This window comes from Flavobacterium sufflavum (assembly GCF_004016525.1).
Lineage (GTDB): Bacteria > Bacteroidota > Bacteroidia > Flavobacteriales > Flavobacteriaceae > Flavobacterium > Flavobacterium sufflavum.
Genome location: NZ_SACJ01000008.1, coordinates 1 through 115343, shown reverse-complemented (window position 1 = coordinate 115343; position 115343 = coordinate 1). Strand labels below are relative to the sequence as shown.

Below are 115343 nucleotides of genomic sequence, written 5' to 3'. Positions count from 1 at the left end.
TTTGGAAGTATCAATACTTCCATTACTTACTATTTCCTTTAGGATATTAATCAAATTTGGGCTGGAGTCCATTGTATTTATCTTGTATGTTAAAGTTATGTTAGGAAAAAAGTTTTTTAGGGTGACAACTTTAATTAATTATTTTTTATTTTTTTTACACATTATAAAAAAAAACTAAGTTTTTATTTTATATTTGACGTAATGTAATCCATTACAAAACGAATAATCTCTATTTACAAATGTCATCTCATAAAGATTTAAAAATATTTGAAGACTTGTACAAAGAACATTTCACCTTTTTATCTTTAGTTTCTTTTAACATAACTAAGGATAAAGATGTGGCAAAAGATGTTGTACAGGATTTTTTTATTTATCTATGGGAAAAAGAAGAAGCTCTAAACTTTACTATTTCGTTTAAGGCTTATGCTTCAAGATCAGTGAAAAATATGAGTCTTCAATATTTAGAAAAACACAAAACAATCAGTTTAGAAAACAACAAAATAATTCATCCAAAATTTGAAGAACAAGTTGTTTTTGAAAAAGCGGAAGAAAATAAAAAACCTAAAATCCTTACTTTAGTTGACAAGATTCCTCAAGCCAGAAGAGAGATTTTCATGTCGCATATTGTAGAAGGACACAGTTATGCAGAAATTGCAGAAATGTATAATATCTCCATCAATACTGTAAAGACACAAATGAAGAGAGCTTATGCCTTTTTAAGAGAATTCGAAAACACCAGTACCTTAACTACTATACTGTATTTTCTATTTAGGAATTAATCTCCTCTGGAAACTTTAAACAAAGATTTTATTACATAGAATTGTCATCCCGAGCGAAGTCGAGGGACAATACAAATTGATAATGTTCTCGACTTCGCTCGAACTGACATTAAATAATGCAGTTCTAAATGGTAATTTGCTGAGAAAAAAAAATTATTTCACAGAACTTGGCACCCCTATTTTATCCCCAATTATAATTTCGTTTACACTAATATTTTGAGTGTTAACTAATGTCATTCCGTTTTTAGCCGACTTCACCGTGATTTTGTCCAAAACTACATTTTCGACTTTCTTCTCCGGAAAACCTTCGATGATAATAGCCGTATTTGAAGCAGCTTCACAGCTGACATTTGAAATAGAAATATCTGAAATTTTAGAAGGATACAAACCACTGCCTTCCCCATGATAATTAGCAGTCACATAGATACAATCTTCTACTTTGCCTAAAGCAATATTAGAAAAATAGAGATCTTTAACATAACCACCTCTATCTGAATTAGTCTTAATATAAATTCCTCTTTTCAAATAGCCTCTGGCTTTACAATTATCTACAAATACATTACGGACACCAGCTGACATTTCGCTGCCAATAACCACAGCATGCAGGCCTTTAAATTCGCAATTTCTAATTACAATGTTTTCAGAAGGACTATTTGAATTATCACGTCCTTCATTATCGCGTCCCGCTTTAATAGCCACATTATCGTCGCCATTATCAAACTGAATTTTCTCAATCAAAATATCACTCGAATATTCAGGATCAACACCGTCATTATTATTGTTTTGGGCATCATATTTTAATCCGCGAAGGGTAATGCTTCTAGATTTTAATAAATGTACACACCAAAACGGAGAATCTTCAATTTTTACATCTTCTAACAAAATATTTTTAGAATTGACAAACTGAATTAATTGAGGTCTTAAAAAATGTCCTTCACCAAAAATGCGCTCTTTTACAGGAACATTTTTGTGATTCATTTCCCTGCTCAACAACTTGTCTTTTTCTTCCAATGGCTTCCATTTTATCCAGGTATCCTTAGCTTCACCATCAATAATTCCGTTTCCGGTAATAGCAACATTTTCTACATTATTACCATAAATTAACGGACTATAATTATATAACATTGTTCCTTCCCAACTCGTTAATACCAAAGGATAATCTTTAGGATTAGAGCCAAATCGTATTTTAGCACCTGTCTCTAAATGCAATTTGACGTTACTCACAAAATGGATAGGTCCATTAATCGTGTAAACACCTTTTGGAACAATGATAGTCCCACCATGCTTTTTTAAACAGGCTTTCATTGCTTTATCAAAAGCTGACTTACAATTAGTCACCGAATCACCTTTGGCTCCAAATTTTGTAATCAGGAATTTGTTATTAGGAATTGAAGGCAATTGAATACCACTAACAATTCTTTCTATTTCAGCAGTCGCATTTTTAGGACTTGTTTGCGCCAAAAGCATATTGAAAGATGACAAAATCGTGACGAAATAAAAAGTAATGTTTTTCATGCTATTCAGTATTCAGTTTTACTTAATGTGTTTTTTCAAATCTAAATCGGTCTTTTTTAATTCGATTATAGCCAATTTAGCAATCTCTGTAGCTCCTAATAATGACAAATGGGTATCGTCGTGTTTTTCGGTTTTATAAAAAGCACTTTCGCCTGCATTAAAATGCAAATGCAATTTTTTCGAACCTTCAACACCATAAGATTCCTCTAACAACTCGGTCAAATATTGCAAATCAATAAACGGAACCTTATAATCTGTAGCAACCAATCGGGTTTCCAATGGATATAGACCGTGCGTATCTACCAAAGTACCTTCTGCATTAAAATTTCTTCTAACGATTGACGAAAACAAAACCGGAGTCGCACCTTTAGCACGCGCCTCTGTCACAAATCGAATCAAATTTTGGCGATAAGCTGTACGCGGATTAGTGTACACACTTGGTTTATTTTCTTTTTGGTCATTATGCCCAAATTGGATAAAAACATAATCTCCTTTTTTCAAGGTTTTCAAAATCGAATCCCAACGTTTTTCGTTAATAAAACTACGTGTACTGCGACCATTCATTGCTCTGTTATCGACCACTACGTTATTGTCAAAAAACTGCTGTAACACCTGAGCCCATCCGTGTTCCGGATTTTCTGTTGGATTGGATTTATTAGCCATCGTCGAATCGCCAATGGTGTAAACAGTTGTTTTTTGTGCAAAACAACTAGTAGCTATTAATAATAAAAGTAACAATTTAATTCTCATAATTATTTAAAATTTGAATACCAATTAATATTTAATTTCGATTTTGAATCTTCAAGAATCTGTTGCAAAGTATAATCCTTAGCCTCCGTTTTAGTTAATTGATGTGACCAGGCTACTCTGTTTGCTGGTTGAAATCCCGGACCAGAACAATTGTATTCGGCATAAAAAGAAGCTTTTTCAGCATCAGCTTTAGACCAGTTGTTCCAGCCTTCTTTTCGAATATGATTATCCATTTCGCAATTCAAATACACCGTTTTAGCGTTAATACGCCAAGGTCGTCCAAGATAAACTTCAGTCGCTTTTTCATCAGCAGTCAGTTTGCAATTCATAAACACAAAACCGTATTTAGAACTTTCAGGCGTTGAAGCCGCCGTTACATAAGCATTACTTTTGCTATGCAGCGTACAATTATCAAATACCACCGTTGCGCTACCAAAAATAAAATCTACTGTTCCTTCAATAAAGCAATCCTTGAAATACTGCTTAAATCCTTCTCCCGAAGTGTACAAAGTATCCTGATTTCCTAAAATAATGCAATTAGAAACCACCACTCTATCAGCAACTACCGACAAAGCTATTGCCTGACCAACAGGACCCGAAGTGTTTTTAATGGTTAAATTAATTGCCTTAAAATCATTTCCTTCCACCAATACAGTTGGTGTTAAAAAGGTACTGTTTCGCCCCAGATTGATTTTACCATAATAATCATCAAAGGTAATTATCGTGTTTTCTTTGCTTTCACCAATTAAAGAAACCTTGGTATTCCACTCCGGAATTAGTACTTTTTCATGATAAACACCATTTTTAATCGTAATCAACACTCTTTTATAAGGAAATGAAGGAGAATTGTATATCGCTTCCTGAATACTCGTATAATCACCGCTACCATCCTGGGCTACAACAATATTATATTCATCTTTTGGAGCTTTCATTCCTGTTTTCGGAGTCGATTTTAGCTCAGTCGAAAGTTTTTTTTTCCACTTTTCGTAAGCTTTCAATACCTCTTTAGGCTCATTGGTATACCAGGAATATCCATTTCTGCGCTCATCGCCAATTTCTGATAATGAATATTTTTTAACTCCATCCCTGTCTGAGAAAAAAGGTTTATTATCTTCCAATTCCATAAAACGAGCCCATAGTGCTGGAGCATTAACATCAGCAACCATTTTTTTGTCGCTTATCTTGCCTTTTTCATTCAAAGAACGGTCTTCTCTTAAACCTTCTATTTTTACTTTTTCAAACCAAACAACCGCAGCATCAACAGCCGTAATTATTTCTTTTGAAGGATTTTCAATAGACATTAACAACAATACAATTTTAGCCGATTCTTTACCGCTTAATGACGGTAATTCATAAGCGCGGGCTTTAGCTGGCAAAAAAGTAGTTTCGTCATGTTGTGCACACCAGGCGGTCAAAACACCGTTTTGCTTATATTGGGTTTTGATAATACAATCAATTCCTTTATCAAAAGCAATTTTAGTTTTTGCTACAATTTCTTCAGATGGTTTTATCGAATAATAATCGGTTTTATCTTTAATTTCCTTTAAAATATTAAGGATATTCACCATAGAATCATCATTGTATGTGATATGCGTATAATATCCTTTTTTCAAAGGATAAAATTGCGGCCATCCCCCATTGTCATATTGCGCTTTCAACAAATAATCCAATCCTGAAAGAAAGGCTTTCTTATACCTTTCGTCCGGTTGTTGTTTGTATATTTTCGAAAGAAAAAGCATTTCCTGACAAGTCGCACTGTTATCGGTAGTACAACCTTCAGTTGAAGTTTTAAGAGCTAGCAATTCCTGTTTTTGTGCATCAGAAAGAGGCTTTTGCATTTGGATGTTTTTTGGCCATCCGCCTATATTGCGTTGATACAACAACACATTTTCAGCTACGGCTTTAGCTTCTTTCGAAGCAAACCAATTCTCGTCTTTCAATTCTGTAATACTCTTCCATGATTTATCAAGAACCTGAGCCTGTGTATTTATTCCCGCTACAAAGCAACAGAAAAGAGTAATTATACCTTTAAAAAAATTATTCATAGTTTATTTATTTAGTAAATCTAAACCAATCAATATCTACACTTCCTGCGTCGTTTATTTTTCCTTCTCGAAGAGCCGTTAAACCAATCTTAGCCCCAATCCATTTTCCCTCACGGGATTTAAAATCTTCGCCTAAAGATTTAAAGTTTTTACCATCGGTACTATAAAAGAAACTGCAAATTCCTCCCTCTTTAACCTTAGTTTGCAGGTAAAAAGTTTTATTATCTAATTTAACAGCCTGTGTTTCGATCTCAACACCTTTTTTATCGGCATTTTTACAAGTAACCTGAGAAATGAACAATTCACCATTTTTCTGTTTTACTTTTAGCATACTGTAATCCAATCCCAGAATTACTAAACCAATACTTTCACCATCAAAACGGGCATTAAATGTCATTTTGGTAGTCGTGGTAAATTCGTTAGCCGGGAATTTTTGCGCTAAAATATTTGGTACATCAAATAAATTCACTGCTTTTTCTGGCATTGGACGGCAAAACAGAGAGTAATACCCCATGCTTGTTGGCAATCCCCAATATACCTGAGGATTAGCATGCCATTCCCATTGCAATCCTAATTTTGGTGAATTAAACTCATCTGAATCCGGAGGGGTCATTATTGGATAGGTTTTTCCAACATTCGGTTTTTTATAAGTCAAAACAGGTTCTCCTTTACCGTCTTTGTCTTTATCTATTCCAATAACTGGCCAATCGTTAACCCATTTCATAGGTTGTAAATGCACAATTCTTCCGTAAGCTCCCTTATCCTGGAAATGGAAGAACCAGTCTTCACCTGTCTGAGTATCCACCCAAGCACCCTGATGAGGACCATTAATAGGCGATTTTCCCTGATCCATTACTTTTCTTTTCTCGTAAGGACCAAAAATATTTTTAGAACGCATAACGGTTTGCCAGCCTGTAGGAACTCCTCCTGCTGGTGCAAAAATGTAATAATAACCGTTTCGCTTATACAACTTTGGTCCTTCAACCGTAGCTTCATCAAAATGTCCATCAAGCACCATAACGGCATCGTCATTCGCTAAAGTTCCCTCAGGATTCATCGTACAAATAGCCAACATACTTTTTATTCCGGCACGACTTCCTGCAAAAGCAAATCCTAAATATGCCTTTCCATCCTCATCCCACAAAGGCGTAGGATCAATCAATCCTTTTCCTTCTTTAATTAATATAGGATCAGACCACAATCCTTTTGGATCCTTGGTTTTAATCATATAAATCCCGTAATCAGGATCCGGATAATAAATATAAAATTCATCATTATGAAAACGAATACAGGGAGCCCAAACTCCATTTCCATGTTGTGGAATATCAAAAACATCAAAAGGAGGTTGTTTTTGTAACGCATAATTCACCAATTCCCAGTTCACCATATCCTTAGAATGCAAAATTGGCAAGCCGGGAATACAGTTAAAAGAAGAAGCAGTCATGTAATAATCATCTCCAACACGAATCGCATCCGGATCAGAATAATCGGCATGTAAAATTGGATTCTTATACGTTCCATCGCCATTATCGGCTACCCAAACTTTCGAATATTCATTTGATTTTTGAGCAACAACAAACTGATTAGACAATAGAACTAATCCTATTGCAACTGCATTATTTATAAATTTCATAGTGGTTGGTTAATATTTGTAAATGGAAAAACTTATTATCGGTTTAATTCGATAGCAGCTAATATAAATGGCCCTGTAGCTTTAGGATCATTGTCTTTCTTTTTCTCATTTACATAATATTCATAAGAACCATCACGGTATGGAGTTCCACCTAAACCTGCTACCTGACAAGCCTGAGTCAAACTAATTCCACCATCGGCATCTACTCTGATTAATTTAGTAGTCAATCCGTCAAAAGCAAAATTAGCCACTTTTTTAAATTTAGCAGGCAAATAACCTTTGTTTACTCCTTTAGCTAAAGCATAAGCAAACATAGAAGAACCTGAAGACTCAAGATAATTCCCTTCTCTTCCTGCCATATCAGTCACCTGATACCACAAACCTGTTTTTTTATCCTGCACTTTTTCCAAAGCCACAGCCAGATTATTCAAATAACCCACCAATTCTTTTTGTTTTGGATGGTCTTTTGGAAAATAATCCAACACATCAACTAAAGCCATAGCATACCAACCTAAAGCACGAGACCAGAAATTAGGAGATTTTCCTGTAACTTTATCAGCCCAAGGCATCATTTTACTTTCATCCCAAGCGTGGTACAACAATCCAGTTTTTGGATCTTTATCATTAGCTTCAATCAATTCAAATTGTTTTGCAACATCATTTAAATTTTTACCATTTTCAAACTTAGCAGTATATTCAGCATAGAAAGGTTGTCCCATGTACAATCCGTCTAACCACATTTGGTTTGGATAGATTTTTTTATGCCAGAATCCTCCTGATGGAGTTCTAGGTTGGCTATCTAACTGTTTTCTGATGGTTTGTATAGCAACCAAATATTTTTTCTCCTTAGTTTTTTCGTAAATATCAAATAAGATATTAGTTGCCACAACCATATCAATATTGTATTTATCTTCTTCATAGGTTGCGATCTTACCATTTTCATCGATTAAGGCATCAGCATAACCTTTTACATAATCGTAATATTTTTGATCTTTGGTTTTTTTGTACAATTCTTCAATAGAACTTAATACTAAACCATGTACATAATCCCATTTTGCAGTAGTTCTATCATCAATTTGAAATGCTTTAGGATGACGCATCATTAACGTTCCAGCCATTCTTTCAGACCATTTCATCTTTGAAGATGATAATCCCTTTTTAGTCGTAGTAGCACTTGTCTGTGATTTACAACTTGTAAACCCTAATGCCCCTATTAAAATAAACGTAAATAAAAATTGTTTTGTTCTCATTAATCTCATCTTGTTATATTTTTAATTAATTGTTTTTATTATTTATCTAATTCTATCGCTGCTAAAAGAAAAGCTCCTAATCCATGTGAATTATCTACTTTAATTTTTTCACTCATATAATATTCAAAAGAACCATCTCTATACGGATTTCCCCCTAGTCCTGCACTGGCACAAACCTGAGTAATGTGAATTTCCCCATCTGCATCCACTTTTATCAATTTCTTTATTAAACCGTCTAAACCTTTAGTGGCAACTTTTTTAAAATTAGCAGGCAAATAACCTTTATGCACTCCTTTTGCAATAGCATACACTAACATGGCTGAGCCAGATGCCTCCAGATAATTCCCTTTTCTGCTTTGTAAATTTGGCACCTGATACCATAAGCCGGAAACATCCTGATATTTGCTGACTCCAACGGCTAATTCATTCAAATAAACTACTAATTCTTTTCGCTTAGGATGATCTTTTGGGAAATAATCCAATACATCTACTAAAGCCATTCCGTACCAACCCAACGCCCTTAACCAAATATGAGGGGCAGTTCCCGTTTCCTTATTTGCCCAAGGCATTTTTTTGCTTTCATCCCAGGCGTGAAAATACAAACCAGTTTTTTTATCCATTGCATGATCATGAAGCAATTCAAACTGATGGGCTACATCATTTAATTTTTCTCCCTTTTCAAATTCAGCCGTGTATCGGGCATAAAATGGTTCTCCCATATACAAACCGTCCAACCACATTTGATTAGGATATATTTTTTTATGCCAAAATCCACCAGATGGAGTTCTTGGATAATCGTCAAACTGTCTTCTTAATGTTTTTAAGGCTGTAAAATACTTCTGCTCCTTCGTTTTATTATACAGACCAAAAAGTATTTTCCCAGCATTAATAAAATCAATATTATGATCCTGAGGATTAAAATTTTGAAAAGCCCCTGTACTATCAATTAATGTATCAGCATATCCTTTTATATAATCGAAATATTTTTGGTTAGCTGTTTTAGCATATAACTTTTCATACGCCGTTAAAATCATGCCAATTTTATAATCCCATTTAGGAGCTTCATGATCATCAATCTGCCAAGCCTTAGGATGGCGCTTCATAATGGACAATGCCATTCTCTCTGACCATTTTAGCTTATTCGAAATCAACTGCTCTTTTTGACTCGCAATAGTTTTTTTTGTTTTTTCTATTGGTTTACAACATAAAAACAAAAAACAAATGGTAAAAATTCCTAAACCAGAATACACAAACAAAGAAAGTTTTTTCATAATACTATATTTTATCGTGAACATTCAATTTTTCTAATTCTGCCAAATAAACCAACTAAAGTTTCTTTACTTTTATAATTCTTTAGGGCTTTCAACTTTTTTCCCGTTGATAAACGTATTTATAAACTGTAGATTTTTTACATTTTCTACTAAATAAGGCGAAGCTGCTTTGTCAATTTTTACATTTTTAAGAATCACATTCTCTATAGGTAACTCTTTATACCCCTTGGCTAAAACACCATATTTTCCAGCGTTTTTAACATTTATATTTTCAAGAACTATATTTTTAACTTGTGGTATAAAAGATCCTGTTTGATTACCATACACATTGTAAAACATATCCAGAATCAAAACACATTCTTTAACCTGACCCACTTCGATGTTTCTAACAAAAACATTTTCAACAAGTCCTCCTCTTCTGGAATTCGATTTAATACGAATGGCTCTATCTAAATTAGGACTATCCATGACACAATTTTCGACAAAAACATTTTTCACCCCACCAGTCATTTCGCTTCCTATTACAACACCTCCATGACCATCGAGCATTTTACAGTTTTGAACAATAATATTTTCGCTTTTCATTGCAACTCTTCTTCCGTCAGCATCCTTTCCTGCTTTTATGGCAATACAATCGTCTCCTGTATCGAAAGAACAATTTTTAATAATAACGTTTTTAGAATATTCAGGATCACAGCCATCATTATTAGGCCCATGACTTTGAACAGTTACACCATCAACAGTTACATTGGTAGATTTCATTGGATGAATAACCCAAAAAGGTGCATTTACAATTTTCACATCCTTAATTAACGCATCAGTACAGCCAAAAAACTCTATAAAATTGGGTCTTAAATAAGAACCTTCTCCATAAACTCTTTGTTCCACCGGAACACCTTGTTCAGCCGATTCAACTAGACGAATACGATTTTTAGGATCATTTTGATTTGCTTTTCCTTCAGTCCATCCGTATTGTTTAGCACCACACCAATACCACCAATTATCATTATTAGCCTGACCATTTAAAATTCCTTTTCCTGTAATAGCTACATTCTTTTTATTATAAGCATATATCAGCGGAGAATGATTCATTAATTCTGTTCCTTCAAATGAAGTCCTTACCAATGGATAATCAGAAGATTTAGTGCTAAATAAAATCTCAGCTCCATCTTCTAAGTGCAGATTTACATTATTATCTAAATGAATAGGACCGGTTAAAAACTTACCCGTCGGGACAATTACTTTACCTCCTCCATTTTTAGAACAGGCTTCAATTGCTTTTTTAAAAGCCTCCGAATTGTTTACCACTCCTCCGCTCTTAGCTCCATAATCAACAATACTATAGTTTTTATTTGCAAAAACAGGAGCCACTACCGCTTTTTCTATTTGCTGTTTTACCTTCCAGGGATTGGCTAAAATAGCAGTCGACCCATTTTGGGCAAAACAATTGGCAAAAAAAGCCGAAACTAAAACCATAGAGAAACCAAAAAGCGAACTGTAAAGTTTATTTTTCATGTACTAAAAATTAAAGAAGTTTAAATTTAGAATTTTAAAAACCCGATTCACAAAAAAAATATTTCGAATAAAAAACAGCAGATTTCATGTAATCGATTACACAAATCTATAGTTATTTTTTTATTTAAACTATAAAATTCATTAAAAAAAATAGATTTACATAAAAAAAAGAATGTTTATTTTACTAAATAAAAAAATAAGACTTTAATTCGCAAAATACTATAAAACCGTATTTTAGATAAAAAACTAAGGCTAAAATCTTAATTTGATTTTAAAATGATAGCATTATCGACACCAAACAAATAATTATATAAAAAAATATAGTATTTTTACCGAGATAGACTAATTATAATGAGTGGAAAAACAACAATTTATGACATTGCCAAAGCGCTAAATATAACTGCTGCAACTGTTTCGAGAGCCTTAAACAACAACCCAAAAATAAGTCAAAGCACTCGAAAATTAGTCCTTGAAACGGCTAATAAAATGAATTATAAGCAAAATAAATTAGCACTGGCTTTAAGAAGTGGAAAAAGTAACAATGTGGGCGTTATTGTCCCGCGTATCAATACTAATTTTTTTGCTTCGGTAATCAGAGGTATTGAAGAAGGCTTACATCCTGAAGGCTACCAGGTCATTATTTGCCAAACTCATGAGGACGAAGACAGAGAAGTCGAAAATGTCAATACGCTATTAAATGCTCAGGTTGATGGTATTTTTATGTCTATATCCAATCTCCCGAAAGAAAACAATCACTACATAGAACGTGTCATCCAGAAAAACATTCCTTTAATATTTTTTGACAGAAAGAAAGAAATGAAGAATGTGAGTTCGGTTACTATTGATGATTATCTGGCGTCTTACCAGACCACACAACATCTTATTGAACAAGGTTGTAAAAAAATAGCTTATTTCTCAGGAGATCGTTCTTTGGAAATTTATGAAGACCGTTACAGAGGTTACGAACAAGCATTATTAGACAATAACATTCCAATAAACGAAGATTACATTATAAGCATCAAAAGTAATGTTGTAGAAGGAAGAGATGCTGTCGAAAAATTATTAGCCTTAGAAAACCCTCCAAATGCCATATTTTCCACCAGTGATTTTGCCGCTTTAGGAGCCATTCAAAAATTAAAAGAACACGGCATAAAAATCCCTGAGGATTTCTGCGTATTTGGTTTTGGAAATGAACCTTTTACCAAGTTCATGGAATTGTCTATTTCCACTATTGATCAATCGCCATTAGAAATGGGAAAAATGGCAGCTCAGGTTTTTTTAGATAAAATAAACAATAAAAAATCTGAAAGCAAAGTGATTTTATCCCCTAAATTACTTATCCGACAATCTTCGACTAGAATTAGCTAAAAACAAACCATCTAGGCATACACACACATTTTATTTTGACACTAATTACACTTTAGCACAAATAAAAGTGTCTAAAATAAATTATACCGATTTGTAACAACCTCTGACAGATTCGTAGAATAGTAAAATTTTACCGCAGATTCACAGATTATAAATTTTAAAAATCTGCGAATCTGCGGTCTTTTTTTAATCTTGAGTAAATTCCTATTTGAAACCAATAAAAAAAGGGAGGCATTATAAAAACACCTCCCTTTTTAACTAAAAACAAAATCTAAAAACAATCTTTATAGCGATACTCCTCTTTTCCAAGGAATAAAGTCATTTTGGTTTAAAATCGCAGCTTTAGTTTTCACATCACCACTAGCTACTTTTATAATAAATTCTAACATTTCGTCAGCCGTTTCTTCAATCGATTTATCACCTGTTATAATTCCACCAGTATTAAAATCGATAATATCAGACATTTTTTGAGCCAATTGAGTGTTAGAAGATACTTTTACAACCGGTGCAATTGGATTTCCTGTTGGAGTTCCTAAACCTGTTGTAAACAATACCATATTAGCTCCTGAACCTACCATTGCAGTTGTACATTCAACGTCGTTTCCTGGCGTACATAACAATGTAAATCCTGGCTCGTTGATATACTCTCCATAATCGTAAACTCCTACAATTGGTGAAGTCCCTCCTTTTTTAGAAGCACCTGCTGATTTCATTGCGTCAGTAATCAAACCGTCTTTGATGTTACCCGGAGAAGGATTCATATCAAATCCTGAACCAGCATCTATAACTGTTTTCTCATACCATTTCATTAAGTCTAAGAAACGTTGTCCGTCTTTATCATCTATACAACGGTTTACTAATTCCTGCTCAACACCACATAATTCAGGGAATTCAGAAAGAATTGTAGTTCCTCCTAAAGCAACTAATTTATCAGACAACACCCCTAATGTTGGGTTTGCAGAAATTCCTGAGAATCCATCAGAACCACCACACTCTAAACCAATTCTTAATTTAGATAACGGAGCAGGTTTTCTTTCTATTTTATTAGCCTCTTTAATAGCAGCAAAAGAATCTTTTACTACAGTGCTTAACATTTCTTCAATTGTACCAATTTGTTGTTGGTCGTAAATCAAAACCGGCTTGCTGTAGTTTGGATTGATTTCCTTCATAGCATCCTGGAAAATTGAGATTTGTAAGTTTTGACAACCTAAACTCAAAACAGTAGCCCCGGCAACGTTAGGGTTATTTACATAACCAGCCAACAATTTAGCCAAAGAGTGTGAATCCTGACGGATTCCTCCACAACCACCTTGGTGCTGAATAAACTTTACTTCAATATTTTGGAATAAATCTACTTCTGTTGATTTTTGTACTACTTCATCACCACCTTTTTCAGAATTCACCAAAGAACGAAGCAACAATTGGTAATCGTTCTCTTTTGGTTTCATTAATTCTTTTTCGAAAATACCTTTTAAGATTTCGATGTTTCTGTTTTCACAGAATACCAATGGGAAGAACAACCAAACATTTTCAGTACCTACTTGTCCGTCTTCACGGTGGTACCCCATGAAAGTTTTATCTTTCCATTTATCTACATTAGGAACAGTCCAACCAATAGATTCAGTTTTTCCTGAAACCTTTGCACTTTCGTGTTTTACATTCGTAGTAGCAATAACATCACCTTTAGCAATCTTTTGGCTAGCTTTACCTACGATTACACCGTACATATAGATTTTGTCTCCAGGCTCAAAATCTACCATTGCAATCTTGTGCTTCATTTTAGTATCCGATATTACTAAAACATCTTCTCCTTCAAAAGCGATAGTTTCTCCAGCAGTTAGGTTTACTAACGCTACAGCCACATTATCAGAAGGATCTACCTTTATTAATTTCTTTTGCATCTTAATTAACTTGATTTTTTTATCTTTTTTATTTTTTTTGAGAAAAATTGATAAACCCTTGCTCTACACCATTGGTCTCAATTTCATTTAAAGCAAGCACTAAAGCTTGTACTAATCCGTCAACTTTTGTTAAATCCTCACCCCAAAATTCTGTATTAGCTAAAACTGTAGCTACAACTGAATTTAAATCTTCTAATTCCCAAGCCTTTTTAAATGCTTCAACTAATTCCGGAGTATCTTTTACCGGTAAAGCTTCATTATTCCAGGTTCCTTTGTAGAATTGGATTAAACAAGCTAATGAAAAAGTTAAACTAGTAGGAAGTTCTTTTTTCGCATTATAATATCCTAATAAACTAGGCAATACTCTTACTTTGAATTTTGAAATAGAATTTAAAGCAATGTCAGCAAGTGCATGTTTGATAAATGGATTTTTAAAACGATCCATTACCTCTTCAGCATAAGCAGTGATTTCGTTTTTATCCATCGGAAGCGTTTCACTAATTTCACTGATAACATTATCTACAAACGGTCCGGTAAAATCTCCATTAACCGTTTCCATTACTAATTTGTTTCCAAATAAAAGAGAAACAGGAACCATTGCTGTATGTGCACCGTTCAAAATTCGAACTTTAATCATTTTGAAAGGACGGATATCGTCAACAATTTTTACATTCAAATCTGTTTTATGGAATGGTAATTTTGCTTTTAAATCATCCCCTCCTTCAATTGCCCAAAGGAAGAATGGCTCAGCAGCAACAATTAAATTATCCTGATAATCTAATTTGCTATTATAGTCTTCAATTTCAGCTCTTGGGTATCCAGGAACAATTCTGTCAACCAAAGTACTGTGATACGTACAAGCTTCTGAAACCCAAGTTACAAATGCTTCTTCCAACTTCCATAATTCACAAAATTGCAATATACATTTTTTCAAAGCTTCTGAATTGTAATCAATTAATTCACAAGGAATGATAGTTACTCCTTTTGAAGCATCTCCATTGAAATGTTTGAATCTTTCGTATAATAAAACAGTCAACTTTCCAGGGAATGAAGCTGGTGGCTGCATATCCGGAGTATCAGTTGCAACGAATTCAATTCCGGCTTCAGTAGTGTTTGAAACAATAAACTGAAGTTCTTCTTCTTTAGCTAAAGCTAAATAATCAGCAAATTCAGTATAAGGATTGATTCCTTTTACAACATTATTAATTAACTGAATATCCTGAATTTTTTCTCCTTTTTTAATTCCGTTCATAAACAATGTATAAAGACCGTCCTGGTCATTAATCATGTTTACCATACCACCTGCCAATGGCTGAACCATCGCAATACCAGCATTGAAATCAACTTCATTATTTAATCTTTGAAAAGCGTAATCAACAAAAGCTCTTAAAAAGTTACCTTCACCAAATTGTACTACTTTTATTGGATTCAACTGCTCTAATCCTCTATTCTTTCTGTTTAATTTTTCCATTACTTCTGACATAATCGGTTGTATTATTTTTTATTTTTTACGTAAATCAGCAATAGTTGCTATCGTTTCTTTTACTTTTTGAGCTAATCCTGCATAATCTTTATTTTTCAAAACTTCAGCTGAAATTAACTGAGATCCGATTCCAACACAAGTTGCACCAGCATCAAACCAAGATTTTAAATTATCTCTTTCGGTTGAAACCCCACCTGTAGGCATGATATTAGTCCAAGGGCAAGGTCCTTTAACACCTTTGATAAATTGTGGTCCGTAGATTTCTCCAGGAAACAATTTTACAATCTCACATCCTAATTCCTCTGCTCTTGCAATCTCTGATAAAGTACCACAACCAGGAGACCATAATACTTTTCTACGATTACATGCTATAGCAATATCTTCTCTAAATACCGGAGTTACAATAAAATTAGCTCCTAATTGCATATACAATGAAGCAGCTGCAGCATCAGTTACTGAACCCACTCCCATTATCATTCCCGGTAATTCTTTGATAGCATATTTTGTTAATTCAGCAAAAACTTCGTGAGCGAAATCTCCTCTGGCAGTAAACTCCATCAAACGGGCACCTCCATCATAACAAGCTTTCAATACATTCTTACTTAATTCCAGATCATTACTAAAAAACAACGGAATCATCCCTGTTTCTTTCATTGCAGTAGCAACTTCTATACGTGTAAATTGAGCCATTTTATCTTTTTTTATCTTGAAACCTTACCTGTGAAATCTCCGTCAAGTAATTTTTCAATTTCATTTTTAGTAATTAAATTATAGTCTCCGTAAATAGTATGTTTTAAACAACAAGCTGCAACGGCAAAGTTTAAGGCTCTTTGTTTATCCAAAGGCTCTTCGTTCAATCCGTAGATTAAACCTCCCATGAATGCATCACCACTACCTACTCTATCCACAACCGGAGTCACTTCCTGAACAGCAGCTTTATAAACTTCTTTTCCATCATAAAGGATTCCTCCAATACGTTGGTGAGAAGCACTTACAGAATAACGCAAAGTAGTTGACATGTATTTTAATTCAGGACAAAGTTTAAATACCTCATTATACAAAGCAGGCAATGTATGAACCTCTTGATAATCAGGATCTACTTTATCTAAACCTAACATAAAGTTAGCAGTATCTATGTCTCCTAAGATAATATTACTGTACTTTAACATTTCCGGCATTACGTCTTTAGGTTGTTTGCCATAGTTCCAAAGTTTAGAACGGTAATTCAAATCGGTAGAAATAGTCAAACCTAATTCGTGAGCTACTTTTATTGCTTCGAAACAAGCTTCGGCAGCAGTTTCAGAAAGTGCAGGAGTAATCCCACTCCAGTGAAACCAAGTAGCATCTTTTAATATTTCTTTCCAGTCAAATTCTCCTTTTTTCAAAGTAGACATTGAACTGTTAGCTCTGTCATAAATTACATTAGATGCACGAGTACTGGTTCCTGTTTCAAGGAAATAAATTCCTAAACGGTCACCACCTTTCATTACATTTTGACAATCTACATCCAGTTTGCGCATTTCATGAATAGCACAATTTCCTAATTCATTATTAGGTACTTTAGTAACAAATTCTGCCTTCATCCCGTAATTTACAAGCGAAACAGCTACATTAAATTCTCCCCCACCATAGGTTGCTTTATACGATTCTGCCTGAGCAAATCTCAAATGCCTGTCCGTAGATAAACGGAGTAGAATTTCTCCAAAAGTGACTACTTTTTTCAAATGAAAATTTTTTATAAATTATACTTTAATTATTTTACCGGGAATTTAAAATATTCCTTAGCATTACCATAGCTAATGTCTGAAACCATTTTTCCGATCCATTCCATTTCAGAAGCTGGTAACTCTCCTCTTTTGATTTCATCACCTAAAAGGTTACAAAGAATACGACGGAAATATTCGTGTCTTGGGAAAGACAAGAAACTTCTTGAATCTGTCAACATACCTACAAAACAGCTAATCAAACTCATATTAGAAAGAGCGTTTAATTGTTTTGTCATACCATCTTTTTGATCTAAGAACCACCATCCTGAGCCAAATTGTACTTTACCTCTAACACTTCCATCGTTGAAGTTACCAATCATCGTAGCCATCACTTCGTTATCCGCTGGATTCAGGTTATAAATAATAGTTTTAGTCAATTTATCTTTACTATCTAAAGCATTTAAGAATGCAGATAATTTTTGAGCCTGTGGATAATCTCCAATAGAATCCCATCCAGTATCAGGTCCTAAAATACGGTGCATACGCGCATTGTTATTTCTCAGAGCTCCTAAGTGAAATTGTTGAACCCATCCAAATTCATGGTAAGTTTCACATAAGAATACTAAGATAGCACTTTGGAATTTCAAAGCTTCTTCATTGCTGATAGCTTGGTTTTCTCTTTTCTTTTTGAAAATAGCATTTACTTCGCTTTCAGTATAGTTCTCAAAATAAATTTGATCTAATCCGTGGTCACAAAGTTGACAACCATTAGCATTAAAATACTCAATTCTGTTCCTTAAAGCGGCACATAAATCAGCATAAGTATTGATAGAAATTGAAGCTTTTTGTCCTAAAATATCAAGATATTCGTTATATCCGTCATTAGCAATCAAAATTGCTTTGTCTGGTCTAAAAGCAGTACTTACTGTAGTTTTGAAATCACTTTTAGCTAATTGCTCGTGGAAATCCAAGCTGTCAATTGGATCTTCAGTAGTACATACTAATTCAGCATTTACTTTACGCAACAAGTTTCTTGTGCTGTATTCAGCAGAATTTACTTTAGCCGAAGTCTCATCATAAATTCTTTCAGCTGATTTTTCGTTTAATAAATCAGTAATATCAAAATAACGAGCTAACTCTAAGTGGGTCCAGTGGTACAATGGATTACGCATTGTATAAGGAACTGTTTTTGCCCAGTTTAAAAATTTATCTTTATCAGAACCATTACCAGTAACAAATTGTTCGTTGATTCCCAAAGTACGCATTGCACGCCACTTGTAGTGATCACCTTTAATCCAAACATCAGTAATATTGTTGAAAATCTTATCTTCAGCAATAAACTGTGGATTCAAGTGATTATGGTAATCAATAATAGGTTGGTTTTTAGAATAATTATGGTATAATTCTTCTGCGAATTTATTTTCTAATAAAAAGTTATCGTTTATAAAAGTGCTCATTATAATTTACTTAAAATATTAATTTTCATTTGATGGTTTACCAATGGTAGCCAAAATTCCACCATCAACATAAATAATTTGTCCATTAACAAACTTACTAGCTTCAGAAGCAAGGAATACTGTTGCTCCAGCCAAATCTTCAGGATCTCCCCAACGACCAGCAGGAGTTCTACTGATGATAAATTCGTTAAATGGATTTCCATTCACACGAATAGGTTCTGTTTGTGTAGTTGCAAAATAACCAGGACCAATTCCGTTTACCTGAATATTATATTTAGCCCATTCAGTAGCCAAGTTACGGGTCAACATTTTCAATCCTCCTTTAGCAGAAGCATAAGCCGAAACGTTTGTTCTGCCTAATTCACTCATCATAGAACAAATATTGATAATTTTTCCTGATTGACGTTCGATCATTTGTTTAGCCACTAATTGCGACATAATGAAAGGACCTACCAAATCTACTTCAATAACTTGTCTAAAATCACTAACCGGCATTGTAATAGCCAATTCTCTTTTAATAATTCCTGCATTATTAATCAATATGTCAATTGCACCTAATTCTTTAGTAATCAATTCCACATTCTCAGCAGCTTCCTTTTCATTGGTTACATCAAATAAATAGCCTGAAGCTGTGTAACCTTTGCTTTTATAATAAGTCAACGCTTCTTCCATTTTAGAAGGCGTTGTTCCTGTAACAACAAGTTCAGCACCTGCCTGAGCTAAACCTTCGGCCATGGCTAATCCTAAACCATGAGTTCCTCCAGTGATAAGGGCTCTTTTTCCTTTTAAATTAAATAAATTCATATTGATTATCTTAAATCAGTGATTTTACAAACATCCATATCTCCATAATCCAGGTTTTCACCAGCCATACCCCAGATAAAAGTATAATTAGAAGTTCCTGATCCTGAGTGAATAGACCATGGTGGAGAAATAACCGCCTGATGATTGTTCATCCAGATATGTCTTGTCTCTTGTGGCTCACCCATAAAGTGACAAACCGCTTGATTTTCAGGAATGTCTAAGTAAAAATAAACCTCCATACGACGATCATGTACGTGAGCAGGCATTGTATTCCAAACGCTTCCCGGATTTAACTCAGTCATTCCCATTTGTAATTGACAAGTAGTAACCACACTTCCAATAATCATTTGGTTCACTGTACGGTGATTAGCCGTTTCCATTGCACCTAAGTTTAATTTATTAGCTTCAGCTAAACTCACTTTTACTGTAGGGTAAGTGGTGTGAGCCGGAGCAGAATTAATATAAAATTTAGCTGGATTTTTAGGATCAGCACTTTTAAAAATTACTTCTTTATTTCCGCTACCTATATATAAAGCATCTTTAAAACCTAGTTCGTATGATTCCCCTTCAACAACAACAGAACCATTTCCTCCAACATTGATAATCCCCATTTCTCTACGCTCTAAAAAGTAGCTTGATTTTAAAGGATCGATCGTTTCAAGAGTCAAATCCTTTACAGGGACAGCCGAACCGGTAATATACCTGTCATAATGCGAGTAAGTGAAAGTAATTTCATTTTCTTGCATCAAATTATCAATTAAGAATTCTTCTCTCAATTGTTTGGTGTCGTATTGTTTTACTGCTTGAGGGCTAGAAGCGTATCTAGAACTATAATTTGTCATAACTTTGTCTTTAATGTAATCGATTGCAAAAATAAACTTTTTCGCCAAATAAATATTACTCTATTTGCTAAAAAATTGTTACAATTATAAAAAAACATAAATGTAATTAAGGATTTTAGCTAAAAAGACGTACTTTTTTTTTGATTTTATTAGTCTGGAAAAGTAACAAAAATATTTTAAATAACCTCCATTATTTTATCCATTATCTAACTGGCATATAATCCCGATTCTTTTATAAAATAATGCAAGATATTTCATGAGAAACAAAAAATAAAACATAAAAAAAGGACAAAGCATCTTGCTTTATCCTTTTTAAAATGTATTTACTTTTCCATATTCCCATTAACCATTCGCCAAATATTCAAAGGATTACCACTCCTAAGCGCATTAGGCAATAATGCATCCGGATAATCCTGATAACATATTGGCCTGGCAAAACGCTTAATTGCATTTGTACCTACTGATGTGGTTTGAGAAGCTGTAGTAGCAGGATACGGCCCTCCATGCACCATTGAATGACAAACCTCAACACCTGTTGGGTAACCATTAATTAGAATCCTCCCTACTTTCAATTCCAAGATATCAAACAACTCTCCAAATTCAGCAAAATCAGCATCAGTACCATGGATTGTTGCCGTTAGATGACCTTCAAGATTTCTGGCAGCATCAAGAATTTGTTCTTTGGTTTGCGCTTCTACAATTACGCTTGACGGACCAAAATTCTCTTCTGCTAATGCGTGATTTTGAGAGAACGTTTCTATTGATGCTTTAAAAATCCTAGCTTTAGCACTGTTTAAAGAATCCACTGATTTTCCAGTAGCAATTTCTTCGACATTATCAATTTCTAAAGTGCTTTTTATTTTTTTATCGTAAGCTACATTAATTCCTGCCGTTAACATTGTTGAAGCAGGAACTTCATTTATTTTAGAAACCAAGTCCGTAACAAATTTATTTGCCGCATCCGATTGTTGAACAAATGTCAAACCTGGATTAGTACAAAACTGACCAACACCCTGAGTTATTGAACCTGCCATTCCTGCAGCAATTGCCTCTGCTTTTTCTTTAAGAATATCTGGCAAAATAAAAACTGGATTTGTACTTCCCATTTCAGCAAAAACAGGAATAGGTTCTGATCTTGTGTTCGCAATATCAAACAATGCTTTTCCTCCTTTGAACGACCCCGTGAATCCAACCGCTTTAATCCCAGAATGTTTTACTAAAGCCTCACCCACCTCATTGGTATTTCCTTGTACTAAAGAAAAAACACCTTCCGGCATTCCGCAATCGTTTATTGCTTTTTCTATTGCACTGGCTACCATTGCTGATGTTCCGGGATGTGCAGGATGCGCTTTTACAACAACAGGACAACCAGCCGCCAAAGCAGATACCGTATCACCTCCTGCTACAGAAAACGCCAAAGGAAAATTACTTGCTCCAAATACCGCTACAGGTCCTAACGGCAACAACATGTGTCGAATATCCGATTTAGGCAATGGAGCTCTGTTTGGAATAGCCGTCTCTACACGAGCATCTACCCAAGAACCTTCTCTTACTACCGAAGCAAATAAATTCAATTGACCAATAGTCCTTCCTCTTTCTCCCTGCAACCTTGCCAATGGCAATGCGGTTTCCAAATGACATCTTTCTAAAAGAGCATCACCTAAGCTTAAAATTTCTTCACCAATTCGCTCTAAAAAATTAGCGATACTGTCTTTATCTTTCTTTCTGTAAACATCAAAAGCTTTAATTGCTTTTTCTACTGTAGCATCAACCTGATCCGCCGTTGCATTTACAAACTCTCCATCCAAGAACTCATTATTAACAGGATTTACTGCGTAGAATTTTCCGAGATTACTCATTTTTATTTTTTTTTATATTAATTGATAAGTTCTTCAGCTTTATCAATAATTCTTTGAAGTTCTGCCACTTCATCTTCAGATGGCATTTCTAAAGGAAAACGTACATTTCCTGCACTTTCTCCTATTAGTGTTGTACCTGCCTTAATCAAACTAACAGCATATCCTTGTCTTTTACTTCTTAACTGAATGAAAGGAATAAAAAACTCTTTTATAATTAAATTTACTTTTTCTTTATCCCCCGCTCTTAAAGACTTGTAGAAATGAACCGCTAATTTAGGAACAAAATTAAAAACCGCTGAAGAATAGGTATTCACACCTATTGACAAATAAGCTTCCGAAATAATTTCGGCTGTAGGCACTCCTCCAATATAAACCAAACGATCCCCAATAGTTTTTATCGTTGTATTTATTTCTTCCATATTTCCGGTACCATCTTTCAAGGCAATAAAATTAGGACAAGCATCAGCAAGTTTTTGTATTTGTTCTGCCGACAAAATTCCATTGGCACGGTTATAATAAATTACCGGTAATTTTGTGTTTTGCATTATTGCTTTTGCATATTCCATAACACCACTTTTAGCACATTCCGTAAGATATGGAGGCATTAAAAGCAAAGCATCAATTCCGGCAACCTCAGCCATCTTTGCAAATTCAATTGCTTCAGGAATACTTCTACCAACACTTGATACTGTTGGAATTCTTCCATTAATGGTTTTGGCGGTAATTTCCACGATTTGTTTGTATTCTTCCCTGGACAATGAAAAAAATTCGCCTGTTCCTCCAGCAACAAATACAGAAGAAACTCCATAACTTACAAACGACTCTAGCCTGTCTGTAAAAGTTTTGGCATTAAACTGTCCATTTTCATCCATATCCGTAACCGGAAATGACAATAATCCATCCCGCAATGCATTTTCAATTCTTGTATAAGATCCCATTTTATATAATTTTAAAAATTCATACTACTATTTTATGTTAATGGCCCAGGATTAAACAAAACCAAATCATTATGCAATCCAAGAACATCGCAGGCAACTTGTTTCTTACCACTTGCAACATCCAGGATTAATAAAAAAAGTTCCCATCCCATTTCCTCAATTGTTTTTTCACCACTGGCAATTTTGCCCGCATCAAAATCAATTAAATCAAACCATCTTTGACTTAATTTAGAATTTGATCCCACTTTTATGACAGGTACCATTGATAAACCGTAAGGCGTTCCTCTTCCTGTCATAAATACATGCATATTCATTCCGGATGCCAATTGCAATGTTCCGCAGACAAAATCACTGGCAGGTGTGGCAGCAAATGTCAATCCCTTGCGACGAATTCTTTCGCCAGGGCTAAGAACGTCTACAATAGGACTAGTCCCAGATTTAGCAATAGAACCCAATGCTTTTTCTACAATATTGCTCAAACCACCCAACTTATTTCCCGGAGTTGTATTGGCACTTCGATCAGCTTGTCCCAATGAAAGATAATCATCGTACCATTTCATCTCGTTCAAAAGCGCTCTTCCCACAGCAGGATTAATTGTTCTTGGAACCAATAAATGAATAGCGTCTCGAACTTCGGTCACTTCGGAAAACATTACACTTCCTCCGGCACGAACTATTAAATCTGCAGCAAAACCAGCCGCCGGATTAGCTGTTAAACCTGAAAAAGCATCACTCCCACCACATTGCATACCCACAACTAAATCCGAGGCAGGACATGTTTCTCTTTGGCGTTTGTTAAGACTTTTTAAATGTATTTCAGCCGTTTTCATAATACCTTCAACCATTTCATTAAAACCATGAAATGATTCGTCTTGCATATAAGTAATACTGGAATAACTCTCATCGGCTCCAAATTCTGAAGAATCATCCTTTTTCGGAACAAGACTTTCTGGCCTTAACTTTTCACAACCTAAACCAATAACCATTATTCCGCCACCAAAATTTGGATTTTTTGCAATATTCTGAATGGTTCTAATTGGAACAATTGCAGCCGGAGCTGTTATTGCAACACCACAACCATACGTATGATTAAGCGCCACAACATCATCCACATTAGGATACAATGGAAGTAATTCTTGTTTTATCTTTTTCGCCAAATGTTCCGTAAGACCTGCCACACATTGAACACTGGTCGTAATTCCTAAAATATTTTTAGTGCCAACACTGCCATCGGCATTTCTATACCCTTGAAATGTATATCCCTCCAAAGGTTCCATTTCCGGAATAATCTCATTAGCTTCCGGCAAAGAAATAAATTGCAATTCCGGAGGGGTTGGCAAGGACATTTTGGATTCCTCAATCCATTCACCACGTTTAATTAATTTATTGGCATATCCAATGATTTCAGCATATCGAATAATTTCTTTTCCGACAGCAATATCACACAAAGCCACTTTATGGCCAGAAGGCACAAATTGCAGGAGAACTGTTCCTTCTTGAAGAACTGTTCCTTCGGCTAAACCGAGAGGGTTTACTACTATACCAACATTATCCTTGGGAGTAGTTATTATTACTATATCACTATTCGCTACTTGCATTTTAAATTAAAGGTAAAAATTGAGAAAGAATCATTAATATTATTAGACCTGAAAATCCCATTACCATTGATAGAAAAGAAAAATGACGAATCGTTTCTTTCTCTTCCATGGCACACATTTCAGTTACAATCCAGAAAGCACTATCATTCATCCATGTAAATATTTTAGAACCACACCCTATGGCCAGAGCTACATAGATAGGATTAAAACCTAATCCCATACTACCCACTCCACCCATAACCCCGGCGGCAGTAACCATGGCAACCATTGCAGATCCTTGTACCGTACGAACAGCGGCAGTAATAAAAAAGGCCAAAGGTATGACAGCCATTTGATAAGTTGTTGCAAAACCACTTAGTTTTATTCCTATTCCCGTTTGCTCCAGCATTTGCCCAAAAACACCTCCAGCAGTAGTTATCAAAATGATGACTCCAGCACTGCTGATAGATTCAGCTATAACTTTTTGAAAATCTTTTGTATTGTTTAGTCTTGACCACAATAAGGAAACAGCTATTGCTGCAGAAATAGCTAATGCAATATTTGCATCCCCCAAAACAGAAAATATAGAAACCCAATGCTTATGAAACCCGCTTACGTTTGCCTCATTTACATTCGTATCCAATTCAGATACAGTATTGGCGGTTATTAAAAACAAGGGAAGAATAATCGGCAAAACTGAAATCCATAATTTCGGCAACTCTGAATCGTGTTTTTCAGCCAACTTTTTTAAATCATCAATACTAACATCGGGAGTATCCCTCATAGGTAAATCCCATTTTTTATTTGCCCAAAGTGCATAAACATACCCACACAAACTTGTGAATATCCCTACCACGAATCCACCAATTATCATGGTTCCAATATTGACTCCTAAAGCCTGGGCAACAAATAATGGCCCTGCAGCTGGCGGCACTAAGGAATGTGCCATTACCCCTCCTGCAATAACCATCATTAAATAAAGACTGTATTTTTTAGGACTGTGTATTCCCAAACTTTTTATCAACGGTAACATCAAATAAAATACCGTTTGAAAAAATACAGGAATAGACAATAAAAAACTTCCACTCATTAAAGCTAAAGAAGCATTTTTTCTACCAAACAACCCTAAAAAACTCCTCACAATACGTTCTGCACCCCCACTCTTCATCAATGCTGATCCAATTATAGAACCCAAAGCAATTAAAATCCCGATTTTTCCACTAGTATTTCCAAAAGCTAATCCTAATCGATTTCCAATTATTTGAGTCGAAAATTTTTGAGCCTCTTGAACTGACATTCCTTTATGAATCGCATATTCATATATAAGTTCTGGAGAAGTTAACACTCCAGTAACCAAAGCAGCTAACAACAACGAAATAACTGCATGTAATTTTAAAACGATAATGCAAAAAAGAACTACCAAAGTTCCTATCAAAATAATTATTAGTGGATCCATAAATGTAATTGATAATTAATTGTTTCTATTCTTAATATTTTTTTTTTAATAACCAGATACTTCAATTTAGTGTTTCCCGCATTATTATTTCCAAACTCTCATTTGTAGAGTAATAAAAACTGGTTACGCTTCACCAATTTCATTTTTTCCCTTTCAAACCCACATCTTCTTTCACCCCTGTAAAATGATGTTTTTATCACATCTCTAGAACACGAATTACAATCTCAGCAACTTGTACTAATTTAACAACATTAAGCGCCTATTTTTCTTATAACAATAAAAAAAGTTTACTTTTTTTATACAAACCATTAAAAGATCGTTTATATTTATTTTTATGTAATATTACAAAAAAAATGCAATCGATTACATTTTACAAAAAAAATAATTGTTTAATTTTATATTTTCGTCTAATTAACACGTGTTACATTAATAAAAAGGGTTTAATTAGTCGCTATTACGCTATTAATAACCGAAGAATTTCCAGGAAAGAATCCATAGCCGATTAATCCCTCAATAAAATTTGTAAAAAAACTACCATGATATCTAACTTGAAACACCCCAGATTAGCACACACCTATAACCCCATCATTTACTACCTCAATAATTGAACGTTTTCTTCAATTTACTTTATCACATAAACTCAATTGAAGCTTTACCAACTTATATATTACCTTAAAAAACTTATTGCGTTTTATTCTTTTATTTCTACAAACCCTAATTAACACAGGATCCACAAATAAAACACAAGTAATTCGCTCAAACAATAAATTTAAAGCAACATAACAACACTTTTACACTTTAAAGACTTTGCACCGAAAAAAACCATCAACTAAACAAAACATCAAGAATATTTCTACCTCGTTTCTAAAACAATCACAAAATGCTTTAAAACAAATAACCCCGAAGCAAAAACTTCGGGGTTATTAAATTATATAAAAAAGATATTGTTTAAAACTATAAATCCGTTATCGGAGCATATTTAGGCACTAACGATTTCATAACCGTCCAACCTATTAGATAACAAACTGCACAAATAGAGAAGATGATAAAATACCCCGCTTCGATACCTTTGAAGCCCATAAAAACCATTTCACTCTCTTTAGTATAATCAAATAAAACTCCTGAACCTTTATTAATTAAAGTAGAACCTAAACCTCCTGCTAAACCTCCGATACCTGTAATGGTAGCGATTGCTTTTTTAGGAAACATATCTCCTACCGTTGTAAAGATATTAGCTGACCAAGCCTGATGTGCTGCCCCTGCAATACCAATAATAATTACAGGCAACCAATAAGAAATATATCCTAAAGGCTGAGCAACCAAGGCTAACAATGGAAAAAATGCAAAAATCAACATAGCTTTCATTCTACCTTCATAAGGATTCATTCCTTTTTTCTCCACGAAGTATGTTGGCAACCAACCTCCAATGATAGACAACAAAGTAATCATGTACAATACAAATAATGGGAAAGCAGCTTCAGTAGAATCCATATCATAAACAGAACTCAAATAAGCAGGTGTCCAGAACAAGAAAAACCACCAAACCCCATCAGTCATAAATTTACCAAAAGCAAATGCCCAGGTTTGTTTGTATTTAAAACAATCTGCCAACGATACTTTTGTTGTAGTTTCAGGAACATAACCTTCTATTTTACTATCAGCAACAACGTCTTGTTGAATGTATTCTAATTCAGCAGCATTAACTCTTGAATGTCTTTCCGGTTTATCATACATGAACATCCAAAATCCCATCCATACAAAACCTAAAGCTCCAATAATAATAAATGACATTTCCCATCCAAACGACTTTGCAATGAACGGAATTGTAATTGGCGCAGCTAATGCTCCAACTGTTGCTCCCGCATTAAAAATACTGGTAGCAAAAGCTCTGTCTTTTTTAGGAAAATATTCAGCGGTTGTTTTAATCGCTGCAGGAAAGTTTCCTGCCTCTCCTACTGCCAAAACAAAACGAGCAAAAATAAACAAAGTCACACTCACATTAATCACCAATGCTGTATCACTAACCGTACTGATCACTTCTTTAGCTCCTCCAAAACCAACAAACCAGTTTCCTGAGATAATTCCTGAAGTTGCAATTCCGGCAAAAGCATGCAAACAAGCCCCTATAGACCAAACTCCAATTGCCCAAAGGAAACCTTTTTTAGTATCCATAAAGTCAACAAACTTACCAGCAAACAACAAAGAAACTGCATAAAAAATTGAAAACAAGGCTGTAATATTGCCATAATCGTTATTTGTCCAATGAAATTCTGGCGCAATAAAATCACTCCATGTTAAAGAAAGAACCTGTCTATCTAAATAATTTATAGTTGTTGCAAAAAACAATAACGAACAGATTGTCCAGCGATAGTTTCCAACAGCTTTGTTTGTTTGGTTCATAATTAAAATGTTTATAAAATTTAGTTAATGTTAAATATTCATCCGCTAAGCCTTTGAATACGAAAACGATATCGAAAAAGGCAAAAAAATTAGCGCTATATTTTAAAAACAAAGCGCAATACACTATTAATCATTCGATTAACACAAAAATACATTAAATTGCAATCAAGAAAATGTAATCGATTGCACAAATATAATTCTTAATAATCGAATCACAACTATTTTGTTCAAAATTTTAAAAATCTAACAAAAATAAATAGTTTTTATAAAAATTATACTCTTAATTTTAACATCTGCTAATATATGTATTAAATTCTAAAATTAGTCAACAAAACTTACCAAAATTATGCCAAAAAACATTTTTTATTGAATATTCGTTAAAAATGAACTTGAATAAAGAAATATTTAAAAGTAGTCCTCACAAAGCTTCAAATCTTAAAAACAATTACTTAATTAGTCTGCTTGGAGAATAGCCAAATTGTTTTTTAAAACATCTACTGAAATACAAAGGATCATTAAACCCCACTTTATCGGCCACTTCCGAAACATTGTTAACTTTTAATTTTAACAACTGTGCTGCTTTTTTTAAACGAACCGTTCTTATAAATTCGTTAGGTGATAAATCAGTCAATTGCTTGATTTTTCGATACAGTTTAGACGAACTCATCCCTAATTCGGAACACAGAAAATTAGCTGTTAGTTCAGGGTCACTAATATTTTGCTCTATCAATTCAGTAATATTAGAAATTAAATCAATATCTAACTGAGAATGAGTAAGTGTCGAAACATCGCTTTCTACCTCACCTGAGAATTTTTGTTTTAACTCACTACGGGTTTTAATAATATTGTCAATTCGAGTCTTCAATAGAGAAGGATCAAATGGTTTGACCATATACTCGTCTACTCCTAAATTATAACCTTTAATTTTATTTTCGTTTTCTGACAAGGCCGTCAACATAATAAGTGCCGTATGGCTAATATCATCATCATTTTTTAAGGCTTCTACAAACTGGAATCCTCCCATAACAGGCATCATAGCATCAACCACGCAAAGTGCCGGTTTTATTTTTCTGCAAAGATTCAATCCTTCATCACCATTTTCTGCCTGGTTCACCTTATAAAATTCAGACAAATAATCGGCAATAAACGAACGAAGTTCAGCATTGTCTTCAATAACCAAAATATTCTGTCTCAGCTCCGTACTTTGATTTCCTTTTTTTACTTTATCTACCGCTGCATAAGCAACTTCCGTTTCTTTATATTCAATATCAAAAACTTCGCTTTTCTTATAGCTGTTTTTAGATACAGGCAATTCTAACGTAAAAACACTTCCTTGCAGCGGTGCACTTTTCAATTTCAGTTGCCCTCTATGCACCTCAACCAAAGAAATCACCAAAGACAAACCTATCCCTGAACCCGTATTATTCTTTTTACTGCTCTTTACCTGATAAAATCTGGAGAATATCTTTTTTTGGCTTTCAAGCGGAATACCAATACCATCATCACTTACCTCAACAACCAATATTTTTTCACCTTCTTTTTCTTTTGTTCCAATAAACAAATCCACTGTTCCATAATTATTTGTGAATTTCAAGGCATTAGAAAGTAAGTTATATAATATTTTATGGTACTTATCAACATCTATCCATCCTTCTAGACTTTCAAGTTCACAGTTAAAATGAAAATTAATATCTTTTTCCTTTGCTAATTGTGTAAAGGAATCAAAAACGGTTTGAGTATTAGATACAATTTCGGTTTTGGATACTTTTAATTTTAATTCTCCTGATTGTGCCTTTCTGAAATCTAAAATTTGGTTTACCAACAACAACAACCTACTGGCATTTTGATAAATCAAATGCAATTTTGCTTTATCATAATCCAAATCTTCATTTTGTTCCAATAATTGTTTAGCAGGACCTAATATTAATGTCAAAGGCGTTCTTAACTCATGGGAAATATTAGTAAAAAACTGCAACTTTTCATTGGATAAACGTTCATCGCTATCTCGTCTTACTCTTTCTAATAATAATGCTTGTCTTAATTTAAGACGCGATTTAATTTCTTTTCGAACGTAATAAGAAGATACTGCAAGAATCATAACTAACAAAAGAAATATCTTGTTATTAGTCCAAAAAGGAGATAAAATCGTGATTTTGTATGCAGTGGTTTTACTCCAGACTCCATCACTATTTCGAGCCCTGATTTTAAAGACATACTCGGCAGGATTAAGGTTGGTATATTGAATCGTTCTGGAATCGCTGGTAGTAGTAATCCAGTTTTTATCAAAGCCTTCGAGCATATACTCAAATTTATTCAGCCTTTCATTTGTATAAGAAGGTGCTGAAAACTGAATGGAGAAATTTCGATTATCGTAATTAAGTTCCACTTCTTTCAAATAGTTAATACTCTTTTTCAAAGGCACCTGACCTTCTACAACAACTCCCGGAAAAATTTCTTCATTATGAACTTTAAACTCAGTAATAATAGGTGCCGGAGCCCATTTATTTTCTTTTATACTGTTGGTATTAAAATAAATAATTCCGTTTTTACCTCCTAAATAAATAGCCGAATTATTAAAATTAAAGAAGCCTTTAGAACTAAATACATCCAATCTGTTTCCACTATTTACATGATATACATTTACTGTATTTTGTCCTTTTTTATACCTTACCACACTATTATTATTGATATTTAGCCACAAATATCCTTTAGCATCTTCGGCCAAATCGGTAATCCATTTATCTTCAAAATCTTTCTGTCCTAAAACAGTAATAAAATTATCCTTTGCAGGCACATACATAGCCAGTCCCTTTACTGTAGCTGCCCATATTGTACCGCTTGAATCCATCAAAATATCACTGACATTTTCTTCTGGCAAGCCCTGTTTTTTGGTTTTTCCTTTAGAATATAAATGCTGTTTTTTAGAACTCAAATTGTATTTAACAACTCCCGTTTCTGTTGCAAACCACAAGTTATTTGCATTATCAGCTATTATCTTGTCAATTTGAACATTGGGAAGTAAAACTCCTTTGGGCACTTTTATTTGTAATGTCTGCGCATCTAAAACAACAGCACCTTCTCCAAAAGATCCCACCACCAAAGAATTTGCATCTAATTTCACAAAAGAAATCACCGAATTAGTAAACCCAAGATTAAGCAATCTGGAACTGTTATTTAAGTAATTATAAACCAAAACCTGACCATCCCATAGACCACAATAAAATATTTTACCATCGGCCGAATAAATACTTGCAATATCTTTTCTTGGATTAAAAAGTGGTACAAATTTTTTATCATTGGAAATAAAAAGTCCATTATATCTGGAAAGCGCAATTACTTTTCCATCATAAGTTTTGGAAAACCCTCTAATACTTGGTGCCTGATTTTCGTTGTATAAAGAGATATCTTTATTAATCTTAAACTGATTGCTATAAGGATCGTATTTATCCAAACCTTCTTCGGTACCAATCCATAACACACCCGAAGCATCAAAATACAAAGCAGTAATCAAATTATCCACCAAAGAAGTATTGTCAGACAAAACCGAATAATAGCGATGGAATTTCCCCACAGCAATGTCTTCCAATTGATCACAAACCAATAAGCCTCCTAATGTCCCCACCCAATATTTACCATCGGGAGCACGAGCTATCGAAACAAAATAAGGCCCTAATTTATTCCGTAAAGCACCATCCTTTATATACAAATTCACAAAGGTGTTTCTTGACTTATCTAATTTATAAAGTCCCTCTCGGGTACCTATAAAAAGATCCAATTTAGCATCTTCGTAAATAAAATTGATGTAGGGATTTACTTCCTTCGAATTAGGAATCGATAAAATATATCTGGTAATTTTTACAATTTCTCCTCTTGAACCTAAATTAATTTTAGCAACAGAGCCTTTCCCATAACTTCCAATCCAAATAACTCCATAGTTATCTTCAAAAATATCTTTGATATAATCAAATCCCTTTAAATCAATTTTTGAAAACCGATCCGTCTGAGGGTCATAAACACAAAGACCTGCTTTTTTTGTACCAATCCAAATTCGCTTATATTTATCTACATGCACCGCACGTATTTCTTCATCAGGTAAACTATTTGGATTGTTTTTTTGAGGCAGGAAAACCTTGAAAGTATTCAACTCTAAATTAAAAAGCGTGAGGCCTTTTCGAGTTCCAATCCATAAATTATTGGTTAATTTATCATATTCTAAGGCCGTAATATCATCATTATTGATTTTATCCTTACCTAAAGTAGCACTCATATATGGCTTAAACTGATAACCATCAAAACGATTCAAACCAAAGAAAGTTCCTAACCACAAGAATCCTTTTTTATCCTGAAAGATATGTCTAACCGAATTATAGGAAAGCCCATTGTTCTCATTATAATGTTCGAATTTTATATTCTGTCCAATACACGTAGAGAATGAAATAAAAAAAACTAAAATGATAATCAATTTAGATTTCATAAATAAAGTTGATTTAGCACAAAATTAATTGCGGATAGTATTTCTCTTCAAATTTATGATAAAATTATCTGATGGAGCTCCATTTAGAAAACTTTTAAAAATAGAACAAAATTCATAAAACGAAGTTTCAGCGTTAGTTGGGTTAGTCTGTTTTTTATAATGTGCTATATAAGAATCAATAATGATTTTGTATTGACGAATTCGCTCTTCGCCAATATCTTTTAACGCCAATTCATCAGCAGAATACAAGCGATAAAAATCGAAAATAATATCAAAACCCGTCCAGTTTTTATCTTTAAATTTCTTCTGATTTGAAGCAGAAACATTAGCGAAAACATACAAATCTTTTGCAGTCGATTTTAAGAGGAAATCTTTAAATTCTTCAGGCCAATCCTTTTTAAGAAATCGGGTTCGGACTAATTCCTTTAGATGCCAATTCGTAAATTCGTGATAATTTTTAGCGGCTAAGATGCCTTTGTCCCAAATATCCGGATTTCCAGTACTTTTTAAATAAGCATATTCCTGTTCGTACAAAGGAAAAAGCGTTCTAAATCCCGGTACCGAATCTATAGTAACGGTACTTATTTGCATCTTGTTTTTGCTCTTAATGGTCAATATTTTATATCCCGGAATATAAGCTGCCAATGACGGAATCTGAATATTCACTAATCCCTTTCCGTTTTTATATTTTCTAATTCCCGTGTCATTGATGTGCATGTGTCCCGCAAAATGAAGTTGGACTCCCGCTTCCGCAAAAATTTGCGCCACTTCTTCACTGGGCACTCGATGCAACTGCATTTTATCTTCTCCAAATAATGCTTTCATCATTGCTGAAGCACCATCATTAAATTCAACCATCGGATAATGACTGAACGCAATTAAAATTTTTCCTCTTTTTTTTGCCTCCTGAACCACTTTAGTCACCCAAGCAATTAGGTGTTTTTTATGTGTTAACACCTGGTTGTAACCAATATTGGCACTATTGTAATTTAATGGATTTTCCGGATGCTCCTTTGCTTCTTCTTTGGGCACATACACATTGCCATCAATGGCTAAAAACCAAACGTCTTTTTGAGTTTCGACCAAATAACTCAAATCGGGAATTTGTGTATTGTAAGGCGGAATGGCATAGGTTCTTTTTTCTATAGAGGATTGCCCCAATGCTTTTTCGAAACTATAATTATCTGGATTGTATGAAGTAAAAGGAGTTTCCCAATACAAATCGGTTTTCTTTGGAAAAAAACCAAAATCACCCAGTTCCTGTAAAACTTCGGCATAACCCATCGTCCCGATATCTTTTGTAATCACCGCAGGAAGTTCATCAGAACTTTTAGGAACATACATTCCTGCTTTGCTCATTATCACTTGATTTCGTCCTCCTTCGCCCAGAAAATCAGTTTTACCGGAATCAGTCAAAAAGGGTTTTGCTACATCATGATTTCCTGTGGTAATTATGAAATGAATTCCATACTTATTCGAATATTCATTCAGAATCTTTTTTAATCCTCTAATGTTTATAGGCTGTCCGTCATCACTAAAATCTCCGGGAAGAACGACGGTTTTTATATTTCGTTTTGCCACATCATCCAAAGCAGCAATAAAAGCAAAATAATTTTCGTTAAACAATCGGGTAGACTGCAATTGGGATTTCATCGTACGTGCCAAAGTATATTTCCCATCCAAAGGATTCAGCACTCCTTTATAATCCGAATCTGAAAACGTACCATAAATATCCAGCAAATGAACATCTGATAAGAATGCAATTTGTTCCTTTTTAGGTGTAAATTTCCTGACCGAAGTACAGGAAACAACAGCTAAAAACACAAGAATTAATGATAGTAATTTTCTAAAATTTAACTTCATTTATAAATCATTTCGTAACAACATCAATTTCTGCATAACCGGCTACATTATCTCCTTTAGTATTTTCTAAAGCCGTAATTTTTATATAGCGTGCTTTGGCTAATTTAAAAAATTTATTTTGCCACAAAGGATTATTATTAATATTTGAAAACTCTCCTTCATTAACTAATTCCCAGTTTTTATTATCTGTAGAAACATAAAATTTATATTTACTAACAATTCCCTTTGAACGTAAACTTTGGTCTGGCAAATACCTGAACCCAACTAAACTTTCTATTTTACCCAAATCTATAACTACATCAACCGGCATTTCTTTATTTTGATGCCATACCGAATTTGGATCTCCATCAAGAATTCGATAAACGTCCTTGTCTTCAATACCCAATATCTTCCAACTCTTTTTAGCTATATCAAATTTTTCTTCGGCAATAGCACTACTTTTCCCTGTAGCCGGACTATATGCAATTGCTTTTACTTCTAGCTTATCATTTGCCGTTTTAACTTCATTTCTATATTTATTAGAATTCAAAGTCGGCGTATTACCATCTAAAGTATAATAAATTTCAGATTCTGAATCGGAAGCAATAATCTGTACCTCTCCTGATTGTTTGCGAACAATTTGAGGAGCAGTTAATATTTGCGGAGCATTATAAATTTCGATATTTGAAATTAGAGGACAACTTTTAGCATCTAAAATTGTAAAACGAATTTTTGTCGCCTCTACTGTTGGAAAACAAAGAATACGTTTATAACCAATAGTTGTCTCGTTTGCTAATTCCTTCCATTCCTGATTAACGTAAGCTTCAAGCTTAAACGTTTTAACCCTTTGTCCTAACTTAATATATTCCTGAACCAGGAAACGATTAAAAACGGTTGGCTTGTCAAAAGAAATAATTAACGATCCTGATTTTAGCTGATCATCAGTTGCCCAATAAGTATTTTTATCAGCATCTAAAACATTTTCTACTCTAAAATCAGAACTATTAGCCCTTACATTTGAAGCTTCTATCTTAGCTCCTTTTGCAAGATTTACAGCAAAAACTTTCTTTACTTCCTGTGCAAATTCCAATGCTGCTTTTTCATCATTTTCATGAATCAATCCATTTGGCATAATTGGAAAATTAAGTAACAAAGTACCGTTACGACCTATGGAATTATAATAAAGATCCATCAATTGTGGCAATGTTTTCACCTTTGTATCTTCCCTTATATGATAAAACCATTCCGGTCTGATAGAAGTATTTACCTCTGCGGGAACCCATGCATTACCGTCTTCTACTCCGTAATGCAACATGTCGTGTGTTACCGTTCCCGTTGCATTCAATAAACTCCAATTGGTTTTCCCCACATAGCCTGCTTCTGTTCCTACCCAACGAAGATCAGCCCTGTCTCCATTATCATTCCAAATCACAATTTTAGGCTGTAATTCACGAACCATTTTATAGGTATTGGTCCAATCGTAATAGGTTTTACGGTCTATTTTACGAGTTTCATTGGCTCCGCCATAATAGCCGTCTCCTCCATTTGCACCATCAAACCAAACTTCAAAAATTTCACCATAATTGGTCAACAACTCTTTTAATTGATTTCTAAAGTAGGTAATGTATTCCGGTTTTCCATAATCAGGATGATTTCTATCCCATGGGGATAAATAAATTCCTAATTTTAAGCCATACACTTTGCAGGCATCGGCCATTTCACGTACAATATCTCCTTTTCCATTTTTCCATGGAGAATTTTTCACAGAATACTCCGTGTATTTTGATGGCCAAAGACAAAATCCACTATGATGTTTTGCTGTAAGTATAATGCCTTTCATTCCGGCTTCCTTACAAATTCTAGCCCATTGTCTGCAATCTAAATTTGTTGGATTAAAAATACGGGCATCTTCATTGCCAAATCCCCAAGCCATATCGGTATAAGTATTTACAGAAAGATGAACAAAGGCGTAATATTCCATTTCCTGCCAATTCATTTGGTTCTCAGTAGGAATTGGACCAAAAGCCTCTTGAGCTTTTAACTGATTGGCTGTCGAAAAAATTAAAAATGAAAGAATTAATATTCTATAAAACAGAGTGATATTTTTCATAAAGTAATATTACATTTTAGTTTCTGCTGGAAAAGCATAGGAATCTTTCCATCCTCCCAAATCAATTAAAACGCGATCAATCATTACTCCCGGATCAACCATCCAGATTCTCAATTTATGCTTTCCTGCCTTATTGATAATTTGTGTTGCCGATTTTACTGTGGCATTTTTCAATACATTTTGTAGCCATTCATCACTGCGACCAAAGGTTTGAAAATCTAAAACAACAGGCTCAGCATCATCAATGGCTACGGCGCATCGCACCCCTTTTCCCTGATAAAAAGCATGCGTTGGAATGGCTTGTACTTTTACATTGGCCTGACCAAAATTAAAACTATAAAAATCATATTCCATAACAGGACTATTGGCTTTTATCGCTTTCAAATCCACTTCGGAATTAGCCGTTCTGGGCAAAGCCACACTTACTTTTCCGGCATATCCAACACCTTCAAAAGTTTCCCATTGGGCTTCTTTTCCTTCTTTTTTATTCGAATAATTCGCTGCATCAATAGACACATATCCTTTGTCTTCCACAAAGCCTTTATAGTTTTCTAATGCTTCAAACTTTGGGTTAAAAGCCGAAACTCCAATAGTAATCAAAGTGTCTTTACTCACAAAATCTATTACCGAATTGACTTTGTAACTTGGTGGAATCAATTGGTAATCATGTCCCAATGGAGCTTCTTTTTTATTTTCTCCTTTTGGCACTTTATTCCAGTCAATACTCACCCAAATGCGTTGTTGACTGTTTTTATTGTTATCCAAAACGCCTTGCGATTGCGAAATTTTAATCCAATCGGCTTTAGGTTTTGCCTGCCAGAAAACTTCTCCCACACCTTTCATAAAGACATCAATATAATACTGATTTTTTACATAAGCGTTAAAAACCGGCAGCACATCAGAATACGAATTTTCAGTTTTATGATTCACTTCCATCTCATAGCTTTCCAGTGCCAATTTCAATTCAGGTTTTGTTCCTGCAACGGCAGTAGTCGCCGTAGGTTCGCCAAAAACAGGTAAATAACGTGGCGACATACTCATGATATTTTTCCACTTTCCTCCGGCTAATTCGTTATTGAAATACTGCGTTTCTTTCTGAATTCGATTATAAGCCGCTTCTGATTTTGTAGCAAAAAAAGCAGCACTTCCTCTTCCCTGTTCGGCTACAAATTTATTTTTATACGAATACAACCATTTATGATTTAAACTCGCTGCGCCAACAACAGGATAAGTCACCAATTCGTAAAAAGCATTTTGACGACTCGCAGGAATCTCTTTTTGCAATTTCTCAGCGGCATCCATTAAACTTTGGTATTCGTCTATTCTCTTCGAAACCTCATCCCCATAGTGAATTTGAGTCAGTGCTGTTGGTTTTACTTTAGTCTCCGGCTCTACCTGATTCCAGGCCATAAACTCCGGACGACGCTGAAAAGCCAAACGATAATAGTTAAAGAATAAATCAGTTATCGAATTAGCATTTTGAGTTCCAAATTCCCTCGAAGCCCAGTTTTGCATGTGTGTTTTTACGCTTTGGCTTTTAGCAAAAGGAGTCATATCCCAAGCCATATCCAGGAACAACTCGATATTGTATTCATGTGGTTTGATATCGCCACAATTCAAAATCCATAAATCACGGGATTGAAATTCATAAGCCTTAGCCATTTCCTCCCACATCAAAACGGGATTCGTCGAATTCAGCCACAAATAATCATGCGGACGCCCCCAATACGAAGTATGGTAATAAATTCCTGCTCCGCCCGAACGTTTTTGTTCTTTTGGATTACTCAATTGACGGATGTAACCATAATTATCATCAGTCCAAACCAATTGTACGTCTTCCGGCAATTGCAGTCCTTTTTGATAATAATCCAATACTTCTTTGTAAGGTATAAAAGCCTGCGGAATTTTATTAGGTTCTTTTCCCGTCGTCTTTTTCAAAATCGCTCTTTGGTCGGTAATTACTTTTTCCAATAATTTAACCTGAGAATCCGAATCGTCTTCGCCCACAATCATTGGAGAATCGTGTTCGCCACGCATTCCTACAGTGTAAATATTTTCGAAAGGCGCTGTTTCCTTAGCTCTCTTTTTGAAAAAATCTTTGATTACCGTCGAATTATTATCATAACGGTATTCGCCCATTGTTTTGTGATTCCACTCGGCATTGATATTACTCAGCATCGGCTCCGCATGCGAAGTTCCTACCACAATGGCATAATCATCGGCCACTTCTTTGTTTTTTGGAAAAGAATAAAAGGCTTTAGTACTTTTGTGCATCGCAGGCCAAATGGTATTGGCTCTCAATCGCAACAACAATTCAAAAACTTTGGCATAAGTTTTAGGTCCAATATCCCCTGTTTCGGGTTCGAAAGTTTTAGCGGCCCAGGGTTGTAATCCCCAATCTTCATCGTTCAGGAAAATCCCTCTGTATTTTACCGATGGCGAACCATAAGTTTTCGTTTCAATATTTAAAACCAAATTCTCTTTTTTGTCCGGAGTCACATCAGCCCACCATTCCCAAGGAGAAACTCCAATCATTCTGGAAATTTCCAATAACCCATAAGCCGTTGCCCTTCTGTCGGAACCCACAATCACCAAGGCTTTTTTAATGGCTGCTGTTGGATCTTCAACCACTTGAATCTTATAAGTTTCCCATTTTCCTTTTACATCAGCAATTGTAATTTTTTGTTTCGAAACCAAATCGTCTATCCATTTGCTTTGTCCAATGGTTCCGGCCATAATTACTGTTCCTGAACTATTCTTCACATCCCGATAGCTATCGGGAGTCAATCGTTGATTACTCATAGAAAATACATCATCAGCCAGCATTTTTGCAGCTATATGAACTACTTTAGGCTCTTTGTCTTCTACTAAAATACCCGCTTTCTGATTCCCCGAAACAATAGGAAAACTGCTGTTTTGTGCCTTTACTGCATTTGCAATAAAAACAACAAAAACTAAAAAAATGGTAGTAAACTTATTCTTGAACATGATGGCTTTTTTTAATTTTTTCAAAACTGTTATTTTCAAAACTCACCTTATAAGATGATTTAAAAAGTGTCGACGGCAGGTAATAATCGGTTGAAATGACCTGCGCTCCCGAAGCTTTTGCCTTTTCAAATCTACTATAATCATTCGTTCTGGCTTCGGTTGTTCCGTCATCAGCGCGGGTGCGAACCATATAACCTTTGGCAACTAATTCTTTGATATATTCAAAATCCTTAACCGGATTATTTACAATTCTAAAAGCCGCTTCAGGCTTTCCTTCTTTCGCATTTACAAACAAAACTCTATTTTTCAAGCCCGGATGCCCATCAACATATCGGTTAATCTTAGTTTCATCTTCATCCAAAACAAAAAGAAAACGTCCTCTTACCGCATCCAAATCCGGCCAGCCTTTCTTTAAAACAGCTTCTTCTAAGGTATGGAATTTACCCCTAACCAAATCAGGGGTTATCAGTTGTGAATCCTCAAAAACCGAACGAATTTCAGCATCTATACTTTCTAAAGCTTTTTTGGTAAAAGGCAAAGGCTTCAGTAAATTTTTATTACTATCCTTAGCATTAATCAAAATAAAAATGGGTGTATGATTGGGATGCTTCAACGACCATTTTTTAAGAGCTTCCAAACCTTCTTTAAACAATAAATAATGGCTTCTGAAATCGATGTCCTGAATATGAAACATTTTTAATCCGGGCTGAGCCAGCTTATTTGCTGCATCATATTCTAATGGTTTTTTTCCTAATGTTTTTACAATAGCCAAACCTTTAGGATTCGAATAATAACCTCCTTTAGGATCATACAACACATCGTATTCTAAATTTCGAAGTCCCAAATCCAACTGTTCTTCAATAGGAATATGAGTATATTGCAGTGATTTTGCCAAGACAGAATCCTTTTTAAATAGATAATTCCACAACGGCTTTTCGATGGCAATTTTATAGGAATTATGACTGCCAATGACTTGAATGTCGTTTAATTTTATTGGATTTTCTTTTTCAGCATTAAAAGAAACCAATACAAACAAAGACACTAACAGCAATCCCGAAATTTTATTTTTCAAAGTCATCTGACAAAAATTAAATCCTGATGTAAATGCGTTTTTTATCAAGCCACCAACCAACAGCCCAACAAAGCAATGTAAACAAAATTGCGGTGACAAACGAGCCAAAACTTCCCGGAAAGATTCTTTGAATAATGCATTCGCTAAACCATTCAAAAGCATCCATTTCCTTATTTACATGAGTAAGACGGCGTAAAAACGTAAAGAACAGCTCAGAAAACAAATAAATAAACATAGGATTTTTTCCAAAAACGGTACAAAACTCTACCCCAAAAGTCTTTTGCTTTAATTCAATAAAATAGATTAAAACAGCCATTATCGATAAATCGATTCCAACAGTATACAATACAAATGAACCGGTCCACAACTTTTTACAAATTGGAAAAACCAAATCCCACCAACGCGCCAACGCCATCAGAAGAAAACCAACTAACAACAGTTTTGCTATTCCTTCAAATGATTTTCCAATTTTTTGGATAAATTTTCCAGCAATAAAACCTGCTATTACATTGACAATGGATGGTAAGGTGCTTAAAATCCCTTCCGGGTCAAAAGGCACCATATCGCGTTTATAAATATGTCCGTTTCCTAGAACAAACAAATCAAGACGAGTCCCAGCATTGGTCGCCATCTCCAATTCAGCTCCTGACTGACCAAATAAATATAATAGCCCCCAATATCCCAACAAAAAAATCACCGATAAAACAATCGCAACCTTCTCGGACAAATAATAAAAAATAACGGCTGTAGCAAAATAGCATAAGGCGATACGTTGCAAAACTCCCATTACCCGGGTTTCGGAAAAGGGTTTTAATTCCCAAACGCCATCAATTCCCTGACGAACAAAGGGAAACCAATACATTAAAAATCCCAACAGAAAAATGATTACTGTGCGTTTGATTACTTTTTTCCAAAATACATCAGTAGCAGTTTCTTTCATTTTTCCCATCGAAAAACTCATCGCATTTCCCATTGCAAAAAGAAAGGATGGAAATACCAAATCGGCTAAAGTAAACCCGAACCATTCAGCATGGGTCAGGTAGGCATAGAGATGAGCTCCCGTTCCCGGCGTATTGACCACAATCATTAAACAAATCGTTAGTCCCCTGAACACATCAAGAGAGAGAAAACGATTGGAATTTTGGTTAGAAATTGTCTCCATAGTTAATAATCGTATTTAATTGTTGTCATTTGCTCTGTAACAGGAATAATGCGAGATCGGTATTTTTTATGTAACGCCCTGGCAATCTCGTTCGGATTCCCTGTAGCTTTTACTGGAAAATCCTTTCTTGCCGTTACCCATTTCCATTCCCATTGTTTTATTTTTTTGTCAAAATCATCCTGATTAAAATGCCCCCAACTGGCTTTTACATCCGTAAAAAATTGTTGCCAACGCGGTTTATAAAAATCAGTAAACAGTCCGCTCCACTGACGGTTGCTGTACTCGTGCAATCTATTGTCAGCTCCACCCCAAAGTGTAATCAGGTCGCGTGCGTTTTGCTCATACAAGGCTTTTTCTTTTTCGTCAATTCCCCAACTTCTGGCATCGGCAATCCAAGGGCCTAAAAGGAAATCCTGACGACTTGCCAATAACTTATCCATATCGTCAATCAATTCTAAAAATTCTTTGCTGTTTTTATCAAATGCTGCTTTATCATTATTTTGATAAGCTTTAGCTATTTGCTGTTGCAAAGGCAAGGCATAATTAGCCAAAACCTGTCTTGTAACATCAACCAAATCATATTGAAAACCATCCGATTTTTGACAAGCAGGAATGGCTTTTATAAATAAATCCCAAGCCGGAAGTAAATCTTTTGGTGTGTAATTTAATTTAGTTCTCGCCCAGCGACGGTAACCTTCAAAAGTAGGACGCGATACAATAATAGACTCTGCTCCGTCGCGAATCACCTGTCCGTTATACACTGTTTTCACCAAAATATCCCAGGCTTTGGAAATATCCGCATTCGATTTTCCGTAGCGGTTTAAAGTGTATTTAGCTAGCCACGAATTCAGATCTATTGGGGTATCTCGCCAGGTATTATCGGTCATTAGCTCATACAAAACCGGATTTTGTTCGATGGCTTCCATCGTGAGTCCGATTCCTTTTAACTTTCCTGATTTAGCATCCGCCAATACTTTTGCCGGTTCATTGGCTACGGTTTCGATTCGGCCAAACATCGAAATATTTCCACCAAAATTGTGCAACATATTCCAAATCCATTGTTTCCCATAAAAAGCTTCTGTTCGTTTCCAAACGGGTTCAATCTCGGTAGCCAAATCCAAAATAATCATACGATCATCTGGTACTGCATCAAGCATTCCTTTGATTTGTGGTGCTTCCCAAAACTCTCTGTGACTGTAAAAAAGCCAGCCTTGCATCACCCAAACCGCATCTGTATCGGCAGATTTCATGCCTTCGAAAATCTTCTTGCTCAATTCAGAAAGATAGGCAGGATTATTGGATGGTGGTGTATTTTCGTTAAAAGTATCCGCTGAATACAAATGATCGGTTCCGTAGATTTTAGATTGCATCTCTAAGAATTTCTTGCCAATTTCGGCAAACAAAGGATCATCAGAATCTAAAATGTAAGTATCCTCAAAATCATTTCCCCAATTGGTTTGCTTTAATTTGGCATTAGGAAAAAACTTTTTAAAAGAAGCCGGAACGTGTCCCGTAAAAGCCGGCAACACCGTTTTCATTCCCAATTCGCGTTCTCTTTTTAGAATTTTCAATTGCAAGTCGCGGTGCGTATCTTTCCAGTTTTTCGATAAAGGTCCGCCCCAACCGTCTAAATTCCCCATCCAAAACCATGAAAAATAAGCCGGTCCACTAAAAAACGAATTCAAATCTTCGTCACTAAATCCGTATGATTTATAAACCTCATCCCAAATGTATTCTTCTCCTGTAATAGCAAGCGGCATGTTGATTCCGTGCAAAGCCATCCAGTCGATTTCTTTTTCCCAACGGTTCCAATCCCACCAACTCATACTGTAATTAAACGTGCAATAGTTCAGATAATAGCGGTATTCGTAAGGCGTTTTTTTATGAATCAATTTGGGAACTGCCGGTAATTTTTTAGGCAAATTCAAATTCGTTCCATTCCAGGTAATTTGACTATTGGTGTATTGATTCAAATAATAATACAAAGCCGAAGCAATCGAAACGCCATTGTTTCCTCTTAAAACAATTTTATCTCCTTTAGAAACTATTTCGAACCAATCTTCCTTGCCTGAAGATTCAATTTCGACACTAAATTGCGAAGCGTGATTAGGCACAACACGGGCAATCAGAGTTTCTTCCGGAGTGTTATTTGACTTTTGCAATGAAGTTGACCTACAAGCAAAAGAAATTAAAAATGCTGTTATCAGGTAAAATGTATTTTTCATATTATTATTCTTCAATTATTTCGTCCGATTTAGAAGGCGGAACTTGCTTTGTTCCCCAAATTTTAGAAGGCGTTGCAGCCATTTCAAATTCCAATACACCACCTTTTACAATATCCTGATGTTCGATAAAGGCATTTTCAAATGGCTTACCGTTTAATGATACGGATTGGATGTATTTGTTTTTATCCGAAAGATTCTTGGCTTTAATTGTAAAATCCTTTCCATTTTCCTGATGAATCACCGTTTGTTTGAAATAAGGTGAATTAATCAAATAGTACGATTGTCCCGCATTAGGATACAAGCCCATCATGTGAAAAGCCAACCAGGAAGACATAGCACCTGAATCGTCATTTCCAGGAATTCCGTTTCGGCTAGTGTTGTAATTTTTATCGATAATTTGGTGAATTCGATCGTTACTCAAATCAGGACGACCAATCCAATGGTATAAATTCGGACTCAAAAACGAAGGTTCATTCGCCACATTATAAAATTCTTTATCAAAGAGCGTGTTCAGTCTTTTTTTGAAAGCTTCATTTCCGCCTGTTTTTTTGATTAACATCGCCACATCATGAGGCACTGACAACGAATATTCCCAGGAACTGGCTTCGTAGAAAACACCACACCACCAGCAAACACAATTAGGCCAATCTTGCGCTAAAGGCGAATAAGGCACATAAGATATTTTTCCGTTGGTTGCAGCACATTGAATACTGTCTACCCATTTTTTATTCGAATCTTTAGGCATAATAAAACCACGGGAACCATTGTCTTCAATATCTCGCCATAGGTTTTGCCAGTTGTCCGATTGCTTGATAAAACGCCAATATTCTCCTTTGCGTTTGGTTCCTTTGGCTACAATTGCCAAGCAATAATCGTTATAAGAATATTCTAAAGTGCGGTTTCCGGAACGCACATAATCGGTAGAAACATATCCTAATTTATTGTAATCTACTAATCCGCCACGACCTTCTTTTTCTTCATTTCCTCCCGGAGGAAATAGGGCATCTTTCATCATCGCATCCAATCCAACTTTATAATTGATACCTTCCAATCCTTTTACAAAAGCATCGGCAATAACCACCTCTGCATTCGAACCACCTTGGGTACGTCCATTAGAATTCCCGCTTCGGGCTTCCGGTAAATAGCCATCGCGTTTGTAAATTTGCAACATCGCATTCACAATATCTACTTCTCTGGAAGGATTCAACAACGTAATTAATGGACTTGAAGAACGATAAGTATCCCAAATAGCATAAAAATCGTCATAATAAGGCGAATCATTTTCCCATAACGGATTTTCTCCTGTACGATCCACAGGCATCAACATCGTATGATACAATCCTGTGTAAAACATGGTTTTCTTTTCTACCGAAGCTTCTTTTTCAACCTCTACTCTTTTTAATAAATCTTCCCATTTTTGTTGGGTTTCGGCCAATTCTTTGTTGAAGTCCCAATGCGGAATTTCTTTATCAATATTTTCTCTGGCTTTCAATGCGCTAATGAAAGAAATCCCGATTTTCATGTTTACGGTCTTATTAGCTAATTTTTCGAAAAGCAACATCGCTCCCGTTTTCTTTCCGTTATCCACCTGATTTTTTTCATTAGGAAAAAACTTTTCGCCTTTCCAGGTAGAGAAATTAGTAAATGGCTGATCGAATACGGCAGAAAAATAAACGGTATAAGTACCTCCATTGTTCCAACCACCGCGAACTTTAGTATAACCGCGAACTTCAGTATCCGAAATCACTTCTACCTGAGAACCCACAAATTGCTGTGCTTCTCTTCCATCAGGAATAATGGACTCGTCCAGATATCTCCCTAAATCAATTTTAATTGCATTTTTAGCATTCGAATTAAAAATAAATCGATAAAAAGCAGCTCTGTCAGAAGTGGTAATTTCTGTTTGAATATTCCACTTTTTCAATACAGCACCATAATAACCTAAGGTTACCTTTTCGTTCTCGCGTAAAGATTCCTGTTTTATCGATTCAAAGTCGCCCGAAATTGGCATAATGGAAACATTACCATATTTAGCCCCACCGCCTGTACCACTCACATGCACTTGGCTAAAACCATAAATAGGCTTGTTTAAATCTGTCGTGAAACCACTATTCGCATTTAAGTCATTATCAGGACCTGGTTTAATCATTCCGTAAGGACATGACGGCCCTACAAAAACATTTCCCAATCCTTCCGAACCAATCATAGGATCGACATAACGATGATTTTGTGCACTCAATGACAAACACTGTAACAGCAGTGTCAAACCAACAAAAATGGAATTTCGACTTTTCTTCATGATTTCTATTTTAAATACTAAAGCGGTTTTATGGTATGGTTTTTATATTCGTTTCTTTCAAATCTATTCTGGATTCAGAGACATTTTTTAAAACAACTTGATTCGTTTTCTCTTTTGGCAAATCAATTTGTTCCATATTCAAATTTTGAACATCATCAAAAACAAATGCAGGTCGGAAATCAGTATCGTCCAAAATGACTTTTATATTTTTGAAACTAATTCCCTTAGCGTGACGTACATAAAATGCCCATGATGGCAATTCGCCAAACATGGAGAACTCAGGATATTCTTTTACCACTTCCGGTACCTGATTCAATCGGCTTAGTGGTACATAAGCCATTCCTTTAGTAGCTCTGCCGGGATACGAAATAGTAATATTTTCAAGACTTACATTTTCTATTTGGTATCCTGGTATCCCAACAATTGAAGATGGAAACGGATTATGGAAAAAATCGACTTCAGGACCTCTTAAATCGTAATTGATGTCCGGTCTTCCAAAAGGCACTTGCACTTTTACATCTTTTATGCGCACATTTTTAATACTTCCCGCTTTTTCCCCACTTCGTTGTCCTATTCGAATAAAAATAGCATTTCCTGTATTTACCGCATTAATATTTGAAACTGCAATATTTTCTATTTCAGCTCCATCAACTGATTCGATTGCAATGGTCGAACGAAAAGTGTCATATACCTGAATATCTTTAATCACCACATTTTTGAATCCGCCATAAGATGCCGTTCCAAATTTTATCGCACTGGCACTGGATTTAATGGCACAATTAGCAATGTAAATCCCATCATTAGCATATCCCGGATAATAGGATTTTAAGCAAATTCCATCGTCGGCAGTGTCTAAATCACAATTGGTAACGGTAACATTTTTACAATCAGTAATATCGATTCCATCATTATTCCAATACGAACGATTAACAACTTTCAACCCATCCAAACTAAGATTAAAACACAATTCGAAAGACAATCCCCAACAAGAAGCAGCCCCTACTTGTAAACCTTCAATGGCTACATTATCACACTGAGAAAACCGAAACAATTTAGGTCGCATCGTTTCATTAGGCCTGTTTCTGCGACTGCTATAATTAGGGTCTACGGCAATTCCTGCATGATGCAGGCTATCTATATGTAAAGCCAATTGTAACCCTTGGCCATCTATTTTTCCTTTTCCGTATATTTTAATATTGGTTGCTTTATGCGCTAACAGTAAAGCCAACTGTGAATTATCGTCTTTCTTTGGAGAGTCAGGTCTTCCCGGAAAATCCATTTTGTAATAATCCTTAGGATTCGTACTTCCTAACAAAACCGCTCCTTCTTCCAGACGCAGACTCACATTCGATTTCATTTGAATACTTCCCGATAAAAATTCCCCTTTTGGAAAAACAATACATCCGCCTTTGTTTTTAAAAGCAGCATCAATCGCTTTTTGAATGGCAATTGTATTCAGGGTTTTCCCATCTGCTTTTGCTCCATAATTAGTAATTAAAAACTCCTTTTGAGTTTTGGCTTTTTCTTGCGCAAGGCTTTTAAAACCAAACACAAAAAAGCTTACTAATAAGGCAGTAAAAAACAGTTTTGGCGTTATTTTTAACATTGTATTCATTTTGACAATTCATTATCTAAACCACAGTTTTTTTTTCAAACAACAAACTAAAAACCAGTTATTTAAATTCAAAAATCTAGTCATCAAACCTAAAAAAAGGCACAAAAAAAGTACACAGATGACACCGATTGATCTAATAAGTATCATCTGTGCACTTCTTTTTTGAGTTTCAGAATTTCAAATCCTACAAAAAATCAAGCGCTTTATTTATGCTTTATTTTATGTAAGCTTCTAACTTATCCAAAGTATTTATTTCTTTTTCTTTAGCACATGCCGAAACAATTTCAGTTGCTAAATATTTCCCCGGTTTAGAAATCAATAAATACTGTGTTCCATCATCGGTATTTTTCACATAATCTTTTGGATTGTATTTTATCGCTGCACCAACTTCTACAATCTCAGCAGCTACATCCTCAGGATGTTTTCCCCAAACAGCGATATAATTACTTCCTTTTTTAGTTTCGAAACCTTTAAAATAATTTACTCCGGTAACAAACTGTACTTTTTCTCCAGTCAAGCTAAAAGCTTCCACTTTAGCCTCTCTTTTCCCTGAAAATACAGTAACACGAACCTTGATATCTACTTTTTTTCCTTTGTAAGACACTCCTCTGGAAATCATCTCCATATAAGATGTATTTTCAGTTTTTCCAACGTGAGCCAAACGATTAGTTACCGGATTCAATGGAACTACTTTTTCTCCGTCCCAAAGCTTTACACCTCCTAAACCTACAGTTGCTCCGACTTTATAATAATCAGCTCCCCAACCTTCTTTTTGTTGTTCCGGAGTTGGATACCAATGTGCCGCTTTCAACTCTAAACCTTTCTTGGCTTTATTATAAACATCAATAGCTACTTTATCGCTAAAATAGATTCTCAATGCCATCCATTCATTTTCTACTGCCGGACCGTGATGTCCAATAGTCTGGTATAAATCTCCTGATTCTGAACCGATGTCAGTCAGGTAACTTATTTTTTCGGCTTTCATATACAAACTGTTGTCTGTATTATTTTGTCCAAAACAAATACCGCAAAACAGCAAAGCAGCCATAAATGATAATTTCATAATTTCAATTATTTATAGATTAAACTTAATTTTCGTAAAATTAAGTAAACTTTCTGCAATGCCCGAAAAATTCCTCTATTATTAGGAAATTGTCATTTTATGATGAAAAGGAGTGAAACCGGTAATATAAACATGAACTCCATCGGTGCGTAAAGTCCCTTGATGATAGGTATATTCTTCACTATCTAAATTACTTACGTTTTGATGTTCACAAATCCCGGGACCTATCTGTATGGCATCTGTTCCCATTGATAATTGAGCCGTACCTGATTTCAAGAAATAATTACCTTTTTCTCCTTGTGTTGCTCCCGCTATTTCTGTCCCTTCTTTGAAACACATTTCTATCGTTATTTCTACATTAGGAGGACCATCCACTTTAAAATCCAAACTTAAGGCTCCATTATTTTCTTCAATTTCGATAACAGTTGTCTGTTTTTTTACATTAGATGCTATTCTATTATCAAAATCCATTTTGTTCCAAAATCGTCCATCTTTTGATTCTGATAATTGATAATCACCATCGGCTTTGCGGAATTCCGGAGCCAATGGCTGGTAATAATCGGCTTCTTTGGTTTCTTTCAAAATGTATTTATTCCCAACTTTTTCAATTCCCTCACCACTGAAATAGCCCATTCTGAAAAACGAAGACGACAATCGCATGTATTTTAATATCGCATCTCCTTTTCGATACATTAAAAAATTAGGATTAGACGATCTTCCTGAAGCTATTAGTACAGGCTTATCATTTCCTCCAAATAGCGTTATCGAAGTTTTCCCTCGTCTGATTCGGGCCAAATTGGAAAGAACAAAAAACTTTTCAAAATCATTTTCAACATTAGAACTCACAGGAATTTGCTGCTGCAACTCTGGATCCCCCATAAATTCAACCAATGAATCCTGTAGAATATACTTGTCAAAATCGGGACTTTTTTCAATAAGTTTTACCATATACGCAAACAATGGATTTCCCGTATGAATAGCCATATAACGGTATTGCAAATAAAATTTGGTAACCGTGATATCCATAAACTGATCCTGTCTTTTAGAATCTACAGTAACCAAATCGCCATTAGGTTCCGTGTAATAATAAGTTGTGATTAAGTTTTTTTGAACCATTTTCAACAACTCCGGTCTATTCAGTAATCGGGCCATCGTAATTAAGGCCTTGTCTATAACTGCCGAATAAATCCCGCTTCGTTCCGAATAATGTCCGTCCTGATTGATATAAACTCCTTCGGCCAGCCATTGGTCAATTCTTTGAACGTATCTGACATCAGGATATAGCGAATTGATATTGGCCAGAGCAGCACTAACCACCCATCGGTGATTAGGCGTGTGAACTCCTCCTGTTATCATTGCTTCCCCGGCATTTTGGATAAACTTTTTAAGTTTCTCTTTTACCTGATCTAAATCTTTTTGTTTATTCTCTCGCAAAACTGTTGCAGCCGAACAAATGTATTCTAAAACAAAAGCCGTATCAGGTGGTGATTGTCTGTTACCACCAGCATCAACCGTTCCGTCACTGTACTGTACATTCAGCATGGCATCTGCGGCCTGACTCAAACGATCGACTACTACTTTAGACTTATAAAACTCTGATGCCGAATACGAAATTGATGCCGACATAACAGCTATATCTGCTGCCAATGAACGAAAAGTACTCAGTCTAATATTAGAATCAACAACTTGTAGCAGTATCTTTTTTACTTTGGCATCATTAGCTGAAACGAGTTTTTTCATTAAATCCGAATCTACCTTAACTGCCGCAGCACTAAAAAATCTATCATTTGCAAAAACAGCGTCGCTAACCAAAGCACCAAGCAATGATAGACTTCCTAGTTTTAAAAATTCGCCACGACTTATCTTGTTCATACCTTTTTATTATTGATTCGACAATGAAAATGGTCTGTTATCCTGAGCAGTTCCCCATGTTTTATTAGGTTGGTTTCCCATTTCAAAATCTAAAATTCCTCCGTTGATAATAGAAAAATGGTCTAAATAGGTTTTATCATATTCTACTCCGTTAAAGCTTAATTTTTGGATATAATTATTTCCCGAAGAAGCACCTTTTGCATTAATAATCAATTTTTTTCCGTTTTCTAAACTCAGTGTAATTTTATCAAAATGAGGTCCCGAAATCACATACTGAGGCACTGAAGGCGCAACTGGATAAAATCCTAAGGCTGAAAACACATACCAAGCCGACATTTGTCCCGCATCATCATTTCCACTCAATCCTCCCACTTGATTACTATATTCCGTTTTCATAATTTGGGTTACCAATTCTTGCGTTTTCCAGGCTTGTCCTGAATAGTTGTACAAAAACGGAATTTGGTGACCCGGTTCATTCCCATGCCAATATTGTTTAGCGGCATGGAAACGATCCAAGTTGGCATTAAACCCATCTTCTCCTCCCATTAAATTAACTAATCCTTTGATATCCTGCGGAACATACCAAGTATATTGATAAGGTGTTCCTTCGGTGATATATGGTTTTCTGATAAACTTGTCAAAATCTTTAGTAAAAGTTCCATCGGCAAATCGGCCTCTTACACAAGAATCGGCTGCGCTATAGACATTTTGATAATTCAAAGCTCTTTTTTTCAATAATCTGGCGTTCAAAGTATCTCCTTTTTTAGCAGCAATTTGCGAAAGCGCAAAATCATCAAAAGCATATTCTAAGGTTCTCGAAACCTGTTCTCCCTGATGAAAAGATTCTTTTACCTCATCTTCTAATGGGATATAACCATATTTTAAATAGGAAGTCAAAGCACGTCGTCCTTTACCGTTAAGATAATCAGCACTTTCAGGCGTTTTAAAGGCATTTTGCAATAAATAGCCATATTCTTTATCTGAAATTTCGATGTTATTTTTCATATAAGCATCGGCAATTGCAGCTACAGTATGATCGCCAATCATAGCCGAGGTATAACTATTCCAACAAGGAAAAATAGGCATCCATCCGCCTTGTTCAGCCATAGAAAACAAACTTCTCATCATTTGTCCGTTCACTTTTGGCGTTAACATATTAAACAACGGAAGCGAAGCCCTATAGATATCCCACATGGAGAAATCAGTAAAATAATCTTCCTTACCACTATTCATCAATTGCTTCCCTCCGTTAAAACTCACATAAGTTCCATCGACATCATTAAAAGTTCTGGGCTGCAAATAACTGTGATACATTGCAGTGTAAAACTTTATTTTATCATCTTCATTTGTGCCTTCTACCTTTACTTTTGAAAGCAATTTTTCCCAGTTATCTTTTAAATTTTCTTTTGCTTCAGCAAAATCTAAACCTTTAGTTTCAACTTCTAAATTTTTTCTGGCTTGCTCAATACTAGTAAATGAAGTCCCAATTTTTGCTTCGATGGTTTCTCCTTTTTCAACCATAAAAGAAATATAAGCTCCTATGTTTTCTAAATTGGAAATCTGTGTATTTCCTTCGAGGATTTTTTCATTTTGATAAACCCCGAATTTATTTGAACTCTTACTTAATTGCACCACAAAATAACCGCTGAATCCCGCTTTTTCTCCCCAACCCTGATAAATTCTATGAACAGGATTATAGCCTGTAATTTCATTTTTATCGGCATTTATCTGGATAAAACCTTCCTTTTCATCACTATTCGGATTCACTACAATATGCGCTTCACCTGCATTTTCGAATGTAAATTGGAACAAACCGCAACGCTTAGTAGCCGTCATATTCACATCAATTTTATAGTCGGCTAAATTCACATTGTAATTATATGGAGTTGTTTTTTCGGTATCATGCGAAAAACGCGACGCTCTTTCTTCAGTTTGACATTTCAATTTTCCTGTTATCGGCATAATGGTCATACTCCCATAATCCTGTACACAGGAACCACTCAGCCAATGACTTCCTCTAAAACCTGAAATCTTTGTATCAGTATAGTAATAAGGAGCCACACATTTGGTTTCGGTCGCCTTTGTTTGAGCTGTCCAGTTAGTCATCCCAAAAGGAACCGTAACATAAGGAACAACTTGCGCATTGTTCTCTTTTGCTTCGCTATGCTGTAGGGCACTAATGGTTGTAGAAGGCGCTGTCCCGATTAAAGGATTGACAAAATCCACATACTTACTTACCGATGTTTTTACAGAACAGGAAAGTATGCTTAACAAAACGGGGACGGCTATTAACCTATATCTAAAGAAAGGGGATAAATTCATATTTATGTGTTTGCGTTTTTTGATGATACTAAAAAGCCTATTCATCAAAAATGAATTCCTATTTAGGACTATTATTCTATTGATTTTGCTGCTAAAAAACCTGCATCCGAACAAAATGAAATATTACCAAAAACAAATGGAAATGAATTAATCCGGTAAAAAGACTTCTTTTTAATTCCTTTTTTAAAACAGTTGAATTCCTTTTGATTCAAAAAAAATTAAACTATTGAAACAAGTAAAAAAGTGCTCCTTCCTTATTTAAAACTATAACTATTTGTAATTAGATAATTAAAACAAACTGCCGAATTCTTTTTAAGAAGAAAGGAGAAGAAGACAGTAGCTTCTTCTCCTTTAGGGTTAAATAAATTACCAACTTAACTTAACCAACTTAACAATCAACAATAAATAAACTAATTCTAATTCCCTGTAGCATAGTTTGGATTCTGAACCAAAGCAGGATTCAGCGTTAAAGCTCCAGTTGGAATTGGGAAAAGTCTGTGTTTTACATTAGAATCCGTTTTGAATCCCCAAGCTCCTTCGAATTTTCCAAAACGAATCATATCATTTCTATGCCATGTTTCATGAGCAAACTCACGACATCTTTCTTCATAAAGCGTTTGTAAAGTAACACTTGTCCATGGAGTAGATGTAGTACGATTATTTCTAATTGTATTAACTAATGAAATTGGTGTATCTCCTAAAGTAGCAGTACCTCCTCTTAAAATTGCTTCGGCTTTCATTAAAAGAATATCTGAATATCTTAAAAATGGTACATCATTGTTTTGATTTCTACTAGTTGAAGTAGCATCCGGATAAAACTTAATGTTTCTGTATCCCATGTTCCATGCGATTTCATCATCACCTAGATCAAATAGTCCCACAAGATTTGCAGGAAGTCCTCTATATGTAATTTGTTTAGATAATTCAACCTGATACGTATAAGTAGCACCTCCATCAGAACCTGTATAGTAAGCATCGTAACCTTTTTTAGTTGTAGTTACTGTTACAGGAGTTACTCCATCTGCTAAATATTGTTTACCTGTCAACCATTGTTTATTACGGATATCATTGACATCATTTTCAAAATTAGCATAGAATTCTGGTAATGTACTTCTAGGAGCACTCGGTGTGAAAGGAAGTCCAAATCTTGCTCTTAAAGAACGAGGTACATCATAACGAGCATGGTACATATTACCATTAAATCCTACTGTAGAAGCTGAAGGATCATAAGGAACTGCAAAAATAAATTCTTTCATTTGAGGTCCATTTGTTGGATAGAACATTTGAAGATAAGTACTTCTTCCTTCAATAGCATATAGACCCGATTTAATTACCTCATCACAAGCTGCGATACAATCGTTATTACGTTGTGTTCCTGTATATACCTCTGCATTTAGATACATTTTAGCAAGTAATGCATAAGCAGTATATTTATTAGGTCTACCGTAAGTAGAAACTCCGGATACTGCGCTTAAATTAGGAATTGCTTCTTTAAGTTCTTTTTCAACAAATTCAAAAACTTCCTTTCTTGTAGATTTTGGACGAGAAGAGAAATCTCCATATTCAGTATACAAAGGCACATCTCCATAACTGTCCATCATCATAAAATAAGCAATAGCACGCATGGTTTTTAATTCAGATATTGTCGTATTCTTATCTGCACCTTCAGGCATTGCCTTATTTAATATTGAAATAGCCTGATTGCTAAGCCCAATTACTTTAGATGTCCAATCCCATAAACTTCCAATAATTCCATTATCAGCTGTCCAATCATGAAAGTGCATTGCTATATAATTTCTTCCATCGAACCAGTTACCTCCTCTTGCCGGCATAACAGCTTCATCTGTTGAAATAGATTGCGACCACCACCAAGCAAATGAATATTCACCTCGAAAGGCAGCATAAACAGGACCTGTTGTCTGAATATATTGGGTAGAATTCTGTGGAAATACATCAGGTGTTAACTGAGTGGTAATTGGCACATCCAAATTATCACACGACCATAATAAACCAATACCTAGTATTGATAAACTAAAATATTTAAATATCTTTTTCATAGTATTTTTTTAATAACAATTAATTCTTAGAAACTAGCTTTTAAACCAAACAATACAGTTCTTGTTTTTGGATAAAAGTTATTTGAATCTACACCAGGAGCAGTACCACCTTGTTCAACCTCCGGATCAATTCCTGAGTATTTAGTAATTACAAATAAATTGTTTACTGTACTATAAATACGTAAGCTTTTAATGTATTTATGAATTTGAGGGAAATTATAACCTAAAGTGGCATTATCTAAACGAATGTAACTTCCATCTTCAATAAAACGACTTGAATACTTAAATGAATTCAAATCACTTGGAGACTCATTTTCTACATCAACTAAAATATTAGTAGTCATAGCAGTAGCAGGTCTAAACAAATCGGCGCGGGTAGCATTGAAAATTTTGTTACCAAATACTCCACGAATGAAAATGTTCAAATCAAAGTTTTTATATTTAAAATCATTAGACCAACCCAATAATAATTTTGGTTGTGCACTACCTGCATAATGGTAATCAGTTCCAATAGCAGGTGTAGTTGTTAAACTTCCATCTTTTGCTACATATTGAGAAATTCCGTTAGCATTTTTTCCTGCATATTCAAGCGTAAAAAATTGTCCCAATGGTTTTCCTTCTTTTAAAATTTGCAACGTACTACCTGTTTGACCGCCTCCTTCTGGTTGAACTCTACGAATCGAATCTCCTCCAATGAAAAATGGATTAGTCAATTTAGTGATCACATTTTTATTGTGTGAAGCATTCATTCCTGTTGACCAGGTAAAGTTTTTAGTTTGTACCGGAGTAGCATTTAAACTCACCTCAATTCCTTTATTAGACATACTTCCACCATTTGCCACAATTGATCCAATTGGTACAAGAATAGGATTCACACTATAACTGGTAATCATCCCTGTGGTTCTCTTGTCATAAAGATCAACAGACCCAGATAATTTTCCTTTTAAAACTGTAAAATCAAGACCTATGTTAGCTGTAGATGTTTTTTCCCATTGTAAATCAGGGTTAGCAGCCTGATTAGGACCATAAGCTCCAATTTGTTGACCATTATTATAGAAAGTTCCTAAACTTCCTGAGATAAATTGAGCTGTATAAGCATTAAATCCAGAAGAGTTTCCTGTTACCCCGTAACTTGCACGTAATTTCAAATCCTCAAAAACACCTTGATTTTGCATGAAGCCTTCTTTATCAACTCTCCAGGCTCCACCGATAGAAGGGAAATAACCCCATCTGTTATTAACACCAAACACTGAACCTCCGTCTCTTCTTATAGACCCTTGTAAAAGGTATTTATCATTATAGTTATAATTCAAACGGAAGAAATCAGAAACTAAACGTGTTTTTTGATAAGCAGTACTACTTCCAAAATCCACTCTATAACCTGATACTGAAGAATAGTTACTTAAAGCTAAGTTGTTATAACTTACGTTATCAACCGGGAAATTAGTTGTTGTAGCCTGGAATCCATCTCCTAAAACATCTTCCTGCCAAGAGTACCCTAATACAGCATTAATTTTATGATTTCCAAATGTTTTATCCCAAGTAAGGAAACTTTCAATAATATTATTAGTATTAGTATAAGTATTTCTTAATGCCGAACCATTAGTACCAAAGTTGATTAAAGAGTGTACCGCTGGTGGATCAGGGTTGTTGTAAAAGTTTGCACTATTATATTTTTGGTAATAGCTGTCATAGAACTCTCCGTGTAATGTAGTTGATTTTTGATAAGCTAAGTTTAAGTTATATTTTAAACCAAAAGGCAACTTAATTTCTGTTGTAAAATTTCCAACTAAATTACTTGTCTTAGTATCATCATCACCGTGATTAATCAAAGCTAGCGGGTTGAAATATCCGGTACTGATAAAGTTCTCAAAATAAGTTCCATCTGCATTTTTAACAGGTGAAACAGGTAAGTGATTTACCGCCTGTAAAAGTACTGTATTACGTTGTGCAACGTTTTGTGCATTAGTATTTGAATTAGAAACATTTAATCCAAATTTCACATTATCATTAAAAGCATATTGCTCAATAGCCAAATGCGCAATAACACGAGAAAAATCACTTGTTAAGATAACCCCTTCTCTGTTTAAAGTTGTTAAACTAGCCATGTAATTTCCATGTTCTCCACCACCACTTATAGATAAATTATGGCTTGTAGAAAGTGCACCTGAACGTAAGATTTCTTTTTGCCAGTTTGTATCCGCACCTTTATCATTTTCAGGAGTAAAAGCAAGATTGTTTTTAGTAACAAAAGCTCTTAATTGAGAAGCATTCATCATATCCAACTGATTAGAAACTTTTTCAAATCCTACATATGAACTATAACTAATTTGCGCTTTTTCTTTACTTCCTTTTTTAGTAGTTACCATAATCACCCCATTTGCAGCACGGTTACCATAGATAGCTGTAGCAGCAGCATCTTTAAGTACATCAATAGTAGCAATATCATCCGGCGAAACCAATGAAATATCAACCCCAGGTACTCCATCCACTACATAAAAAGGACCTTGAGAACTATTTAATGTAGAAGCTCCACGCAATACTACAGAAGCCTTACGGTTAGGGTCTCCACTGGCAGAAATATTCAAACCCGAAGATTTACCTTGTAATAACTGCCCCACATCACTAATAGCTCCACGGTTTAATGCTTCTGCCTTAACTGATGTAACAGCACTGGTTAAGTTTTTACGTGAACTTTTACCATATCCTACTACAACAACTTGCTCTAGAGCATTAGCTCCTGACACTAATTTAACGGTTAAATTAGTTTTAGAACCACTTAGTTTGATGCTTTGGTCTGCAAAACCAACATAAGAAACTGACAAGACAGCATTAGGTTTTGAAACATCAAGTTTGAATTTACCATCAAAATCAGTCGTAACACCGTTTTTCGTGCCGCTTTCTATTACATTTGCTCCAGGTAAAGGCATGTTTTGATCATCTACTACCTTACCAGACACCTGTGTTTTTTGCGCCCACGAATTAATTGAAAACGCTATCAAGAAAAATAACGTCAATAATTTGAATTTGGTTTTTTTCATTTTTAATTAGTATTAGTTAATAATATTATGGTAAAATTAACAGTTCGGTTCCGGCTTGGAATGGATAAATTCGTCAAAAACATATAAAATCCAATCAAAAACCCACAAAAAAAGCGGTCAAAAAATGCATTTACCGCTTTTAATTCGTTATTTTTTTAAGTTATCACCAACACTTTTCCTTAACCTACAAGCCTTTAGCCAATTTAACCTTGTCATTTCACCAATAAGTTTTTAAGTTAATTTTAAACATCCTTTTTTAACATTAAAAAAACCTAAAATCCATTTTTCAAAGCCCTTTGCTTATCTCAACTATTCTAAACCTACTATTCTTGGCTCTATATTTCACTTAACAAGGGTATCAAACAAAAAAACACCTCCTTATATAAGAATCAAAAAAAATATCATTAAATACATATAATATAATTTATCTAATAAAAATTTGATGCTGTGGTAAATTCATCCATATTTTTGGAGCATTTATCCATTTTAAAAAAATAGTATCTGCGTAATTTTGAAATTCACAATTAACCCAATAATTGTACTCTTCTAAAAAATTCAACATTAACCAAAATATTATAAAATAGAACTTATATGGAAAACGCTAACACCTCCGACAAATTCAATAATCCAATGCACCAAATTGATGATTGGGAAGAAAACTTAATTGAACGTTATCCTGATCCTTCTTTAGAAACTAAAGAAAAAGAAGAATTCCGCAATTATGTCGATTCAGAAAGAGTAGAAACAGTAAGAGAGTTTTACCGAATAAACCATACCTATCAAACCTATGATTTTGTATGCGAGAAAGAAAAAGAGTTCCTGAAATTTGACCGAAAAGAAATGTCATTATGGGAAGCTGTAGATTTCTTGAATACCTTAGTTGACGATAGCGACCCGGATATTGACTTAGACCAATTCCAACACTTACTGCAAACATCTGAAGCTATCCGTGCCGATGGTCACCCTGACTGGTTTGTACTTACAGGATTCCTGCACGATATTGGTAAAGTATTATGCTTATTTGGAGAACCTCAATGGGCGGTTGTAGGAGATACTTTCCCGGTAGGATGTAAATTTTCAGATAAAATAGTTTATCCGGAGTTTTTTGTAGCAAATCCGGATAGCACAAACGAAAAATACAATACAAAGTACGGGGTTTACTCTCCAAACTGCGGATTAGACAAGGTAAAAATGAGCTGGGGACATGACGAATATCTATACCAAATCCTGAAAGATTATTTGCCTGAACCTGCTTTATACATGATTCGTTACCACTCTTTTTATTCGCAACACAGAGAAAATGCTTATACACATTTAATGACAGAACACGATATTGAAATGTTTGAATGGGTAAAGAAATTCAATCCTTATGATTTATATACCAAAGCACCAGTTAAACCCGATTCAAAAGCATTGAGACCTTATTATGAAGAATTAGTTGCTAAGTATTTACCCGCTAAACTAAAATTCTAAAAGCTTTTCTTCCATAACTTATAATATCCATTTGATATGTTATACTCATATTTAGGCTTTTTTGGATTCACATTCCTAGTTCTTTTTTATACCAGTTATAAACTCCGAAAAGTTAAGCTTGACACTTCAAATGGATATTTTTTTGCAGGGAAAAGCTTAACCGCACCTGTAATTGCAGGCTCAATGCTCCTGACTAATATTTCTACCGAACATTTAATAGGAATGAATGGAAGTTCGTATAAAAACGGAATTATCGTTATTGCCTGGGAGGTCACCTCAGCAATAGCCTTAGTTATAGCGGCAATATACATCATTCCGCGTTTTATGAAAATGAAACTCACCACAATTCCGGAGTTTCTGGAAAAACGATTTGATTCGAGCATTCGCTCCATCGTCGCTTTTTTATTGATGAGTTCATTTGTGGTTACCTTATTGCCTATTATTTTATATTCAGGAGCTATTAATATCGAAAGTATTTTTGATTTCTCGACTGTATTTTCCATTTCTAAAGAACAATCCTTAATTTATACCGTTCTGGCTATTGGTATCATGGGTTCAGCCTACTCCATTTTTGGTGGTTTAAAAGCCATTGCTTTCTCTGACTCCCTTAACGGAATCGGATTGATGCTTGGAGGCTTATTAGTTCCTGCCATAGCATTATACCAAATTGGCAAAGGAAATATTTTTAATGGCGTAAGCAGCATTTATCATTTTGCTCCAAAAAAGTTTGACATTATAGGAAGTGAAGATTCTATCCTGCCCTTCTCCACTCTTTTTACCGGACTTATGATTAACCAAATCTATTTTTGGGGAATGAATCAAACCATTATCCAAAGAGCCTTTGGTGCCAAAAATTTAGTTGAAGCCCAAAAAGGCTTAATCATTACCGGGGTTTTCAAATTATTAATGCCACTTATTATCGTTCTTCCGGGATTAATTGGTTTTTATTATTTTCAGGAAGAATATTATGCCAAACCTGATTTAATTTACCCGCTTTTAGTAAAAAAAGTACTTCCTACCTATCTCTATGGCTTTTTTGCCGCAGTAATATTAGGAGCCGTACTGAGTACTTTTAACAGCATCTTAAATTCGGCCAGCACCATCTTTTGTATAGACATCTACAAGAAGACTTTTAATAAAAATGCTACCGATGAAAAACTGGCTTACTATGGTAAAATATCCTCTGCAATTCTTGCTGTTTTATCCATTTCTGTTGCGCCATTAATGGCTTATGCCCCTTCAGGACTGTATTTTCTTTTACAGCAATTAAACGGAATCTTTTTCATTCCTATTTCATCTATTTTAGTTGCAGGATTATTTTTTAAACAAATTAATACTGTAGGTGCAAAAGCCGGATTATTTTTTGGGTTTGTATTCTACATCTTAACCTCATTTGTATTTAAGCTTAACATTCACTTTATACATTTATGGGGAATCGAATTTGTTTTAAATTTTATCATCATGTTAGTCGTTTCAAAACTATATACTACCTCACAATCAAACACTCAATACGAAGAAGAATTATCTAAAAGCCATGAAAAATCATGGTCAGGAATGAATTTAGCTGGAACTATTTTAGTCTTCTTAACCGTATTAATTTATATCATGCTATCTTAGTATAGTATTTACTTCATTTTCAAAATAACAAGAAAAAAAAATTTCAATGATAAAAAGCAGCATAGACAAAGCCACAGGATTTGAAAAAAGATTTGAAAACATTAATACCGTTGTTTTCGAAAATTCAAAAACAGCCTCTATAGCCGTCGCTCACGAGATTGCGGCATTAATTAGATCAAAACAGGAACTGCAGGAATCCTGTGTTCTTGGACTGGCAACAGGATCTTCCCCTAAAGGATTGTATGCCGAATTAGTACGCATGCACAAAGAAGAAGGTCTTAGTTTTAAAAACGTTATTACTTTCAATTTGGACGAATATTACCCAATGGAACCGGATTCTATAAATAGTTACGTCCGATTTATGAAAGAACTCTTATTAGATCAGGTAGATATTTTACCTGAAAATTATAATATCCCTGATGGAACTTTGTCTAAAGAAGAAATTCAGGATTATTGCGCCCAATATGAAGAAAAAATAGAAGCCTTAGGAGGAATCGATTTGCAAATTCTGGGAATTGGAGGTAACGGACATATTGGTTTCAACGAATCTGGTTCCTTACAAAATTCAAAGACAAGATTAGTAGCCTTAGATCATATCACAAGAGTTGCAGCAAGTAAAGACTTCTCAGGTTTAAACAACACTCCCCGAACAGCCATTACCTTAGGAGTAAAAAAAATAATGGAAGCCAAAAGAGTCATTTTATTAGCTTGGGGCGAAGGGAAATCCAACATTGTCAAAGCATCTGCTGAAGGAACTGTTACTAATCTCGTTCCCGCTTCCTTCTTACAAGAACACAATAATGCTGTTTTTATTTTAGACCAGGGAGCGGCTTCTAAGCTGACCAGAATCAATACACCTTGGCTGGTTGAAAAAATTGTCTGGACCGATCAATTGACCCGAAAAGCCGTTTTAAGAATGGCTCTTGATTTAAAGAAACCAATTCTTAGACTTACTGATGCCGATTATATCGAAAACGGAATGAGTGATTTACTAGCCGATTTAGGTCCTGCTTACAACATCAACATCCGTATATTTGACAAATTACAGCATACTATAACAGGCTGGCCAGGTGGAAAACCCAATGCCGATGATAGCAATAGACCTGAACGCGCTGAACCAGCCAGAAAAAGAGTACTTATCTTTAGTCCACATCCGGATGACGACATCATCAGTATGGGAGGTACTTTTATGCGTTTGCAAGAACAAGGACACGAAGTTCATGTGGCTTATCAAACTTCTGGAAATATTGCTGTAGCCGATAGTGAAGCCGAAAGATTTGCTCGATTTGTATGCGATTACAACGAAAAATTCAACATCGAGAGCCCTGAAGCAGATACAATTTATAACAAAGCACACGAATTCCTAATCAATAAAAAAACGAGCCAGAAAGACATTCCTGAAGTTCGAAACCTAAAAGGTCTTATCAGAAAAGGAGAAGCACGAGCAACAAGCCATTTTGTGGGTTTAACCGACGAGCAAATTCATTTTATGGACCTTCCGTTTTATGAAACCGGAACCATCGAAAAAAAGCCATTAAGCACAGCTGATATCCAATTAACAATGGATCTTATCGAGAAGATAAAACCACATCAAATTTTTGCTGCAGGTGATCTTGCCGATCCACACGGAACACACAAAGTATGCTTAGATGCTATTCTTGAAGCAGTAAAAAATCTAAAATCAAAAGATTTTATGAATGATTGCTGGTTGTGGCTCTATCGTGGTGCTTGGCAGGAATGGGGAATTGACGAAATAGAAATGGCTGTTCCAATGAGTCCAGACCAGGTTTTAGCTAAAAGACACGGAATTTTTAAACATCAATCCCAAAAAGACGGTGTAGTATTTCAAGGCACCGATGCCAGGGAATTTTGGCAAAGAGCCGAAGACCGAAACAAAGAAACAGCCGAATTATATGACCAATTAGGTTTATCTAATTATGCTGCAATGGAAGCTTTTGTTAGGTGGAAATTTTAAAACAAACCCTATTATTATTTTTTTAAAAGCTGTGTGAATCTTATATAATTTACACAGCTTTTTATAATAAACGACTACACAAACCTTAAAAATTACAAAAATGAATTTATTTGACATTAAAGACAAAGTTGCCGTAATCACAGGAGGAACCGGAGTTCTTGGGTGTTCAGTTGCTAAACATTTAGCTGCTTCAGGCGCAAAAGTTGTCATCTTAGGAAGAAATCAGGAAACAATAGATAAAAGCGTTGCTGCACTTAAAGAAAATGGTTATGATGCATTAGGAGTTGAGGCAAACGTTCTTGACAAAGAATCATTAGAAGGAGCCAAAAACAACATTATATCGCACTATGGGAAAGTAGATGTCTTATTGAATGCCGCAGGCGGAAACATGCCGGGGGCAACCATAAATGAAGACCAAACGATTTTTGATTTATCAATAGATGCTTTTCAAACTGTGACCGATTTAAACTTAAACGGTACTGTAATACCATCTATCGTTTTTGGTGAACTCATGGCCAAACAAAAAGAAGGAATCATTATTAATTTTTCGTCCATGACAGTTGAAAGAGCGGTAACCCGTGTAGTAGGTTATTCGGCGTCAAAAGCTGCAATGGAAAATTTCACAAGATGGATGGCTGTAGAAATGGCAACAAAATTCAGCGATAAAATCCGGGTAAACGCAATAGCTCCAGGCTTTTTTATTGGAAATCAAAACCGAAGACTATTAACTAATGAAGACGGTACTTACTCTCAAAGAGGAAATAGCATCATTAACAACACCCCAATGAAACGATTTGGAGAAGCAGATGAATTAGCTGGCGCTATTCACTTTTTATGCAGTGAAGCCTCTAAGTTCATCACCGGAATAGTGCTTCCTGTAGATGGAGGTTTTAGTGCTTTCAGCGGTGTTTAAACCAGACAGAAGAATAAAAAAACCTGTAAAGTATTTCTTCACAGGTTTTCAAACACTAAACTTATTATAAAACTAACTTAATAAAAAAAACACACAATTAATTTAAAACAACCAAAAAACTTATTATTCTTCAGACACTATAGGTCTTTTATCTATTTCAACAGCAACATTCATTAAATAAGCCACACCACTCTCATTAATCATAGTCATATTAAGAGTATCTAACATAGCTAACTTTTTAGTCACTAAACCATTAAATTTATTATAAGAAATATTCATTTCCTTTAAAGCATTCAACTTTTCAAGGGCTAATGGCACCTGACCTGCAAAATTATTTTCAAACAAACTTAAATTTGTCAATTGTGTTAAATTAGCAATGTCCTGACTTAAAGTTCCACTTAGTTTGTTGCTATTCAACAATACCGTTTTTAAGGATTTCATTTGATAAAACGAAACAGGAATTGCTCCTTCGATTTCATTATTAAACACGGCTAAAGTCTCTAAATTTTGTAGATTACCTATATTAGCTGGTAAAGAACCCGAAAGTTTATTCATATACAATTCTAAAGTTTTCAAATTGCTCAAATTACATATAGTATCAGGAATAGCATCCGATAAACTATTAAAAGACAAGTCTAAAACTTTTAATTCCTTCAAGTTACCTAAACTTGCAGGAATAGTTCCTGATAAATGATTTTTATGCAAATTCAATTCTTGTAAATTTTTCAAGTCTCCTAACTCAGCCGGAATTGCACCAACTAAATTATTATCCTGTAAATCCAAAGCAACCACTTTATCATTTTCTACTTTTACACCTGACCAGCTAGCAATAGGTTTAGATAAATCCCATTTCACTTTCCATTGGCTACCATTAGTAGATTCATAAAATTTTACAAGAATTTCTTTATCAGAAAATGTCACATTAGCCATCATTGAAAATGAAGCCAAAATTGTTAAAAATAAAGTAAATATATTTTTCATCTCTCCCACATTTTTATTTTACATGAATAAATATAATACAAAATACAGTTTAAATACCAAAAAAATCGACTAAATACATCATTTATTTATTTTAAAGAATAATAATCTTACAAAAAACCACAAAACCAATTAAAGTTTTTTTATCTATATTTGAGTTACTAATCAAAAAAACCAACGATATGGAAATTAACTTCTTAGCTTTATTTGTAGCTGCATTATCAACATTAATTGTAGGATTCATTTGGTACAACCCAAAAGTATTTGGAACAATATGGATGAAAGAATCCGGATTGACCGAAGAAAAATTGAAAGGAGCCAATATGCCTGTAATTTTTTTAATGGCTGTATTTTTTGCCTTTTTAATCGCTATGATTATCCAATTTTTAACCATTCACCAATGGGGAGCTTTTAGCATGACCGGAGGAAATGTAGCCACAGCAAAACCATCTTACACCGCATTCATGGCTGATTATGGTACAGCTTTTAGAACATTCAAACACGGAGCTTTCCACGGTTTTCTTACAGGTCTTTTTCTGGCTTTTCCAATGATTGCCACAAATGCTTTATTTGAAAGAAAAAGTTGGAAATATACCTTTATTAATAGCGGTTACTGGATTATCTGCTTCATGATTATGGGCGGAATTATCTGTGCCTGGCAATAAAACATACAAAAGCTCCTCACACAAATTATTGAACTGAGGAGCTTTTTTTAAAACAATTTTTCTATTGCTTTCGCTAAATCAAAGTCCTTATCAGTAACTCCATTAGCGTCGTGTGTTGATAATCGAATATTGACTTTATTATACACATTAAACAATTCGGGATGGTGATTTTTACTTTCTGCCAATAATCCTACCCTGACAATGAAAGCAAGTGCCTGACTAAAATTTTTAAACTGAAATTTTTTCTCAATTCCATCATTATTAAAAGACCAATTTTCCAATTCTGCTAAAGCCTTTTCCGCTGTATTTTTATCATAAATTTCCATAATATTCTTTTTTAATAAATTTAGTTATTTTTCTACTTTTAAACCTCTAAACTAACTTAAAATAGTACCTTCGATAAAACAAATCTCATAAGAATTGAACTCAAAATTTTCATTTAAAATATACAATTCTGTCCAAAGCATACCATCACAATGGGATTTTTTGGCAACAAATAATATTTTTCTTAATCGCGAGTACTTAAAAATTCTGGAAACTGCCGCTCCTGATAACATGACTTGCCACTTTATTGGTTTATTTAACAACGAAGAAATCATAGGCATTGCTGTTTCTCAATTTTTAGATTTGAGTCAGATACCTTCTTTTGGTGACAGAGACAATTGTTTGAGAACTAAAATCCGGAATTTTGTTTTCAAGCAATTTGGTTCTAAAGTATTAATAATTGGCAACAATATGCTAACAGGACAAAATGCCTTTGCTTTCAATAAAAAAAATCCACCAAAAAAAGTCATCAAACTCCTAAAAGAAGCCACCGAAGCATTAGAAAATAATTTTAAAAAACAGGGACACAAGCCCCATCTTACTATTTTCAAAGACTTTTCAGAAAAAGAACTTAAAATTTTTAACTCTCCTGAATTCGATTCTTTTTACAGATTTTCCACCCAACCCAATATGATTTTTAATATTAGGGATTCCTGGCAGATTTTTGACGATTACGTAGCCAATAAAAACAAGAAATACAGAGATCAATACAAAAGAGCCCGTAAAAAATCTTCGGAGGTAATCAAACAAAAAATGAGTCTCGAAGACATTCAGAAACACAAAGACCGCATCCATGATTTGTATCTAAATGTTGCCCAAAAAGCAGCTTTTAACACCTTTTATCTGGATGAAAATCACTTTGAAACATTCAAGAAAAACTTAAAAGACAAGTTTTTATTTTATGGTTATTTCGACGACAATAAATTGATTGGTTTTAACACCTTAATAAAAAACAACTCCGATATTGACACTTATTTTTTAGGTTATGATGAACATTGCCAAAAAGAAAAAATGCTCTATTTGAATATGCTGTATGACATGATAGGCTATTCTATCAATAAAAAATACAGTCGGATTATTTTTGCCCGAACAGCATTAGAAATAAAAAGTTCAGTAGGTGCAACTGCTGTAAATATGTTTGGACTTATCAAACACAACAATCCAATCCTCAATCTATTTGTATCTAAAACGTTCAGCTATTTTGAACCCAAAATTGAATGGCAAGAACGAAATCCTTTTCAATAACTGCTACACTTTGAGCATCGCCACTTTTAATTTTCTTGGCAAAATACTTATATGGAGTTCTGTTTCCTTACCATAATATTCCCCATCAATTTGAAAGTTTATTGGTCTATTAATTTCAATATGGGCATTATCGGTAGAAACAACTAAAACAGCATTGGATGACTCTGTAATTTTGCCTAAAACTATCCTTGTAAAAATACCTAAAGTTATTTTTTTCAAAATAATCAACTCAAATTTTCCGTCTCCCATAATCCCTATTGGATTAATCATTACTCCTGTTCCATATTTTTGAGAATTGGCAATAACAATCATTCTTGCTTTAGTTTTAATCAATTGCTGATTAACTTTTGCATGTACTAAAAATGATTTCCCGGCATTCAATAAGGTTTTAAAAACTTGTAAAGCATAACCTAATTTTCCTCTAATGGCACTCTTTTCATAATTTTTAATCAACTCAGCATTCAATCCTAAATCACTAAGATGAATACACATTTTGTTATTAATCCTGATACAATCAATTGATACAAAATGATTTTGAAACGCGATAGCAATATTCTCATCCGGAGATTTTACCAAACCCAAATCGGTTGCTAATCCATTAGATGAGCCTACAGGTAAAATCCCAAAAATAACGTCCTCATGTTCCAATGCTTCGGCAACTATTTTTATGGTTCCATCGCCTCCGGCTATAAGTACCCGTTCAGGATGAAATTGCTTATAATACTCTCTGATATTCGCTAAATCATTTACTCCTGTGGTTTCAAAACACATCAAATTTAGATTTAACTGCTGGGCATAATGCGACACCTGATCAACCAAAAGAGCTTTATCAAGTCCTCCCGAAACAGGATTCACCACCATTATCACATTATTTTTCAGCATTTTACTTCTTTTTCACATTAAAATTAACTAATTTAGAATACACTACAAAAGAAACGCTATAAATGAAGCCCATCATAAAATTATATCGTGGTTATGCTAACGAGCAGGAATTAATTGTAATGGGACATGTTTTTTTGCCCACAAGAAAAGTAGAATACGATTTTCAGGATAAAAACTTTAAAAACGCCAGCTCAATTATTGGGATGTACCGGATGAAAACATGGGCTAATGCCGATATATATTTGGAACACAACCAAAAAACGATTCATACCAGAACACTTATTGACGGCTATTTTAAATTTTGTATTCCACTCAATCAGGACGATTATGGCTGGGTAGAATATGAGGTGAGTTTGAATTATAAAAACGAAACCATTTCTGCAAAAGAAAGTTACATTCGTCCAAAAGTGGATCATTTAGGCATCATCTCCGATATTGACGATACCTTTTTAGTTTCTTATACTTTGAATCCTTTAAGAAAATTGTACCATCTATTATTTAGAAATGTAAATAGACGCAAAATTTTTGAAGATGTAACCATTCATTATCAAGCCTTAAGTCAATCTGGTAGAAACGATCATCAGGAACTTAATACTTTTTTTTATGTTTCCAGTAGCGAATGGAATCTGTATCGTTTCATTGTTAAATTCACTGAAATTCATCAGCTACCCAAAGCGGTTTTATTACTAAAAGATATCAAAACCAGTCTAACTCAATTTTTCTGGACCGGAAGAGGCGGACACAACCATAAGTTTGAGAAAATAAAACACATATTGGAATTTTATCCAAATTTAAAATATGTCCTTATTGGCGATGATTCACAGGAAGATCCTTATTTATATGAAGCTATCAGTAAAATTTTCCCTTTAACTATTCAAGCCATTTACATTAGGCAAACTGCCGAACACAAAAAAAAGAAAGTCATTAAAACACTTCAAAATCTGGAAAGTCTTTCGGTAGAGGTTTGTTATTTTAAGAAAAGTAAAGAAGCCATAGCGCATTCAAAAAAAATAGGCTTGATTAATTAATCAAGCCTATTTAATATTCTATTATAAACTATCTATTTCTTCCTGAACAACTTCCCAATCTGATAACAGCTGGTCTAAATCGGATTTCTTCTTATTGTAAGCTTTAAAAAAGGCCGCATCTTCGATGTGTTTGTCATAATTAGAAGCCAACATTTTATCGTCGTGCTGAATGTCTTTTTCCAATTGACTGATTTGACTTTCTATCTTACTTAAACGATTCTGTAACGTTTTGCCTTTTTTCTGATCTTCGTAAGAGACTTTTTTGTTTTCCTTAGGAGCGGCGGTTTTAACCACCTCTTTTTTCTCTACTTCACGCATGTTCTCCATATTGCGTTGCTCCAGGAAAAAGTTGATATCTCCTAAATATTCTTTTATCTTTTGATCTTTAAACTCGTACACAATATTAGACATCCCTTGCAAGAAATCCCTATCGTGTGAAACCAGCAATAAAGTTCCGCCAAATTTTTGCAAAGCAGCCTTTAAAACGTTCTTAGACTTAATATCAAGGTGATTGGTAGGCTCATCCATCAACAAAACATTGATAGGCTGTAAAAGCAATTTACACAACGCCAGACGGTTTCTCTCACCTCCTGAAAGGACTTTTACCTTTTTTTCTACATCGTCACCACGGAACAAAAACGAACCTAACATATCACGTACTTTCGAGCGATTATTGTCGGTTGCAGCTTCTTCCATTGTTTGCAACAAGGTAATTTCACCATCCAAATATTCGGCTTGATTTTGGGCAAAATACCCTAATTGCACGTTATGTCCTAATTTGATATTTCCTTCGTATTCAAATTCATTAACTAAAGCTTTGATAAAAGTAGATTTTCCTTGCCCATTTTGTCCCACAAAAGCAATCTTGCTTCCGCGTTCCACCAATAAAGAAATCTCTTTTAAAATTGTTTTTTCACCGTAGGCTTTAGTTACATTTTCGGCTTCAACAACTACTTTTCCCGGCTCTTTAGAAACCGGAAACGAAATATTCATTACCGAATTATCGTCTTCATCCACTTCAATTCGCTCTACTTTATCCAGTTTTTTGATTAAAGACTGCGCCATCGAAGATTTGGTAGCGCTATATCGGAATCTGTCAATCAGTTTCTGAGTTTCTTCAATTTTTTTCTGTTGATTCTTTTGAGTTGCCAATTGTTTTTCGCGAAGCTCCTCACGTAATTCCAAATATTGAGAATAAGGTTTATTGAAATCGTAGGCTTTCCCAAGGGAAATTTCGATAGTTCTATTGGTTACATTGTCCAAGAACATTTTATCGTGGGATACAATCACCACAACCCCCGGATAATTACGCAAGAAATTCTCTAACCAAATGATACTTTCAATATCGAGGTGATTCGTAGGCTCATCCAGCAACAAAACATCATTATTTTGCAATAATAATTTAGCTAACTCAATACGCATTCTCCAACCTCCCGAAAAAGTTTCGGTTTGATTATCGAATACCTCTCTTTTAAAACCCAATCCTAAAAGAATTTTTTCGGTATCTCCTACATAATTATAACCGCCTAATAAATCAAAACGATGGGTATAATCAGATAAATCTTCAATTATTTTACTGTACTCTTCACTTTCATAATCAGTTCTGGTAACCAATTGATGATTGATTTCTTCCAGTTTTTTTTCAACAATTTTAATCTCGGTAAAAGCTTCATAAGCTTCCTCAAGAACGGTTCTTCCTCTATCAAAATCAATATCCTGACGCAAGAATCCCATTCGAATATCTTTCTCCTGAGAAATAACTCCAGAATCGGGAGCAAAATCCCTTGCCAACATTTTAAGCATAGTGGATTTTCCAGCACCATTTTTCCCTACAAGACCGACTCTATCTCCAGCTCCTAATCTAAAGGTAACTTCTTCAAACAAATAAGTACCACCAAACGAAACCGATAAATTGTGTATATTAAGCATATTTTGTGACTAATGTTACATCGGTACTTTTTCAAAAAATGTACCTTTGATAAAAATTTTTGCAAATGTTAAAAAAAGGATCCAAACTAAATAGCATTTTAACAGGAACTTGTCCTAAATGTCAGAATGAGAGTATGTATTTAAACAAAAATCCCTATAATTTACTCTCTACACTAAAAATGCATGAGAAATGTAGTCATTGCGGTTTTAGGTATCAAATAGAACCTTCCTTTTTTTATGGAGCTATGTATGTGAGTTATGGACTGAATGTTGCTATTGGAATAGCCGTTTTCATAATTTCTTATGTATTTCTACATTCGTCAATAGAAACCGCTTTTATTGCCATAGTAAGTGCACTTATTCTTTTATATCCTTTAGTACTTAGAGGCTCACGAAATCTCTACATTAACATGTTTGTCAGTTACGACCCCGATTCCAAAGTTTAAGATTATCTCTTATTCTTTGGTTCAAAACGTTTTATGTTGATTTCTTTATCCAATGGAATATCATTTTCTATAGCATCGAATAAAGATTTAGCCATAGACGGTCCAAGCATAACCCCTCTTGTTCCTAATCCGTTTAAGACATGAATGGATTTATAATCAGCATGAGTTCCCACTAATGGGCGGCGATCTCTTACTGTAGGCCGCACACCTGCAAAATGAGTTACAATTTCAAATTCGCAATTAATAATTTCCTTTATGCGATCTATTAATTCCTGTTTTCCTTCTTCGGTAGGCAAATCGGTTTTGTCCTTCCAATTATAAGTCGCTCCAACTTTAAATAATCCATCACCAAGCGGAAGAATAAATACAGAGGTGTTGACAATAACATCCAAGTCCAAATTAGGTGCTTTGATGATAAAAAGTTCTCCTTTAGTCCCATCCAAAGGCAAATTATTAAAATAAGGATTTGCATGTAAACCAAAACCTTCAGCAAAAATGATATGTCTAGCTTCAATATTTTTATAACGAATACCTTCCGATAAAACTTCTAGCTTTTCATAATCAAAAGATTCCTGAAGCAAAAGCTGTTCTTGCAACAGACACTTTTTATAATGTTCTAATAAAGATGCTGTATCTACATAGCCTGTATGCAAAACTTCTCCATAATTATAGGGTGAATCAATTCCGGCGTATTTTTTGGTGATTATAGAAGTAGACAAAAAAGGAGCTAAAGCAGGCTTATCAGAAGCTGCAAACCAATTATTCTGTTCTTCAATAGAGAAAAATTTACGTAAAATAGGTGTTTTAAAATCTACCTTGATTTTAAGTTTTTGTTCTAAATCAACATAAAATTGATTCATTAAAATCAATTGTTCCCTGGCTTGCCAAACTTCACTAAAACGCTTTAAAATAACCGGATTATACAAACCACCCGCAATTTTGGAAGAATTCTGCGACTCATTATCGACAACTAAAACACTTTTATTATTTGCCAAAGCAATTTCAGAAAACGAAATCCCAGCCAGTCCACACCCCACTATCAAATAATCAATCATACTATCTAAATAAAAACAAAAATACAGAAAACAAAAAACTCTTACCATTAGGTAAGAGTCTTTATATAAGTTATAATCGAAATTAGTAATTCCACATATCCGATTCAAAACTACGGATTTTATCTTTAACACGCTCTGCTTCAAGTAATTGATTCTGAGCATTGTCTTTCATATATTCTTTAATCTCTCTATCACCATAAACATTTTCTTCTTTGTAAATCACGCTGTTGAAATGTCTTGAATTTAAAATTTGATCAAAAGAAATTGGCATTGCCGAATTTTTATCATTAAAAGCTTTGGCTTCATGCAAAACCTCTCTTGCATCAGGGAAGAAAATCCAAAATAATTCGATATAATCCTTCTCCTCGTTATTCATTGTGTACACATCGGGTGTTACCGGACAAATACCCAGCAAACGGTATTTCAATTCGCTTTGACGTTTGTCAAAATACCAAAACCCTTTGATTTTATATTGAGTAACATCCTGAGCAGTTAAATCTGATTTCAAAATATATTCCTGAGAAACAGCTTTTTGACCTGAATTTATTTGCTCTCTACCCGCATCAGTAGTATCAATACGACTCAATGAAGCCTGAATATCCTTAAACGTTTTTTTAGTATTAAAATAACTATCAGAATACACTTCAGTGATACGCTCCTCTTTTATAGCTCTGGTCAATACATCATAAAGTGAACGTCTGTTTGAACCAATATTAGCCGTATCAATAGGGAAATAAAGCGGAAAATTAATTTTCTCACTTAAATCGATTATTTCCCAAACCATTTTACCCATCAATACATCTCTATCATGTACATACCCATAAGCTAATGGCTTATCGTTGTCTGAATTAAGCTGGGCAGCTGTCTTAAGTCCAATTTCTTCTGGAATTTTAGCATTCAACAGATTAGACTGAGCATAAGAAGCTACTCCTCCAATTAAAGAGATTGCAATTATCAAAAAATTTCTCATATTCATCATAGTATCATTAATAAGAATTGATGTAAACTTCTGGGTAAAACTATTCGTTATTGAATTTCAAAAATAACCGGAGCTGTTCTTGGTAATAAATAACTACCAGCACCTACTAATTTAGTTTTAATTTCAGAAATGGTAACCTGATCACCTCGAACTGCTCTAGAAAGAACTGATTTACATTGTGCATTCAATTTGTTTCCTTGAACAACCACAGTAGGCTGACCAGTAACTTTTAAATTAAATCCAACAACATCTAAATTAACATCAAAATCAAAGTCAACTAGTTTAGCCCCAATAGTAGCAATTTCCAGGTTTGATTTAGGTCCTTTTACAACCCCCATATCACCTCTAATTGTACCTGTTGGCCCAGGAATACCTTTGATTCTGAATACTTTTTTATCTGAAACAGTTTGTCCGTTTGGCAATTTTCCTGAAACATTAATCACTACTTCATTTCCTCCTTGCGGACTCATATTGTATTTTCCGCTTCCAACTTTACTTAAACCTGGAGCAGACGCATTAACATCTTTATCTGAAATACCCGCAAAAGATACAGAGATTGGGTTTACTACCCCTCTATAAACCACATTCATTTTATCAGCAGAAATAGTAGCTGAATTTGGTTTTGGAACTACAACATACTTTCCAGAGAACTTTAATGGAATTGTTTTTCCATCTTCAACAAAAGTAAATTGACCTCCAATTGTTTGCTCTCCCACTCCTCCAGCAGTTAAAGCAATTTTTGCCTGTCCTGTTGCAGGATCCAATCTTGCACCTGTAACACTCTTAGGTTTCGTGTTTTCGTCATAACGACCTAAAACCACTTTTCCTGTAACCTGTTCTCCTTGAAAATAAGCATTTTTATCTAAAACTACAATTGCCTGATAGTTGCTATATGAAGCAGTTTCAACTGCCGCTTTTCCTAAAGCAATACTATACACATCTGATTCAACTTTGTTGATGTCATTTTGCCAAGCAGAAAGCTTAGCTACTGTAGCGATAGCAGGAAAACCTTTAAAATGATAAGCTAAATATTTATCTTTTAAACCTTCTTTGTTTTTAACATCAGAAAGATCAAATTTCTCATCTATTTCTTTGATGATAGAACCATATTTTTTTTCAGTACCTAAAGTAGATTTTATATCCGCTTTGTATTGATTGATGGTTGCTATAATTTCCTTTCCTTTTTTAGTATAACCTTCTCCAATAAACCAATCGTCGATATTATCTCCTTTATCCATTTCTTCGTAAGGCAGTTTACCTGTTTCCGGATTCACTTCGTATCCTTTAGTTGCCTGCTCTTTTAAAGTATTGATATAGTTAAAAAAATTATCAGTGATAGTTTTTACTTTGTGAGCTGTTTGAGCTGCTGTAGCAAATTCTCCTTTAGCCTCTGCTGCTTTCGTATCTAAAGCCAAAAGCATTTGCTCGTTAGTTTGTTTTGAATTTAGATTTGAACTTTCAAATTTTTCATTCATTAATCCAAAACCTGATATAACTTCTTTTGAAACATTCATTGCCAACATAGCGATGAAAACCAAGTACATCAGGTTAATCATCTTCTGTCTAGGGGTTAGTTTTCCTCCTGCCATATTTTCTAATAATTAGTTTTAGTAATTTTTTTCAATAGTTTTTCTTAAGACTAATTATTATCCTTTATTACTCATAGCCGAAAGCATACCTCCATAAATAGTGTTCAATGAAGAGATATTAGCAGTCATAGATTGCATTTGTTCTTTTAATTTAGAAGCATTTTCAGCAATTTCTTTGTTAGCTTCAGCATTTCTTGAAGCACTTTCCAATTGTACTTTATACAAACTGTTTAAAGCTTCCATTTGGGCAGCAGCCATAGACAATTCGTCACTGTATTTTTTTGTAGCAGCAATTCCATCAGCAGCAGGAGCAATTCCTTTAGCAGCAGATTCGAAATTTTTAATGCTGTTTCCTAAGCTTGCCATTAATTCGCCATCAATTTTAGCGTCTTTAAGCATAGCGTCTAATTTTTGAGATAACAATCCTTGAGCTTCAGAAGGAGATTCTGCTTTTGGTTTTCTATTAGCATTGGGAGTTCCACTTGCTAATTCGGGGTAAACTAAAGTCCAGTCTAATTCAGTATCTACAGGTTCGAAAGCCGAAAGAGCGAAAATAAAAGCTTCTGTTAACAATCCAATAGAAAGCATCAAAGTACCAGTTAATGGTCCAATCTCAAAGTGAGTAATTTTAAAAAGAGCTCCAATAATTACAACTGCTGCTCCCATTCCGTATGCAAAATTCATTGCTTTTTTTCCTAATAACGCCATAATTTTAAGTTTTAAAGTTTAGTGTAGGTTATTTATTTTAATTTAATTAGGGGTCTTATCTATTTTTTCTTGCTTTTCCTGTTCCGTTACCAGTGTTTTGTACACCCATGTAATCCTGAACAGTTCTAAATCCAATATAACTTCTTGCCGAATCAGCATACTCATAATCTCTGGTACTCACTTGCAAGAAATAAGCAACATCTTTCCATGAACCTCCTCGAACTACTTTACGCTTATTTGACGCATCTAAAACATTTGGGTTCATTGTAGATACATACTCGTAAGCATTTGGATCATAAGAAGAATCAGTCCATTCAGAAACATTCCCAGCCATGTTATATAAGTTATAACCATTTGGCTCGTAAGATTTAGCTTCTACAGTATACAAGGCCTGATCTGCAGCATAATCTCCTCTGTTAGGTTTGAAATTAGCTAAGAAGCAACCTCTGTCACTTTTAGTATAAGGTCCTCCCCATGGATATGTTGCTGATTCTAAACCTCCTCTGGCTGCATATTCCCATTCAGCCTCTGTAGGCAATCTGAAAGAGTTAATCAAGTCACGACCACTCTTTTTAGATTTAATATATGTATTCTTGTTTAAGGTTCTCCATGCACAAAAAGCTTTAGCCTGTGTCCACTTTACCCCTACAACCGGATAATCTCCATAAGCTTTGTGCCAAAAATAATCATTGTGCATAGGCTCATTATAAGAGTATGTAAAATCTTTAATCCAAACTGTTGTATCAGGATAAACTTTTACTTCTTCGTTTCTGATAAAATCTTTTCTTTTACCCACTTTAGCTTTAGCTGCAGCCTGAATATCCATCCAAGAATAACGGAATTTCAATTTATCCACATCAATACTACGCAAACCGTTATAAGATTCTTCAATAGGAATATACATTGAATCCATAACCTCTACATAAAATTCATCAGGATACTGTTTAGGATCTTTGATTAACTTAACTTTTCTGTTCAATTTTCTACCGGCATATTGATCTTCAGAAGTACCAACACTATAGTAGTTATCATACATATACTTATCGTAAGCAGTCATCTTTTCAGGATCAGCATCATTAAACGCAAAGTCACCTATGCTTCCTGCTTTTTTTCCTTTACCATCACCGGCTTTAACACCCTGTTCATCAGCTAAAATAGCCAACTTCATGCGAATTGTAGAATCTTTTACCCATTCTACAAACTGACGGTACTCGCTATTAGTAATTTCCGTTTCGTCCATGTAAAAAGAACGAACCGTTACTGTTTTTGTTTGCGCATCCTGAACACCCGCCACATCCTCATCAGATTTACCCATAATATAGGCTCCTCCAGGCACTAAAGTCATACCATAAGGCTTTTCCGGATGCCATTTTGCACCCTTAACACCGACTAACTCTCCTTTATCACTTGATTTACCACAGCTTATTAAAAGTGACAAAATTGCCATAAACGCAATGAACTTCTTCATATAAATTCGGGTTATATATTCTTTACTATTTAGTTTGTAAACCTATTTATTATTTATTAATAAAACAATAGTTTTTTTTCTCTAATTAAATTTTATCCAAAAGTAACGTTAAAATAATTACAAAAAAAATATTTCATCGACAAAGAGCAAAAAAAATACGATTAAAAACGTTTTTTTTTAACAAAACAACTGATACATTAGTATTTTTACTACATTTTAATTAACAAATATCCAGAAAATTGTTTATAACACATTTTTTCTTTGTGCTTTCCACCATCTCTCAGGCAACTCTTGATTACAAGCCCCTAAATACTCTTCATAAGAACAAGGTAATAACGTATTTCTCTTTAATTTATTATTCCCATTAGAAATAAAAGGTATTTCTATCCACCAGCGATCAGTTCTGTCACTTTTATAAAAAACTAAAGTTTCAGAATCTATAGGAACACTGTATTTTATATAATTTTCCCTGCTCCCAAAAGGGTATTCATTAGAACGATAATGAAAACCTTCTATAAAATACCAAATAATTTGTGTAATTAAAATGGCTTCCTGACGGGAATTATTATGATTAAAGACTCCAAATGTGGAAACTTTATCACTGATTCCGGCATATCTTGCTAAAGCACAAATTTCCTTTCCATTAAAACCATTAGGAGCAAATGAAACAAAATTCCCTGAATCAGCAGACTTTACAGCATTTAAATCCAAACTGACAATATCAGCATCTCTAAATATAGGTTCAGCTATTGCAATATTATTTGAAACTTCTCCAAGACGATAAGCATCAAAAAACAACTTTTCGATTAAGTCAATTTCTTCTTGTGAATTATAATAGGTTTGGTAACCAATATTGCAAAAATTAAATAAATTATTTGGCTCATCAATTATCATCTGGGACAAATAAGAATTACTCGATATCAGTTCTTCTTCTTTTCCAAAGTCGAATTTACTATCGATAGCAACCAGATTCACCATTTGCTCCAATTCATCATAAGCACGATACATGCTGTATGTTAAATCCTGAGAACCGCCAATAATTATTGGAATAATTTTCTGTTTAATCAAATCAGAAACTACTTTACGCAAAGCAAAATAAGTATCCTCTTTTGAATTTCCTGGCAAAATATCTCCTAAATCAGCAATTGTAGCATCCCAATTTCCGGGAAACATACTGTACAATTCCTGTCTTAGAACTGATAAATCTCCTAAATTCTCAATGGTTTCACTTCCTCGATTTTCAAGAACACCTATTAAAACTATCTTAACCTTATCTAAATCCGGAAAATCATCTTTAGTATGAAAAACTACCTTACTCCCTAGTTGTTGAGAGCTTAATGATTTTAACAATCCTAAGACTTCATCATTTATTGGCTCGAGAAAATCAAATCCCATCATAATAATCTATTCTCAACTTTTTACTTCCCAAGAATAACGGGAAAAATGCTGTTGTTATTTCTTTTTAGTTGTAGTCTTTTTTGCTGCTGGTTTTTTAGTCGCTGCTTTCTTTGCTGGTGCTTTTTTGGCTGGTGCTTTTTGAGCAATCATTTCCTGAACTTCAGCCAAAGTTAATTTTGTAGCATCCACATCTTTGCTCAGTTCAATTTTGATTTTTCCTTTCAAAATTACCGAACGCCCCCATCTTGCTTTCTCAACTAGTATACCTTCTTCTTCCCAATTATGGATTACCTTATCGATATTTTTCTGTAATTTCTCTTCAATCAAAGCCTCAATGTCTGATTGTGATAAATTATCAAAATCATACTTTTTACTTACATTGATAAATATTCCGTCCCATTTAATAAACGGTCCAAAACGCCCAACTCCTTTTTGCACTCCTTCACCTTTATAAGTCGCAATTGGCGCATCGGCTTTTATTTTTTCGTCAATTAACTCTTGCGCTCTTTCTTTAGTCACAGCCAACGGATCTTCTCCTTTTGGCAACGAAATAAAAACACTCCCATGACGCACATAAGGACCAAAACGACCATTATTCACCTCTACTTCTTCATCTTTATAAATCCCTAAAGTTTTTGGCAACAAAAACAAATTCAATGCATCTTCCAGTGTAATGTTTCCAATGTTTTGCTCTTTCATTAAACTGGCGAATTTTTTATCTTCATCTTCAGCATCACCAATTTGAGCCATTGGACCAAATTTCCCTAAACGAACCGAAACCTGTTTTCCCGTTGCAGGATCAATTCCCAGAATTCTTTCTCCACTTTCCCTGTCAGCATTGGCTTCAACATCTTTTACCGTTGGATGAAACTTATCGTAAAACTCCTGCATCATCTTAGCCCATTCGATATTACCTTCGGCAATTTCATCAAAATCCTGCTCTACTTTTGCAGTAAAATTATAATCCAAAATATTCCCGAAATTCTTAACCAGGAAATCCGTAACAATAGTTCCAATATCAGTAGGAACCAACTTCCCTTTATCCGAACCTGTATTTTCTTTCAACAACTTCTCTCCTACCTTTCCTGATTGTAAAGTAAGCTGGGTATAATTACGTTCCTGACCATCTAAATTTCCTTTCTCAACATAATTTCTGTTGATAATTGTAGAAATCGTTGGTGCATAAGTAGACGGACGTCCAATACCTAATTCTTCTAATTTCTTAACCAAAGAAGCTTCGGTATATCTTGCTGCCGGACGGGAATAACGTTCAGTAGCCGTAATATAATTATTCTGTAATTTTTCGTTAACCTTCATAGCCGGAAGCATTCCTTCCTGTTCTTCCTCATCATCATCATTCCCCTCAAGATACACTTTCAAGAAACCTTCAAAAAGCAATACTTCTCCAGAAGCTGTAAACAATTCGCTATGATTATTGGCCTGAATTTTAACATTGGTACGCTCTAATTGCGCATCGCTCATTTGCGAAGCCAAAGTTCTTTTCCAAATCAAATCATACAAACGCGCCTGATCACGGTCAATATTCACAGTATGACGTGACATATCCGTAGGTCTAATTGCCTCGTGAGCTTCTTGTGCTCCTTTACTTTTATTGGCAAATGTTCTAGGCTTAGAAAATTCCTTACCGTAAGATTTTATGATTTCTGCTTCAGCAGCATCCATTGCTTCTTTAGACAAATTCACACTATCGGTTCTCATATAAGTAATCAATCCCGCCTCGTACAAACGTTGAGCAAGCTGCATGGTAATTCCAACAGGCAAATACAATTTACGAGCAGCCTCCTGTTGCAAAGTAGAAGTGGTAAATGGAGCCGTTGGTGATTTTTTAGTTGGTTTGGTTTCTAAATCAGAAACCTTATAAGTAGAACCGATATTTTTATTTAAAAAATCTTCGGCTTCTTTTTTAGTATTGAAATTCTTAGGCAATTTAGCTTTGAATGATTTTCCAGCTTCATTAGTAAACTCGGCTACTACCGAATAACTCGCAACAGCATTAAACTCCTGAATTTCACGCTCACGCTCTACAATCAAACGAACAGAAACCGATTGTACACGACCAGCCGAAAGTCCGCCTTTAATTTTTCTCCATAAAACTGGCGACAATTCGTATCCTACCAATCGATCCAAGACACGACGTGCCTGTTGTGCATTGACTAAATTATAATCAATCTCACGCGGATTATCGATAGCTTTAAGGATTGCATTCTTAGTAATTTCATGAAAAACAATTCTTTTGGTTTTGTTTTTATCTAATTTTAATTCTTCCGCCAAGTGCCATGAAATAGCCTCTCCCTCGCGGTCCTCATCACTTGCTAACCAAACCGTTTCGGCATTTTTAGACAAAGATTTCAATTTAGTAACCAAAGCTTTTTTATCAGGAGAAACTTCATATTTAGGTTTAAATCCATGTTCTACATCTACCCCTATTTCTTTCGAAGGCAAGTCGGCAATATGCCCGTAACTTGACTCTACTTGAAAATCACTTCCTAAAAATTTTTCGATTGTTTTTGCCTTTGCAGGTGACTCAACTATTACTAAATTCTTTGCCATTGCTATATTTTTCTGAGACAAAAGTAGAAGATTTTTTTAAATATCAACCTTTAGATTTATTTTTTGAAAGAAATAGCATTTTGTGAGTTATACTATATAAGTGTCATTATTTTCGAAAAACATAAAAAGTTCCCAAAGAAACTATCGTGTTTTCTATTTTAAGAATCACACCAAAATTCTATCATCAGCACTAAGTAAAGACAAATCTTCAATCCTAAATCCTTTAAATTTTGTTAATTCTTCATCTGACATCTTGTCATATCTATATGATTTCCTTTATCTTTGTACTTTGAAACAACTAGAATGGAAAAGATTATTGAAGAGAGCAAACAAGGTGAAAGTCTTGTACTGGAAAACAAACCAGAGAATACTAAAAAATTATATATTGAAAGTTATGGCTGTGCAATGAACTTTTCGGACAGCGAAATAGTTGCCTCTATATTGTCTGGAAACGGATACAATACAACAACAATTTTAGAAGAAGCCGATTTGGTTTTGGTAAATACCTGTTCGATTCGCGACAAAGCGGAACAAACCATTCGCAAACGTTTAGAAAAATACAATGCGGTAAAACGTATCAATTCAAAAATGAAAGTGGGCGTTCTGGGCTGTATGGCAGAACGTTTGAAAAGTCAGTTTTTAGAAGAAGAAAAAATTGTAGACTTAGTTGTTGGCCCTGACGCTTACAAGGATTTACCGAATCTTTTGAGCGAAGTCGAAGAAGGTCGTGACGCCATCAATGTTATTTTATCAAAAGAAGAAACGTACGGTGATATTTCGCCAGTGCGATTGATGAGCAACGGAATTACCGCTTTAGTTTCTATTACCCGTGGTTGCGACAATATGTGTACTTTTTGCGTGGTTCCTTTTACTCGCGGTCGTGAACGCAGCCGTGAACCACAAAGTATCATGGCAGAAATTCAGGATTTATGGGATAAAGGCTTTAAGGAAATTACCTTATTAGGTCAAAATGTTGATAGTTATTTATGGTATGGTGGCGGATTGAAAAAAGATTTTGAGAACGCAACTGAAATGCAAAAAGCAACTGCTGTTAATTTTGACCAATTGCTAGAAATGGTGGCGGTTAGTTTTCCTAAAATGCGTATTCGTTTTTCGACTTCTAATCCTCAGGATATGCACGAAAGTGTTTTACATATTATTGCAAAATATCCTAATATCTGTAAACACATTCACCTGCCTGTGCAATCAGGAAGCAACAGAATTTTGAAAGAAATGAATCGTTTGCATTCACGTGAAGAATACATGACTTTAATTGACAAAATCAGAAGTATTATTCCGAATAGTTCGATTTCTCAGGATATGATTGCAGGATTTCCAACAGAGACCGAAGAAGATCATCAAGATACCTTGAGTTTAATGGAATATGTAAAATATAATTTTGGTTATATGTATTCGTACTCCGAACGCCCGGGAACTTTGGCAGGAAGAAAAATGGAAGACGATGTTACCGAAGAAACCAAAGCCAGAAGATTACAGGAAATTGTCGATTTACAACAAAAACACGCTTGGTTCCGCTCAGAAGAATTCATCGGTAAAACAGTTGAAGTCTTAGTTGAAAAAGTTTCAAAAAAATCAAAAGAAGAATTCTCAGGAAGAAATTCACAAAGTATTACGGTAGTTTTCCCTAAAGAAAATTATAAAATAGGCGATTTTGTCAACGTAAAAATCACTTCTTGCACCAGCGGAACTTTAAAAGGAGAAGCGGTAGGTTTAAGTGAGATGAATTAAAAAAGTTTATGGTTTATGGTTAGTGGTTTCTTCGAAAACTCTAAACCATAAACAAAAAAACTATAAACAACAAAGACGATGGAATCAGTTCAAAACATAAAACAACGATTTGAGATTATTGGGAATGACCCAAAGCTCAATCGTGCAATAGAAAAAGCCATTCAAGTAGCCCCTACTGATATTTCGGTGTTGGTTACCGGAGAAAGTGGTGTTGGTAAAGAAAATATTCCAAGAATAATCCATTCGCTATCACACCGAAAACACGGAAAATACATAGCCGTAAACTGCGGTGCCATCCCAGAAGGAACTATTGACAGTGAGCTTTTTGGTCACGAAAAAGGAGCTTTTACAGGAGCAACAAGCACCCGTGAAGGTTATTTTGAAGTAGCCAACGGCGGAACTATTTTTCTGGATGAAGTAGGCGAATTACCCCTTACTACCCAAGTGCGTTTGCTACGTATTCTTGAAAATGGCGAATTCCTGAAAGTAGGTTCTTCTCAGGTTCAAAAAACAGACGTAAGAATTGTAGCAGCGACCAATGTGAATTTGTTTAACGCTATCGAAAAAGGGAAATTCCGTGAAGACTTGTATTATCGTCTGAGCACCGTAGATATTGCCTTACCGCCTTTGCGAGACCGTGAAGAAGACATTCATTTATTGTTTCGAAAATTTGCTGCCGATTTTGCTCACAAATACAAAATGCCTCCGTTAAAATTAGACGAAAACGCAGTACAGTTATTACAAAAATACAGATGGAGCGGAAATATTCGTCAGCTTAGAAACGTTGCCGAACAAATTTCGGTCTTGGAAACCAATCGTGATATTTCGGCTGCGACCTTACAATTGTATTTACCGCCAACTGAAGGCAGCAACCTTCCATCGGTAATAAAAAGCAATAAATCCGAAAGTGATTTCAGTACAGAAAGAGATATTTTATACAAAGTCCTTTTTGACATGAAAAGTGATTTGAACGATTTGAAAAAACTCACCCTGGAATTAATGAAAAGTGGCGCTGCAAAAGCTCAGGATATTAATCCAAATTTGATTCAGAAAATATACGGTTCTAAGGAAGAAGACAGCGAAATCGAGTTTGAAGAACAACCTGTAACAGCTGTAATGACGCCATCACATAACGAAAATTACAGAGAAGCCGAAGATAATTATCTTTTTGCAGAAACCATTGAAGAAGAGGAAGTATTGCGATTAGAGCAAAAAGAAATCGAAATGATTAAAAAATCATTAGAGAAAAACAAAGGAAAAAGAAAAGCGGCTGCGGATGAATTAGGTATTTCAGAAAGAACACTATATCGAAAAATCAAACAATTCGATTTATAAAATAATTAAACTACAACTTCAAAATTCCAAATTCCAATTATTATATTTGAACACAATTGGAATTTTGACCCGAGCGACAGCGAACGGGCGAAGCAATTTAAAAACATTGGATTTTTTCCAATAAATATTATGAAAAAAATACATTTTCTCTTCGCATTAATAACTCTCTTTACACTGAACAGTTGTTCTATTTACAACTTCACGGGAACTGGAAAAATTGATGCTAAAACCTTCCAGGTTAATTTCTTTCAAAACAATGCCGATTTAATCGAACCCGGAATTGACAGAACATTTACGCTGGCTCTTCAAGATATTCTTCAAAATCAAACCAACCTAAACTTGGTGAAAAATGGTGCCGATTTAACTTATGAAGGAGAAATTGTCGATTACAGAATAAGCCCAATGACAGCTACAGCCGATCAGCAGGCTTCTCAAAACAGATTGAAAATAAAAGTAAACGTACGATTTACCAATAAAAAGAAAGAAACTGACGATTTTGAAAAAACTTTCGAATTCTATTATGATTATCCTGCAACAACTCAATTACAAGGAGCAACTTTAAGCACCGCTTTAAAAGAAATATTTGATAGAATTACCCAGGATATTTTCAACGAATCATTAGCAAAATGGTAATCATTGTAAACTGAACACTAAAAAAATGAACGTAACCGATTATACTTATTTAATCAACAAACCCAATACCATCACCGAAAAGCAAACTCTTGCTTTAGAGAAAGTATTGGATGAATTCCCTTATTTTCAAAGTGCCAGAGCCTTACATTTGAAAGGACTTTACAATGAAAATAGTTTTAAGTACAATTCGGCATTAAAAGTCACAGCAGCACATACTACTGACAGAGCCATTTTATTTGATTTCATCAGTTCGGAAAGTTTCAATGCTATTCAAAAAGATTTATTCGAAAAGAAAACAAACGAACTACTTTCAATAAAAGTAATTGACAGTATCGAAATTATTCCGGCGAAAAAAGTAGAAATCAACGAAAGCATTGTAGAATTAGAAAATACGGCTTCAATAATCAGTATTGAAGAGGATGAAGTAAGTGAAGCTGAAAAAACAGCAAAAACTCCGGAAGAAAATCTGGAATTAGGCAAACCTCTAAATTTCTCTAAAAGCGAAACCCATTCTTTCCAGGAATGGCTTCAACTTGCAAGAATACAGCCTATCAATAGAGAATTGGAAACTAAAAACAATTCGAATGACGTTAAGGAAGAAGATGAAATTAAAAAGAAAAAAGAATCTATCATCAATAGATTTATAGAAAACAATCCTAAGATTTCGGCGGTAAAATCAGGAAGCACGCCAAACATTCCTATAGACATCAACAAAGAAGATACTTCATCGTTAATGACAGAGACTTTGGCTAAAGTATATTTGGAACAAAAAAAATATCAAAAAGCAATTCAAGCTTATGAAATATTAATTTTGAAATATCCAGAAAAAAGTAGTTTCTTTGCAGACCGCATATTAGATATTAAGATTTTACAACAAAACAATAATAATTAAGTAATGAGCACATTTTCAATTTTTTTAGTTTTAATAACAATAGTTTGTTTTCTATTGATTGTAGTAATTATGGTTCAAAACCCTAAAGGTGGTGGATTATCTTCTTCAGTTGGTGGATCACAAATGTTAGGTGGTGTACAAAAAACAACAGACTTTTTAGATAAAAGTACCTGGACTTTAGCCATCGTTTTAATCGCTTTGATTTTACTATCAAGTTTAAGCTTCACAGGTTCTTTAAGTGATAGCGATTCTAAAATTATTGACAACACTGAAGCTGCTGCTCCTGTTACTCCAGCTACACCGGCTGCCGGACAACCAGCTGCACCGGTAGCACCAGCAACTCCTGCAAAATAATTACTATTCTAAATAGATTAAAAAATGCCAGCCTGTCAAAGCTGGCATTTTTCATAAGAAAATATGTCAGTCCTATTTATGATGGCACAATTTCTGAAAACAAAAAAGCAACAATAAAAATCATAATTTAAAATATAAAAACATGGCATTAAACATTAAACCACTTTCAGACAGAGTTCTTATTGAACCCGTTGCAGCCGAAACTAAAACTGCTTCAGGAATTTTCATCCCAGACACTGCAAAAGAAAAACCACAAAAAGGAACTGTTGTTGCTGTAGGAAATGGTACAAAAGACCACACAATGACAGTAAAAGTAGGTGATTCAGTGCTTTACGGTAAATATGCAGGAACCGAACTAAAACTAGAAGGAAAAGATTATTTGATTATGAGAGAAGACGATATTCTAGCAATAATCTAAAAAAACAGGTATTAAGAATTAAGTACAAAGTATTAAGATTTTTAAAACAATTATAAAAGAAATAAACAAAAATGGCAAAAGACATAAAATTTGATATCGAGGCACGTGACGGACTAAAACGTGGTGTTGATGCATTAGCAAATGCAGTAAAAGTAACTCTGGGACCTAAAGGTCGTAATGTAATCATTGGAAAAACTTTTGGTGGACCAACTGTTACTAAAGATGGTGTTTCTGTTGCAAAAGAAATTGAATTAAAAGATCCATTAGAGAACATGGGAGCTCAAATGGTTAAAGAAGTAGCTTCCAAAACAAATGATTTAGCGGGTGACGGAACTACAACTGCTACAGTTTTAGCACAAGCTATCGTAAAAGAAGGATTAAAAAACGTTGCTGCCGGAGCTAATCCAATGGATTTAAAAAGAGGAATCGACAAAGCAGTTGAAGCTATTGTTGCTGACCTTGCAAAACAATCTCAGGTTGTAGGAAGTGACTCAGATAAAATTAAACAAATTGCTTCTATCTCTGCAAACAACGACGAAGTTATTGGTGAGTTAATCGCTACTGCTTTCGCAAAAGTTGGAAAAGAAGGAGTTATTACTGTTGAAGAAGCAAAAGGTACTGATACTTTTGTTGACGTTGTTGAAGGAATGCAATTTGACAGAGGATATCTTTCTCCATATTTCGTTACTAATTCTGAAAAAATGGAAGTGGAATTAGACTCTCCTTACATTTTATTATACGACAAAAAAGTTTCTTCTTTAAAAGAATTATTACCAGTTCTTGAGCCAGTAGCTCAATCAGGAAAACCATTATTGATTATTGCTGAAGACGTTGACGGAGAAGCTTTATCTACATTGGTAGTAAACAAATTAAGAGGAGCTTTAAAAATTGCCGCTGTAAAAGCACCTGGTTTTGGAGACAGAAGAAAAGCAATGCTTGAAGATATCGCTATCTTAACAGGAGGAACTGTAATCTCTGAGGAAAGAGGATATACTTTAGAAAATACTACTATCGAAATGCTTGGTAATACTAAAAGAGTTAGCATTGACAAAGACAACACAACTATTGTAAGCGGTGCCGGTGATGCAGAAATGATCAAAAACCGTGTGAACCAAATTAAAGGTCAAATGGAAGTGACTACTTCTGATTATGACAAAGAAAAATTACAAGAACGTTTGGCTAAATTAGCCGGTGGTGTTGCTGTTCTTTATGTAGGAGCTGCTTCTGAAGTGGAAATGAAAGAGAAAAAAGACCGCGTTGACGATGCTTTACACGCAACTCGTGCTGCTGTAGAAGAAGGAATCGTTGCTGGTGGTGGTGTTGCATTATTAAGAGCAAAAGCTGTCTTAGCTGAGCTTAAAGCTGAAAATGCTGATGAAGCTACCGGAATTCAAATTGTTTCTCGTGCTGTTGAATCTCCATTAAGAACTATTGTTGAAAACGCAGGTCTTGAAGGTTCAGTAGTTGTTGCAAAAGTAGCTGAAGGAACAGGTGATTTTGGATACAATGCAAAAACTAACGAATATGTTGACATGCTAAAAGCAGGAATTATCGATCCTAAAAAAGTAACTCGTGTAGCATTAGAAAATGCAGCATCAGTTTCAGGAATGATTTTAACTACTGAATGTGCTTTAATTGACATCAAAGAAGAAAGCGCTGGTGGCGGAATGCCAATGGGCGGTGGAATGCCAGGAATGATGTAATCATTTTTCTAAAAAGAAAAATAAAACACAAAACCAAAATTCCAAATCTCAAAACTGGAATTGAAATAAAAAAATCCGTCTTGATTTTCGAGACGGATTTTTTTTTACAAAATACATCTTAATTTATTTACAAAAAACCTCAAAATAATTTAATTTTATAAATCTTTTAACCAACTAAGCCATTTATAAAATGAAATTTAACCTGACACTTTGTTGTTCCTTATTATTACTGCAATCTTTCGCTCAAACAACTAATAACCAAACTAAAATCACCGAGCTATTAGAAAACTATTTTCACTTTGACAGAGAAAACATCCACGTTCAATTTAACAAATCCATTTATGTTAATAATGAAGACATTGCTTTCAAAGGATACATCTCAAACAAAACTACTCATCTGCCCGAAATAAACACCACCAACGTACAGCTAGTTATTTATAATGAGCAACAGCAAATAATTCAAAAACAATTACTTTACGCATACAATGGTAATTTTGAAGGCGGAATTCATTTGAATGACAAATTCCCTACTGGAAAATACTTTTTTCATTTCTACACCAATTGGATGAACAATTTCATCGAAGATGAATCCTTTATCCAATCCATTGAAATTATCAACAAAAATGAGCCCTATCACCTAAAATCAAAACAACCTAATTGGGAAACAGCTAAAATAGCTCTATTCCCTGAAAGCGGTATAATCATTAACGAAACCAGCAACAAAGTAGGTGTTCAAATAACCGATTGTAATAAAAAAGGAATAGAAATCAAAGACGGAACAGTAATCAATTCTAAATCAGAAATTATTGCTCGATTTAGCACAAATGCAATGGGAAATGGCTTCTTCTTTTTTATTCCTGTTGTCAATGAAAAATATACTGTTAAAATTAAGTCTGACAAAATAAATCTGTCTCAACCAATACCTAACACTCAATATTCAGGAATAACCATCAGCTACAACAATAACCTAGCCAACAACGTCTTAGCTGTTATTATAAAAACAAATGAAACCGGAGTAAAATTATATCAAAACAAAAAATTCAATCTTGTCATTCATCAAAATAAAAATTTAATTCAAAAAGAATTTGCGTTCGAAAACAATCAACCGGAACAAATAATTCGTTTCAGCAAACTTAATTTATCGAATGGAGTCAATACTATACGAGTTATTGATGAAGATTTAAACGAAATTAGCCAACGATTAATTTATATCAACACCTCTTCAAAACCAATCACAAGTCTTGAAGCAAAATCCATTAAAAAAGATAGCATAAGCCTTAGTGGATCATCAAACATTAAAGATGCAAATTTAAGTATAAGTGTACTTCCTAAAGACAATATAAATACAGCGCAAAATACATCCATCATCGGAACATTTTATTTAAACTCTTATTTAGCTCAACCAGAAAAAGAAACCTACAGTTATTTTGATCCCGAAAATAAAAACCAAAAACAAGACACGGAGTTATTAATGCTAAATCAACTTCAAAATAAATATAAATGGAATGACATCAAATTAAATCCTCCTAAATCGCTTCATCCTTTTTTACAAGGCACAACCATAAGTGGAAAAGTAGAAAAAAAAATAAATCCTAATTCAAAATATAAAGTTTCATTAATATCATTGAAAAACAAAATTTTTCTAGAAACAACTGTCAATGAAAACAATGATTACAAATTCGAAAATATCTTTGCCCGAGATTCCACTACCTTTTTTCTACAATTGACTAACGAAAAAAATATTCCTGTTTATTCAAAAATGACCGTAAGAATATTTAAGCCTAATTCTAAAACCATCTCACCCAGAACTTGGGATACCATTATATGTCCTCTTTCTCAAAAAGAAGAAGTTTTTACTTTCAGCAATTCTAACAAAGACGTTATCAATTTAGACGATATTATTATCAAAAACACTTTCAAAAAAACAAATCTAATTCATAAAGAAGGAAACAATTTTGCTACAGCATACAAAATCAATGAAAAAGAATTTGGAAGCATTTTAGATTTTTTAGGTCGAAATGGATATAGAACAGGTTACAACCCAACAGACAACTCCGTTTTTATTAAAAATCGCATGAGTGATATTGTTAGAAATACTGATGGCACTCCCGATGTATTCATTGATGATGTGATAATATACGATTTAAACTTATTAAACAATTATAATATTGAAGAAGTTGATGAAATATATATTGACAAAATGGGGTCTTCCGGATTTTCAACAGGAGGAAACGGTATTATAAAAATTTATCTTAAAGCAGGTACAAACAAAGATTTTTTAAAAACAAAACTAACTTCTTTTGTACTAACTAATGGTTTTTCTAAAGCGATAGAATATAAAAATTCAAAATTCGAAAACCAAAAAGAATTAGATTACTTCGGAATTCTTGATTGGTCTCCAAATATTGAAATCAAAGACAACTCAACATTCGAAATTAAATTTCCAAAAGAAAATCAGAAAGAAATAAAAGTTCTAATCGAAGGATTTTCAAATGATGGTCAATTAATTTCAGAAATCAGAAATCTAACAATCCCCAGCAATCCCTAAAAAAAACAAAAAAATCCGTCTTTATTAATTTCGAGACGGATTTCAATTATATAATCTATTTTTTATTACTCTTTAGATTCAGGCAGTTTCTTTACCAATTTAAGAATTACTGGTAATAATGTTACCAGAACCAAAGCGATAACAATAATCTCAATGTGTTTTTTCAAATCAATTTCATAATTTTTCAGCAAGAAACCATATAAATAATGTCCTGAAAATATTAATGTAAAAGACCAAAGAAAAGAACTCACAACATTAAAAAACATGAATTTTTTTCTCTCCATCGTTACAATTCCAGCTACAATAGGAGCAAAAGTTCTGAAAATAGGTAAAAATCGGGCAAAAATAATCGCTCTTCCTCCATGTCTTTCAAAGAAATCTTTAGACTGAATAAGGTAATTTTTCTTAAACCAAAAACTATCCTCTTTATTATACAGATAATAACCACTTTTAGCCCCAAACCAATAGCCTACAATATTCCCCAAGATCCCTGCTAAAGCGACTAATGTCGACAACAAGGTTACATTAACAAAGGCGCTATCGATAAATAGCATGTTTTCTATCAGGTCTCTATTATAAATTCCAGCAAGAAAAAGCAAGCTATCGCCCGGCAAAAAGAAACCGGCAAACAATCCTGTCTCAGCAAAAACAATAAATAATACTATATAAATACCTAGTTTTATTCCATTCACATCAAAATGAATATAAAAAAGTGGGTCAATTAAATTCTTCCAATCAAAGCTATTCATTCGTCAGGTTTTTAATCAAAATATTTCGTGCGTGAAAGTAAGAATAAAATACATTAACCACAATTTATTCATTTGTTTTAAAGTTTTATTAACGATAAAAACAGTAATTTTTCTAAGTATATTTTTATCAAAATTCAAATTCCTGCCCCATTAAAGGAATAGAGCAATTTATTCCATAGCGCTCCCGGATTTTAATTCGTAATTCATCAGCTGCAGTATGCTCACCATGAACCAAGAAAATCTTATGCGGTTTCTTTTCCAAGTCGGACAACCAATCCAACAAATCAGCCTGGTCACCATGAGCCGAAAGGCTATTGATTTCTACTATTTTAGCGCGAACTTTATAATATGCTCCAAAAATTTTAATATCCTTAGCTCCTTCAATCAATTTTCTTCCTCTTGTTCCTTCTGCCTGATAACCTACTATAATAATTGTTGCATCAGGAATTCCAATATAATTTTCCAAATAACTCAAAACACGACCACCGGTAATCATGCCGCTAGCCGCTATAACCACTTTAGCACCCTGATTGTTTATTGCCGCCAAAGTTTCTTCGTAATCTGAATTAATCACAAACATCTTACTCATTGTCTGACAATCGGCTAAACTTAATTTATGCCAATGTGTATTATTAAAGAAAACTTCAAAAGCACCAACTCCCATTGGAGAATCAACAATATAAGGAATATCGGGAATCCTTCTTTCTTTTTTCAACTCCCATAACAAATACATAATACTCTGGGCACGCTCTACGGCAAAACTCGGAATAATAACCGTTCCTCCCTTTCTAAATGCATTATTGATATAATCTTCTAATTCTAATTTAGGATCGGTATCGGGATGTAAACGGTCACCATAGGTACTTTCTAAAAATACTAAATCGGCAGTTTTAGGCTTCATTGGAGGATACAACAATACATCATTGTCTCTACCTAAATCCCCTGAAAAAACCAATGTTTTTCCCTCTAAAAACAGACTGATACTACAGGCACCTATAATATGTCCGGCCGGAGTAAATATTGCTTTAATACCTGTATCAAATTCGAATATTTTTTCTGATTGTATGACACTGAAAAAAGGAAAAACCTTTTTTGCCTCTTCAACCGTATACAATGGCTCTGCAATTTCATGTTTAGAACAATTCTCTTCGTTGGCTTTTTTGGCATCTTCTTCCTGAATTTTAGCACTATCTACCAAAATTAATTTAGTAATTTCCATCGTGGGACTGGTACAAAATATTTTACCCCTAAACCCCTGATTCACGAGCCGGGGTAACCATCCACAATGATCTAAATGCCCGTGTGTTAATAATACATAATCAATCGTGGAAGCCAAAACCGGTAAAGGTTCCCAGTTGAGTTCCCGCAAAGGTTTTATTCCTTGAAATAATCCACAATCAATTAAAAGACGAATACCATTACTTTCAATTAAAGTTTTTGATCCGGTCACAGTTCCTGCCGCTCCTATAAATTTAATTTTCATAAAGCTCTCTTTTAAATTAATAACACTTACACAATTCGGACACTTCTTTTAAAACGTTTTTAATTCTATTAGAACTGATTCCTATTTCTTTTAAATCTAATCTATTATCCAACAACTCTCTGACTAAAATAACATCCAACAACAATAATTTTTCTTTTTCAGCCTTAGTCAAAGTAGTCAAACAGGTTACAGGATATAAACAATCGTGATTATTTTTTGATTTCAAATTTCTCTTTTCCGGGTAATCCCAACTTAATAAATTAATTCCTGAACATTCGGCAAAGGCAATTGCATCAGCCGTAAAACGGGTATTGGTCACAATCCAGCAATTAGCTATTCTTTCTTTATTTGAAAAAAGTGTATATTCATTCGTACGCAAATCATTGAATCTGGAAAAAACATACAGAGGAACTTTCACATCAGAAGCAGCCTCTCTCCCACCGTGAAATTTACATTCCACCATAGAAATCACATTGTTCTTTTTTATCAAAATATCCACTTCATGCATCACACAATTACCCTGTAAGATGATATTAGTCTTCGTCTCATACCTTTCAGCTTCAAAAAGTCGGGCAATATATTTTTCAAAATAAAACCCCTCAGGGCCTAACATTTCGATGGCCGCTCTAAGATTATACCGGGCAGCATGAGAATTAGTATGTTTTTTCAATAAGGAAAAGGCTTTCCTATAGATGTTTTTGGTCGAAATCCCCTCATAAATTCCATTGGTAATTTCTTTCATAATGGATTCTGCCGTAAATGCATCAGCTCCAGATTTCAAAAGGGATTCGGTAAGTTTCTCTGGATTAAAATTAACAACTGCGCCAGAATGTTTTACAATTTTCATATCGCTTTAATTACTAATTATCATCTGTAATAACTTACTTAAAGTTACACAAAAAATATTAGGAATTTCGCTTTTGAAAATAAAATGCAGGAATAAAGAGCAGCACAAAAATAGGTTGGATCAAAAATCTGCGAATATTAAACAGTAGAAAATTATTTTCAGAACCGTAAAGATAAATCACTAAAAAAAGTGACAAAAGCAACACCGCAAAAGCAATCAGGTAGAGAAAAAAGGAAAATTGAATCATCATCCAATCTTTGAAAATCACATAGATTAATCCCAAAGAAATAAACATATTCAAGCCATACCGAAACAATAAATTCAAAATTAGGCGGAAAACATTAAATTCAGGCAATGGCATTTGATTAAAATCAGATTTGAAATAAGCCAAAAATGGATCATAAAATAAAATATTCTCGTAAAAACGAACCAAAACAAAACAAAGCAACAATGTGGCTACAGCTGCTAATTTCAACCCAAGAGAATAAATTTTATTTAGCATACAATGAAAATTTATTTACCCAAACTACCCATAAAATAAAAACCGCCCCATAGATAAACAATGGAAAAACAATCTCATGTAAAACGGTTTCCTGTAACGGAAACCAATACAAAGCCGAACACAATAAAGCGATACGAATTACATTTAAAATATAAATAAAGACACTTCCTCCTAAGATAAACAACAAAGTTGGTTTCAATTTTCCCGAAAAAGAAACCACAAACGAAACAAACAAAATAATGACGCTTATAGCATTACAACCTTCAATCATTCGGGCAATAGCCTGCTGATTATAATACAACATTACATAAGAAGCTTTTGAAATTTCTCTCACATAAAAATCAATATTAAATAAAGCCAGAAGCTGTTCCGTATTTCCTGCTACAAACTTTGTAAGAGCATCAACAGAATCCTCATCAAAACGCGATAAATATCCCTGATAAATTAAACTCAAAACTAAATAAGTCAGGAAAAATTTAGCCAGGAAAATCAAAAAAGGGCGATATAGAATAAGGTATTTTTTCAAATTTTGATTTTTCCAAATTTATACAAATTTTATCAATCATTTTCATCAAAACAAAATTTACAATTGTAATACAATACTGTAATACATTTCGTTATATTTGAAAAAATTATAATAAAAAATGAAAACCAAAACCAACTTATAAATACCCTAATTTAACGAACCATTGACAACATTATGAAATCAAAGCTTACTCTTGTTTTATTGCTATTATTTCTCCCAACAATAACTTTTTCTCAAATTTCTAAAAATGACAAATTAGTTTATCTCGACTCTAAATGGCAAGAAACCACAGCTGAAAACCACAGTTATTACAGAATAACAAAAGATTACCGTTTAGATCAAGACCTTTACGAAATTAAAGAATATTACAAATCTGGAACTATACAAACAGAAGGATATTCTAAAAACAAAGACAAATTTATTAAAGAAGGAGAGGTTACTACTTATTTTGAAAATGGGAACAAAAAGAAAAAGGGGCTTTATTCTAATAAAATTCTAATTGGTAAAGAGACCGAATGGTATGAGAATGGCAATAAGAAAAGTGAAATCGAATATACTCCTGAAGAAAAAGAATCACAAAACAAAATCAAAATCATTCAATATTGGAACAAAGAAAATGTCCAAACAATAATTGATGGAAATGGTAATTTTGAAGAAAGCACTAAAGAATTCTATGGCACTGGAAAATTAAAAAACGGCTACAAAGATGGAATATGGGAAGGATGGCAAATAAAACCCGAAAATAAATATGTAGAAAAATATGAAAACGGAAAATTTATTTCGGGAACAATTACAGACGAAAACAATGTAAAAACTTCTTATAACGAATTAGAGACAAAAGCTGAGCCAAATGGCGGCATGAAAATATTTTACAAATACATAGCCCAAAGCTTCAATTTCCCTAAAGCAGAAGGATTGGATGGAAAAATTATAATAAAATTCATTATTGACAAAGATGGCAAAGCTATAGAACCAAAAATCCAGAGTGATAATATAGGTTATGGAGCTGACGAAGAAGCAATAAGAATCATCATGAAATATAAATGGATACCAAAAACACAAAGAGGACAACCGCAAAAATCTAACTTCACATTACCAATAAGCGTTAAAGCACCAGAGAAATACAACACAAAACAGCATCGAATGCAAATGAATTAAAAAAAAGAATCGAAATAATAGTTAATAAAAACAATTAAAAATGAAAACCAAATTATTAACCACAATTTTATTATTAGCCACAATGACTTTGTATTCTCAAGAGTCATTAATAAGTGTGGAATATTTTGACTCAAATTTTCACAAAAGCGACAAAGAAAATTACAAATACAAAAGAGTAATAGAATATTACAAAAACTATAGTGATATTTTTCTTATTACAGATTATTTTAATTCAGGTATTATTTCTATGAAAGCAACATCTTTGAATAAAAACTACCCCACATTTGAAGGTCCCAGAATTGATTATTACGAAAATGGTAACAAGAGAAGAATAACCTACTACAACAATAATAATATGCCGAATGGAATACAAACTGAATGGTACGAAAACAATGTAAAAAAATCAGAAAAAGACATAAAATGGAACCCTAAAAGTAAAACTTACGACATAAAATTTCTTCAATTTTGGAACAAAGAAGGAGAACTGACATTAACAAATGGCAATGGCAAATGTGAATATTCAGATGACAAAATCTCTGAAAAAGGAGAACTAAAAGACAATAAAAAACAAGGCATTTGGGAAGGAACAGATCTTAAAGAAAAATTTAGTTTTACAGAAATATATAATGAAGGTATACTCGTTTCAGGCATTAGCACTGACAAGGACAATAATAAATATCCATACAAAGAATTCACAGAAAAAGCTAATCCTACCAAAGGAATAGATGACTTTTATCAACACATTAGCAAAAATTACAAAGTCCCTAATGTACGCGGGCTACGAGGAAAATTATACTTATGTTTTACAATTGACATAGATGGAAGTATTACCGATATTAAAGTCTTAAGAGATATTGGTGACAACACAGGGCAAGAAGCTATTAAAACCATATCCAGTTATGGCAAATGGCTTCCTGAAAAAACAAGAGGATTCCCAGTGAAAACCGTAAAAACAATACCAATAGAAATAAACGGTAGGGATATTAACTATCAAGAACCTAAATTCGAATCAGAAATGAATAGAAACACAAATCCTAATTGGTAAACACTCTGAACAACTAAAAACATATTACTCATTTACAAAAATAAATACCTATTAAAAAAATGAAAACCAAACTATTAACCACCACATTATTATTAACTACAACAGTTTTTTTTGCACAAGAAAACAAAGTGCTTTATTTAGACTCTTTGCACAACATTACAACTGAAAAAAAATTCTTCTATACCAGAGTTGTAGAAGATTACAACACCAAAAAGGATTTATATGTTGTAACGGATTATTACCACCCGTCTGGAAAAATGAACATGAGTGCTACTTCCAAAAACAAAGACGTTTTACGATTAGAAGGAATACGTACTGATTATTACGAAAACGGAAACAAAAAACAAGAATCCAACTATGTCGACAATCAATTAAGCGGAAAACAAATTTCGTGGTACGAAAACAATATAAAAAAGTCTGAAAAAGAGATGACATGGGACGCCAAAAATAAAACTTCCGAAACAAATGTAATTGCATTTTGGAATCCCGAAGGAATCCAAACAGTAACAGACGGTAACGGACAAGTTGAAGAAACAGATGAGGAATTCTACGAAAAAGGACAAATAGTAAATAGCAAAAAACAAGGAATTTGGGAAGGAAAAAGCCTAAAGAGAAATTACACTTTTACAGAAATTTATAAAAACGGAAAATTTGTTTCAGGGATTAGTACAGATGGAAACAACGATAAATACCCCTACAAAGAACTTTTAGAAAAACCTATTCCTGCAAAAGGAATGGCTGATTTTTATCAACATATAGGAAGAAATTACAAAACTCCAAATATTCAAGGATTAAAAGGAAAAGTATATCTTTCTTTTGTAGTGGATAAAGAAGGATATCCTACCAATTTTAGAGTCCTGAGAGACCTTGGCTACGGAACCGGACAAGAAGGTATTAAAGCCATAGCCAGTTATGGTAAATGGATTCCCGGAAAAATGAGAGGAATCCCTACAAGAGTAATGTATTCTTTACCAATATCCATACAAGCATCTGAAGGAAGCAATCAAATGCAACCTTCTCAACCAGGAACAGATATTATGAAAAACACAAATCCAAATTGGTAATATTCCAAAATGATTAATTTCTATTGCCAATTCAAAATAATGTATTACTTTTGCTGCCGTCTTACAATAACTGTTTGACATACATAATAATCATTAAATAATATTAGCATGTACTTATCTAAAGAAGTAAAAGCAGAAATCTTCGCTAAACACGGAGGAAAAGCAGAAAACACAGGATCTGCAGAAGGACAAATCGCTTTGTTCTCATTCAGAATCAACCACTTGACTGAACACTTGAAAAAAAATCGTCACGATTACAACACTGAGCGTTCACTTGTGAAATTAGTAGGTAAAAGAAGAGCTTTACTTGACTACTTGAAAAAGACAGATATCAACAGATATCGTGAAATTATCAAAGTATTGGGTATCAGAAAATAGTCAATATAAAAAAGAGGTGCGCAAGTACCTCTTTTTGTTTTTAACAAATTCAATTTCCTCCTGCCGGACGGCATTGGAAAAAAAAATAAAAAAAAGTTTGGTTTTTCATTGGGTACTACGCATTAACTACGCGAACAACAACTACAACACAACTATCACCCATAGTATAACCAAAACAAGGAAAAATTTATGATTCCACAAGTAAAACAAGAAATTATCGATTTAGGAGATGGAAGAAGCATCTCAATCGAAACTGGTAAATTAGCCAAACAAGCTGACGGTTCAGTGGTTGTTCGTTTAGGAAACTGTATGCTTTTAGCAACAGCAGTATCTGCAAGAACCTCTAACCCAGGTGTTGACTTTTTACCATTAACGGTAGATTACCGTGAAAAATTTGCCGCTGCAGGTCGTTTCCCTGGAGGTTTCTTTAAGAGAGAAGCTCGTCCAAGCGACAATGAGGTATTAACAATGAGACTGGTTGACCGCGTATTGCGTCCGCTTTTCCCAGACGATTACCACGCTGAAACTCAGGTAATGATTCAGTTAATGTCTCATGACGACAACGTTATGCCAGATGCATTAGCCGGTTTAGCAGCATCAGCAGCTTTAGCTGTTTCTGACATTCCATTTTACAACTTAATTTCTGAAGTTCGTGTTGCACGTATCGATGGTAAATTAGTTATCAACCCAAGCAGAGAAGAATTAGAAAAATCTGATATCGATATGATGATTGGAGCTTCTATGGATTCAGTTGCGATGGTAGAAGGTGAAATGAAAGAAATTTCAGAAGCCGAAATGATTGAAGCTATCAAATTTGCTCACGAAGCTATTAAAGTTCAAATTCAGGCTCAACAACGTTTAAGAGCGGCTATTGGAAATCCTGAATACAGAACTTACGAAGGAGAAGTTGAAGACGAAGCTGTTTATGCCAAAGTAAAAGCGGCTGCTTATGACAAATGTTATGCAATTGCTGCAGAAGCATCAGGAAAAAGCGAAAGAGGTGAAAAATTTGCTGCTGTAAAAGAAGAAGCAAAAGCTTTGTTTACAGAAGAAGAATATGCTGAAAACGCTGACTTAGCAGGATTAGTTGGGAAATATTTCTACAAAACCAATAAAGAAGCCGTTCGTAATGTAATCCTTGAACAAGGAATTCGTTTAGACGGAAGAAAAACAACCGAAATCAGACCAATCTGGTGTGAAACTGATTATTTACCTTCTGTACACGGTTCTTCATTATTTACACGTGGAGAAACTCAAGCTTTGGCAACAGTAACTCTTGGAACTTCAAGAGAAGCTAACCAAATCGACTCTCCATCTGAACAAGGAGAAGAAAAATTCTACCTGCACTACAACTTCCCTCCTTTCTCAACTGGTGAAGCTCGTCCGTTAAGAGGAACTTCAAGAAGAGAAGTAGGTCACGGAAACTTGGCTCAAAGAGCATTAAAAAATATGATTCCTGCTGATTGTCCTTATACAATTCGTGTAGTTTCTGAGGTTTTAGAATCTAACGGTTCTTCTTCTATGGCAACAGTTTGTGCCGGAACTATGGCTTTGATGGATGCAGGAGTCCAAATGGTAAAACCAGTTTCTGGTATTGCTATGGGATTAATCACTGATGGTGAAAAATTCGCTGTACTTTCAGATATCTTAGGAGACGAAGATCACTTAGGAGATATGGACTTTAAAGTAACCGGAACTGCTGAAGGAATCACTGCTTGTCAAATGGACATCAAAATTGACGGATTGCGTTATGACATCATGGAGCAGGCGTTAAGCCAGGCTCGTGACGGACGTTTACATATTTTAGGAAAATTAGTTGAAACTATTGCTACTCCTAGAGAAGACGTTAAAGCACATTCTCCAAAAATCATCACCAGAACAATTCCTGGAAACTTCATTGGAGCATTAATTGGACCTGGTGGAAAAGTAATTCAAGAATTACAAAAAGCTACAGGAACAACTATCGTCATCAACGAAGTAGATGAGCAAGGAGTTATCGAAATCTTAGGAACTGATCCAGCTGGAATTGAAGCAGTATTAGCAAAAATCCAATCAATCACTTTCAAACCACAAGTTGGAGAGGCTTACGAAGTTAAAGTAATTAAAATGCTAGATTTTGGTGCCGTAGTTGAATACACTGCTGCTCCAGGAAATGAAGTTTTATTACACGTATCTGAATTAGCCTGGGAACGCACTGAAAACGTTGCCGATGTAGTAAAAATGGGAGATGTTTTCCAAGTAAAATACTTAGGAGTTGACCCAAAAACTAAAAAAGAGAAAGTGTCTAAAAAAGCACTTATCGCCCGTCCTCCACGTGAGGCTAAACAAGAGTAATCAGATCTTAGTTTACTAAAGGTTTATTATAAAAAATCCCTTTCGTCATGACGAAAGGGATTTTTGTTTACCTAATATCTCCAATAAAAAAACGACCTTATTCTTTATCAATATACGTTTTATTACCGTTTTTATTAATGTAATATTTCCCTCCTTTTGGACCGGTATATACCTTATTTCCATTATAAGTTCCGGTAACCTTATCTTTAGTAGCCATAGCTTTTTCCTTCTCTGCTGTAGCTTTTTCTTTCACTTTAGACTCTTTTGCCAAAGCATTATCCTTAGCAACCTGAGCTTTATTGGCTGACATATTAGTTCCCGCTTCTTTCTTAGCTTTCACCTCTTTTTTAGCTTCGCTGGTCAAATCCATTTTTTTCTTTTCAGCGGTTTCTTTTTTGGTTTTGACCTCTCCGGTTAATTTCTTTTTCTTATCAGCAGCCATTTCAGCTTTGTCTTTGGCTTCTTTATCGACTTTTTTCTTTTCGATAGCTACCTTCTCCTTTTTCTCTTTTAAAATTTTACTACCAGCGGCCTCCTGAGCATAAAATGAACCAGAGCAAACTAAAAGAAAGCAAAATAAAATCACATTTTTCATAATACGATAATTTTAAGATTAGATAATAAATTTAATCAACTTTGAAATACAAAATACAGCCTTTACAAAAAATTAACAAGTAATAAGAATAAAACTTAAATCATTATAAATGAACAACAAAACACCAATTTAAAAACTCAATATTGAAATTAAATAAATTATTTCCAAAATATTGTAACTTTTTCAAATCTCATACGTATAACCACTTGTACACTATAAAAATTGGGACAACAAAATCATGAGACAACTTAAAATCACCAAGCAGGTTACCAATCGTGAAACTGCTTCATTAGACAAATATTTACAAGAAATTGGAAAAGTTGACCTTATTACAGCCGACGAAGAAGTAGAATTAGCACAACGCATTAAAGCTGGAGATCAAAGAGCCCTTGAGAAATTAACAAAAGCCAATTTACGTTTCGTTGTTTCGGTAGCTAAACAATACCAAAACCAAGGATTGACCCTTCCTGATTTGATCAACGAAGGAAACCTAGGTTTGATTAAAGCTGCACAACGTTTTGACGAAACTCGTGGTTTTAAATTTATTTCGTATGCCGTTTGGTGGATTCGTCAATCTATTTTACAAGCTTTAGCTGAACAATCTCGTATTGTACGTTTGCCTTTAAACAAAATTGGTTCTATCAATAAAATCAACAAAATGTATGCTTTATTAGAACAATCTAATGAGCGTCCGCCATCTGCTGAGGAAATTGCAAAAGAACTAGACATGACTGTAAATGACGTAAAAGAGTCTATGAAAAACTCTGGTCGTCACTTATCGATGGATGCTCCTCTTGTTGAAGGAGAAGATTCTAACCTTTATGACGTATTGCGTTCAGGTGAGTCTCCAAATCCAGACAGAGAATTAATCCACGAATCATTGCGTACTGAAATCGAGCGTTCATTAGAAACATTAACTCCACGTGAGGCGGATGTAGTTCGTTTGTATTTTGGTCTTGGGGATCAACATCCTATGACTTTAGAAGAAATTGGAGAAACTTTCGACTTAACTCGTGAGCGTGTTCGTCAGATTAAAGAAAAAGCAATCCGTAGATTAAAACATACTTCCAGAAGTAAAATTTTAAAAACTTATTTAGGTTAATCCTCGCATTAATCTCTTAAAACTCCAGCTCAAAACTGGAGTTTTTTTTTATTTAATCAACATCAACTACACCACTTAAGTTGTTTATTTAAAATCAAATAAAAAAACATTTGATTTTGTACCTTTGCAAAAAAAATAAACACACAACACAACCATAATGAAAAATACACTTATTGCCCCATCAGTATTAGCCGCTGATTTTGCTAATCTGGAACGCGACATCAAAATGATTAATGCTAGTGAGGCAGACTGGTTTCACATCGACATCATGGACGGCGTTTTTGTTCCTAATATTTCTTTTGGAATGCCAGTTTTGGAAGCCATCAAAAGACATGCTACAAAAACCATCGACGTACACCTGATGATTGTTGATCCAGACCGATACATTACAACTTTCAAAAAACTAGGAGCTGATGTTCTTACCGTACATCTTGAAGCATGTACCCACTTACACAGAACCCTGCAAGCCATCAAAGCCGAAGGAATGAAAGCGGGAGTAGCTTTGAATCCACATACGAATGTTGATTTACTGGAAGACGTTATCAATGATATCGACTTGGTTTGTATTATGAGTGTGAATCCTGGTTTTGGAGGACAGTCTTTCATTGAAAACACTTACGATAAAATTAGAAAACTAAAAGCTTTAATCAATAAAAAAGGGGCTTCCACCATTATCGAAATTGACGGTGGTGTAACTAATAAAAATGCCGCTAAATTAGTCGAAGCCGGAGCTGACGTCCTGGTAGCCGGAAGTTATGTTTTTGGCGCTGCTGATCCAAATGCAACCGTAGCCGATTTGAAGAAAATCACCTCATTATAAAAAGCAAAAAAGTCCCTTAATTGGGACTTTTTTTATATCATAAATCATCTGATTAAACCATCATAAACTTTTTGATTTCTTTGTCGGAAATCATAGGATTGGCTCCTTCATGACCTGCGACCAATGCACCAATAGCACAGGCATAATTCAAGGATTTCTGTGGTGATTTGCCTCTCAACAATCTTATAATTAAAGATGCCAAAAAAGAATCTCCAGCCCCTACAGTATCAACCACTTTTATAAAATATCCACTATTATAATAGAATTTATCATTGTAAAATAACACCGCTCCAAAAGGACCTTTGGTTACACAAATTTGCTTTGTTTTTGTTTTTTCAGCTATAAATTTAATATTCTGCTCAAAAGAATTATATGGAGAGCCTAATTCCTTACTAATCTCTAACAACTCTTCATCATTAAGTTTAATAAAATCAGCTTTTGACATTAATTCCAGAAGCACTTCTGCCGTGTAATATGGTGCTCTCAGATTGGCATCCAGAACTTTATATTCTGCTTTATCTAAAAGTCCATATAAAGTCTCTCGGGAAACCTCATCACGACAAATTAAACTCCCAAAAATAAAGGCATCGGCTTCAGAAACTTTTTTTTCCATTTCCTTTGTCGGCACAATTTTATCCCAGGAAGAAGGATAATGAATATCATAAGAAGCATTACCCTTGTCATTAACCATTACATGAACCACTCCTGTTTTATAATCTGCCCCTACCTGAATAGAATCGGAACTTACCCCCTGCTCATTTACAAAAGACAGAATTCCATTTCCGTCTTCATCATCACCAACACGACTTATCATCGTTGTTTTCATCCCTAAAGAATTCATCCGAAGTGCAACATTCAAAGGTGCACCTCCTATTTTTTTATGAGTCGGAAAAAGATCCCATAAAACTTCGCCAAAACAAACGGCTTTCAAAATATTCTTTTTATTCATAATTAAAAAAACAAAAATTAAAGGCAAGTTTATTTACTTGCCTTTAAACCTACTTAAACATTAACCAAAAAAATTATTAAACTACATTAAAACTCATATTGAAACTCATATTGAAACTCATATTGAAACTAAATAGACCTTATCGCTATTTAGTTTATTTTGTCAGCAATGGAATACTATAAGTTGCATTTAAATTTTGAGTAATCAATCCCCATTTTTGCCCTCTCATTCCATAAATTCGATTACTTAATGCCACTTTTCCATTAACATATACAATACAAACACTACCATCACAAACCAAGTCTAAATCATAGGTTTTCCCAGCTTCTATTGTCATCGGAACGCGAGTAACCTCAACTGAATTAGTCCCGTTAACAAGATATCCGGCAATTCTATTATTAGATGGTTCGAGAACTATTTTATAATAACTTTTAGACATATTATCTGCTGCAAATACAAATCCAGTGTTGCCAGTGTTGCCAGTATAGGACATCTGAGTATGAATTTTACTCGATTTCTCAAGTTTAGAAAACAGTAATACTGCAGGAGAATTACTTCCGTCTAAAGAAAAACTGTCGGTATTCTCCGTAATACTTCCTAAATTATCTTGAATTTCTAACTTTATAGGTGTTGTAAAATGATTTGAAACAGATTCGGGAATTTTCAAGCCTAAAGTACCATCACTATTCTGTGTAAGTTCATAGGTTACCAAATTCCCAGCCCAATCCTTGTTTCCCAAATCGTTCTCAGGGGAACGACGTGCTGTCCATCCAAAAAGGTATCGCTTATTACCATCTGAAGCCGTTTTGGCAGCATATAGAAATTCTCCGTCTAACATTTCATTTTTAGGAGTAACCCAAGGACCATTTAATGATGTAGCCATACGGTAATGTGTCCCTTTAGCATTGCTCCAATTTTCAGAGAAGAACAAATACCAATAAGCCCCCATCTTAAAGATATCAGCACATTCCATCATCAGATAATTCTCTGCAACTGTTGTTGTATAAATCGGGTTCTGAACTACCCAATTGTTTACCGAAGGATTTGTTGTTGTAAAATGCAATAACACTGCCTTATGCCCCGGATTGGTCATCGTACTGACTATCATGTGATATTTACTGTCTTCACCATTGTAAAACACATGTGGATCACGAAAATCATAATCATTATAGCCCACAGGAGCAGTAAGTTTAAATGATTTGATTTTGGTCCAATTCTTTAAATCCGGACTTGTAGCGCAAAGAACACTTTCCCTCGGATTATTTTGAAGAAAAGAAGCGATACCATTATTTCCGGTATAATAGAAATAATAAAGATTTCCAACTTTTACAACTGAGCCTGTACCAACACCAAAATCCGCTTCATTTGTCGCACCATAAGGAATCATTCGTCCATTATAATCAAAATTTACAAGATCAGAAGTTTCAAACTCTTGAATATCGTGATATCCTTTACCGGCTGGTTTATTCGAGGCATCATGCAAGAAAAACAGATGAAATTTTCCATTATCAAAATAAGGCATCACATCGCCTACCCAACCCGTGGTATTATAGGAATCTGTTTCTCCCATCCAGCCGACAGGCGGCTGGGGAAAAACATTAGGTGTTCCGTAAATATCTGCTTTAGTTATTTTAGTGATATCATCCTGAGCACAGGATATAAACATCATTGAAAAAATAGCAGCTATACAATATATTTTTTTCATCGTTTATTTATTAAAAATTATTTTAATGATCCGCTAAATAATTGATACTATTTTTGGTCAGTTGCTGAATGTTTCCTAAGAAACTATTTGCCTGACTTGGATTCCCGCTGGCATCTGCTTCATTATACCAGTCATAAGCTCCCATTGAGATTTCTACAACATTTATATTAGAAGCACCTCCAGGAAATTCTGAAATGGTTACTCGTCCGTCAAGAGTATCATCCCAGTCTTCACTGGCAAGGTTATTACCTCCAGTTTGTGATCTCCAACCTGCACCATTTACATATCCTCCCCATTCTGGTATAAACCACCATGCAGTATGATTCAATCTAAAAGTACCGCTTTGGAGTAATTTAGCTTTACCCGTTTCAAAAGTTTGAAGATTCTGAAAAATAGGGTGATTTTCATGTCCTTTGAAAGACATTCCCCATGAATTTGCATCAACCCATCCAGCAGGTGGGAAGTCTCCCCAAACATTATTTGGTCCTTTCCCTGCTGGAACAATTCCAAGGGCATCTACATATTGAGAAGCGAAAGAAGTCAATAATAAATTCCCCCCAGAAGTACGGTAATTTTTTAGTGCTGTTATCACATTGTTACTTAAAGCAATAGTAGGTAAGTTTATGGCTGCATCATGATGCCACCAGATAACATTAAAACTAGCTAAGTTAGCCCCTCCGCTAATTTCATCAAAAGAAATGTAAGTTACATTTGAAAAATTATTAAACAACCAGTCAGATGCTGCTTTCTCATCAAGATTAGTAATTCCTTGACGTGTAGCTGCAGTCCCTAGAAAAGCAACCGAAATCCCTGTTACTGGTGTCGTTACTATTGCTGTGTACTGCACAGAAATTGAACCTGAAGTTATTGTATAAATTACTGGAGAAGAGAAATTGACTACCTTTCCAGATGTAGGATTAATAGAAACTCCTGCTGACAATTCTATCACTGGAGTTAATGAAGTCAAATTAGTCCCTTCAGGCAGAGTCATCATAATGGTTTTATTTGCATTATTGATTGTTGCTTCAACATTATTAATTTTAAAACTTAATATTGGATTTAAAACCACTACGTTTACCACATAGTCCTTATATAGATTTCCATTTATTACACGAATATATACTGGATTTGTAAAATCGATAGCCGTTCCCAATCCAGGATTAATTGATGCCCCTGCCGGAATGACAATTTCAGGAACCGCTGTAGTAACAGTTGAACCGTAAGGGAGTGTTAGGGTAATCTGTTTAGTTTTTTGATTAATTGTAGCATCTATACCATTTACCTTGAATGATGTTATACTAACATCTACGTCAGTCTCTAAACCGTTTTTATCAAAATTGTCACTGCTGCATGAAATGGTCAGCATACAAAAAAGCATTGCGATTGCTGTCAAGCAATTTATTATAATTCTTTTCATAATTTATTTTTTAGATATTGATTCGTATTTAGTTAATAACCTGTGTTTTGTTGATACACTCCCTGGCTGAAATTAATTTGAGCAAGTGGTATCGGACAATATTCTTCTTTATTTTTATCAAAATGGGCCTCATTAAAAAACGAACGCTTTGTTTTCTCGATATTATAATAATTGTTTAAAGTTTGCTCCGCAATACCCCAACGTACTAAGTCGAAAAAACGGCTTCCTTCCATTGCAAATTCTAAACGGCGTTCCCATCGTAATGCCTGACGTGCATATCCTTGTGTCCAAGTGCAATTTGTACCATTTATGTATTCGGCAATTTTCACATTATTATCATAAGCTGAAGTAAATTTGTTGCTTTGTGATGCGCGATGGCGAATCTGATTTATTAGTGGTAATGCTTCATTATGTTGTCCTAATTCAATGTATGCTTCAGCTCTCATTAATATAACATCGGCATATCTAATTTGAATTCTATTTTTTGTATTCCCATAAAAAGGATCTACGTTAATCAAACAACCGCAAGCAGGATCTACATTCTCTTTTAACGAAGCATAATTCCCGTAGGCATCTGGCGAACGGTTCCAGTTCTCCTGAAAAGTTAAATCAGCACTATATTTCCAAGGCAATCCGGGAATTGCCACTGTATGATATAATCTTGGATCTACATCATAATTGCTAATTTGTTTATAATTTAAATCTACATTGTTATACGTATCAAACATTGGTAATCCATCAGCCGAAGTCTTAAATGCATTAACCAAATTTTGGCTCGGTTTATGGAAATCACAACAACCTATACCTTGAGGTGTAGCCAATACATCCGAATAATTAATTCGACCATGAAGTGTTCCATCATTAGCAGAATATTGAATAGCAAAAATTGATTCCTTACCATTTTCGTATTCACCAGGCATAAAATTATTACCAAAATCAGATTCAAGTTGTGCTTTTCCGATTACTTGATTAGTTGCTTCGATAACTTGTTGAAGTCTTTCGTGGTTTATGTTAACTACATTATAATTATCATCTTGCTGATAAGCCTGATATAAACGTACTTTTGCCAAATAAGAATAAGCTGCTAACTTTGTTGCACGACCAACCTCAGGTTGTGTTTGTGGAAGTTTATCTGCCGCTGCCTGAAAATCTGCTGCAATTGCATCCCATAATTGGTCATTAGTCAATTCACGATTTGAAATTTTAGCATAATCGGCAATAGGGGTCTCTTCTGTTACATACGGAACATTTCTATACATTATTTTAAGCATAAAGTAAAAATGACCTCTCAAAAAACGCATCTCAGCTTCTCTAGTTTCTTTAAGAGGATATTGTTCTTTTGTCAATAAATTCAAAGCCGCTAGCGCTTTATTTACTCTTGAAATCCCTACATAGCTTATGTACCAAAAACGATCCAATTCGCCAAAATCAGAACGAATATTATTAGATACTTCAAAAAAATGAAAGGCCTGAATATCATTTGGTCCACTTCCTCCCTTATATGCATCATCTGAACGGACATTCCCATAAGGCCATAGACTAAAAGGAGTATCGTAATGATCATTCCCTAACGATGAATAAGCGGCATTCATAAATCCATCTACATTTTCAGGAGTCACCAGCACATCTTGTGAAAGCACCCCTTTTGGATTCTCTACTAAATAATCAGCAGAACAGGAAGATATAGTTATCAGGATTATAAGTCCTAAAACAGAATATATTTTTTTCATATATGTAAAATTTATTTGTTAGTGGTCATATATGGTATCGCCTTTTTATTCATTGGTGTTTGCTTGCACAAACTTGTTGTTAATGGCGATTTCATAATATTTATTTTTTATAGCGATACATTTAATCCAACTGTGAAAGTTCTTGGTTGTGGATAACCAAATCCAGCATTTTCAGGGTCTACACCTGTAAAATCTGATGCTTTAAGTGTCCAAAGATTTTGTCCACTTAAATAAACTCTAAAACTATCCATTTTAAATTTTGATGCTGTTTCTTTTGGTAAAGTATAACCAAACTGCACTACACGTAACTTTAAGTAGCGTCCATTTTCAACAAAATATGTTGAAAACCTAGACTCCGCATTTTTGTCAGTAGTTGAAATAGCCGGTATCGTTGAATTTGGATTAGAAGGAGACCAAGCATTTAATAATCTTATTCCTTTATTTGAACCGACATCATCTACACTCCAGAAATCAGTTTGATATTTTTTTTGATTAACTACATCAACATTTCCAATACCTTCAAAAAATGTAGAAACATCAAAATTTTTATAATTAAGACTGATATTAAGTCCATAGGCATAATCCGGATTTGGATTTCCAATCCAAGTTCTATCTTTGTCATTAATAACATTATCATTATTCAAATCCTTATAACGGATACGACCAAGACCTTTTCCTTCTTGAAAAGCCGAATTAAAAACTTCATCTTCAGTACGGAATAAACCATCTGCCACATAACCATACATTGAGTTTAATGGTCGACCAAGTATATTGTCTGTAGTTCCATTACCTCCATAATTATTTTGTACTGAGGGTGGCAAATAGGTAATTCTATTCTTATTCATCGAAAGATTAGCATTAATCTCATATTTTAGTCCCCATGAAGTTGCATCATTATAGCCTAAAGAAAATTCCCATCCTTTATTTTCCATGGATGCCCCGTTTATCCATCGATTTCCACCTTCTCCAATAACTCCAAGATACGGTGGCATCACAAGAATATCTTTGGTACTTTTAAAATAATAATCTATAGAACCTGATAATTTTTGGTTGAACAAACCATAATCTAACCCTACATTGGTTTGTGTGGTTGTTTCCCATTTTAGGTCATTATTTCCGGTTTGAATAGCAATAAAACCTGATTTTAATATACCGCTTCCCGCTCCAGAAATGTCATAAGCAGTTCCAAAAGAAGTTCCCCAGGTTGGATCACCTCCCGCATAATTTGCTAAATAAAGAGAGTATATTGCTGTGTTGCTGATTTCCTGATTACCAGTCTGTCCCCATCCTGCACGTAATTTAAGATCTGAAACAAATTTTGCATTATTTTTCACAAAATCTTCCTGAGCGATTCTCCATCCTGCTGAAAATGCAGGGAACGTACCAAATTGATTATTTTTACCAAAACGCGAGGAACCATCATGACGCAAAGTTGCCGAGAAAAGATATTTTTTATCAAAATCATATTCTATTTTCCCAAAATAAGATAATAGACTGTAGCTTGTAGCTCCTCCTCCAGTATAGGATTTCCCTGTTCCGGCATCTGGATACATATAATCAGGCGATTCGATTATGAAATCATCTTTTCTAAGCCAGGTATTTGTAAAGTCATCTTTAAACATCTCTGTACCTGCCAAAACATTGAAATTATTTCTTCCTAATGAAAATTTGTAAGTTACCGTGTTAGACCAAGTAAATTTATCACTTGTAGATTGATCAATACTTACGGCATTTTGGTCGTTTTTCAAGTAACCTGAGACATAGCTGCGTTGTAATGATTTTTTATAAAAACTACCGTAATCAATCCCAAAATTTGTTTTAACATTTAACCCTTTTATTATTTGCAAATCGGCATAAGCATTTCCAAAAAGACGCAAATATTTATATCCATTGTCTTTGTTGTATTCTAATAATCTCACCGGATTTTGTCTATCATTCATTCCTCCTACCGGACCTCCCCAACCTGATCCATCAACAGTATGAACAGGAATTAATGGAAGTGCTCGTAATGCTGGATCTAACACCCCCGGCTCTGTAACTTCATTCGTTCTATTGATTGTGAAATTTTCACCAATAATTAGATTATTATTCAAAAGTTTATAAGAACTGTTCATACGTCCAGACACACGTTTAAATTCACTGGTTTTCACTATGCCCTTATTGTCGTAGTAATTAACTGAAAAAAGATAATTCCCTTTTTCAGTACCATTAGACACTGCTAAATCATAAGAATCAGCTATTCCTGTTTGGGAAATTTCATTATACCAATCCGTATTTGAAGACTTTAGGGTCTGAGCGTTATCCAGGTATTCCGGTACCAATACTTTATTCAGTTTTGGAGTTCCATCAACGACTCCCCAATCAAATTGGTAACTTAAATTATTATTGTTGGGATTAAGGCCATCATTAATATTAGCTTGCCAAAGTGCTTGTCCATATTGTTCTGAATTAAGTACCTTTAAACGATTAGCGTAAGTAGAAAATGAAGTGTATTTATTAAAATTTATACGCATTATTCCCGATTTACCTTTTTTGGTTGTAATTATAATAACCCCATTTGAAGCTCGAGATCCATAAATACTTGCTGATGAAGCATCTTTTAGAACTTGTATCGTTTCTATATCATTAGGATTAAGTTCATGCATGCCTGATTTTGTCGGAACACCATCAATAACAAGTAATGGTGTCGTATTTCCAAGAGTCCCTACTCCTCTGATAAGTACTGAAGTATTAGAACCACTTGGGGAACCATCTGAAGATATTTTTACTCCAGCGAGTCTTCCTTGTAATGCTTTAAGAGGATTGGGTTCCACTTGCTTATTAAGTTGTCCCATATCAACAACTGCAACAGCTCCTGTGATATCAGCTTTCTTTTGTGATGTATATCCCACCACAACTACTTCATTTAATTGTTGATTGCCAGACACCAATTTAACATTAATGATACTGGTATTTTTAATTGCAATCGATTGAGAAACATAGCCTATAAAACTAAACTCAAGAGTCTCAGAACCTTTTATACCCTCTATAACATATTTCCCATCAAAGTCTGTGGTTGTGCTTTTATTCGTTCCAGAAACTTGAACTGTTACACCAGGCATAGGCAAGCCGTCATCTAAAGAGACAATTGTCCCTTTTATCCCGAAATTCTGTGCATTCATTACCAATATTGGGCAAAGAAAAAAGAGAAAAAGAAAAATTTTGTTTTTCATAATTAAATTGGTTTAATTAAATTGGAATTGGTTAATAATTAGATTTTTATTTCTGTTTGCGTTGTTGATGATGCCTTAAAATCAGTAAAAGGCTGAGTAGGAAAGAAAATTTCTGTAATTACTTTTCTCCATTAGGACAATGGAATAGTCTAAATGATATTTTTTTACTTGTTCCTGGCATAATTTATCTTTTTATTAATTTTTCACTTAATTCTTCTAAAGAAATTCCTTTAGTCTCAGGCATTAAGACAAACACAAAAAGAAGTTGGAAAACCATCATTATGGCAAAAAACAAAAACACAACTCCAGGACCAATCGAGGAAAACAAAAAGGGAATCAATGACGGAATTATTGCCGCTAATATCCAATGGGTGGTACTACCAAAAGCTTGCCCCGAGGCTCTGAGATGATTAGGGAAAATTTCGGAAATAAAAACCCAGATTACTGCCCCTTGACCTATTGCGTGTGAAGCGATAAACAAAAACAAAAAGATTGGAACTGCAATTCCCTGCCAATGAAAGAAGAATGCCATTGCCACTAAACTGAGTGAAATAATATACCCAATAGAACCTATATGCATTAGAACTTTACGGCCTAATCTATCAATTAAGAAAACTCCCAACAAAGTGAAAATTAAATTGACAATCCCGATTCCGATACTACTTAACAAGGCTGTACTTTCGCCCAAACCTGCTTCCTGAAAAATTCTATTTGAATAATATAAAAAAGCATTAATTCCTGATAATTGATTAAAAAAAGCAATCAAGAATGCCAGTAGTAATGGTGTTCTATATTTTTTTAAAAAAATATGATCATTTGTAAAAGCCACATTAGCATTATCGATATCAATCTCCTCCTTCATTTTTTCAAAGTCAGCCTCAAGTCCTATTAATTGCAAAACTTTTTTAGCCTCGTTATCTTTATTCCTTGACAACAACCATCTTGGGCTTTCAGGAATAGAAAAAATGAATACCGAATAAATGAAAGCAGGAATTGCCTGCACTCCCATCATCCACCTCCATGAATTTTCACCAAGGTCTCTCAATAAATAATTGGAAAGAAAGGCAATCAAAATACCTAAAACAATATTAAATTGATAAAATGCCACCAATTTACCCCTGTCTTTAGCTGGTGCAATTTCAGAAATATAAGCTGGAGCTGCAATGGTTGAGGCTCCTACACCCAAACCTCCTATAAATCTAAAAGCAGCAAAAACAAATGGATTATTTGCGAAGGCAGAACCTATCGCTGAAATAAAGAATAAAATCCCTATCCATAATAAGGTATTTTTTCTTCCTATTTTATTAGTTGGTATTCCTCCGAAAATAGCTCCAATAACAGTACCCCAAAGTGCCATTCCCATAACCACCGTTCCATGAAAAGTATCTGAAGAATGCCATAATAATTGTAATTTTTTATCCGCTCCTGAAATTACAACGGTATCAAACCCAAAAAGAAATCCAGCCAATGATGCTATTAAAGACCAAACAATAATTTTTTTCATTATCTTAAAATATTAAATTCAATTGCTAAGATATCTGTAAAAATCATGCTTGTATTTTGAGGATGTTACGATTTCATACAATATTATCACCCTCTATTTTACAACACACAAAACGCTAATAATCAATAAATTACGCTAAAATTATTTTTTATTAAACTTATAGTTATTTCAATTCTGTATCATGAATTTCAATCCTATAACAGACCGAAATATACAATATGTACAATAAGAAAATGACCGATAGATAATAGCTAAACAAATCGCCACAATCTATTAAAGTTTTATTAGTCCAACTTTTAAAACAGAATAAAATGATAATTACAATGAAAGATCATATGCTATTATTAAATAAATTTCGAATAAAAAAGTAGTCTCTTATAAATGCAAGACTGGTAATTAATTTATTAATGAAAGGTGTAAAAAAAGTAAGTGAGGTTATCAAAATCAATAAAAATTTATAAAATCTCCCAATGCGTCATAAGAAGAAAAATATTCAAACCACAATGATTTAACTCGGTAAGTCTAATTAATATTTAACGTGAGTTCGATATAATCACGTAATAAATACGTAAAAATAATTGTACAAAAAAGCAAAAGTTAGTATATTTAAAGTGCTTAATTTCAAACAAATACTAAACTTTTGCTTATGCTTTCGCT

82 protein-coding genes (1 of these 82 running past the window's edge) are annotated in these 115343 nt (G+C 34.4%); 25 read left to right on the top strand and 57 right to left on the bottom strand.

Annotated features, from left to right (window positions below; all coding sequences use genetic code 11):
* Nucleotides 1–72, bottom strand: the 5' end (the start) of a protein-coding gene (locus tag EOD40_RS12965; RefSeq protein ID WP_128196190.1) for a FecR family protein. It extends 1068 nt beyond the left edge of the window; the window shows 72 of its 1140 coding nt (coding positions 1–72); its start codon is at nucleotides 70–72; its stop codon lies beyond the left edge, outside the window.
* A gap of 167 nt (nucleotides 73–239) precedes the next feature.
* On the opposite strand from EOD40_RS12965, the gene EOD40_RS12960 reads away from it, so the two are divergent.
* Nucleotides 240–779, top strand: coding sequence for a sigma-70 family RNA polymerase sigma factor (locus tag EOD40_RS12960; RefSeq protein ID WP_128196188.1), 540 nt, complete (start codon nucleotides 240–242; stop codon nucleotides 777–779).
* A gap of 153 nt (nucleotides 780–932) precedes the next feature.
* On the opposite strand, the gene EOD40_RS12955 is transcribed toward EOD40_RS12960, so the two are convergent.
* The 7 genes from EOD40_RS12955 to EOD40_RS12925 all read right to left on the bottom strand — a co-directional run bounded on the left by EOD40_RS12955 (nucleotide 933) and on the right by EOD40_RS12925 (nucleotide 10758).
* Nucleotides 933–2294, bottom strand: a complete 1362-nt coding sequence (locus tag EOD40_RS12955; RefSeq protein WP_231129628.1) for a glycoside hydrolase family 28 protein — start codon at nucleotides 2292–2294, stop codon at nucleotides 933–935.
* Between the two features lie 18 nt (nucleotides 2295–2312).
* A complete protein-coding gene (locus EOD40_RS12950) occupies nucleotides 2313–3044 on the bottom strand; it encodes a rhamnogalacturonan acetylesterase (protein ID WP_128196186.1) in 732 nt (243 codons plus the stop codon).
* Between the two features lie 2 nt (nucleotides 3045–3046).
* Nucleotides 3047–5089: a pectate lyase gene (pelA, locus tag EOD40_RS12945; RefSeq protein WP_128196184.1), complete on the bottom strand. Its 2043-nt coding sequence runs from the start codon at nucleotides 5087–5089 to the stop codon at nucleotides 3047–3049.
* A 7-nt stretch (nucleotides 5090–5096) separates the two neighbouring features.
* Nucleotides 5097–6722, bottom strand: coding sequence for a glycoside hydrolase family 43 protein (locus EOD40_RS12940; protein ID WP_128196182.1), 1626 nt, complete (start codon nucleotides 6720–6722; stop codon nucleotides 5097–5099).
* A 35-nt stretch (nucleotides 6723–6757) separates the two neighbouring features.
* Nucleotides 6758–7981: a glycoside hydrolase family 88/105 protein gene (locus EOD40_RS12935; RefSeq protein WP_231129627.1), complete on the bottom strand. Its 1224-nt coding sequence runs from the start codon at nucleotides 7979–7981 to the stop codon at nucleotides 6758–6760.
* Between the two features lie 29 nt (nucleotides 7982–8010).
* Nucleotides 8011–9243, bottom strand: a complete 1233-nt coding sequence (locus EOD40_RS12930; RefSeq protein WP_128196181.1) for a glycoside hydrolase family 88/105 protein — start codon at nucleotides 9241–9243, stop codon at nucleotides 8011–8013.
* Between the two features lie 72 nt (nucleotides 9244–9315).
* On the bottom strand, nucleotides 9316–10758 hold the full coding sequence (locus EOD40_RS12925) for a glycoside hydrolase family 28 protein (RefSeq protein ID WP_128196179.1): 1443 nt from the start codon (nucleotides 10756–10758) through the stop codon (nucleotides 9316–9318).
* A 351-nt stretch (nucleotides 10759–11109) separates the two neighbouring features.
* On the opposite strand from EOD40_RS12925, the gene EOD40_RS12920 reads away from it, so the two are divergent.
* A complete protein-coding gene (locus EOD40_RS12920) occupies nucleotides 11110–12126 on the top strand; it encodes a LacI family DNA-binding transcriptional regulator (RefSeq protein WP_128196177.1) in 1017 nt (338 codons plus the stop codon).
* Between the two features lie 284 nt (nucleotides 12127–12410).
* On the opposite strand, the gene EOD40_RS12915 is transcribed toward EOD40_RS12920, so the two are convergent.
* From EOD40_RS12915 to EOD40_RS12790, 26 genes are all read right to left on the bottom strand, one after another.
* A complete protein-coding gene (locus EOD40_RS12915; protein WP_128196175.1) occupies nucleotides 12411–14027 on the bottom strand; it encodes a UxaA family hydrolase in 1617 nt (538 codons plus the stop codon).
* 28 nt (nucleotides 14028–14055) lie between these two features.
* Nucleotides 14056–15498 carry a tagaturonate reductase gene (locus tag EOD40_RS12910; protein ID WP_128196319.1) on the bottom strand — a complete coding sequence of 481 codons (1443 nt, stop codon included), beginning with the start codon at nucleotides 15496–15498 and terminating at the stop codon, nucleotides 14056–14058.
* 30 nt (nucleotides 15499–15528) lie between these two features.
* Nucleotides 15529–16200: a bifunctional 4-hydroxy-2-oxoglutarate aldolase/2-dehydro-3-deoxy-phosphogluconate aldolase gene (locus tag EOD40_RS12905; RefSeq protein ID WP_071185016.1), complete on the bottom strand. Its 672-nt coding sequence runs from the start codon at nucleotides 16198–16200 to the stop codon at nucleotides 15529–15531.
* Nucleotides 16201–16211: 11 nt separating this feature from the next.
* A complete protein-coding gene (locus EOD40_RS12900; RefSeq protein ID WP_128196173.1) occupies nucleotides 16212–17234 on the bottom strand; it encodes a sugar kinase in 1023 nt (340 codons plus the stop codon).
* A 29-nt stretch (nucleotides 17235–17263) separates the two neighbouring features.
* Nucleotides 17264–18673, bottom strand: a complete 1410-nt coding sequence (gene uxaC / locus EOD40_RS12895) for a glucuronate isomerase (protein WP_128196171.1) — start codon at nucleotides 18671–18673, stop codon at nucleotides 17264–17266.
* An 18-nt stretch (nucleotides 18674–18691) separates the two neighbouring features.
* Nucleotides 18692–19477, bottom strand: coding sequence for a gluconate 5-dehydrogenase (locus EOD40_RS12890; RefSeq protein ID WP_128196169.1), 786 nt, complete (start codon nucleotides 19475–19477; stop codon nucleotides 18692–18694).
* Between the two features lie 5 nt (nucleotides 19478–19482).
* Nucleotides 19483–20319: a 5-dehydro-4-deoxy-D-glucuronate isomerase gene (gene kduI / locus EOD40_RS12885; RefSeq protein WP_128196168.1), complete on the bottom strand. Its 837-nt coding sequence runs from the start codon at nucleotides 20317–20319 to the stop codon at nucleotides 19483–19485.
* A 323-nt stretch (nucleotides 20320–20642) separates the two neighbouring features.
* Nucleotides 20643–22178, bottom strand: coding sequence for an aldehyde dehydrogenase (NADP(+)) (locus EOD40_RS12880; RefSeq protein ID WP_128196166.1), 1536 nt, complete (start codon nucleotides 22176–22178; stop codon nucleotides 20643–20645).
* Between the two features lie 17 nt (nucleotides 22179–22195).
* Nucleotides 22196–23116 (bottom strand): 5-dehydro-4-deoxyglucarate dehydratase, encoded by a 921-nt coding sequence (locus EOD40_RS12875; RefSeq protein WP_128196164.1) that lies wholly within the window; start codon nucleotides 23114–23116, stop codon nucleotides 22196–22198.
* Between the two features lie 32 nt (nucleotides 23117–23148).
* Nucleotides 23149–24714 (bottom strand): galactarate dehydratase, encoded by a 1566-nt coding sequence (gene garD, locus EOD40_RS12870; protein WP_128196162.1) that lies wholly within the window; start codon nucleotides 24712–24714, stop codon nucleotides 23149–23151.
* Between the two features lies 1 nt (nucleotide 24715).
* Complete coding sequence (locus EOD40_RS12865; RefSeq protein ID WP_128196161.1) at nucleotides 24716–26149, bottom strand: GntP family permease; 1434 nt, start codon at nucleotides 26147–26149, stop codon at nucleotides 24716–24718.
* A gap of 954 nt (nucleotides 26150–27103) precedes the next feature.
* Entirely contained in the window at nucleotides 27104–28549 is a 1446-nt protein-coding gene (locus EOD40_RS12860) for an MFS transporter (protein WP_128196159.1), read from the bottom strand.
* Between the two features lie 445 nt (nucleotides 28550–28994).
* Nucleotides 28995–33023 carry a two-component regulator propeller domain-containing protein gene (locus EOD40_RS12855; protein ID WP_128196157.1) on the bottom strand — a complete coding sequence of 1343 codons (4029 nt, stop codon included), beginning with the start codon at nucleotides 33021–33023 and terminating at the stop codon, nucleotides 28995–28997.
* A 24-nt stretch (nucleotides 33024–33047) separates the two neighbouring features.
* Entirely contained in the window at nucleotides 33048–34886 is a 1839-nt protein-coding gene (locus tag EOD40_RS12850; RefSeq protein WP_128196156.1) for a metallophosphoesterase family protein, read from the bottom strand.
* 7 nt (nucleotides 34887–34893) lie between these two features.
* The gene (locus EOD40_RS12845; RefSeq protein ID WP_196781443.1) at nucleotides 34894–36975 is read right to left on the bottom strand and encodes an alpha-L-fucosidase; all 2082 of its coding nucleotides are present in this window, start codon (nucleotides 36973–36975) and stop codon (nucleotides 34894–34896) included.
* A 9-nt stretch (nucleotides 36976–36984) separates the two neighbouring features.
* Nucleotides 36985–39963, bottom strand: coding sequence for a glycosyl hydrolase 115 family protein (locus EOD40_RS12840; protein ID WP_164905479.1), 2979 nt, complete (start codon nucleotides 39961–39963; stop codon nucleotides 36985–36987).
* A complete protein-coding gene (locus tag EOD40_RS12835; protein ID WP_128196152.1) occupies nucleotides 39950–41041 on the bottom strand; it encodes a phosphatidylinositol-specific phospholipase C1-like protein in 1092 nt (363 codons plus the stop codon). The genes EOD40_RS12840 and EOD40_RS12835 overlap by 14 nt, the downstream gene beginning before the upstream one ends.
* Nucleotides 41042–41051: 10 nt before the next feature.
* Nucleotides 41052–42197: an acyltransferase family protein gene (locus tag EOD40_RS12830; RefSeq protein ID WP_128196150.1), complete on the bottom strand. Its 1146-nt coding sequence runs from the start codon at nucleotides 42195–42197 to the stop codon at nucleotides 41052–41054.
* Between the two features lie 2 nt (nucleotides 42198–42199).
* Nucleotides 42200–44422, bottom strand: coding sequence for an alpha-N-acetylglucosaminidase (locus EOD40_RS12825; RefSeq protein WP_128196148.1), 2223 nt, complete (start codon nucleotides 44420–44422; stop codon nucleotides 42200–42202).
* A gap of 4 nt (nucleotides 44423–44426) precedes the next feature.
* Nucleotides 44427–46721 (bottom strand): GH92 family glycosyl hydrolase, encoded by a 2295-nt coding sequence (locus tag EOD40_RS12820; protein ID WP_128196146.1) that lies wholly within the window; start codon nucleotides 46719–46721, stop codon nucleotides 44427–44429.
* A 28-nt stretch (nucleotides 46722–46749) separates the two neighbouring features.
* A complete protein-coding gene (locus tag EOD40_RS12815) occupies nucleotides 46750–48327 on the bottom strand; it encodes a glycoside hydrolase family 28 protein (protein WP_128196144.1) in 1578 nt (525 codons plus the stop codon).
* Between the two features lie 223 nt (nucleotides 48328–48550).
* Nucleotides 48551–49399 carry a DUF4861 family protein gene (locus EOD40_RS12810; protein ID WP_128196142.1) on the bottom strand — a complete coding sequence of 283 codons (849 nt, stop codon included), beginning with the start codon at nucleotides 49397–49399 and terminating at the stop codon, nucleotides 48551–48553.
* 81 nt (nucleotides 49400–49480) lie between these two features.
* Complete coding sequence (locus EOD40_RS12805; RefSeq protein WP_128196141.1) at nucleotides 49481–51271, bottom strand: prenyltransferase/squalene oxidase repeat-containing protein; 1791 nt, start codon at nucleotides 51269–51271, stop codon at nucleotides 49481–49483.
* Between the two features lie 9 nt (nucleotides 51272–51280).
* Complete coding sequence (locus EOD40_RS12800) at nucleotides 51281–53593, bottom strand: GH92 family glycosyl hydrolase (RefSeq protein ID WP_128196139.1); 2313 nt, start codon at nucleotides 53591–53593, stop codon at nucleotides 51281–51283.
* Between the two features lie 416 nt (nucleotides 53594–54009).
* Nucleotides 54010–55650 carry a RagB/SusD family nutrient uptake outer membrane protein gene (locus EOD40_RS12795; RefSeq protein ID WP_128196137.1) on the bottom strand — a complete coding sequence of 547 codons (1641 nt, stop codon included), beginning with the start codon at nucleotides 55648–55650 and terminating at the stop codon, nucleotides 54010–54012.
* 26 nt (nucleotides 55651–55676) lie between these two features.
* Complete coding sequence (locus EOD40_RS12790; protein ID WP_128196135.1) at nucleotides 55677–58691, bottom strand: SusC/RagA family TonB-linked outer membrane protein; 3015 nt, start codon at nucleotides 58689–58691, stop codon at nucleotides 55677–55679.
* Between the two features lie 591 nt (nucleotides 58692–59282).
* Between EOD40_RS12790 and EOD40_RS12785 the strand changes: the two genes are divergently transcribed.
* From EOD40_RS12785 to EOD40_RS12770, 4 genes are all read left to right on the top strand, one after another.
* Nucleotides 59283–60164: an inositol oxygenase family protein gene (locus tag EOD40_RS12785; RefSeq protein ID WP_128196133.1), complete on the top strand. Its 882-nt coding sequence runs from the start codon at nucleotides 59283–59285 to the stop codon at nucleotides 60162–60164.
* A gap of 36 nt (nucleotides 60165–60200) precedes the next feature.
* Complete coding sequence (locus EOD40_RS12780) at nucleotides 60201–61781, top strand: solute:sodium symporter family transporter (RefSeq protein WP_128196132.1); 1581 nt, start codon at nucleotides 60201–60203, stop codon at nucleotides 61779–61781.
* Between the two features lie 46 nt (nucleotides 61782–61827).
* Nucleotides 61828–63756, top strand: coding sequence for a glucosamine-6-phosphate deaminase (gene nagB / locus EOD40_RS12775; protein WP_128196130.1), 1929 nt, complete (start codon nucleotides 61828–61830; stop codon nucleotides 63754–63756).
* Between the two features lie 100 nt (nucleotides 63757–63856).
* Complete coding sequence (locus EOD40_RS12770) at nucleotides 63857–64669, top strand: SDR family oxidoreductase (protein ID WP_128196128.1); 813 nt, start codon at nucleotides 63857–63859, stop codon at nucleotides 64667–64669.
* Nucleotides 64670–64792: 123 nt separating this feature from the next.
* Here the strand turns inward: EOD40_RS12770 and EOD40_RS12765 are convergent, their stop codons facing one another.
* Entirely contained in the window at nucleotides 64793–65650 is an 858-nt protein-coding gene (locus EOD40_RS12765) for a leucine-rich repeat domain-containing protein (RefSeq protein ID WP_128196126.1), read from the bottom strand.
* A 179-nt stretch (nucleotides 65651–65829) separates the two neighbouring features.
* Between EOD40_RS12765 and EOD40_RS12760 the strand changes: the two genes are divergently transcribed.
* On the top strand, nucleotides 65830–66312 hold the full coding sequence (locus EOD40_RS12760) for a DUF1761 domain-containing protein (RefSeq protein WP_128196125.1): 483 nt from the start codon (nucleotides 65830–65832) through the stop codon (nucleotides 66310–66312).
* A gap of 47 nt (nucleotides 66313–66359) precedes the next feature.
* Here the strand turns inward: EOD40_RS12760 and EOD40_RS12755 are convergent, their stop codons facing one another.
* On the bottom strand, nucleotides 66360–66638 hold the full coding sequence (locus EOD40_RS12755; RefSeq protein ID WP_128196123.1) for a 4a-hydroxytetrahydrobiopterin dehydratase: 279 nt from the start codon (nucleotides 66636–66638) through the stop codon (nucleotides 66360–66362).
* Between the two features lie 160 nt (nucleotides 66639–66798).
* Between EOD40_RS12755 and EOD40_RS12750 the strand changes: the two genes are divergently transcribed.
* Complete coding sequence (locus EOD40_RS12750) at nucleotides 66799–67881, top strand: 8-amino-7-oxononanoate synthase (RefSeq protein WP_317127914.1); 1083 nt, start codon at nucleotides 66799–66801, stop codon at nucleotides 67879–67881.
* A gap of 3 nt (nucleotides 67882–67884) precedes the next feature.
* Here the strand turns inward: EOD40_RS12750 and EOD40_RS12745 are convergent, their stop codons facing one another.
* Nucleotides 67885–68763, bottom strand: a complete 879-nt coding sequence (locus EOD40_RS12745) for a diacylglycerol/lipid kinase family protein (protein ID WP_317127913.1) — start codon at nucleotides 68761–68763, stop codon at nucleotides 67885–67887.
* Nucleotides 68764–68825: 62 nt separating this feature from the next.
* Here EOD40_RS12745 and EOD40_RS12740 point away from each other — a divergent pair, with 62 nt between their 5' ends.
* A complete protein-coding gene (locus tag EOD40_RS12740; protein ID WP_128196119.1) occupies nucleotides 68826–69791 on the top strand; it encodes an App1 family protein in 966 nt (321 codons plus the stop codon).
* Between the two features lie 21 nt (nucleotides 69792–69812).
* On the opposite strand, the gene EOD40_RS12735 is transcribed toward EOD40_RS12740, so the two are convergent.
* Entirely contained in the window at nucleotides 69813–71720 is a 1908-nt protein-coding gene (locus EOD40_RS12735; protein WP_128196117.1) for an ABC-F family ATP-binding cassette domain-containing protein, read from the bottom strand.
* Nucleotides 71721–71785: 65 nt separating this feature from the next.
* On the opposite strand from EOD40_RS12735, the gene EOD40_RS12730 reads away from it, so the two are divergent.
* Nucleotides 71786–72166, top strand: a complete 381-nt coding sequence (locus EOD40_RS12730) for a DUF983 domain-containing protein (RefSeq protein ID WP_128196115.1) — start codon at nucleotides 71786–71788, stop codon at nucleotides 72164–72166.
* A 2-nt stretch (nucleotides 72167–72168) separates the two neighbouring features.
* On the opposite strand, the gene EOD40_RS12725 is transcribed toward EOD40_RS12730, so the two are convergent.
* The 7 genes from EOD40_RS12725 to topA all read right to left on the bottom strand — a co-directional run bounded on the left by EOD40_RS12725 (nucleotide 72169) and on the right by topA (nucleotide 81934).
* A complete protein-coding gene (locus EOD40_RS12725) occupies nucleotides 72169–73221 on the bottom strand; it encodes an NAD(P)/FAD-dependent oxidoreductase (RefSeq protein WP_128196113.1) in 1053 nt (350 codons plus the stop codon).
* An 82-nt stretch (nucleotides 73222–73303) separates the two neighbouring features.
* Nucleotides 73304–74197, bottom strand: a complete 894-nt coding sequence (gene porN / locus EOD40_RS12720) for a type IX secretion system ring subunit PorN/GldN (RefSeq protein ID WP_128196313.1) — start codon at nucleotides 74195–74197, stop codon at nucleotides 73304–73306.
* A 50-nt stretch (nucleotides 74198–74247) separates the two neighbouring features.
* The gene (porM, locus tag EOD40_RS12715; RefSeq protein ID WP_128196111.1) at nucleotides 74248–75789 is read right to left on the bottom strand and encodes a type IX secretion system motor protein PorM/GldM; all 1542 of its coding nucleotides are present in this window, start codon (nucleotides 75787–75789) and stop codon (nucleotides 74248–74250) included.
* Nucleotides 75790–75846: 57 nt separating this feature from the next.
* Entirely contained in the window at nucleotides 75847–76497 is a 651-nt protein-coding gene (gene porL, locus EOD40_RS12710; protein ID WP_128196109.1) for a type IX secretion system motor protein PorL/GldL, read from the bottom strand.
* 55 nt (nucleotides 76498–76552) lie between these two features.
* Nucleotides 76553–77965 carry a T9SS ring complex lipoprotein PorK/GldK gene (gene porK, locus EOD40_RS12705; RefSeq protein WP_128196107.1) on the bottom strand — a complete coding sequence of 471 codons (1413 nt, stop codon included), beginning with the start codon at nucleotides 77963–77965 and terminating at the stop codon, nucleotides 76553–76555.
* Nucleotides 77966–78208: 243 nt separating this feature from the next.
* Nucleotides 78209–79360: a formimidoylglutamase gene (locus EOD40_RS12700; protein WP_128196311.1), complete on the bottom strand. Its 1152-nt coding sequence runs from the start codon at nucleotides 79358–79360 to the stop codon at nucleotides 78209–78211.
* A 57-nt stretch (nucleotides 79361–79417) separates the two neighbouring features.
* Entirely contained in the window at nucleotides 79418–81934 is a 2517-nt protein-coding gene (topA, locus tag EOD40_RS12695; RefSeq protein ID WP_128196105.1) for a type I DNA topoisomerase, read from the bottom strand.
* 303 nt (nucleotides 81935–82237) lie between these two features.
* Between topA and miaB the strand changes: the two genes are divergently transcribed.
* The 8 genes from miaB (at nucleotide 82238) to EOD40_RS12655 (ending at nucleotide 91566) form a co-directional block, all read left to right on the top strand.
* Entirely contained in the window at nucleotides 82238–83683 is a 1446-nt protein-coding gene (gene miaB, locus EOD40_RS12690; RefSeq protein WP_128196102.1) for a tRNA (N6-isopentenyl adenosine(37)-C2)-methylthiotransferase MiaB, read from the top strand.
* 78 nt (nucleotides 83684–83761) lie between these two features.
* On the top strand, nucleotides 83762–85018 hold the full coding sequence (locus EOD40_RS12685; RefSeq protein WP_128196100.1) for a sigma-54 interaction domain-containing protein: 1257 nt from the start codon (nucleotides 83762–83764) through the stop codon (nucleotides 85016–85018).
* Between the two features lie 129 nt (nucleotides 85019–85147).
* Nucleotides 85148–85651 (top strand): LptE family protein, encoded by a 504-nt coding sequence (locus EOD40_RS12680; RefSeq protein WP_128196099.1) that lies wholly within the window; start codon nucleotides 85148–85150, stop codon nucleotides 85649–85651.
* 25 nt (nucleotides 85652–85676) lie between these two features.
* Nucleotides 85677–86543, top strand: a complete 867-nt coding sequence (locus EOD40_RS12675) for a tetratricopeptide repeat protein (RefSeq protein ID WP_128196097.1) — start codon at nucleotides 85677–85679, stop codon at nucleotides 86541–86543.
* Nucleotides 86544–86546: 3 nt separating this feature from the next.
* Nucleotides 86547–86897, top strand: a complete 351-nt coding sequence (gene secG, locus EOD40_RS12670) for a preprotein translocase subunit SecG (RefSeq protein WP_128196095.1) — start codon at nucleotides 86547–86549, stop codon at nucleotides 86895–86897.
* A gap of 142 nt (nucleotides 86898–87039) precedes the next feature.
* Entirely contained in the window at nucleotides 87040–87315 is a 276-nt protein-coding gene (locus EOD40_RS12665) for a co-chaperone GroES (protein ID WP_128196093.1), read from the top strand.
* Between the two features lie 71 nt (nucleotides 87316–87386).
* A complete protein-coding gene (groL, locus tag EOD40_RS12660; RefSeq protein ID WP_128196091.1) occupies nucleotides 87387–89018 on the top strand; it encodes a chaperonin GroEL in 1632 nt (543 codons plus the stop codon).
* A 190-nt stretch (nucleotides 89019–89208) separates the two neighbouring features.
* The gene (locus EOD40_RS12655) at nucleotides 89209–91566 is read left to right on the top strand and encodes a hypothetical protein (RefSeq protein WP_128196089.1); all 2358 of its coding nucleotides are present in this window, start codon (nucleotides 89209–89211) and stop codon (nucleotides 91564–91566) included.
* A gap of 65 nt (nucleotides 91567–91631) precedes the next feature.
* On the opposite strand, the gene EOD40_RS12650 is transcribed toward EOD40_RS12655, so the two are convergent.
* The 5 genes from EOD40_RS12650 to xrtF form a co-directional block, all read right to left on the bottom strand.
* Nucleotides 91632–92315 carry a DedA family protein gene (locus EOD40_RS12650; protein WP_128196087.1) on the bottom strand — a complete coding sequence of 228 codons (684 nt, stop codon included), beginning with the start codon at nucleotides 92313–92315 and terminating at the stop codon, nucleotides 91632–91634.
* Nucleotides 92316–92442: 127 nt separating this feature from the next.
* A complete protein-coding gene (locus EOD40_RS12645; RefSeq protein ID WP_128196085.1) occupies nucleotides 92443–93798 on the bottom strand; it encodes an MBL fold metallo-hydrolase RNA specificity domain-containing protein in 1356 nt (451 codons plus the stop codon).
* A 16-nt stretch (nucleotides 93799–93814) separates the two neighbouring features.
* Nucleotides 93815–94645, bottom strand: a complete 831-nt coding sequence (locus EOD40_RS12640; RefSeq protein ID WP_128196083.1) for a restriction endonuclease — start codon at nucleotides 94643–94645, stop codon at nucleotides 93815–93817.
* A gap of 58 nt (nucleotides 94646–94703) precedes the next feature.
* Entirely contained in the window at nucleotides 94704–95147 is a 444-nt protein-coding gene (locus EOD40_RS12635; protein WP_128196081.1) for an exosortase F system-associated membrane protein, read from the bottom strand.
* Complete coding sequence (xrtF, locus tag EOD40_RS12630) at nucleotides 95137–95673, bottom strand: exosortase family protein XrtF (RefSeq protein ID WP_128196079.1); 537 nt, start codon at nucleotides 95671–95673, stop codon at nucleotides 95137–95139. Before xrtF ends, EOD40_RS12635 begins: the two co-directional genes overlap by 11 nt.
* Before the next feature lie 174 nt (nucleotides 95674–95847).
* On the opposite strand from xrtF, the gene EOD40_RS12625 reads away from it, so the two are divergent.
* The 5 genes from EOD40_RS12625 to EOD40_RS12605 all read left to right on the top strand — a co-directional run bounded on the left by EOD40_RS12625 (nucleotide 95848) and on the right by EOD40_RS12605 (nucleotide 101652).
* Nucleotides 95848–96831 carry an energy transducer TonB gene (locus EOD40_RS12625; RefSeq protein WP_128196077.1) on the top strand — a complete coding sequence of 328 codons (984 nt, stop codon included), beginning with the start codon at nucleotides 95848–95850 and terminating at the stop codon, nucleotides 96829–96831.
* Between the two features lie 40 nt (nucleotides 96832–96871).
* Nucleotides 96872–97876 (top strand): energy transducer TonB, encoded by a 1005-nt coding sequence (locus tag EOD40_RS12620; RefSeq protein ID WP_128196075.1) that lies wholly within the window; start codon nucleotides 96872–96874, stop codon nucleotides 97874–97876.
* Nucleotides 97877–97935: 59 nt separating this feature from the next.
* The gene (locus EOD40_RS12615) at nucleotides 97936–98940 is read left to right on the top strand and encodes an energy transducer TonB (RefSeq protein ID WP_128196073.1); all 1005 of its coding nucleotides are present in this window, start codon (nucleotides 97936–97938) and stop codon (nucleotides 98938–98940) included.
* A gap of 108 nt (nucleotides 98941–99048) precedes the next feature.
* Nucleotides 99049–99318, top strand: a complete 270-nt coding sequence (gene rpsO, locus EOD40_RS12610) for a 30S ribosomal protein S15 (protein WP_128196072.1) — start codon at nucleotides 99049–99051, stop codon at nucleotides 99316–99318.
* 189 nt (nucleotides 99319–99507) lie between these two features.
* Entirely contained in the window at nucleotides 99508–101652 is a 2145-nt protein-coding gene (locus EOD40_RS12605) for a polyribonucleotide nucleotidyltransferase (protein ID WP_128196070.1), read from the top strand.
* Nucleotides 101653–101749: 97 nt separating this feature from the next.
* Here the strand turns inward: EOD40_RS12605 and EOD40_RS12600 are convergent, their stop codons facing one another.
* Complete coding sequence (locus EOD40_RS12600; RefSeq protein ID WP_128196068.1) at nucleotides 101750–102247, bottom strand: hypothetical protein; 498 nt, start codon at nucleotides 102245–102247, stop codon at nucleotides 101750–101752.
* 238 nt (nucleotides 102248–102485) lie between these two features.
* Between EOD40_RS12600 and EOD40_RS12595 the strand changes: the two genes are divergently transcribed.
* The gene (locus EOD40_RS12595; RefSeq protein ID WP_007804760.1) at nucleotides 102486–103349 is read left to right on the top strand and encodes a sigma-70 family RNA polymerase sigma factor; all 864 of its coding nucleotides are present in this window, start codon (nucleotides 102486–102488) and stop codon (nucleotides 103347–103349) included.
* A gap of 157 nt (nucleotides 103350–103506) precedes the next feature.
* Nucleotides 103507–104169, top strand: coding sequence for a ribulose-phosphate 3-epimerase (gene rpe, locus EOD40_RS12590; protein WP_128196066.1), 663 nt, complete (start codon nucleotides 103507–103509; stop codon nucleotides 104167–104169).
* A 52-nt stretch (nucleotides 104170–104221) separates the two neighbouring features.
* Here rpe and EOD40_RS12585 read toward each other — a convergent pair whose 3' ends face one another.
* The 6 genes from EOD40_RS12585 to EOD40_RS12560 form a co-directional block, all read right to left on the bottom strand.
* On the bottom strand, nucleotides 104222–105118 hold the full coding sequence (locus EOD40_RS12585) for a carbohydrate kinase family protein (protein WP_128196064.1): 897 nt from the start codon (nucleotides 105116–105118) through the stop codon (nucleotides 104222–104224).
* A gap of 154 nt (nucleotides 105119–105272) precedes the next feature.
* Nucleotides 105273–106823: a glycoside hydrolase family 32 protein gene (locus EOD40_RS12580; RefSeq protein ID WP_128196062.1), complete on the bottom strand. Its 1551-nt coding sequence runs from the start codon at nucleotides 106821–106823 to the stop codon at nucleotides 105273–105275.
* 22 nt (nucleotides 106824–106845) lie between these two features.
* Nucleotides 106846–108240, bottom strand: a complete 1395-nt coding sequence (locus EOD40_RS12575; protein WP_128196060.1) for a DUF4960 domain-containing protein — start codon at nucleotides 108238–108240, stop codon at nucleotides 106846–106848.
* 32 nt (nucleotides 108241–108272) lie between these two features.
* Nucleotides 108273–109970: a RagB/SusD family nutrient uptake outer membrane protein gene (locus EOD40_RS12570; RefSeq protein WP_128196058.1), complete on the bottom strand. Its 1698-nt coding sequence runs from the start codon at nucleotides 109968–109970 to the stop codon at nucleotides 108273–108275.
* Between the two features lie 107 nt (nucleotides 109971–110077).
* Nucleotides 110078–113182, bottom strand: a complete 3105-nt coding sequence (locus EOD40_RS12565; protein ID WP_128196056.1) for a SusC/RagA family TonB-linked outer membrane protein — start codon at nucleotides 113180–113182, stop codon at nucleotides 110078–110080.
* Between the two features lie 184 nt (nucleotides 113183–113366).
* Nucleotides 113367–114686, bottom strand: coding sequence for a sugar porter family MFS transporter (locus EOD40_RS12560; RefSeq protein WP_128196054.1), 1320 nt, complete (start codon nucleotides 114684–114686; stop codon nucleotides 113367–113369).
* Nucleotides 114687–115343 lie beyond the last annotated feature (657 nt).

Coding starts and splice junctions, on each gene's coding strand:
- EOD40_RS12960 (WP_128196188.1), top strand. CDS start 240: ATGTCATCTCATAAAGATTTAAAAATATTTGAAGACTTGTACAAAGAA.
- EOD40_RS12955 (WP_231129628.1), bottom strand. CDS start 2,294: ATGAAAAACATTACTTTTTATTTCGTCACGATTTTGTCATCTTTCAAT.
- EOD40_RS12950 (WP_128196186.1), bottom strand. CDS start 3,044: ATGAGAATTAAATTGTTACTTTTATTATTAATAGCTACTAGTTGTTTT.
- pelA (WP_128196184.1), bottom strand. CDS start 5,089: ATGAATAATTTTTTTAAAGGTATAATTACTCTTTTCTGTTGCTTTGTA.
- EOD40_RS12940 (WP_128196182.1), bottom strand. CDS start 6,722: ATGAAATTTATAAATAATGCAGTTGCAATAGGATTAGTTCTATTGTCT.
- EOD40_RS12935 (WP_231129627.1), bottom strand. CDS start 7,981: ATGAGATTAATGAGAACAAAACAATTTTTATTTACGTTTATTTTAATA.
- EOD40_RS12930 (WP_128196181.1), bottom strand. CDS start 9,243: ATGAAAAAACTTTCTTTGTTTGTGTATTCTGGTTTAGGAATTTTTACC.
- EOD40_RS12925 (WP_128196179.1), bottom strand. CDS start 10,758: ATGAAAAATAAACTTTACAGTTCGCTTTTTGGTTTCTCTATGGTTTTA.
- EOD40_RS12920 (WP_128196177.1), top strand. CDS start 11,110: ATGAGTGGAAAAACAACAATTTATGACATTGCCAAAGCGCTAAATATA.
- EOD40_RS12915 (WP_128196175.1), bottom strand. CDS start 14,027: ATGCAAAAGAAATTAATAAAGGTAGATCCTTCTGATAATGTGGCTGTA.
- EOD40_RS12910 (WP_128196319.1), bottom strand. CDS start 15,498: ATGGAAAAATTAAACAGAAAGAATAGAGGATTAGAGCAGTTGAATCCA.
- EOD40_RS12905 (WP_071185016.1), bottom strand. CDS start 16,200: ATGGCTCAATTTACACGTATAGAAGTTGCTACTGCAATGAAAGAAACA.
- uxaC (WP_128196171.1), bottom strand. CDS start 18,673: ATGAGCACTTTTATAAACGATAACTTTTTATTAGAAAATAAATTCGCA.
- EOD40_RS12890 (WP_128196169.1), bottom strand. CDS start 19,477: ATGAATTTATTTAATTTAAAAGGAAAAAGAGCCCTTATCACTGGAGGA.
- kduI (WP_128196168.1), bottom strand. CDS start 20,319: ATGACAAATTATAGTTCTAGATACGCTTCTAGCCCTCAAGCAGTAAAA.
- EOD40_RS12880 (WP_128196166.1), bottom strand. CDS start 22,178: ATGAGTAATCTCGGAAAATTCTACGCAGTAAATCCTGTTAATAATGAG.
- EOD40_RS12875 (WP_128196164.1), bottom strand. CDS start 23,116: ATGGGATCTTATACAAGAATTGAAAATGCATTGCGGGATGGATTATTG.
- garD (WP_128196162.1), bottom strand. CDS start 24,714: ATGCAAGTAGCGAATAGTGATATAGTAATAATAACTACTCCCAAGGAT.
- EOD40_RS12865 (WP_128196161.1), bottom strand. CDS start 26,149: ATGGATCCACTAATAATTATTTTGATAGGAACTTTGGTAGTTCTTTTT.
- EOD40_RS12860 (WP_128196159.1), bottom strand. CDS start 28,549: ATGAACCAAACAAACAAAGCTGTTGGAAACTATCGCTGGACAATCTGT.
- EOD40_RS12855 (WP_128196157.1), bottom strand. CDS start 33,023: ATGAAATCTAAATTGATTATCATTTTAGTTTTTTTTATTTCATTCTCT.
- EOD40_RS12850 (WP_128196156.1), bottom strand. CDS start 34,886: ATGAAGTTAAATTTTAGAAAATTACTATCATTAATTCTTGTGTTTTTA.
- EOD40_RS12845 (WP_196781443.1), bottom strand. CDS start 36,975: ATGAAAAATATCACTCTGTTTTATAGAATATTAATTCTTTCATTTTTA.
- EOD40_RS12840 (WP_164905479.1), bottom strand. CDS start 39,963: ATGTTCAAGAATAAGTTTACTACCATTTTTTTAGTTTTTGTTGTTTTT.
- EOD40_RS12835 (WP_128196152.1), bottom strand. CDS start 41,041: ATGACTTTGAAAAATAAAATTTCGGGATTGCTGTTAGTGTCTTTGTTT.
- EOD40_RS12830 (WP_128196150.1), bottom strand. CDS start 42,197: ATGGAGACAATTTCTAACCAAAATTCCAATCGTTTTCTCTCTCTTGAT.
- EOD40_RS12825 (WP_128196148.1), bottom strand. CDS start 44,422: ATGAAAAATACATTTTACCTGATAACAGCATTTTTAATTTCTTTTGCT.
- EOD40_RS12820 (WP_128196146.1), bottom strand. CDS start 46,721: ATGAAGAAAAGTCGAAATTCCATTTTTGTTGGTTTGACACTGCTGTTA.
- EOD40_RS12815 (WP_128196144.1), bottom strand. CDS start 48,327: ATGTTAAAAATAACGCCAAAACTGTTTTTTACTGCCTTATTAGTAAGC.
- EOD40_RS12810 (WP_128196142.1), bottom strand. CDS start 49,399: ATGAAATTATCATTTATGGCTGCTTTGCTGTTTTGCGGTATTTGTTTT.
- EOD40_RS12805 (WP_128196141.1), bottom strand. CDS start 51,271: ATGAACAAGATAAGTCGTGGCGAATTTTTAAAACTAGGAAGTCTATCA.
- EOD40_RS12800 (WP_128196139.1), bottom strand. CDS start 53,593: ATGAATTTATCCCCTTTCTTTAGATATAGGTTAATAGCCGTCCCCGTT.
- EOD40_RS12795 (WP_128196137.1), bottom strand. CDS start 55,650: ATGAAAAAGATATTTAAATATTTTAGTTTATCAATACTAGGTATTGGT.
- EOD40_RS12790 (WP_128196135.1), bottom strand. CDS start 58,691: ATGAAAAAAACCAAATTCAAATTATTGACGTTATTTTTCTTGATAGCG.
- EOD40_RS12785 (WP_128196133.1), top strand. CDS start 59,283: ATGGAAAACGCTAACACCTCCGACAAATTCAATAATCCAATGCACCAA.
- EOD40_RS12780 (WP_128196132.1), top strand. CDS start 60,201: ATGTTATACTCATATTTAGGCTTTTTTGGATTCACATTCCTAGTTCTT.
- nagB (WP_128196130.1), top strand. CDS start 61,828: ATGATAAAAAGCAGCATAGACAAAGCCACAGGATTTGAAAAAAGATTT.
- EOD40_RS12770 (WP_128196128.1), top strand. CDS start 63,857: ATGAATTTATTTGACATTAAAGACAAAGTTGCCGTAATCACAGGAGGA.
- EOD40_RS12765 (WP_128196126.1), bottom strand. CDS start 65,650: ATGAAAAATATATTTACTTTATTTTTAACAATTTTGGCTTCATTTTCA.
- EOD40_RS12760 (WP_128196125.1), top strand. CDS start 65,830: ATGGAAATTAACTTCTTAGCTTTATTTGTAGCTGCATTATCAACATTA.
- EOD40_RS12755 (WP_128196123.1), bottom strand. CDS start 66,638: ATGGAAATTTATGATAAAAATACAGCGGAAAAGGCTTTAGCAGAATTG.
- EOD40_RS12745 (WP_317127913.1), bottom strand. CDS start 68,763: ATGCTGAAAAATAATGTGATAATGGTGGTGAATCCTGTTTCGGGAGGA.
- EOD40_RS12740 (WP_128196119.1), top strand. CDS start 68,826: ATGAAGCCCATCATAAAATTATATCGTGGTTATGCTAACGAGCAGGAA.
- EOD40_RS12735 (WP_128196117.1), bottom strand. CDS start 71,720: ATGCTTAATATACACAATTTATCGGTTTCGTTTGGTGGTACTTATTTG.
- EOD40_RS12730 (WP_128196115.1), top strand. CDS start 71,786: ATGTTAAAAAAAGGATCCAAACTAAATAGCATTTTAACAGGAACTTGT.
- EOD40_RS12725 (WP_128196113.1), bottom strand. CDS start 73,221: ATGATTGATTATTTGATAGTGGGGTGTGGACTGGCTGGGATTTCGTTT.
- porN (WP_128196313.1), bottom strand. CDS start 74,197: ATGAATATGAGAAATTTTTTGATAATTGCAATCTCTTTAATTGGAGGA.
- porM (WP_128196111.1), bottom strand. CDS start 75,789: ATGGCAGGAGGAAAACTAACCCCTAGACAGAAGATGATTAACCTGATG.
- porL (WP_128196109.1), bottom strand. CDS start 76,497: ATGGCGTTATTAGGAAAAAAAGCAATGAATTTTGCATACGGAATGGGA.
- porK (WP_128196107.1), bottom strand. CDS start 77,965: ATGAAGAAGTTCATTGCGTTTATGGCAATTTTGTCACTTTTAATAAGC.
- EOD40_RS12700 (WP_128196311.1), bottom strand. CDS start 79,360: ATGGGATTTGATTTTCTCGAGCCAATAAATGATGAAGTCTTAGGATTG.
- topA (WP_128196105.1), bottom strand. CDS start 81,934: ATGGCAAAGAATTTAGTAATAGTTGAGTCACCTGCAAAGGCAAAAACA.
- miaB (WP_128196102.1), top strand. CDS start 82,238: ATGGAAAAGATTATTGAAGAGAGCAAACAAGGTGAAAGTCTTGTACTG.
- EOD40_RS12685 (WP_128196100.1), top strand. CDS start 83,762: ATGGAATCAGTTCAAAACATAAAACAACGATTTGAGATTATTGGGAAT.
- EOD40_RS12680 (WP_128196099.1), top strand. CDS start 85,148: ATGAAAAAAATACATTTTCTCTTCGCATTAATAACTCTCTTTACACTG.
- EOD40_RS12675 (WP_128196097.1), top strand. CDS start 85,677: ATGAACGTAACCGATTATACTTATTTAATCAACAAACCCAATACCATC.
- secG (WP_128196095.1), top strand. CDS start 86,547: ATGAGCACATTTTCAATTTTTTTAGTTTTAATAACAATAGTTTGTTTT.
- EOD40_RS12665 (WP_128196093.1), top strand. CDS start 87,040: ATGGCATTAAACATTAAACCACTTTCAGACAGAGTTCTTATTGAACCC.
- groL (WP_128196091.1), top strand. CDS start 87,387: ATGGCAAAAGACATAAAATTTGATATCGAGGCACGTGACGGACTAAAA.
- EOD40_RS12655 (WP_128196089.1), top strand. CDS start 89,209: ATGAAATTTAACCTGACACTTTGTTGTTCCTTATTATTACTGCAATCT.
- EOD40_RS12650 (WP_128196087.1), bottom strand. CDS start 92,315: ATGAATAGCTTTGATTGGAAGAATTTAATTGACCCACTTTTTTATATT.
- EOD40_RS12645 (WP_128196085.1), bottom strand. CDS start 93,798: ATGAAAATTAAATTTATAGGAGCGGCAGGAACTGTGACCGGATCAAAA.
- EOD40_RS12640 (WP_128196083.1), bottom strand. CDS start 94,645: ATGAAAATTGTAAAACATTCTGGCGCAGTTGTTAATTTTAATCCAGAG.
- EOD40_RS12635 (WP_128196081.1), bottom strand. CDS start 95,147: ATGCTAAATAAAATTTATTCTCTTGGGTTGAAATTAGCAGCTGTAGCC.
- EOD40_RS12625 (WP_128196077.1), top strand. CDS start 95,848: ATGAAATCAAAGCTTACTCTTGTTTTATTGCTATTATTTCTCCCAACA.
- EOD40_RS12620 (WP_128196075.1), top strand. CDS start 96,872: ATGAAAACCAAATTATTAACCACAATTTTATTATTAGCCACAATGACT.
- EOD40_RS12615 (WP_128196073.1), top strand. CDS start 97,936: ATGAAAACCAAACTATTAACCACCACATTATTATTAACTACAACAGTT.
- rpsO (WP_128196072.1), top strand. CDS start 99,049: ATGTACTTATCTAAAGAAGTAAAAGCAGAAATCTTCGCTAAACACGGA.
- EOD40_RS12605 (WP_128196070.1), top strand. CDS start 99,508: ATGATTCCACAAGTAAAACAAGAAATTATCGATTTAGGAGATGGAAGA.
- EOD40_RS12600 (WP_128196068.1), bottom strand. CDS start 102,247: ATGAAAAATGTGATTTTATTTTGCTTTCTTTTAGTTTGCTCTGGTTCA.
- EOD40_RS12595 (WP_007804760.1), top strand. CDS start 102,486: ATGAGACAACTTAAAATCACCAAGCAGGTTACCAATCGTGAAACTGCT.
- rpe (WP_128196066.1), top strand. CDS start 103,507: ATGAAAAATACACTTATTGCCCCATCAGTATTAGCCGCTGATTTTGCT.
- EOD40_RS12585 (WP_128196064.1), bottom strand. CDS start 105,118: ATGAATAAAAAGAATATTTTGAAAGCCGTTTGTTTTGGCGAAGTTTTA.
- EOD40_RS12580 (WP_128196062.1), bottom strand. CDS start 106,823: ATGAAAAAAATATATTGTATAGCTGCTATTTTTTCAATGATGTTTATA.
- EOD40_RS12575 (WP_128196060.1), bottom strand. CDS start 108,240: ATGAAAAGAATTATAATAAATTGCTTGACAGCAATCGCAATGCTTTTT.
- EOD40_RS12570 (WP_128196058.1), bottom strand. CDS start 109,970: ATGAAAAAAATATATTCTGTTTTAGGACTTATAATCCTGATAACTATA.
- EOD40_RS12565 (WP_128196056.1), bottom strand. CDS start 113,182: ATGAAAAACAAAATTTTTCTTTTTCTCTTTTTTCTTTGCCCAATATTG.
- EOD40_RS12560 (WP_128196054.1), bottom strand. CDS start 114,686: ATGAAAAAAATTATTGTTTGGTCTTTAATAGCATCATTGGCTGGATTT.